102 protein-coding genes and 3 tRNA genes (2 of these 105 cut by a window edge) are annotated in these 115,343 nt (G+C 55.6%); 38 read left to right on the top strand and 67 right to left on the bottom strand.

Annotated features, from left to right (window positions below; all coding sequences use genetic code 11):
• A protein-coding gene (locus Q1K31_RS09355) for an FAD-dependent oxidoreductase (RefSeq protein WP_300378981.1) crosses the window boundary here: on the bottom strand, nt 1-751 show its 5' portion. The gene continues 533 nt to the left of window position 1, outside the view; 751 of the gene's 1,284 nt are visible here — the first part of the coding sequence; the start codon lies at nt 749-751; its stop codon lies off the left edge, out of view.
• A 168-nt stretch (nt 752-919) separates the two neighbouring features.
• Here Q1K31_RS09355 and Q1K31_RS09350 point away from each other — a divergent pair, with 168 nt between their 5' ends.
• A complete protein-coding gene (locus Q1K31_RS09350; protein ID WP_300378980.1) occupies nt 920-2,674 on the top strand; it encodes an ATP-binding protein in 1,755 nt (584 codons plus the stop codon).
• Here the strand turns inward: Q1K31_RS09350 and rlmJ are convergent.
• A complete protein-coding gene (gene rlmJ, locus Q1K31_RS09345; protein ID WP_300378979.1) occupies nt 2,632-3,417 on the bottom strand; it encodes a 23S rRNA (adenine(2030)-N(6))-methyltransferase RlmJ in 786 nt (261 codons plus the stop codon). The two genes, Q1K31_RS09350 and rlmJ, sit on opposite strands and share 43 nt — an antisense overlap.
• Nucleotides 3,418-3,420: 3 nt before the next feature.
• Nucleotides 3,421-5,235, bottom strand: coding sequence for a M28 family metallopeptidase (locus Q1K31_RS09340; protein ID WP_300378978.1), 1,815 nt, complete (start codon nt 5,233-5,235; stop codon nt 3,421-3,423).
• A gap of 124 nt (nt 5,236-5,359) precedes the next feature.
• On the opposite strand from Q1K31_RS09340, the gene Q1K31_RS09335 reads away from it, so the two are divergent.
• The 3 genes from Q1K31_RS09335 (at nt 5,360) to Q1K31_RS09325 (ending at nt 8,040) form a co-directional block, all read left to right on the top strand.
• Nucleotides 5,360-5,950 carry a uracil-DNA glycosylase family protein gene (locus tag Q1K31_RS09335; protein ID WP_300378977.1) on the top strand — a complete coding sequence of 197 codons (591 nt, stop codon included), beginning with the start codon at nt 5,360-5,362 and terminating at the stop codon, nt 5,948-5,950.
• Nucleotides 5,947-6,930, top strand: a complete 984-nt coding sequence (locus tag Q1K31_RS09330) for an alpha/beta hydrolase (protein ID WP_300378976.1) — start codon at nt 5,947-5,949, stop codon at nt 6,928-6,930. Before Q1K31_RS09335 ends, Q1K31_RS09330 begins: the two co-directional genes overlap by 4 nt.
• Before the next feature lie 63 nt (nt 6,931-6,993).
• A complete protein-coding gene (locus tag Q1K31_RS09325; RefSeq protein WP_300378975.1) occupies nt 6,994-8,040 on the top strand; it encodes a Glu/Leu/Phe/Val dehydrogenase in 1,047 nt (348 codons plus the stop codon).
• Between the two features lie 27 nt (nt 8,041-8,067).
• Here the strand turns inward: Q1K31_RS09325 and Q1K31_RS09320 are convergent, their stop codons facing one another.
• Nucleotides 8,068-10,614: an Rne/Rng family ribonuclease gene (locus Q1K31_RS09320; RefSeq protein WP_300378974.1), complete on the bottom strand. Its 2,547-nt coding sequence runs from the start codon at nt 10,612-10,614 to the stop codon at nt 8,068-8,070.
• Nucleotides 10,615-11,142: 528 nt separating this feature from the next.
• Here Q1K31_RS09320 and Q1K31_RS09315 point away from each other — a divergent pair.
• The 3 genes from Q1K31_RS09315 to prfB all read left to right on the top strand — a co-directional run bounded on the left by Q1K31_RS09315 (nt 11,143) and on the right by prfB (nt 16,101).
• Complete coding sequence (locus tag Q1K31_RS09315; RefSeq protein ID WP_300378973.1) at nt 11,143-12,219, top strand: N-acetylmuramoyl-L-alanine amidase; 1,077 nt, start codon at nt 11,143-11,145, stop codon at nt 12,217-12,219.
• 99 nt (nt 12,220-12,318) lie between these two features.
• Nucleotides 12,319-14,928 (top strand): penicillin-binding protein 1A, encoded by a 2,610-nt coding sequence (locus tag Q1K31_RS09310; RefSeq protein ID WP_300378972.1) that lies wholly within the window; start codon nt 12,319-12,321, stop codon nt 14,926-14,928.
• A 59-nt stretch (nt 14,929-14,987) separates the two neighbouring features.
• A protein-coding gene (prfB, locus tag Q1K31_RS09305) for a peptide chain release factor 2 (protein WP_300378971.1) occupies nt 14,988-16,101 on the top strand; the annotation gives its coding sequence in 2 pieces (ribosomal slippage) (nt 14,988-15,056 and nt 15,058-16,101; 1,113 coding nt in all).
• 74 nt (nt 16,102-16,175) lie between these two features.
• Here the strand turns inward: prfB and Q1K31_RS09300 are convergent.
• From Q1K31_RS09300 to Q1K31_RS09290, 3 genes are all read right to left on the bottom strand, one after another.
• Entirely contained in the window at nt 16,176-16,760 is a 585-nt protein-coding gene (locus Q1K31_RS09300; protein WP_300378970.1) for a polymer-forming cytoskeletal protein, read from the bottom strand.
• Nucleotides 16,738-17,958, bottom strand: coding sequence for a M23 family metallopeptidase (locus Q1K31_RS09295; RefSeq protein WP_300378969.1), 1,221 nt, complete (start codon nt 17,956-17,958; stop codon nt 16,738-16,740). The genes Q1K31_RS09300 and Q1K31_RS09295 overlap by 23 nt, the downstream gene beginning before the upstream one ends.
• 189 nt (nt 17,959-18,147) lie before the next feature.
• The gene (locus Q1K31_RS09290) at nt 18,148-18,615 is read right to left on the bottom strand and encodes a peroxiredoxin (protein ID WP_300378968.1); all 468 of its coding nucleotides are present in this window, start codon (nt 18,613-18,615) and stop codon (nt 18,148-18,150) included.
• Between the two features lie 123 nt (nt 18,616-18,738).
• Here Q1K31_RS09290 and Q1K31_RS09285 point away from each other — a divergent pair, with 123 nt between their 5' ends.
• Nucleotides 18,739-22,110, top strand: coding sequence for an AsmA-like C-terminal region-containing protein (locus tag Q1K31_RS09285; protein ID WP_300378967.1), 3,372 nt, complete (start codon nt 18,739-18,741; stop codon nt 22,108-22,110).
• An 18-nt stretch (nt 22,111-22,128) separates the two neighbouring features.
• On the opposite strand, the gene mazG is transcribed toward Q1K31_RS09285, so the two are convergent.
• The 7 genes from mazG to Q1K31_RS09250 form a co-directional block, all read right to left on the bottom strand.
• Nucleotides 22,129-22,935: a nucleoside triphosphate pyrophosphohydrolase gene (gene mazG / locus Q1K31_RS09280; protein ID WP_300378966.1), complete on the bottom strand. Its 807-nt coding sequence runs from the start codon at nt 22,933-22,935 to the stop codon at nt 22,129-22,131.
• Nucleotides 22,936-23,118: 183 nt separating this feature from the next.
• Nucleotides 23,119-23,925 (bottom strand): MBL fold metallo-hydrolase, encoded by an 807-nt coding sequence (locus Q1K31_RS09275; protein ID WP_367187552.1) that lies wholly within the window; start codon nt 23,923-23,925, stop codon nt 23,119-23,121.
• Nucleotides 23,925-24,701: a TatD family hydrolase gene (locus Q1K31_RS09270; protein WP_300378964.1), complete on the bottom strand. Its 777-nt coding sequence runs from the start codon at nt 24,699-24,701 to the stop codon at nt 23,925-23,927. Before Q1K31_RS09270 ends, Q1K31_RS09275 begins: the two co-directional genes overlap by 1 nt.
• 10 nt (nt 24,702-24,711) lie before the next feature.
• Entirely contained in the window at nt 24,712-25,662 is a 951-nt protein-coding gene (locus Q1K31_RS09265) for a hypothetical protein (RefSeq protein WP_300378963.1), read from the bottom strand.
• A complete protein-coding gene (tmk, locus tag Q1K31_RS09260) occupies nt 25,659-26,288 on the bottom strand; it encodes a dTMP kinase (RefSeq protein WP_300378962.1) in 630 nt (209 codons plus the stop codon). The genes Q1K31_RS09265 and tmk overlap by 4 nt, the downstream gene beginning before the upstream one ends.
• Nucleotides 26,289-26,291: 3 nt before the next feature.
• The gene (locus Q1K31_RS09255) at nt 26,292-27,446 is read right to left on the bottom strand and encodes a D-alanyl-D-alanine carboxypeptidase family protein (protein ID WP_300378961.1); all 1,155 of its coding nucleotides are present in this window, start codon (nt 27,444-27,446) and stop codon (nt 26,292-26,294) included.
• A gap of 98 nt (nt 27,447-27,544) precedes the next feature.
• Complete coding sequence (locus tag Q1K31_RS09250; RefSeq protein ID WP_300378960.1) at nt 27,545-28,960, bottom strand: septal ring lytic transglycosylase RlpA family protein; 1,416 nt, start codon at nt 28,958-28,960, stop codon at nt 27,545-27,547.
• A gap of 232 nt (nt 28,961-29,192) precedes the next feature.
• On the opposite strand from Q1K31_RS09250, the gene Q1K31_RS09245 reads away from it, so the two are divergent.
• Nucleotides 29,193-29,282 (top strand) — tRNA-Ser (locus Q1K31_RS09245).
• Nucleotides 29,283-29,475: 193 nt separating this feature from the next.
• Nucleotides 29,476-31,737: a M3 family metallopeptidase gene (locus tag Q1K31_RS09240; protein WP_300378959.1), complete on the top strand. Its 2,262-nt coding sequence runs from the start codon at nt 29,476-29,478 to the stop codon at nt 31,735-31,737.
• 60 nt (nt 31,738-31,797) lie between these two features.
• Here Q1K31_RS09240 and Q1K31_RS09235 read toward each other — a convergent pair whose 3' ends face one another.
• Entirely contained in the window at nt 31,798-32,427 is a 630-nt protein-coding gene (locus Q1K31_RS09235) for a GNAT family N-acetyltransferase (RefSeq protein ID WP_300378958.1), read from the bottom strand.
• Nucleotides 32,427-33,008 (bottom strand): hypothetical protein, encoded by a 582-nt coding sequence (locus Q1K31_RS09230; RefSeq protein WP_300378957.1) that lies wholly within the window; start codon nt 33,006-33,008, stop codon nt 32,427-32,429. The genes Q1K31_RS09235 and Q1K31_RS09230 overlap by 1 nt, the downstream gene beginning before the upstream one ends.
• A gap of 121 nt (nt 33,009-33,129) precedes the next feature.
• Between Q1K31_RS09230 and Q1K31_RS09225 the strand changes: the two genes are divergently transcribed.
• Nucleotides 33,130-34,086, top strand: a complete 957-nt coding sequence (locus Q1K31_RS09225) for a LysR family transcriptional regulator (RefSeq protein WP_300378956.1) — start codon at nt 33,130-33,132, stop codon at nt 34,084-34,086.
• A 20-nt stretch (nt 34,087-34,106) separates the two neighbouring features.
• Here the strand turns inward: Q1K31_RS09225 and Q1K31_RS09220 are convergent, their stop codons facing one another.
• From Q1K31_RS09220 to Q1K31_RS09205, 4 genes are all read right to left on the bottom strand, one after another.
• Nucleotides 34,107-34,478, bottom strand: a complete 372-nt coding sequence (locus Q1K31_RS09220) for a helix-turn-helix transcriptional regulator (RefSeq protein WP_300379039.1) — start codon at nt 34,476-34,478, stop codon at nt 34,107-34,109.
• 320 nt (nt 34,479-34,798) lie between these two features.
• Nucleotides 34,799-35,893, bottom strand: a complete 1,095-nt coding sequence (locus Q1K31_RS09215) for a CaiB/BaiF CoA-transferase family protein (RefSeq protein WP_300378955.1) — start codon at nt 35,891-35,893, stop codon at nt 34,799-34,801.
• A gap of 126 nt (nt 35,894-36,019) precedes the next feature.
• Complete coding sequence (gene mfd / locus Q1K31_RS09210; protein WP_300378954.1) at nt 36,020-39,472, bottom strand: transcription-repair coupling factor; 3,453 nt, start codon at nt 39,470-39,472, stop codon at nt 36,020-36,022.
• Between the two features lie 44 nt (nt 39,473-39,516).
• Entirely contained in the window at nt 39,517-39,774 is a 258-nt protein-coding gene (locus Q1K31_RS09205; protein ID WP_300378953.1) for a succinate dehydrogenase assembly factor 2, read from the bottom strand.
• 111 nt (nt 39,775-39,885) lie between these two features.
• Between Q1K31_RS09205 and recG the strand changes: the two genes are divergently transcribed.
• Nucleotides 39,886-41,952, top strand: a complete 2,067-nt coding sequence (gene recG / locus Q1K31_RS09200; RefSeq protein WP_300378952.1) for an ATP-dependent DNA helicase RecG — start codon at nt 39,886-39,888, stop codon at nt 41,950-41,952.
• Here the strand turns inward: recG and Q1K31_RS09195 are convergent.
• Complete coding sequence (locus Q1K31_RS09195) at nt 41,902-42,651, bottom strand: DUF502 domain-containing protein (protein WP_300378951.1); 750 nt, start codon at nt 42,649-42,651, stop codon at nt 41,902-41,904. The two genes, recG and Q1K31_RS09195, sit on opposite strands and share 51 nt — an antisense overlap.
• Nucleotides 42,652-42,729: 78 nt before the next feature.
• Here Q1K31_RS09195 and Q1K31_RS09190 point away from each other — a divergent pair, with 78 nt between their 5' ends.
• From Q1K31_RS09190 to Q1K31_RS09180, 3 genes are read left to right on the top strand one after another with little or no spacing between them, the layout of a single operon-like run.
• On the top strand, nt 42,730-43,737 hold the full coding sequence (locus tag Q1K31_RS09190) for a phosphotransferase family protein (RefSeq protein ID WP_300378950.1): 1,008 nt from the start codon (nt 42,730-42,732) through the stop codon (nt 43,735-43,737).
• Nucleotides 43,730-44,110 (top strand): DUF6285 domain-containing protein, encoded by a 381-nt coding sequence (locus tag Q1K31_RS09185; RefSeq protein ID WP_300378949.1) that lies wholly within the window; start codon nt 43,730-43,732, stop codon nt 44,108-44,110. The genes Q1K31_RS09190 and Q1K31_RS09185 overlap by 8 nt, the downstream gene beginning before the upstream one ends.
• A gap of 2 nt (nt 44,111-44,112) precedes the next feature.
• Nucleotides 44,113-45,009 carry a hypothetical protein gene (locus Q1K31_RS09180; RefSeq protein ID WP_300378948.1) on the top strand — a complete coding sequence of 299 codons (897 nt, stop codon included), beginning with the start codon at nt 44,113-44,115 and terminating at the stop codon, nt 45,007-45,009.
• On the opposite strand, the gene rfaE2 is transcribed toward Q1K31_RS09180, so the two are convergent.
• On the bottom strand, nt 45,006-46,457 hold the full coding sequence (gene rfaE2, locus Q1K31_RS09175; protein WP_300378947.1) for a D-glycero-beta-D-manno-heptose 1-phosphate adenylyltransferase: 1,452 nt from the start codon (nt 46,455-46,457) through the stop codon (nt 45,006-45,008). The two genes, Q1K31_RS09180 and rfaE2, sit on opposite strands and share 4 nt — an antisense overlap.
• A 144-nt stretch (nt 46,458-46,601) precedes the next feature.
• On the opposite strand from rfaE2, the gene Q1K31_RS09170 reads away from it, so the two are divergent.
• Genes Q1K31_RS09170 through Q1K31_RS09155 form a run of 4 tightly spaced genes read left to right on the top strand, consistent with a single transcriptional unit; the run spans nt 46,602 to nt 51,421 of the window.
• The gene (locus Q1K31_RS09170) at nt 46,602-48,071 is read left to right on the top strand and encodes a deoxyribodipyrimidine photo-lyase (RefSeq protein ID WP_300378946.1); all 1,470 of its coding nucleotides are present in this window, start codon (nt 46,602-46,604) and stop codon (nt 48,069-48,071) included.
• On the top strand, nt 48,068-49,396 hold the full coding sequence (locus Q1K31_RS09165; RefSeq protein WP_300378945.1) for an FAD-dependent oxidoreductase: 1,329 nt from the start codon (nt 48,068-48,070) through the stop codon (nt 49,394-49,396). Before Q1K31_RS09170 ends, Q1K31_RS09165 begins: the two co-directional genes overlap by 4 nt.
• Nucleotides 49,393-50,181, top strand: a complete 789-nt coding sequence (locus Q1K31_RS09160) for a DUF1365 domain-containing protein (RefSeq protein WP_300378944.1) — start codon at nt 49,393-49,395, stop codon at nt 50,179-50,181. The genes Q1K31_RS09165 and Q1K31_RS09160 overlap by 4 nt, the downstream gene beginning before the upstream one ends.
• A gap of 19 nt (nt 50,182-50,200) precedes the next feature.
• On the top strand, nt 50,201-51,421 hold the full coding sequence (locus Q1K31_RS09155) for a cyclopropane-fatty-acyl-phospholipid synthase family protein (RefSeq protein WP_300378943.1): 1,221 nt from the start codon (nt 50,201-50,203) through the stop codon (nt 51,419-51,421).
• Here Q1K31_RS09155 and Q1K31_RS09150 read toward each other — a convergent pair whose 3' ends face one another.
• Both Q1K31_RS09150 and Q1K31_RS09145 read right to left on the bottom strand, forming a co-directional pair.
• Entirely contained in the window at nt 51,422-52,129 is a 708-nt protein-coding gene (locus tag Q1K31_RS09150) for a DUF6134 family protein (protein ID WP_300378942.1), read from the bottom strand.
• Nucleotides 52,126-52,626, bottom strand: a complete 501-nt coding sequence (locus Q1K31_RS09145; protein WP_300378941.1) for a cupin domain-containing protein — start codon at nt 52,624-52,626, stop codon at nt 52,126-52,128. Before Q1K31_RS09145 ends, Q1K31_RS09150 begins: the two co-directional genes overlap by 4 nt.
• Nucleotides 52,627-52,784: 158 nt before the next feature.
• On the opposite strand from Q1K31_RS09145, the gene Q1K31_RS09140 reads away from it, so the two are divergent.
• From Q1K31_RS09140 to Q1K31_RS09115, 6 genes are all read left to right on the top strand, one after another.
• Entirely contained in the window at nt 52,785-53,786 is a 1,002-nt protein-coding gene (locus Q1K31_RS09140) for a cysteine synthase A (RefSeq protein ID WP_300378940.1), read from the top strand.
• A 4-nt stretch (nt 53,787-53,790) separates the two neighbouring features.
• The gene (gene sseA / locus Q1K31_RS09135; RefSeq protein WP_300378939.1) at nt 53,791-54,636 is read left to right on the top strand and encodes a 3-mercaptopyruvate sulfurtransferase; all 846 of its coding nucleotides are present in this window, start codon (nt 53,791-53,793) and stop codon (nt 54,634-54,636) included.
• The gene (metC, locus tag Q1K31_RS09130) at nt 54,633-55,793 is read left to right on the top strand and encodes a cystathionine beta-lyase (protein WP_300378938.1); all 1,161 of its coding nucleotides are present in this window, start codon (nt 54,633-54,635) and stop codon (nt 55,791-55,793) included. The genes sseA and metC overlap by 4 nt, the downstream gene beginning before the upstream one ends.
• Before the next feature lie 379 nt (nt 55,794-56,172).
• Nucleotides 56,173-57,360 (top strand): type III PLP-dependent enzyme, encoded by a 1,188-nt coding sequence (locus Q1K31_RS09125; RefSeq protein ID WP_300378937.1) that lies wholly within the window; start codon nt 56,173-56,175, stop codon nt 57,358-57,360.
• A 118-nt stretch (nt 57,361-57,478) separates the two neighbouring features.
• A complete protein-coding gene (locus tag Q1K31_RS09120; protein WP_300378936.1) occupies nt 57,479-58,510 on the top strand; it encodes a deoxyhypusine synthase in 1,032 nt (343 codons plus the stop codon).
• Between the two features lie 109 nt (nt 58,511-58,619).
• Nucleotides 58,620-59,432 (top strand): crotonase/enoyl-CoA hydratase family protein, encoded by an 813-nt coding sequence (locus tag Q1K31_RS09115; protein ID WP_300378935.1) that lies wholly within the window; start codon nt 58,620-58,622, stop codon nt 59,430-59,432.
• Nucleotides 59,433-59,497: 65 nt separating this feature from the next.
• On the opposite strand, the gene Q1K31_RS09110 is transcribed toward Q1K31_RS09115, so the two are convergent.
• Nucleotides 59,498-59,574 (bottom strand) — tRNA-Asp (locus Q1K31_RS09110).
• A gap of 139 nt (nt 59,575-59,713) precedes the next feature.
• Here Q1K31_RS09110 and Q1K31_RS09105 point away from each other — a divergent pair.
• Entirely contained in the window at nt 59,714-62,206 is a 2,493-nt protein-coding gene (locus tag Q1K31_RS09105; protein WP_300378934.1) for an AsmA family protein, read from the top strand.
• Nucleotides 62,207-62,214: 8 nt separating this feature from the next.
• Here Q1K31_RS09105 and Q1K31_RS09100 read toward each other — a convergent pair whose 3' ends face one another.
• Complete coding sequence (locus Q1K31_RS09100) at nt 62,215-64,659, bottom strand: EAL domain-containing protein (protein WP_300378933.1); 2,445 nt, start codon at nt 64,657-64,659, stop codon at nt 62,215-62,217.
• Between the two features lie 120 nt (nt 64,660-64,779).
• Here Q1K31_RS09100 and glpK point away from each other — a divergent pair, with 120 nt between their 5' ends.
• Nucleotides 64,780-66,282 carry a glycerol kinase GlpK gene (gene glpK, locus Q1K31_RS09095; protein ID WP_300378932.1) on the top strand — a complete coding sequence of 501 codons (1,503 nt, stop codon included), beginning with the start codon at nt 64,780-64,782 and terminating at the stop codon, nt 66,280-66,282.
• A gap of 32 nt (nt 66,283-66,314) precedes the next feature.
• On the opposite strand, the gene Q1K31_RS09090 is transcribed toward glpK, so the two are convergent.
• The 6 genes from Q1K31_RS09090 to Q1K31_RS09065 form a co-directional block, all read right to left on the bottom strand.
• A tRNA-Pro gene (locus Q1K31_RS09090) sits at nt 66,315-66,391 on the bottom strand.
• 53 nt (nt 66,392-66,444) lie between these two features.
• Nucleotides 66,445-66,936 (bottom strand): MerR family transcriptional regulator, encoded by a 492-nt coding sequence (locus tag Q1K31_RS09085; protein WP_300378931.1) that lies wholly within the window; start codon nt 66,934-66,936, stop codon nt 66,445-66,447.
• Between the two features lie 14 nt (nt 66,937-66,950).
• Nucleotides 66,951-67,247 carry an integration host factor subunit alpha gene (locus tag Q1K31_RS09080; RefSeq protein ID WP_300378930.1) on the bottom strand — a complete coding sequence of 99 codons (297 nt, stop codon included), beginning with the start codon at nt 67,245-67,247 and terminating at the stop codon, nt 66,951-66,953.
• Between the two features lie 50 nt (nt 67,248-67,297).
• Nucleotides 67,298-68,266, bottom strand: coding sequence for a beta-ketoacyl-ACP synthase III (locus Q1K31_RS09075; protein ID WP_300378929.1), 969 nt, complete (start codon nt 68,264-68,266; stop codon nt 67,298-67,300).
• Nucleotides 68,266-69,273, bottom strand: coding sequence for a phosphate acyltransferase PlsX (plsX, locus tag Q1K31_RS09070; protein WP_300379038.1), 1,008 nt, complete (start codon nt 69,271-69,273; stop codon nt 68,266-68,268). The genes Q1K31_RS09075 and plsX overlap by 1 nt, the downstream gene beginning before the upstream one ends.
• A 116-nt stretch (nt 69,274-69,389) precedes the next feature.
• Nucleotides 69,390-69,926: a ubiquinol-cytochrome C chaperone family protein gene (locus Q1K31_RS09065; RefSeq protein ID WP_300378928.1), complete on the bottom strand. Its 537-nt coding sequence runs from the start codon at nt 69,924-69,926 to the stop codon at nt 69,390-69,392.
• Nucleotides 69,927-69,996: 70 nt separating this feature from the next.
• On the opposite strand from Q1K31_RS09065, the gene Q1K31_RS09060 reads away from it, so the two are divergent.
• Nucleotides 69,997-70,476 (top strand): outer membrane protein assembly factor BamE, encoded by a 480-nt coding sequence (locus Q1K31_RS09060; protein WP_300378927.1) that lies wholly within the window; start codon nt 69,997-69,999, stop codon nt 70,474-70,476.
• 81 nt (nt 70,477-70,557) lie between these two features.
• Here Q1K31_RS09060 and Q1K31_RS09055 read toward each other — a convergent pair whose 3' ends face one another.
• The 11 genes from Q1K31_RS09055 to Q1K31_RS09005 all read right to left on the bottom strand — a co-directional run bounded on the left by Q1K31_RS09055 (nt 70,558) and on the right by Q1K31_RS09005 (nt 81,266).
• Nucleotides 70,558-72,708: a sodium-translocating pyrophosphatase gene (locus Q1K31_RS09055; RefSeq protein ID WP_300378926.1), complete on the bottom strand. Its 2,151-nt coding sequence runs from the start codon at nt 72,706-72,708 to the stop codon at nt 70,558-70,560.
• A gap of 138 nt (nt 72,709-72,846) precedes the next feature.
• Nucleotides 72,847-73,782, bottom strand: coding sequence for a thiamine-phosphate kinase (thiL, locus tag Q1K31_RS09050; protein WP_300378925.1), 936 nt, complete (start codon nt 73,780-73,782; stop codon nt 72,847-72,849).
• Nucleotides 73,783-73,790: 8 nt separating this feature from the next.
• Nucleotides 73,791-74,306, bottom strand: a complete 516-nt coding sequence (gene nusB, locus Q1K31_RS09045; RefSeq protein WP_300378924.1) for a transcription antitermination factor NusB — start codon at nt 74,304-74,306, stop codon at nt 73,791-73,793.
• Entirely contained in the window at nt 74,264-74,692 is a 429-nt protein-coding gene (gene ribH / locus Q1K31_RS09040; RefSeq protein WP_300378923.1) for a 6,7-dimethyl-8-ribityllumazine synthase, read from the bottom strand. Before ribH ends, nusB begins: the two co-directional genes overlap by 43 nt.
• Complete coding sequence (gene ribB, locus Q1K31_RS09035; RefSeq protein WP_300378922.1) at nt 74,693-75,820, bottom strand: 3,4-dihydroxy-2-butanone-4-phosphate synthase; 1,128 nt, start codon at nt 75,818-75,820, stop codon at nt 74,693-74,695.
• Nucleotides 75,817-76,446 carry a riboflavin synthase gene (locus Q1K31_RS09030; RefSeq protein WP_300378921.1) on the bottom strand — a complete coding sequence of 210 codons (630 nt, stop codon included), beginning with the start codon at nt 76,444-76,446 and terminating at the stop codon, nt 75,817-75,819. Before Q1K31_RS09030 ends, ribB begins: the two co-directional genes overlap by 4 nt.
• Nucleotides 76,447-76,527: 81 nt before the next feature.
• The gene (locus Q1K31_RS09025; protein ID WP_300378920.1) at nt 76,528-77,187 is read right to left on the bottom strand and encodes a RibD family protein; all 660 of its coding nucleotides are present in this window, start codon (nt 77,185-77,187) and stop codon (nt 76,528-76,530) included.
• Nucleotides 77,184-77,654, bottom strand: coding sequence for a transcriptional regulator NrdR (gene nrdR / locus Q1K31_RS09020; RefSeq protein ID WP_300378919.1), 471 nt, complete (start codon nt 77,652-77,654; stop codon nt 77,184-77,186). The genes Q1K31_RS09025 and nrdR overlap by 4 nt, the downstream gene beginning before the upstream one ends.
• Nucleotide 77,655: 1 nt before the next feature.
• Nucleotides 77,656-78,963 (bottom strand): serine hydroxymethyltransferase, encoded by a 1,308-nt coding sequence (glyA, locus tag Q1K31_RS09015; RefSeq protein ID WP_300378918.1) that lies wholly within the window; start codon nt 78,961-78,963, stop codon nt 77,656-77,658.
• Nucleotides 78,964-79,158: 195 nt separating this feature from the next.
• The gene (gene hemA / locus Q1K31_RS09010; protein WP_300378917.1) at nt 79,159-80,376 is read right to left on the bottom strand and encodes a 5-aminolevulinate synthase; all 1,218 of its coding nucleotides are present in this window, start codon (nt 80,374-80,376) and stop codon (nt 79,159-79,161) included.
• 113 nt (nt 80,377-80,489) lie between these two features.
• Nucleotides 80,490-81,266, bottom strand: coding sequence for a class II aldolase/adducin family protein (locus Q1K31_RS09005; RefSeq protein ID WP_300378916.1), 777 nt, complete (start codon nt 81,264-81,266; stop codon nt 80,490-80,492).
• Between the two features lie 110 nt (nt 81,267-81,376).
• Here Q1K31_RS09005 and Q1K31_RS09000 point away from each other — a divergent pair, with 110 nt between their 5' ends.
• A complete protein-coding gene (locus Q1K31_RS09000) occupies nt 81,377-82,141 on the top strand; it encodes an NAD kinase (RefSeq protein ID WP_300378915.1) in 765 nt (254 codons plus the stop codon).
• Here Q1K31_RS09000 and secF read toward each other — a convergent pair whose 3' ends face one another.
• From secF to yajC, 3 genes are read right to left on the bottom strand one after another with little or no spacing between them, the layout of a single operon-like run.
• A complete protein-coding gene (gene secF, locus Q1K31_RS08995) occupies nt 82,142-83,107 on the bottom strand; it encodes a protein translocase subunit SecF (protein WP_300378914.1) in 966 nt (321 codons plus the stop codon).
• A 12-nt stretch (nt 83,108-83,119) separates the two neighbouring features.
• Nucleotides 83,120-84,796, bottom strand: coding sequence for a protein translocase subunit SecD (gene secD / locus Q1K31_RS08990; RefSeq protein WP_300378913.1), 1,677 nt, complete (start codon nt 84,794-84,796; stop codon nt 83,120-83,122).
• Between the two features lie 19 nt (nt 84,797-84,815).
• Nucleotides 84,816-85,205 (bottom strand): preprotein translocase subunit YajC, encoded by a 390-nt coding sequence (yajC, locus tag Q1K31_RS08985; protein WP_300378912.1) that lies wholly within the window; start codon nt 85,203-85,205, stop codon nt 84,816-84,818.
• 182 nt (nt 85,206-85,387) lie between these two features.
• Here yajC and Q1K31_RS08980 point away from each other — a divergent pair, with 182 nt between their 5' ends.
• The 4 genes from Q1K31_RS08980 to Q1K31_RS08965 all read left to right on the top strand — a co-directional run bounded on the left by Q1K31_RS08980 (nt 85,388) and on the right by Q1K31_RS08965 (nt 88,006).
• Complete coding sequence (locus Q1K31_RS08980; protein WP_300378911.1) at nt 85,388-85,981, top strand: TetR/AcrR family transcriptional regulator; 594 nt, start codon at nt 85,388-85,390, stop codon at nt 85,979-85,981.
• A 26-nt stretch (nt 85,982-86,007) separates the two neighbouring features.
• Entirely contained in the window at nt 86,008-86,790 is a 783-nt protein-coding gene (locus Q1K31_RS08975) for a 1-acyl-sn-glycerol-3-phosphate acyltransferase (protein WP_300378910.1), read from the top strand.
• A gap of 59 nt (nt 86,791-86,849) precedes the next feature.
• Entirely contained in the window at nt 86,850-87,440 is a 591-nt protein-coding gene (locus Q1K31_RS08970) for a hypothetical protein (RefSeq protein ID WP_300378909.1), read from the top strand.
• Nucleotides 87,441-87,511: 71 nt separating this feature from the next.
• Nucleotides 87,512-88,006 (top strand): hypothetical protein, encoded by a 495-nt coding sequence (locus Q1K31_RS08965; protein WP_300378908.1) that lies wholly within the window; start codon nt 87,512-87,514, stop codon nt 88,004-88,006.
• A gap of 56 nt (nt 88,007-88,062) precedes the next feature.
• Here Q1K31_RS08965 and Q1K31_RS08960 read toward each other — a convergent pair whose 3' ends face one another.
• The 9 genes from Q1K31_RS08960 to Q1K31_RS08920 all read right to left on the bottom strand — a co-directional run bounded on the left by Q1K31_RS08960 (nt 88,063) and on the right by Q1K31_RS08920 (nt 96,113).
• Nucleotides 88,063-88,419, bottom strand: a complete 357-nt coding sequence (locus tag Q1K31_RS08960) for a HesB/IscA family protein (RefSeq protein WP_367187550.1) — start codon at nt 88,417-88,419, stop codon at nt 88,063-88,065.
• A gap of 35 nt (nt 88,420-88,454) precedes the next feature.
• Entirely contained in the window at nt 88,455-88,850 is a 396-nt protein-coding gene (locus Q1K31_RS08955; RefSeq protein WP_300378906.1) for an SUF system Fe-S cluster assembly protein, read from the bottom strand.
• Nucleotides 88,851-88,859: 9 nt separating this feature from the next.
• On the bottom strand, nt 88,860-90,077 hold the full coding sequence (locus Q1K31_RS08950; protein WP_300378905.1) for a cysteine desulfurase: 1,218 nt from the start codon (nt 90,075-90,077) through the stop codon (nt 88,860-88,862).
• 6 nt (nt 90,078-90,083) lie between these two features.
• Complete coding sequence (locus tag Q1K31_RS08945) at nt 90,084-91,325, bottom strand: SufD family Fe-S cluster assembly protein (RefSeq protein WP_300378904.1); 1,242 nt, start codon at nt 91,323-91,325, stop codon at nt 90,084-90,086.
• The gene (gene sufC / locus Q1K31_RS08940; protein WP_300378903.1) at nt 91,322-92,083 is read right to left on the bottom strand and encodes a Fe-S cluster assembly ATPase SufC; all 762 of its coding nucleotides are present in this window, start codon (nt 92,081-92,083) and stop codon (nt 91,322-91,324) included. Before sufC ends, Q1K31_RS08945 begins: the two co-directional genes overlap by 4 nt.
• A gap of 65 nt (nt 92,084-92,148) precedes the next feature.
• On the bottom strand, nt 92,149-92,685 hold the full coding sequence (locus Q1K31_RS08935) for a hypothetical protein (RefSeq protein ID WP_300378902.1): 537 nt from the start codon (nt 92,683-92,685) through the stop codon (nt 92,149-92,151).
• A gap of 305 nt (nt 92,686-92,990) precedes the next feature.
• Nucleotides 92,991-93,392 carry a nuclear transport factor 2 family protein gene (locus Q1K31_RS08930; protein WP_300378901.1) on the bottom strand — a complete coding sequence of 134 codons (402 nt, stop codon included), beginning with the start codon at nt 93,390-93,392 and terminating at the stop codon, nt 92,991-92,993.
• Between the two features lie 41 nt (nt 93,393-93,433).
• Nucleotides 93,434-94,969: a Fe-S cluster assembly protein SufB gene (gene sufB, locus Q1K31_RS08925; protein ID WP_300378900.1), complete on the bottom strand. Its 1,536-nt coding sequence runs from the start codon at nt 94,967-94,969 to the stop codon at nt 93,434-93,436.
• 1 nt (nt 94,970) lies between these two features.
• The gene (locus Q1K31_RS08920; protein ID WP_300378899.1) at nt 94,971-96,113 is read right to left on the bottom strand and encodes a cysteine desulfurase family protein; all 1,143 of its coding nucleotides are present in this window, start codon (nt 96,111-96,113) and stop codon (nt 94,971-94,973) included.
• A gap of 119 nt (nt 96,114-96,232) precedes the next feature.
• On the opposite strand from Q1K31_RS08920, the gene Q1K31_RS08915 reads away from it, so the two are divergent.
• The gene (locus tag Q1K31_RS08915) at nt 96,233-96,994 is read left to right on the top strand and encodes an alpha/beta hydrolase (protein WP_300378898.1); all 762 of its coding nucleotides are present in this window, start codon (nt 96,233-96,235) and stop codon (nt 96,992-96,994) included.
• On the opposite strand, the gene Q1K31_RS08910 is transcribed toward Q1K31_RS08915, so the two are convergent.
• Nucleotides 96,991-98,124 carry an anhydro-N-acetylmuramic acid kinase gene (locus Q1K31_RS08910; RefSeq protein WP_300378897.1) on the bottom strand — a complete coding sequence of 378 codons (1,134 nt, stop codon included), beginning with the start codon at nt 98,122-98,124 and terminating at the stop codon, nt 96,991-96,993. The genes Q1K31_RS08915 and Q1K31_RS08910 overlap by 4 nt on opposite strands.
• A 52-nt stretch (nt 98,125-98,176) precedes the next feature.
• Here Q1K31_RS08910 and tyrS point away from each other — a divergent pair, with 52 nt between their 5' ends.
• The gene (tyrS, locus tag Q1K31_RS08905; RefSeq protein WP_300378896.1) at nt 98,177-99,430 is read left to right on the top strand and encodes a tyrosine--tRNA ligase; all 1,254 of its coding nucleotides are present in this window, start codon (nt 98,177-98,179) and stop codon (nt 99,428-99,430) included.
• An 11-nt stretch (nt 99,431-99,441) separates the two neighbouring features.
• On the opposite strand, the gene hflX is transcribed toward tyrS, so the two are convergent.
• From hflX to Q1K31_RS08860, 9 genes are all read right to left on the bottom strand, one after another.
• The gene (hflX, locus tag Q1K31_RS08900; protein ID WP_300378895.1) at nt 99,442-100,773 is read right to left on the bottom strand and encodes a GTPase HflX; all 1,332 of its coding nucleotides are present in this window, start codon (nt 100,771-100,773) and stop codon (nt 99,442-99,444) included.
• A complete protein-coding gene (hfq, locus tag Q1K31_RS08895) occupies nt 100,770-101,024 on the bottom strand; it encodes an RNA chaperone Hfq (protein ID WP_300378893.1) in 255 nt (84 codons plus the stop codon). The genes hflX and hfq overlap by 4 nt, the downstream gene beginning before the upstream one ends.
• A 73-nt stretch (nt 101,025-101,097) precedes the next feature.
• Entirely contained in the window at nt 101,098-102,279 is a 1,182-nt protein-coding gene (locus Q1K31_RS08890; RefSeq protein WP_367187549.1) for a hypothetical protein, read from the bottom strand.
• 260 nt (nt 102,280-102,539) lie between these two features.
• Nucleotides 102,540-103,913 (bottom strand): Trk system potassium transporter TrkA, encoded by a 1,374-nt coding sequence (gene trkA / locus Q1K31_RS08885; protein ID WP_300378891.1) that lies wholly within the window; start codon nt 103,911-103,913, stop codon nt 102,540-102,542.
• Between the two features lie 4 nt (nt 103,914-103,917).
• The gene (locus Q1K31_RS08880) at nt 103,918-105,306 is read right to left on the bottom strand and encodes a sigma-54 dependent transcriptional regulator (RefSeq protein WP_300378889.1); all 1,389 of its coding nucleotides are present in this window, start codon (nt 105,304-105,306) and stop codon (nt 103,918-103,920) included.
• The gene (locus tag Q1K31_RS08875; RefSeq protein WP_300378887.1) at nt 105,303-107,498 is read right to left on the bottom strand and encodes a PAS domain-containing sensor histidine kinase; all 2,196 of its coding nucleotides are present in this window, start codon (nt 107,496-107,498) and stop codon (nt 105,303-105,305) included. The genes Q1K31_RS08880 and Q1K31_RS08875 overlap by 4 nt, the downstream gene beginning before the upstream one ends.
• 74 nt (nt 107,499-107,572) lie before the next feature.
• Nucleotides 107,573-108,937 (bottom strand): sigma 54-interacting transcriptional regulator, encoded by a 1,365-nt coding sequence (locus tag Q1K31_RS08870; RefSeq protein ID WP_300378885.1) that lies wholly within the window; start codon nt 108,935-108,937, stop codon nt 107,573-107,575.
• Nucleotides 108,934-109,986, bottom strand: coding sequence for an ATP-binding protein (locus tag Q1K31_RS08865; protein ID WP_300378883.1), 1,053 nt, complete (start codon nt 109,984-109,986; stop codon nt 108,934-108,936). Before Q1K31_RS08865 ends, Q1K31_RS08870 begins: the two co-directional genes overlap by 4 nt.
• A complete protein-coding gene (locus Q1K31_RS08860; protein WP_300378881.1) occupies nt 109,983-110,930 on the bottom strand; it encodes a tRNA-dihydrouridine synthase in 948 nt (315 codons plus the stop codon). Before Q1K31_RS08860 ends, Q1K31_RS08865 begins: the two co-directional genes overlap by 4 nt.
• 160 nt (nt 110,931-111,090) lie before the next feature.
• Here Q1K31_RS08860 and Q1K31_RS08855 point away from each other — a divergent pair, with 160 nt between their 5' ends.
• The gene (locus Q1K31_RS08855; RefSeq protein ID WP_300378880.1) at nt 111,091-112,236 is read left to right on the top strand and encodes a bifunctional 2-C-methyl-D-erythritol 4-phosphate cytidylyltransferase/2-C-methyl-D-erythritol 2,4-cyclodiphosphate synthase; all 1,146 of its coding nucleotides are present in this window, start codon (nt 111,091-111,093) and stop codon (nt 112,234-112,236) included.
• Between the two features lie 20 nt (nt 112,237-112,256).
• Nucleotides 112,257-112,748, top strand: a complete 492-nt coding sequence (locus Q1K31_RS08850; protein ID WP_300378878.1) for a CinA family protein — start codon at nt 112,257-112,259, stop codon at nt 112,746-112,748.
• Here the strand turns inward: Q1K31_RS08850 and Q1K31_RS08845 are convergent.
• Both Q1K31_RS08845 and lipA read right to left on the bottom strand, forming a co-directional pair.
• Nucleotides 112,745-113,203 (bottom strand): type II toxin-antitoxin system RatA family toxin, encoded by a 459-nt coding sequence (locus tag Q1K31_RS08845; protein WP_300378876.1) that lies wholly within the window; start codon nt 113,201-113,203, stop codon nt 112,745-112,747. The genes Q1K31_RS08850 and Q1K31_RS08845 overlap by 4 nt on opposite strands.
• Nucleotides 113,204-113,208: 5 nt before the next feature.
• Nucleotides 113,209-114,156: a lipoyl synthase gene (gene lipA / locus Q1K31_RS08840; protein WP_300378874.1), complete on the bottom strand. Its 948-nt coding sequence runs from the start codon at nt 114,154-114,156 to the stop codon at nt 113,209-113,211.
• Between the two features lie 151 nt (nt 114,157-114,307).
• On the opposite strand from lipA, the gene Q1K31_RS08835 reads away from it, so the two are divergent.
• Nucleotides 114,308-115,343 carry the 5' portion of an AMP-binding protein gene (locus tag Q1K31_RS08835; RefSeq protein WP_300378872.1) on the top strand. The gene runs 536 nt beyond the window's last position, so only the first 1,036 of its 1,572 coding nucleotides appear in the window; it begins with the start codon at nt 114,308-114,310; its stop codon lies beyond the right edge, outside the window.

Below are 115,343 nucleotides of genomic sequence, written 5' to 3'. Positions count from 1 at the left end.
ATTCATCGAGCGGTATGGCGCAGACGAGGAGATCGAACGCATGGGTTGTTCCGTCATCTGTGTCTATGCTCACCCCGTCCGTGCGGCGTTCGACGCCAGTGACCCGGCTGTTCAGGCGTACATCGAGTTGAGATGCGACCCGTCGCCAGAATTCTGCCCAGCCTTCGATGGGCATTTTCAGCTGTTTGAGCAGGCCGGTAACAATCAGCTTCATGTCATTCCAGCGCAGGGCCTGGACAGTGGGAACCTCGTCGATGAACCCGTAGGCGATGTTTGTCGTCGAGCGCAGCATGAAGTTCTCGATCTTGCCCAGCTGGCGAGCCTGCAACCACTGCTGAACCGGTGTGGCGGCCTCATCAATAACTGATTGGGGGGGATTGGGCCTGGCGAGCTGGCGTTCAAGCCGGAGCTTTTCCTTCCAGTAGGTCATGACCTGAAAGGGCAGGGCCGGTCCGTAGCCGGACTTCACGAACTTCATGAAGTCATCCCCATCGAAACGCTGGTCACCCAGAGGCGACATGGGCATGCCGAGTTCTCTCATCCACTGATTAGTAATCTTGTGGGAGAAGGTAGCGTAGCAGGTGCCCATCTCCACGACGTTCTCGCCATGATAGAAGGTGAAGGACTTGCCGCCGACATCCCCAAGCGCTTCGAATACAGTTGGTGTATATCCACGTTCGCTGAGCATGCGCGCCATGCTCAGCCCCGCTGGGCCCCCACCAATAATCCCGACCGTCTTTTTTGTACTCAATCTCAAACGCCCGCTATTGCCACCAGGTTACATTTATCGAATTTGGACCTGTTACCAATAGCTGATGACGGTCTCTATTCCCCAAGGCAGGCCCGTAATGCAAGAAAGGTCAAATTGGAGAAGGTATTTCGCGCAGAATTAACTAATTTTGCCTATCGGGATATGGCAATGGTCAGATATCTCGATCCTTCAGATAGTGTTTTCGCGCTGTGGAAGCGTATGCCTCCGCCGGCGAATGCGCTGCAGGAAGGCATATATCGCGAGCAGCAGGTGCTGGTTGTCAAACAACAGCTTGCGATGGGCCTGATCAATATTTTCAATGGCCTTCTTGTCGCTGTAGGTGCTGCCGCGAAAGCCCCGCTCGGCAATGTTGCTATCTGGTATACGCCGATATTGCTGATGGGGCTGATACAGATCGCCTCTTGGGCAAGATTACGCAATGCCCCGCCACCGGAGAAGGTCTCTGGCTCCTACCTGCGCAAGGCAGAACTGGCGGCTCTTTTCATCGGCATTGTGTGGGGCTCTGCCACTTTCTTCCTTCGTGGCACAGGTGACACAGCGCATCTGTTTTTTATCTGGATGATGCAGGCGGGCATGGCTGCCGGCCTGGCAAGCATGCTGTCATCGGTTCCGCGAGTGACCGCCCGATTCGCATTTGCCTGTCTTATCCCGGTCACCGTGATCAACTTCTCCCGTGGTGGGGACTACGCGCTTACCATCGCGCTGTTGAGCCTGGTTTTCCTTGCTGCGCTCGTACACGGCAGCATCAATGGCTACCGGCAGCTGAAGTCCCTCGTAAGTACTGTGCATGATAGCAGCGAAGCCCGTGAGAACCTCGCTGACGCCATCGAGTCCTCAAACGACGCCTTTGCATTCTACAATGCCGACCGTGAAATCATGATCGCGAATGCTCGCCACCGTAACTGGTTTGGCACAGGCGATCCCGAGTTTGAACTTGGTGAGGAAAGCATTCCCGTCCTGCAGAAAAGTGGGCGGTGGCTGATGCGTTCAACCCGTGAAACCGGGAGTGGTGGGGCTGTCGTGGTGCATACAGACATTACAGCTCTCAAGACCCGTGAGCGCGAACTGATCGAAGCCCAGCGTGAAGCTGTGGAGGCAGATGCCGCCAAAAGCCGCTTCCTGTCGACCATGAGTCATGAGCTACGCACGCCGATGAACATCATTCTCGGGTTTTCGAAGCTGATGAATGGCGATTCGAAAATTCGCCTGAGTGATGCCGACATCCGCGAATATGCTGACAACATTCATAGCAGCGGGACGCACCTGCTGAAGCTGATCAACGATATCATCGACTATTCGAAAGTCGGCCTTGACCGGATCACTATCAATCCGACCGAAATCGATACAGCATCGCTACTGACGGAGTCCATCACACTGGCAGCGGGCTTTGAGAGTAAGTCGTCGCTCGACAATTTCGATGTACGTGTGTCTTCGAGGCTGGCCAAGATCAATGTCGATGAGACTGCGATCAAGCGGATCCTTATCAATCTCATCACAAATGCGATCCGGTTTAACCGCGAGGACTGCAAGGTCGTTATCCGCGCAGGCGTAAATCCGGAGGGGCAGCCCTTTATAGCGATACGCGACTTCGGACCCGGTATTCCGGAGAACAAGCTTGAACGTGTTTTCGAGGCTTTCTATCAGGGCGATTCCGACCTCGACCGCCAGTATGGTGGTACGGGACTTGGCCTGACGCTCTGCCGGCATCTGGCGCGTCTTCTTTCCGGCGATATTGTGCTCAAGTCCCGGCTGGGTGTTGGAACGACATCGATACTTGTCCTGCCTGTTTCCGTGATGACAGGTGACACGGCCTCGAAGGGCTCGAATTCCGTTGCCCCCAGCCTGCCGGATGCGTCCGCTCAGTCCCCCCAGCTGACGTCTAACGCCTCTCCGATAGCATAAGCCGGGCGGGCCATGGCGGGGGTCGTGCGAAGTCCAATGATGGCCGAACCAGCAAGCGCGGTATCCTTATCGGAATCCGGGCGCCAGTGTGTGGCGGCGACGAAACCATAATCCAGGCTGGAGATGAACTGACCGAATTCGAGTTCACGTTCGTCCTGGAAGAGGGGCAGCCAGATAAGGAATGCTGCCTTTGGCCAGCGCTTCAAAGCCCTTGGCAGCCATTCTGCCAGAGCTTCCATATCGCGTTCGGTTTCGTAACTGGGATCGAGGAAGGCCATGAGCCGCTCATTGCGACGGGGCTGAAGGGTGAGCGCGCCTTTATAACCGTCTTCCTTCATGGCCCGCATCCGGTCGTCGCCTGATATGGCCGATGTAAGCTTTTCATATTCTGCGGGATGGCGTTCAAAGAAGATCATCCGGTCCTTTTCGCGCAGGCAGTGCGCTCCGATGGCCGGTGAGCCGGGATATGACTTGATGCCGCGCGCCCGCACCATGTCCAGCCAGGGGGCGAGCGGCTCTGGGGGTGTCTTCATGGCGAGCAGGTGACTGACGCCCTGGTCTGCTTCGGCGGTCTTGCGAGCCTGTGCTGATGTCAGATCGTAGACGCCCGCAGCTGCATGGGTCTCAAGGTACAGCCAGGGGTGCGCCGCCTCTGCGGCGACATTCAGAACCGAGAACAGGACGGCGTGCTTGAACACGTCCGCCCTGTTTCCGGCGTGGAAGCCATGCTGGTAGGAAAGCAAAGCCTACTCTTCTTCGCTATTACCGAGCGATTCCTGGCGGACCGCCTCAAACTCATTACCTTCATACCAGGTCGGCCAGGCATCCGAGTTGATGATCTGGAGACCGACTTCGTAGAGAGCGGTTACATCCTCTTCCATACCTGACAGGTCCCAGTCAGACGAGTATTCGTCCATAGGCTTGTGATAGCGTTGTGCGGTATAGGCTTCAGATGCCGCCTTGCCGGCAGCAATGCCGCCATCACGCTTGTCGACGCCACCATCGGCGTAAAGCATGGGGACGCCTTTCTTGGCAAAGGAGATGTGATCTGAGCGGTAGAAAGAACCTGCTTCGGGTCTCGGGTCAGGCTTTACGACACGATCCTGTGCTTCCAGCTTGGATGCCAGAATGTCTTCCAGCTCGGAGGCGCCGTAGCCGACAACGACCATGTCCTTCGTGCGGCCGATCGGCAGCATTGCATCCATGTTCACACCGGCGACGATCTGGTCCATGGGAACGGTCGGATTCTCGGCATAATAGGCCGAGCCGAGCAGACCGGATTCTTCCAGTGTGACAGCGACAAAAAGCCCGGAGCGTGGATGTTCTTCCTGGCTCATCGCTTCGGCGATTTCCAGAAGTCCGGCAACGCCAGTCGCATTATCGACCGCGCCGTTGAAGATGCTGTCGCGGTAGAAGTCCTGTCCCGGTTCGCCGGCGCGTTCTTCGGACTTCTTGCCCAGGTGGTCCCAGTGCGCAGTAAACAGCACGTGTTCGTCAGGCGTTTCTGTTCCGGGCAGGAGGCCGACAACATTGCGCGACTCCATCTGCGTGACCGACTGGACGAGATTGCCAGATGCGGTTAGATCGCCCATGTCTACCGCTTCAAAGCCCGGCTCCTTGGCGGCAGCTTTCTGCTCTTCAAAATCCAGACCGGCTTCGTCAAAGAGTTTGCGGGCGACTTCGTTGGTGATCCAGGACTCATAGACTATGCGATCCTCGCCGCCATTCTCACGCACGAGGTCTGCCTGTGCGCCGGACCATGAGTTGGAGACCACGTCCCAGCCATACGAAGCGGGGGCCGTCTCATGGATGACAATGGCGCCTGTCGCGCCCTGACGGGCAGCTTCCTCGTATTTGTAGGTCCAGCGGCCATAATAGGTCATTGCCTTGCCCTTGAAGATGTCGTCGTTCTCACGGGCGAACCCCGGGTCGTTGACCAGCATGACGACCGTCTTGCCCTCGACATCCAGGCCTTCATAGTCGTTCCAGTCATACTCAGGGGCGACAACGCCATAGCCAACGAAGACAAGATCGGAATCTTCGAAATCAAGCTCCTTGGCGTTCTGGCGCTTGGTCCAGAGAACAGCGTCTTCCTTGAGCGTCATCTCCATGGGTTCGCCAGAGCTGCCGCCGTTGAAGGTCAGGCCGGATGCACTTTCATCAAGCGTCTGTTCAACCATGGCCACCGTCTGGAACCAGGAGCCATCATCGCCGCCTGGCTCGAGGCCGACACGCTCCATCTCGACAGCAATCCAGTCGGCTGCCTGCTCGCCTTTCTCGGCGCCGGGGCCGCGGCCCTCATAGGTATCGTCTGCGAGCGTTTCGATGCGCGTAGCCAGATCGTCCGCCGTTATGCCGGACGACGTGTTTTCAGGAAGCGGCATCAAAAGGCCGGAAGCATCCTCAGCCATATCGGCGGTATTGGTGTCCGTTTCAGCAGCAGACTCTGCTTCCATGTTTGCTTCTGTCTGGGTGTCGTTATCCGCCGGAGCTTCGTCGCTGGGGGCAGAGCATGCGGCCAGCGCAATTGCCGCGACGGATGAGCAGAGGAAATACTTCATGGATGCGACTCCTGATGATTGAATATGAAACTTGTTCTGGCATAGGCCCCAAAGACGAACAAGCGCAGCCCTGTTGAAGTTGAGTGCTCTTGAACTTGCTCTCCATGCGCGCATGTCTTCGAATGTGAGTGACGATCTTCAATCCTATCTTGATCGGGTGCGCGCCTGCCGGAAGTGTGAAGGCGACATGCAACGCCCTGCTAACCCGATCCTGCGCGCAGCAAGCCCGGCGCGCATACTGATCGCCAGCCAGGCACCGGGCAATCTGGCAGATGTCTCGTCGAAACCGTTCAATGACCCGTCTGGCGTGCGCCTGCGCGCATGGATGGGGGTGAGCGATGAGGAATTCTATGATGAAAGCCGGATAGCCATAGCGCCCATGGGCTTCTGCTTTCCAGGCTATGACACGAAGGGTGGGGACCTGCCACCGATGAAAGTCTGTGCCCCGACATGGCGAGACGGTCTGCTGGCGCGGCTACCTAAGCTTGAGCTTGTGCTGGCAATTGGCGGTTACGCCCAGCGCTGGCACCTGGGACGGGCAGGGGCGAAGACGCTGACCGAAAACGTACGCAACTGGCGTGTGCATCTGAATGAAAGGGGCGTGCTGCCAACGCCTCATCCAAGCTGGCGCAATAATGCCTGGCTGAAGAAAAATCCCTGGTTCGAGGCAGAGCTGCTTCCGGTCTTGCGCGAACGGGTAAGGGCGCTTCTATGAGATATATTCTGCTTGTCGTCGTTGTCTTTGTCAGCGCGTGCGCCACGCCTGAACGGCAGACGCGGCTTGACCCGGAGGATGCAGTGCAGCCGCAATTCAGGATGAATGAGGATAGGTTTGTCAGTTTCGACGGGGCAGAACTTGGCCTGACGGTCTGGGAGGCGCAATCCGGCCAGCCTGACTGGGTTGTGGTTGGTCTGCACGGCATGAACGACTATGCCAATGCCTTTCATATGATTGCGCCCTGGATGGCTGAGCGGGGCGTGACAACGTATGCCTATGACCAGCGCGGTTTCGGGCGCTCGGTCAATCGCGGTATCTGGCCGGATCCGGACCTGTTGCGCGCTGACCTGCGTACCGCAATCAGGCTGGCGAAAGCGCGCCACCCCGATACGCCGCTTGCAGTTGTCGGCATATCCATGGGCGGGGCGGTCGCCATGACGGTCTTTGGGTCTGATGATCCACCCGCGAGTGTGGACCGTCTCATTCTGTCCGGACCGGGACTGCGTGGCTGGGGCGCGATCAATCCGCTTTACAGTTCAAGCCTGTGGATATCCTCGCATGTCAGACCAGCCTGGATCGTGCGGCCGCCGAAAGGGGTGAAGATCGAGCCTTCGGACAATATCGAGATGCTGCGTGACCTCTGGAACGACCCACTGGGGCTGAAAGAAAACCGTATCGACCAGATTTACGGGGCTGTGTCACTCATGGAGGAGGCACACAGGGCCGCGCCCCACCTGACCGATGAGGTACCGACCCTGCTAACCTATGGGGCCAAGGATATTGTAATCCCCGACAAGGCGATGAAGAGAACGGTGCGTGTCCTGCCAAAACATGTTCGAACCGCATTCTATGAAAATGGCTATCACATGCTTCTCCGTGACAAGCAGGCTGAGACGGTTTTTGCGGATATAAGAGCATTTATGGAAGATTCTTCCGGAGACTTGCCGTCTGGTGCGCCAGATATTCCCGTGAGGTGACGTTACGGGTTGACCGTACCTCCCGGCGCGCTAAGGCCGCATCAACAGTTTCAGGAGTAACCAATGTTCGACCATCCCTCCTATGACCGGCATGAAGGTGTGCACTTCTTCGAGGACGCAGACAGCGGGCTGCGCGCGATCATTGCGGTTCACTCCACCGCGCTTGGGCCGGCCGCCGGAGGGTGCCGGATGTGGCAGTATGAAACCGGCGAACACGCGTTGCGTGACGCCTTGCGCCTGTCACAGGGGATGAGCTTCAAGAACGCCATGGCTGGGCTTCCACTCGGTGGTGGCAAAGCCGTGATCTGGGGCAACTCCAAGACCGATAAGTCGGAGGCGCTTTTCAAGGCATTCGGCCGGGCGATCGATACGCTCAACGGGGCTTACTACACGGCTGAGGATGTTGGTGTTGATACTGACGACATGGCTGTCGTCTCAACCCAAACGAAGTTTGTTGCCGGGCTGGACAAAGGGGAGGCGGCCAGTGGCGACCCGTCCCCGATTACCGCGCAAGGGGTCTATCGGGGAATCAAGGCATCCGCACAGCGCGCTTTTGGAAGTGATGACCTGTCTGGCCGGACGATTGCCGTCCAGGGGGTCGGCTCGGTCGGCGGCTATCTATGTGATCACCTGGCGAAAGAAGGCGCGAAACTTTTTGTCTGTGATATAGACGAAGAGGAACTGGCGAAGGTGTGCCAACGCACCGGGGCAACCCGTATCAAGACTGACGATATCTATGATGTGGACGCGGAAATCTTCTCACCAAATGCGCTGGGTGCCATCATCAACAAGACGACGCTGCCGCGCCTCAAGGCGAAAGTGGTTGCCGGTGGCGCCAATAATCAGCTTGCCAGCCCTGAAATGGACAGCGCGCTGAAGGAAGCAGGTATCCTGTACGCTCCGGACTATGTCATCAATGGCGGCGGGATTATCAATGTGGCAGCCGAAATATCGGGCGCTTACTCCCGCGACTGGGTGATGTCGAAGCTCGACGTCCTGATCGACACACTTGGCGAGGTGCTCGATGATGCCCTTTCTCAGGACCTGCCCACAAATGTCGTTGCTGAGCGCATTGCCCGGCAAAGAATCTCAGCCGCTAAAGGCGGCTGAGACTTTTACCAACACTTGAAAACGGAACTAGCGTCCGCGGGACCACCAGCCGCGGCGCTTAGGCTTGCTTTTCTTGCTGTCTGACGCGTCATCAGTGACGAGCACAGGCTCGCTGGCAATGGCTTCACCTGACTGGAAGACAGAAGCCGGTTTGGATGTTTCGTCTGTTGCTGGCTCATCTGCCTGAGACTTATCCTCAGAGCCGGTCGTAGAAGCCGGTTCAGCCTTGGTTTCAACCTTTTCCGGCTTGGCCTCTTCAGGCTGCTTCTCCGGCGTTTCGGTCTTTGCTGCGGCAGGTTCGGGCGCCGGCTCGACAGGGCCCTTTACCGGCGCTGCGGGCTCGGGCGTTCTGGAGTCTGGCTCGGACCTGGCGTTGTCATTGTCGCCATGTGTCTCCTGGGCCTGATTTGCCTCGGCCTTGTTGCCATTATTCCGTGAGCGCCCGCCCCTCGACCTGCGCCGTCGAGATGGCTTTTTCTCTTCCTGCTGCGAGTCATCGGATTTTTCGACCTCGAGCGCGACAGTCTTGGCGAGCTGGGGTTGAGAGAGCGCTGCGCGGTTGACCTCTTCAGGGTCGGGCAGGGCAGGCGGCTCCTCATCAAGAAGGGCAGGCGCGCTCGACGCTAGCCCATCCAGAAGGGCGCCACCATCTGCCGGGACGATCGGTCCCGTGTCGCGCCGTCTGCGCCGTCCGCCGCGCCGTCCGCGCCGGCGGCGCTTGCGGGGCTGGTTGGATTTCTCGTCATCCGAGGCGGCACGCTCGTCAGATGTATCGGCTGCTGTGTCCTCAGCCTCATCCTCGTCCGTTTCATTCTCGCTTGGCAGCTTGTCATCATCGGCATCACCGCTGATGTGCTTGCTACGGTCAGAGGCGCGCGACTTGCGCTTCGATTTCTTGTTCGGGTCTTTCTCGGCATCAATGCGGAAATCACCCGGCAGAAGATCATCGGAAGAGGTCACGGAGATTGCAAACCCGGCTGCTTCCTCGATTTCGGTAATGGCTTCGCGCTTATTGTTGAGAAGATAGAGCGCGACATCCGTGGGCGCATGAACGGTGATGGAGGCGAGACCGCCGCCAGATGCACGCGCTTCAAGTGTGCGCAGGAGCTGTAGCGCAGCCGAGGAGACTGAGCGTCTCCGCCCCGTGCCGTTACAGGCATCACAAGGATCTGAGGTGGCCTGCAGTACGCCGGCCCGGCGGCGCTGACGCGAAATTTCCATCAGGCCGAACTGGGAGATCTTTCCGCACTGGACGCGTGCCCGGTCGATCTTGAGGCAGTCTTTCAGCTTCTTCTCGACTGTGCGGTTATTCTTGTTCTCCTCCATGTCGATGAAGTCGATTACGACAAGACCGGCAAGGTCGCGCAGGCGCATCTGACGGCAGGCTTCCTCGGCCGCTTCCAGGTTTGTCTGGAGCGCCGTCTGCTCGATGTTGCGGCCCTTGGTGGCTTTGCCGGAGTTCACGTCAATGGCAACGAGAGCTTCTGTCTGGTTGATGACCAGATAGCCGCCGGATTTCATCTGCACGACTGGAGAGAAAATGGAATCCAGCTGTTCTTCCACGCCTTCAGAAACAAAGAGAGGTGCGGTTGACTTCCATTGTTTCACCTTGCGGGCCTGTGTCGGCATGATCATCTTGGACAGGTCCTTGGCCTCTCGATAGGCTGGCTGACCCTGGATCACGACTTCTTCAATGTCCTTGTCGAACATGTCGCGCATGGCGCGATGGACGAGACCACCTTCCTCATGGATGCAACAGGGCGCGATCGATTCCAGCGTCTTGTTGCGGATATTGTCCCAGAGCTTCTGGAGATACTCATAATCGCGCTTGATGTCTGTCTTCGTGCGCTTGGCCCCGGCTGTGCGGACGATGAGCCCCATGCCGTTTGGCACGGCGAGGCTGCTCATGATTTCCTTGAGGCGTTTACGGTCGGTGCCACTTGAAATCTTGCGGGAAATACCGCCGCCGCGCGGTGTGTTCGGCATGAGAACGCTGTAGCGGCCGGCCAGGGACAGGAAGGTTGTCAGCGCAGCGCCCTTATTGCCGCGCTCTTCCTTGACGACCTGAACCAGCATCACCTGACGCCGCCGGATGACTTCCTGGATCTTATAGCGTTTCGAGACTGACTGGCGGGGCTTCTTCGCCTGGCTGGCGTTTTCGTCATCGCTGTCAGAGCTTTCGGACGAATCCTCATCAGTGTCGCCGCCATCTCCTTCGATCAGGTCTGACGGTGATTCGAGGTCCTCATCCGGATCGTCGGCATCAAGGTCATCATTTTCGGCAGCCGCCCGCGCGGCATCCTGGAGAAGCGCCTCACGGTCCTCCTGCGGGAGCTGGTAATAGTCGGGATGGATTTCGCTGAAGGCCAGGAAACCATGACGGTTTCCACCATAATCAACGAAACAGGCCTGAAGTGATGGCTCCACCCGCGTGACTTTGGCGAGGTAGATGTTGCCTCTTAGTTGTTCCTTGCCGGTTGTTTCAAAATCGAAGTCATCAACCTGCCCGTTCGAAACGAGGGCCACCCGGGTCTCTTCCGGGTGGACCGCATCGATCAGCATTAACTTGCTCATGTGCAATAGCCTTGTTGTCTGGCGGCGCGGTCCACCGGCCAAGGCCGGAGGCTCTGCGTCTGTCGCCAGGAATGTTTCGTGGAATGCCTACAGGCCAGGCCATCCGCGCGCCTCGGGGCGCAATACGTGATGGGACATGCTGGCAGATAGGCAACATTGGTTCGGTTATCCGTGTCCGACAGGTGTCGCGTGAGGCTTGTATAGGGCCGGGCCACGCGTCTGTCCGGGATTAGCTCTCGCCCTGTTTGGTTCAGGGCAGGTTGAACATGCCCAAACCCGAGGGCGATGAAAAGCGTAAAATGTCATAAACAGGAAAATCGCAGTGCTGACGCCGACGGTAAACACCGGATTAATCATCAATGTGGCATGTACATCGTCAAACAATCCGATTTGAGGGACCCCGGATAGGTGACGATGTTGATTCGACATGTATTGCTCCTTGTCAGTGCCTGTTTGTGCGCTGCGTACAGCCATGCAGCAGAGATAAGCGCGATTTCGGTAAGTGGTGACGCGCAGCATACGCGGATCGTGTTTTCGTCCGATGAGCCGGTGGATCATGAGGCTTTTCTGTTTGCAGACGAGAATACACCGAAGATCGATGTGAGGCTGCCGGGCTCGCGGGTTGCTCTGGATGCGGATACGCCGCCCACGCAGGGGGGTGTGGATTCCTATGAAATCCGCGGTAGCGAAATCATCTTCAGCCTGAACACACCGATGATGGTTTCACGGACGCTCGACCTTTCGCCAACAAGCGTGGAGCCTCGTTACAGGCTCGTCGTTGACCTTGTCCGCGTGGCGCCTGTCCGCTTCAATATGGCAGCTGAACAGGATGCTGAAACGCGCAGGACCTATATTGCGTCGCGGGAAGGGCAGGCGGAACAGGCCAGCTTGCCCGAAGAAACGCCTGCCTACGCGGCTCCGGAAAAGTATGTCGTTGTTATCGACCCAGGCCATGGTGGACGCGACCCGGGCGCCTCAAGCCATGCTGGCCAGTATGAAAAATCAATCGTCCTGAAAGCCTCCCAGGCGATCAAGGCCGTACTTGAAAGATCGGGACGTTATACAGTGCACCTGACGCGTAACGATGATCGTTACATTGAACACGAGGACAGGGTTTCCATGGCGCGGAACTGGGGCGCTGACCTGTTTATCTCCGTACATGCGGATGCCGCAGCGAATTCGGGCGTTTCCGGCGCAACGGTCTACACCCTGTCAGCCCGAGGGGAGCGTCGCGTAGACGGTACAGCGCGCTCGAATGGCTGGGACCTGCCTATTGAAGACGGCACGTCACAGGAAGTTTCAGGTATCCTAGCAGACCTCATCAAGCGGGAGACAAAGTCAAATTCCTCGATCTTTGCGGAAATGCTGACGCCAGAGCTGGCCAAGGCGGGTCCGATTGTCCGTAACAGTCACAGGCGTGAGAATTTCTTCGTTCTGCTGGCGCCGGATGTCCCGGCCGTCCTGCTGGAAATCGGTTTCCTGACGAATCGTTCCGATGCCGCGCGTCTCGGGACGCAGGCGGGTCGTCAGAGGACGGCCGAAGCGGTTGGCCGGGCTATCGACGCTTACTTTGACCGACGGGACGTGCTGTATGCAGCAAATTAGGTGTTTTTGACTTTCGTCTGACAAGCGAGCGCCTTAGTCTGGACAGACTGTGCTGCGAGATTTCCGACAGCTCAAAAACCAGATCAGGCTGGATCAGGAATGACAGACGAGTCGCCCAAGAAACGCTTTTTTACCTGGAAGCTAGCCCGCCGCGTGGTGCTTGCCCTGGTCATACTCGGCATTATCGTTTTGCTGGCGATTGTCGCTTATGTCGCCGCACTTTCACGCGATCTTCCATCGCATAAACGCCTTGCCAGTTATGAGCCGCCAATCACGTCACGCGTACATGCAGGTGATGGAACCCTGATTGCCGAGTTTGCTGAAGAACACAGGGTGTTCGTGCCGATCGAATCGATCCCGGATCATGTTGTGGAAGCCTTTGTTGCTGCAGAGGACAAAAAGTTCTTCCAGCATGAAGGGCTGGATTATTTCGGTATTCTGCGCGGCGCATTCAATTCAGCCAAGATCAAGCTGTCGGGCAGCGACGCTAATCTGCAGGGTGGGTCCACCATTACCCAGCAAGTCGCCAAGAACATGCTGCTGACGCGCGACCAGACGATTGATCGCAAGATCAAGGAAGCCATCATCTCGCGCCGTATGGAGAAAGCTTTCACCAAGGATGAAATCCTCGAGCTTTACCTCAACGAGATCTATCTTGGCGTAAGGGCATATGGGGTCGGCTCGGCTGCGCTTATCTACTTCAACAAGTCGCTACCGGAGTTGAACCTTTCAGAGGCGGCCATCCTCGCATCGCTTGCCAAGGCGCCATCTACCGTCAATCCATACCGTCGCCCCAAGCGCCTTCTGGCCCGGCGAGACTATGTGCTCGGACGCATGGTCGAAGATGGTTATATCACAGACGAGGAAGCCGAGGCGGCGCGGGAAACCCCTCTGGAACTGACGGAAAGACTTCGTGGGCCAGAGTATGCCGCGGCGACCTATTTCGTGCAGGAGCTGCGCAAGCAGCTGATCGACCAGTACGGTGAAGAGGCCCTGCAGCGTGGCGGGCTTTCCATCCGGACCACTATCGATACGGAGCTGCAACTGCACGCTCAGGAAGCCTTGCAGACAGGCCTTGAGAGTTATGACAGGCGTCACGCCTATCGTGGGCCGTTTGAGACCATTGATCCTGATAAAAATGTCCCGGAACAGATTGAAGAACTGACCCGCCCGCCGGGCTATGGGAGCTGGGAAGCCGGTATGGTTTCCGAGGTGACATCGGAAGGCGCGAGCATCACGCTCAAGGATGGCCGCAATACGTCCATCCCCAAAGAGGACGTCCAGTGGGCGCGCTCATGGACGCGGGAAGGCTCCGAAAGCAAAGGCCTTGCTGCGGGGGATGTTGTTCTTGTTGAGGTCGAGCGGACCGAGAAACCCCGTCCGGGTAGTGAAACTGCCGAGGATTCCGGAAGCGGTGGAAATGCGACTGAAGGCGAGGCCGAAGAAACCGATGAGGAAGACTGGATTTACGTTCCGGCTGAAACGGCCACGCTAAGGCAGGTGCCTGAAGTCGAGGGAGCCATTATCGCGCTCAACCCGCATACGGGTCGTGTTATGGCAATGGTCGGTGGCTATTCCTTCTTCAAAAGCCCTTTCAACCGCGTAACGCAGGCTGAGCGCCAGCCGGGCTCTTCTTTCAAACCGTTTGTTTACGGGGCCGCACTGGAGAGCGGGTATACGCCGTCCAGCCGTATCCTTGATGCGCCATTTGTCTATTTCGATAAATCCACTGGCCAGACCTGGAAGCCTCAGAACTACTCACAGGGGCGCAGCTATGGCGAAGTGACAATGCGCACAGCCCTGGAGCGGTCGTTTAACCAGGTGACCTCACGCGTCGCTGTCGATATCGGTCTCGACAAGGTTGCCGAGTTTGCCGAGCGCTTCAATCTTTATGACGAGCTGAATCCTTATCCAGCCATGGCGCTCGGCTCCGGCGAAACGTCGCCCTGGCGTATGGCGCGTGGTTATGCGGCATTCGTGAACGGCGGGAAGGAAGTAACACCGACGCTGCTCGATCGTGTCCAGGACCGGCACGGGAATACGCTTTACAAGCATGACACCCGCGAGTGTGAAGGCTGCGATGCGCTGGAGTGGGATGGGGAAGAGCCACCCAAGCTGCCAGATAATCGCGAGCAGCTCGTCGACCCGGTCGTGGCCTATCAGATTGTGCATATGCTTGAAGGCGTCGTGGAACGTGGTACGGCCCGCCGTGCGCGCCGTGTTGGCAAACCGCTGGCGGGCAAGACAGGCACCACAAATGACTATCATGACGCCCAGTTCTATGGCTTTTCGCCGGACCTTGTTGTTGGTGTCTGGGTCGGTTTTGACAATCCGCGGTCACTAGGTTCCGGAGAGGCCGGTGGCTCTGTTGCGGGTCCAATCTTCACTGATTTCATGGAAGATGCACTTGATGACGAACCTCCGCTTCCATTCCGTATTCCGCCAGGGGTGCGTCTTGTGCAGGTTGACCACGACACGGGCGACCTGCCTACGCCTTCATCGCGTCTGGTCATTACAGAAGCATTCCGGCCCGGGACTGAGCCGGGAGCCGTTTTCGATATGGATTCAGACTTTTCCATCTCCGGCAATCGCCGCGGTGGGCAATCGGCAGACGATACGGCCGACCCTTCCGCGGAAGGCATAGAGGCGTTCCAGCAGGGCGCTGAGAATGACGACGTCGCTGATGAAAACCTCGGCGGCATTTATTGACGGGGCTGCTGGAATTGTGCATCGCAAGCATCTGTAAATTACGAAATTGAGCGGGATTCATGTCCACGGAAATTACAAATTTGGTCGATGAAATCAGGCAGTCTTCTGAACTGCTGAGGAGGCGTCTTTGACTGGGACGTTGCTGAAAAACGACTGGATGAGCTGAACACGCTCTCCGAAAAACCGGACTTCTGGAACGATCCTGATGAGGCCCGTAAGCTGATGGCTGAACGCCAGCGGCTGGAAGATGGGATCAATACCGTCCTCGCGCTCGAAAAAGAAGCTGATGACGGAGAGGAGCTGTTCCAGCTTTCTGAAGGCGATCCCGATATGGTGGCCGACGTGCTCGCTTCATTGAGAGCGGCACAGGAAAAGGCGGCCAGAGCCGAGCTTCAGGCGCTCCTGTCAGGTGAAGCCGATGGCAATGACTGCTACTTGCAGATCAATGCCGGTGCAGGCGGTACGGAGAGCCAGGACTGGGCAGCAATGCTGCGCCGCATGTATATACGCTGGGCTGAGGGTAGTGGCTACAAGGTCGAGGAAGTCGACGCGCATGATGGCGATGAAGCCGGTATCAAGTCTGCCACGGTGCATATTAGTGGCCAGAACGCATATGGCTGGCTAAAATCGGAAACAGGCGTTCACCGTCTTGTGCGTATATCGCCATACGATTCTTCAGCCCGCCGTCACACCTCCTTTGCATCTGTGACCGTTTCCCCCGTGATCGATGATACGATCGAGGTCGATATCGATCCATCGGATGTCAGGACCGACACTTACCGTTCCTCAGGGGCAGGGGGGCAGCACGTTAACAAGACCGATTCCGCTGTTCGCCTTACCCACGACCCGACGGGGATTGTCGTGGCCTGCCAGTCTGGCCGGTCGCAGCATCAGAACCGTGCGAAGGCGTGGGAAATGCTGCGCTCCAAGCTTTATGAAGTCGAGCTTCAGCGCCGGCGAGATGCTGCGCAGGACAGCCATGAGTCAAAATCAGATATTGGCTGGGGTCACCAGATCCGCTCTTACGTGCTTCAGCCATACCAGATGGTGAAGGATGTGCGTACCAACCACGAGACGTCGGATACGTCTGGCGTGCTCGACGGAGATCTGGATGGGTTCCTCAGCGCGGCCCTGGCGCATTCTGTCGGGGGCGAGGAAGAAACTGCGGCCTAAGCCGTCTTAGTAGCAAGGCGGCAGTCTTTGCAAAAAATGCTCAGAGCTGCGGCCCCTACAATCATATCTGGAAATCAGGAAACGCGCTGGCTTTGCTGTTGCGGTTTCGAGGCTGAGCTGTCTGAGGCAGCCTGCGTGGAGCTGCTGGATGTGGTTTTGCCGGACTCGGCGGACGTAGTGCTCTGACCTTGTTTTGGAGCGCGGTCCGAGGCGGTGCTGGCAGCGCGTGGAGCTGCATCCTTGAGTGGATCCTCATCGTGCTTCACCTGCCCCTCAAAGAGGGCATTAGGCTGAATGGACAGGGTGGAATGGAGTATGTCACCCTGCACCTTGGCGCCCGTTTCCAGTTCGATCTTACGTGCCCGGATGGAGCCGCGCACCTCGCCTTTGACTTTTACGGCGTCAGCCTTGACCTCGCCGATCACCTTGCCGCCGGCACCGATGGTAATATCTGCCGCCGAAACATCTCCATCCACAAGTCCGTCAATCTGGAGTGCGCCTTCCGAAGAAATCGACCCGTTGACCGACATGTCACCGCAAATAATCGATGCTGCAGAACCCACGGCACGTGTAGCAGGTTTGCTGGCTGAGCTCCTCACGGTTTCTTGTGGTGTGCTTGCGCCAGACACTGGCTCATCATCCCTGTTCTTCGTAAACATGTTTGCCTGCCTTCAGAAATTCTACTGGGTCGTAGGGTTTGCCGTTAAACCAGACCTCATAATGCAGATGAGGTCCAGTGCTGCGGCCTGTTGAACCCATGGCACCTACGACATCGCCAATGGCAACAGTATCGCCCTTTTTGACATTTATACGCTTAAGATGACCAAAACGCGACTTGAACCCGTGTCCGTGATCAATTTCGACGACGCGGCCATAGCCTGATTTCGTTCCAGCAAAACTGACCTTGCCCGGCCCCGTGGATGTGATGGGGGCGTTCCAGTAGGCCCCGACATCTATCCCATTGTGCCAGCCTGGCCGTTTATTGAAGGGATCTGTACGAAGCCCGTAATTTGATGTGATACGCCAAGGGACGCCTACAGGACCGCCAAGAGGGAGGTTGTCGACGACCTCCTCATAATAGCGGGCTTCCTCCATCCGTGCTGCAACTTGCGCGACGCGTTCAGCGAATGCGGCCTCTTCAGGAGTATCAAAGTCTCCGCTGGCGAGGCTGGAGAATTCGATCAGCGGCCCGCCCATCTCACGGTTGTTCTCGATACGGTTCGAGCCGACAGCCGTAAGGCGCAGAACGCCGCGGGCTTCTTCCGCACGCTCTACGGCAATCTCTTCAATATCATCGAGGAAGGCGCGCTGTTCGTCCTGTATTTCCTTGATCTGCCCACGTAGGCCAACCTTCTTCTCTTGCGTTGTCCCGGTGGGGGAAGGGCGGGACTGGCGGCGATCTGCTTCATCTATAGATGCATTGATCAGGAGAGGCGCATTATTACCCCGCAGGGCCGATGCTTCGAGTGTTCCACCCTCCTTGAGCGCCTTTAGAAGGACTTCGAGGGTTTGATGGCGGCGTTCAAAGTCTACGGTTGCTTCCTGGAACGCTTCCGTTCGCTCGACCAGCTGTGAACGGGAAAGTGCATCCCGGGCACGCAATTCCTGAACCCAGCGCTCATATTTGTTGATTTCGTACTGCTCACTGCCTTCAACAGGGTGGCTTGGCATGAAAACGATGTTGGCCGTAGCGAAAAGCGACCAGCCAACGGCAGCGGCCAGGGCGACAGCAAGTACGGATTGTTGTGACGGGGATACTGTAAAGTACCGGACGGTGCCGCCGCTGCGGTGGTAGATCTGACGCTCGGGAAACAGGCGACTGAAAAGTTCGCGAACTTTCATCGTCTTTTTTTTCATTGTGCTGCGGCTACCTTCGTGAACTCTAACTCAATAGCTGTATGTACAGCCGACTCTCCCCCAAGAAGACAAAGCCGTAACGCAATTCGGTGCATTTCCGAAGGGCAGGTTTCCACTTTTAGCCCATTTTTTTACACTTTTGGCGCGAATTACTACTTTTGCGTGTACAAGACAGGCCGCGCCATCCATTTAGGCCTCTATATTAGCCAGAACTTCCTCGACATGCCCTTTGACGCGAACCTTGCGCCATGCCTGAAGGATTTTTCCATCCGGTGAGATGGAAAAAGTGGAGCGTTCAATGCCCATGAAGGTTTTTCCATACATTTTCTTCTCGACCCATACGCCGAAAGCTTCACACGCCTTGCCGTCCTCGTCACTGGCCAAAGGTACAGACAGGCCCTGCTTGTCGATAAACTTGCGATGGGATTCGAGACTGTCCCTTGAAATGCCGACGATATCGTAGCCGTTATGAGCAAAGACAGATTTTTGGGCGCTGAAGTCTTGTGCTTCCGTCGTGCATCCGGACGTGTTGTCACGTGGATAAAAGAATACAATCAGGCCCCTGCCATTGGCTGGCGGAAGCCTGAGATCGCTACTATCCGTTGTAGGTAGTGTGAGAGAAGGGCAGGTGTCACCGGGCTTGATCGCTGAGCTCATCTGTTCAAACGTCCTATTTTTGCTTCATTGATGTGGTAGCCCGACATCAGCATTGAGAGAAGAGGGCGAGCGTCCTTGGTCAGACAAACTGCAACAGTGATACTGCTGGAATTGCTGGGAGGCATGTTGCTTCTCGCTGTTGCCGCAGCTGCAGGGCTTGCCTTCATGCTCGCTCAAGGGCCGGTAGAGCTCTCATTGTTCAAGGATGATGTCGAAAGCGCCCTGGAAGAGGCCAGGGATGGCCGCAATGTCGATATAGATGCGTTGACGCTGCGTTGGGCACCTTCTGACCGACAGATGATCGTTTCCGCCAGCGGACTTACCCTATCGGATGAAAACGGAAACACTGCAGCGGAAGCCTCCGAAGCAGTCATAACTCTCGATGCCGGGTCACTCGTCTTTGGGCGCACTGAAATCCACAGCACAGAACTTCGCAATGGCTGGGTGGACGTGCGCAACGTGAGCCCGACTCTCTGGACCTTTGCAGGTGAGCCGTTACCGGAGTTCGAAGCCCGCGAATTACCAGAGTCTGTCGATGGGTGGCTGCAGCTAATCAATAGTGCTGTCGGCGATATCCTGACTGGCCTTGATGCCAGCCGGCGTGAGAGCAGCCTTGAGGCTGCGTCCTTCGAGGCTATGGAGTTAAGGTTCTTCGGGCCTGATGGAGATAGCCTGGGCACCATGACGAATGCGGCTGGTGCGCTGATAAGCGATGACGATGGCCTGCGTGCAGAACTTGCGGGCAGTGGCGCGGGCCTCGGGCTTCCAGGAGATATCGAAGCAGATCTCACGGTACCGGAAGCGTTTGATACACTTGCTCTAGATGCCAGGATCGGCGCATGGAGCGTTGGCGACCTGGCCGCAAGGCTGGGTCTTTCCGAAGACCGTATCGCGGGGTTTCCGGCAGATATTGGTCTTGGTGTCGCGTTCAAGGCGGGGGAGGGTATCCAGCAGGTCGCCCTGAGCGCGGAAGCGGGGCAGGGCCAAGTGAGCTTTGCCAGCACACCGCGGGATATAGACCGCCTGGTGTTTGATACTGTCTATATTCCCGAGACAGACACGCTTGAAATCAACCAGCTGGATCTTGCTTCTGAGAGTTTCAGTGGCGCGTGGAGCGGAACCCTTGAGTATCCGGGGGACGGGGGGGCGAATAATTTTACTCTTGAATCAGACAATCTGGAATTCGATTTCAGGCCTTACTTCCCCCAGGCGTGGCAGATCAGGAATGTCTCACTCAGCGGAACAGTTGATTATGCTGGCCAGGATATCTCGTTTGCGGACTTCGCCTTCGATACGGGAAAGGCGACACTCACTGGGGAGGCCCAACTTTCTGCACGCGACGCCGAGCATGACGGGTCATTGCCATTCGCGCTGACTGTACAAGCCGAAATGGAAGGCGAAGTCACCAAGACCGACGTCCTCCGTTTCTGGCCGGAAACTCTTGGTGACAGTGCACGAGAGTTCGCCGAGAAACGCGTGCAGGCTGTCAGGGCGACCGCGGCGACTGTGCGGCTGGACCTGCGATCAGAGAATATTACGGGCGATAGATTGCGCGACGATGCGCTGGAGGTCCGCTTCTTTGTGGATGAGGCGGCAGTGAAGTTCATGGAAGACCTTCCGCCAGTCACGCAGGGGATCGGTACGGCGAGGCTTACAGGGAACGGTTTTTCCGTCCAGCTGGATAGCGGCGAGTACGGCGGTTGGGCCTTGAATGAAGGGAGTGTGAACATTCCCAGCTTCGACTCCAAGGAAGACAGGCTGCGTGTTTACGCCAAAGGGCAGGGGCCTCTGGTCAATGTGATGCGTAACATCGTACGTACTGATGCCCTGGAGCCAGAAGACAAAGGCGGCCTCGATCCGGAAAGGTTCTCTGGTGAAGCCGAGCTGGCAATCGAACTTTTCCGTCCGCTCAGGGATGATGTTCCGTTGGAGGATTACGAAATCACGGTAACGGGCAGTGTGTCTGAAGGCGGTGTGGCAAATGCTGTGCCCGGGCTCGATTTTTCTGGTGGGACTGTTGATGTCGACCTTTCCAGCAACCTGCTGGTGCTGACCGGTCAGGGGGATCTGGGCCCGGCGCCGGTACAGTTCACATGGCGCGATGAACTCGATGATGATGGCGCTCCTGCGAACCTGTCTGCGAGTTCGTTCATATCACCTGATTTTCTCAACCGCTTCGGGATCGTTGGCCGCGCCTATGTGAGCGGAGATATTCCGGTCGAAGTCCAGTCCCGTGTCGCGACAAAGGGTATGCAGGATCTTGATGTAAGCTTCGATCTTCAGGAGGCGCGGATAGATATTTCCGAGTTGGGCTGGATCAAGCCGTCCGGCGAGCCGGCACGCGCCACGCTGTCCTATGGCAGCGATGAAAGCATGAGCAATTCAACCTTCGTATTCCGGAGTGAGGATGCACGATTTGACGGGGATATAAGTCTTTCCGGGAATGGCAGGCTGGAGGATTTGAACGTCCGGGAAATCTATATCGAAGACCTGATTGAGGCAGGCGGCGAAATTCAGCGTCAGGAGGATGACACCTTCACGAGCGAGATGAATGGAGCATTCCTCAATACTAGTGCCTTCTTTGGTGATTTTGGGGGTGTGGACAGCGATGTGGCGAGCTTCAGCGTTCCGATCGAACTTGATGCGAGTATCGATACATTGCGCCTTCGCGAAGGACTTGACCTCAACCAGGCAACTCTTCGCTTTGAAAGCGCCAGAGCTGGTGTCCGCGAAGTTGCCGCTCGCGGCATTATTGACGGAGGCGGAAATCTTGTAGCCGTCTACAAGGGGCCGACAGCGCAAAGAGCTGCGCGCGTAAGTCTCGAGAGTGATGATGCGGGCTTCTTCATGAGGGGGCTGCTGGGGCAGGATTTTCTCTCTGGAGGAACGATGGCGCTTAACGGGACGCTGGCGCGCGGCGACACGCCCGCGCAGCTAAATCTCACACTGGAGCAGGTGCGTATGCGCGATGCACCGCTCCTGACACAGATCCTGTCACTGGCATCATTGAGAGGGCTTTCGGATACGCTTTCCGGTGAGGGGGTCCTGTTCACCAGTGTCGGGGTTCCGATCACGATCGCGGGTGATCGCTTTATCATTGATGGGGCGCGCGCCAACGGTCCGGCGCTCGGTCTGACGCTCAACGGCTGGATCGGGCAATCGAGCGACGATCTGAGCCTGAGCGGTGTTCTTGTCCCGAGCTTTGGCACCAACTCCATGCTTGGTGGAGTGCCAATCATCGGTGATCTTTTCGTTGGCCGTGATGGCGAGGGCATATTCTCGCTAACATACTCGGTTGAGGGGACCCTCAACAGGGCCCAGGTCGCGATCAACCCGCTTTCGGCCGTGACGCCCGGTATCCTGCGGCGAATCTTTGAAAATCCGGCCGATACATCAATCCCGGAAGGGCTGCCGGTTGATCCAGACAGGACGCCACCAGCGCCACCGATGCCGGATTCGGAATTTATCGAGTCTGCGCCGGGTGTGGAGAACTGAGTTCATTTAAACGGGCTTTTATTTTCCAGCCTTAACGTCACGCCATAGCTTGTCCTGTTCATCCAGGTTCAGACCTGAAAATGACTGGCCGCGACTTTCGGCCAGTCTCTCCATCGACCTGAAACGGCGTTCGAATTTAGCATTGGCACCACGCAGGGCGATTTCCGGATCAATCTTGAAGCGCCGCGCCAGATTGGCGGCAACGAAGAGCAGATCCCCGATTTCTTCTTCAATGTGCTCAAGATCGCCCGAATCTATGGCTTCGGTGACTTCACGGGTCTCTTCATCAAGTTTTTCGAGTATGTCGCGAGGCTCTGTCCAGTCGAAACCTGTGCGGGCGGCTCGTTTCTGTAACTTCTCTGCGCGCATCAGGGCCGGGAGGGCTTTTGCGACACCGTCCATGGCCGAGACTGGCGTGTCGTTTTTATCCTTTTTTTCTGCCCGTTCGCGGGCCTTGATAGTCTCCCAGGCTTCAGTCTGACCATTGGCATCGCGCCCGTCGTCGGCCTCGAATACGTGCGGGTGCCGCCGGATCATCTTGTCATTAATAGACCGCGCAACATCCTCGATATCAAAATGACTGGCTTCCGCGGCCATCTGGCTGTGAAATACGACCTGTAACAACAGGTCGCCAAGTTCGTCTCTCAGATCCGGGAAATCCTGACGTTCAATCGCGTCAGCAACTTCATAAGCTTCTTCTATCGTATATGGCGCAATTGACGCGAAATCCTGTTCGATATCCCAAGGACAGCCAGTCTCAGGATCACGTAGCTGAGCCATGATGCTCCGGAGACGATCGAACTCACTTTGCGGGGAAGGGGGCATGTGTGCGTCCTATATCCAGACGGGAACAAACAGATAGTGTGCAGCAAGAAGACCGGCACATTCACGATTCAGGGCGGTATGTGCCTGAGGCTATGATTGCTATGTCTTTCTGACAATCTTTGTCGGCTTTCCAGTCACATAGAAATTGCATAATCAATATTATGGGAAATAATGGTCAGCGGTTCAGGTTGAGAAGTCGAGGCTGAGACCATCATAAGCCGGCCGTATATGCGGCGGAAGCTCTTTACAAAGGGTCTTATAGTCCATGTCGACATGCAGGTTTGTGAGGTACGCTTCGCGAGGTGCAATGCGTTCGATCCACTTTAGCGCCTGCTCGAGATTCGCATGGCTTGGGTGCGGTGTGTAGCGCAGCGCGTCCATGATCAGGATGTCGCTGCCCTCCATCACGCTCAGGCTCTCTTCTGGCAAATCGCTGAGGTCATTGCAGTATGTCAGCTGACCGATACGGAACCCGAGGCTCCGGATACGCCCATGTTCCTGGTCGAACGGGGTGAGATGAACATCCGGACCCCGCCCTGGCACAGTGAAGGTTTTGCCCACTTCAATGAGTGGCTGTTGGTCCAGGATTGCCGGATAGCCGCCCTTCCCCTTGAAGCAGTATTCAAAACGGGACGTCAGTGAAGCTGCTGTGGGAGCATCGAGATAAGTCGGAATCGTACGACGCATTCGCAGGGCCAGTGCACGTACGTCGTCTATGCCGTGAGACTGGTCTGCATGGTCGTGTGTATATACGAGCGCATCCAGATGCTGGACATTCTGATCAAGTAGCTGCTCTCTCAGATCCGGAGAGGAATCGATGAGTATGCGCGTACATTCATCAGGAGCTGTAACTTCGCCCGCATCAATGAGCACACAGCACCTTCGGCGCCGGTTTCTTGGCTCCTGTGGGTCGCAATTCCCCCAGTCATTTCCGACACGGGGTACGCCACCGGATGAGCCGCTTCCGAGAAAGGTAAAACGTCCCTCCATTATATGGTATCGATTTTCTTGAATAAAGTCAAGGCATTATTTTCGCATATTGAGGTAATTTCTTTGGCGGTTCGTCCATGCAGGTTTGCGAGAGCTTCAGCTACATGAACCAGATAAGCAGGCTCATTGCGCCGCCCCCGATATGGCACGGGTGCAAGATATGGACAGTCAGTTTCAAGTATAATCCGTTCCAGCGGTATGGTCGCCATTACCTTGCGTACGTCGTGGGCATTCTTGAAAGATAGTATACCGGACACGGAAAAATACGCTCCTAGTGCCAGGCCCCTGTCTGCCAGATCCTGCCCGCCTGTGTAGCAATGCAGCAGTATGCCGAAGGCTCCACGCGCGTATTCCTCTTCGAGAATACTTGCTGTCATCTCATCGGCGTCACGGGTATGAACCACAACTGGCAACCCTGTTTCGCGCGCAGCTTCTATATGCCTGCGGAAGTTGGCAATCTGGTCATCCTCAGCCGAGTATCCATAATGAAAATCCAGCCCCGTTTCACCAATGGCGACTGTGCGCGGATCATTTGCGGCTTGCAGCAGTGATGATGCTTCAAGTCCGGTGAAATCCTTGGCGTGGTGAGGGTGAACGCCTGCGGTATTCCAGATATCGGCATTCGCTTCCGCGATTGCTTTTACACGCGGATAGTTATCCAGCCGGTCGCAGATAGCGAGAAAGCGTGAGACGCCAGAGTCACGCGCGCGTGAGAGCACGTCTTCAAGATCACTCTCGAAAGCCTCAGCGTGAAGATTAACATGTGTATCAAACATGACAGAGCGTCTAGCGGGTCGCGAACGCGGTTTGAAGAGATGAGACCAGTTTTGCCGCTGCCTGGGCCGGCGGCATGTGCAATCCACGCTGCGAAGCCACAATCTGCTGGCCTTCAAACCAGACGGATGCCCAGTCGGGCGTCTTCTCCGCTTTCGCGCTCACCCAGGAAAGCACCTCCTCAGCAAAAATGCTAAAGGCCTGCTCATCTTCGCCAGCACTCAGTATCGCCTGCGAAATCTGCGCATCATTTGCCGAGGGCATGGACTTGAGCAATGACTGCGCGGCACTGGCGGCCGCCAGCACCTTCTGTCCTGACAGATCGGTTGCACGGCCCGGGCGGCCTTTGACCAGTTCGGCCATACTCGCCGGTGCTTCCAAATCCATTGTTTCCAGTACAGCAGTTGTGTCGCTGTCTGAAAGAGCTTTCAGGCGCAGCGTCTGGCAACGCGATCTTATTGTTGGCAGGACCGGCGCAGTTGAGTGCGAGATAAGGAAGAGCATTGCCCGCGCAGGCGGTTCCTCAAGTGTCTTGAGAACCGCGTTAAGGCTGCTTGCATTCATGTTATCGAGAGAATCGAGCAGGCCTATGCGCCAACCTCCCAGCGCAGGCTTCAACGTGAAAAAATTGTTCAGGGCGCGGACTTGCTCAACGGAAATGTCCTGCTTCAGGACGCCCTTGTCATTGGTCTCCCGCTGGACATGCTTGAGATCAGGATGAGCATTCGCAAGGATTTTCTGCATGACGGCGTCCTCGGATGAGGCCCCGGCAGGATCTCCCGCGACAGGTTCAGCCCCCAGAAGACGGGATGCCAGCCTTATGGTAAACCTTGCCTTGCCGATCCCCGAAGGTCCTTCGATGATCCAGGCATGATGAAGACGCCCGCTATCCGCAGCGTGGAGAAACTCCTCCTGTGCCTGCTGATGGCCGTATAGCGGCAAGGCTGCTGTTGTAACGCTCATGCTGGCACCAGTTTACGGTGGATGACATCCAACGCCTGAGACACGAGGCTCGAGGGAGGCTGCTGAGCGTCAATAACGATACAGCGCTCTGGTTCCCGCTCGGCTATGCTCAGAAAGGCCTGGCGGACCTGCTTATGGAATTCAATCGGCCTGCTCTCAAATACATCTGATGTGCCGCGTGATGACCGGCGTGAGATGAGGGCTTCAGCCGGCGCATCGAGCACAATGGTAAGATCCGGCTGGGTATGACGTGTGATTTCATCATGAAGCGTCTGAAGCAGCGCGCCGGAAACACCGGAAAGCCCCTGATAGACGCGTGTCGAGTCGATAAACCTGTCACAGAGTACCCACTCACCGGCCTGTAGTGTGGGCTCTATGAGGCGGTCGACATGATCGCTACGGGCAGCATTCATCAGCAGTGCTTCCCCGAGTGGGCTCCAAGCCTGCTGGTCTGGAGGCGACAGGACAAGCTGCCGAGCAGCTTCTGCCAATCGCGTACCACCTGGTTCACGGGTCATGATGGCAGGAATGCCGGCCGTCTTCAGCTTCTCGGCAATACCGCGAAGAAGCGTAGATTTTCCACAGCCTTCGCCGCCTTCGATCGTTATGAAGCGCCCTCGCGCCACGACCTATGCGTCCTCGCCAGTGAGCTTGAGAGCAAGGCCTTCAATAGCCCGGCCGACAAAACCGAGTTTCGCGACGTTTTCGGTTGCAATCAGAGGGGCTGTTACCGGTTCAGACTTGCCTTCCATTGAAATCACGAGTTTCGCAATCTGCTGACCTTCCTGGATCGGTGCCTTCAGAGGGCCGTCATAGACAACCTCTGTGGTGGCATTCTCAAACGCACTGCGATGGGCAGAAGCCTGTATGGCACGATCAAGCCTTACACCCACTGAGCGGGCTTCACCGTTCCAGACGGGCAGATTCGCGATTGCTTCCTCTCCGGGTTCGACAGTGCGTGTATCAAAAGCCGTAAAGGCGAGACGCATGAGCCTGTCGGCCTCTTCGGCGCGCGCTTGTGAACTCGGCAGGCCATTAATGACCAGGATCCGACGTTCCCCGTCACGTACAGCTGAGGCGGTAAGACCATACCCGGAAGCTTCAAGGTGGCCGGTTTTAAGGCCGTCAGCACCTTCCATACGCCCAAGAAGTGGATTGCGATTTTGCTGGGTTATGCCGTTCCAGCTCATCTCGCGTTCTGAGTAGTACGCATAGTATTGTGGGAATTTGTTGATCTCAAAGCGGGCAAGTTTTGCCAGGTCGATAGCCGAAATCTCGTGACCTTCAGCATACAGACCACTGGCATTTTTGAATGTCGCTGACTCAAGGCCCATTTCTCTCGCAAGCTCGGTCATACGGCGGGCAAAAGCTTCCTCGGAACCGGCCAGGCCTTCTGCGAGCACAATGCAGGCATCATTACCAGACAGGATAATAACACCCCTCAGTAATTCCTCGACAGTAGGGGTCTCCCCTATTTCAAGACCCATTGTGGAGCCACCGGTTGCCCAGCCTCCCTCTCGCCATGCGCGTTCGCTGACTGGCAGACGATCGTCCAGAGAAATCTCTCCCCTGTCGATGGCCTCATAAACAACATGTGCCGTCATGATTTTCGTCATGGAGGCCGGAATCATCGGCGTAGTGCCGTTCTTGGAATAAAGGACGTCCTGTGTCTCGTAGTCCATTATGACTGCGTGGTCGGCTTGTGTCTCAAGAAGCTGGGCATGGGCTGGCAGGCAAAGCCCCACACCGATCATCATGAAAGCAAGAATCTTCTTTGCAGGCATCAAGGCAGCTCTCCTTCAGAACTTACACACTATAGAAGCGTGTAATATGTTCCAGAAAAAGGGCTGCTTTGAGACAGGCGTCAATGCCGCAGCAGATTTCACCGCAGTGTGACGAAACTCTCTGAAATACCACGGGTGCCTAGTTGGCGTTTGGCTTTCTCAGCGGCTGCCCGTGTCGGGTATGGCCCGACAAGGACGCGGAAAAAATCAGACCCGTTCACCACGGCATCTTCCACCTTCACAGAAAAGCCGCTGCCAATCTGCTGGTGCACATCCTGGGCATTGCCGATATTGCTGAAGGCACCCGCCTGAACATAAATGCCGGGCGTAAACCCGTCAGACAGGTCTTTGCTCGTGTTCTTGGCCGGCGATGCAGCGGCATATATTGTCCGGGCGGCCGGCTCTGTTTGCTGCTTGACTGGCTCCAGAGGCGTGGACTGTACATCATCCTCAACGCCACCGGCGAGCTTGTCACTATACTTCAGGGAAGCTTCGCTCAGTGTTTCAATGCGGGCGGGTGTGGCGACATTTGCCCCAGGATCCGGAACGCCTAGAGAAGGTTCGACCCCATCCATGAACATGTTTCCGTAGAGGTTCGGTCTATCCACTGCGGCAGTCACCTGCGCCGTCTGCAAAGCAGCGCTCACCGGCATGGAACTATCAGCGCTGGCAAGCTGAACCTTTCCTTCAGAAAGGTCTGGCGCGGGCCCGAGATAGCGAACCGAGACGGGGGCTACACCGTCATCGACAATGTCGAGCACTGTGGCGGCCTTGCGGGAAAGATCAATGATCCTGTTGTCGGCAAACGGCCCACGATCATTGACTCTCACGACAACCTCCTTGCCATTCTCCTCGTTTACAACCTGAACAAGGCTGGGCAGTGGAAGGGTGCGGTGTGCGGCAGTCATCGCCGTCATGTCAAAGATTTCGCCATTCGCCGTTGTACGGCCATGGAATGCCTTGCCATAGAATGAGGCCAGGCCGCGCTCTTCGTGCTCAATGCTGGCGGAAAGTGGCTGGAGGGGCTCCGTGCGTGGCAGTGAAGAAGCCTCGGGTGTGTCGGCGCCGAGTGTCAGCGTGTTCAGGCTAAGGGGATTGGCTTTGCCGGTTGCTGGTACGTTGGCCCTGGCCGGCCAGAGTTGCGCGGCATTATGCGAAGATCCCGCATGCGGCGACTTTTCGACGCTCGCCAACTGCCGGGACATTGTGTCCTGCTTTGCCGGGGAAGCAGCGCCTGGATAGGAAAAGCTGATTTTTGCGCGCGTCTCTGGCAGTTTTGCCGATCCTGTACGGGTAACCGGGCCACGCCAGGCGTCATTACTGGCAGAGCTGTTGGGTTGTGGCACGCCACGACGCTGCGTCTGTGTCCCCTGCCCTCGCGTCGAGTTGCTGTCATAACTCGCATATTCTATTGGGGCGGGAGATTTCTTGCCTGCTATTGCGTTGGGGGCTGTTGTCGCGGCGATTGCGACCAGTAGCGCTGGGGGAAGAAAAGACGCAAGCGGACGTGCCATGAGAACCTCATTCTGTGGTCACTAACCCAATCCGACCATTCTGCCGGCTGGTGGAACGAATTCCCTGTGATCTCTGCCTACCATGTTCTGGTAGACACATCGTGAACGTCAAAAAGGAATTTCAGCCGATACCGAAAGGCACGGTTAATTTTCGCATGAATAAGGCGAAAATGAGGTTCAGCTGCAGTCTTGCAATCCATGCTCCAATCGACCACACAGTTCGCCGGGCCACGGAGGAGTGGCAGAGTGGTTGAATGCGGCGGTCTTGAAAACCGTTGAGCGTGCGAACGTTCCGGGGGTTCGAATCCCTCCTCCTCCGCCACCCATGCAGGTGTTATGGCAAAGCCAACGACGCAGCCTGTCCGCCTCATTCATGTTTCTACGAATTGAAAATCTTGCCAGCGTTGTATTGGACGCAGGCGGTTCTTGAATGCTAAGCCCTGAAAAGTTGTTATTGAAATCATTCCGCTGCGGGTCTGCTCCGCATCATGAGAACGGGATACTGGAGGCTGAAGATGAAACTGTTTCTACTAGCTGGCGTTTCTGCGCTGACCCTGGGGGCGATGAGCCCGGCTTTTGCACAGGACGCAACTGAGAGCTCCGCGGGGTCGCCAGAAGCCGTTCAGGCAGAATCAGGTGAAACCACACCGGACACAGAAACGGCGCAGGCCGAAGACTGGCGGGTGCTTCTGGCTGAGTGGGCCGGGCCATATGGCGGTGTGCCACCTTTCGATGCAGTCCAGGTCTCGATGTTTCAGCCTGCGCTGGAAGAGGCTATGGCGCAGGCCCGTGCCGACATAGATGCGATCGCTGCACAGGACACTGAGCCGACTTTTGAAAACACCATCCTTGCCATGGAAGAAGCTGGAAGCGCCCTGCAACGTGTAAACGCTGTTTATGGTGTCTGGGCTTCGGGGCTCAACGGCCCTGATGTTCAGGCCGTTCAGCGTGAGATGGCCCCGAAACTCGCCGCATTCCGTGATGAGATGTTCCAGAATGCAGAGCTCTTCGAGCGGATTGATACAATCTACAACAGTGATGCCTATGACGAGCTGGATACCGAGCAGCAGCGTCTGGTCTGGGATTATCATACCGACTTCGTGCGGGCTGGTGCGGGGCTGGATGATCAGGAAAAGGCGCGGGTAGCCGAGATTAACCAGAAGCTCGCCTCACTCTATACCGAATTCTCCAACAACCTCCTCCACGATGAAGAGTCCTATGTCACATGGCTGTCCGAGGATGATCTGAGTGGGCTTCCGGACTCGGTTATCAACGCTGCGAAATCTGCGGCTGCATCGCGCGACAATGAGGGCGGGGACTATGCAATCCTCAACACGCGCTCATCCATGGATCCGTTCCTGACATATTCGAATGACCGCGCTCTGCGCGAAAAGGTCTGGCGGACTTATTACAGCCGCGGCGACAATGGCGGTCAGTATGATAATAACGCCATTATCGCTGACATCATGAAACTGCGCGCCGAACGTTCCGAGATCCTTGGCTATGAGAGCTATGCCGCTTGGTCGATCGAGAAGCAGGTCGCAGCCAAACCTGAAGCCGCAATGGAACTGATGATGAAGGTGTGGCCGGCGGCAAAGGACAAGGTCGATCAGGAGGTGGCCGCTATGCAGGCCATCGCGGATGAGGAAGACGCCTGGATCAAGATCGCGCCCTGGGACTATCGCTATTATGCCGAGAAAGTTCGTCAGGCGGAGTATGACTTTGATTCAGAAGAGGTAAAACAGTACCTCCAGCTAGAAAACCTCCGAGAAGGCATGTTCTGGATGGCCGGCGAACTTTACGGCATGGAGTTCAGCCAGATCGAGGATGTACCGGTGTTTCACGAAGACGTGCGGGTCTGGGAGGTCACGCGCGATGGTGAGCATCTCGGGCTTTGGTACTTTGATCCTTATGCCCGCTCGGGCAAACGGTCAGGCGCCTGGATGAATGCCTATCGCCCGCAGGATGATCTCAACGGCTACACCACACCGATTGTTTCCAACAATTCCAACTTCGTGAAGGGAGGCGAAGGTGAGCCGGTGCTTATTTCCTGGGATGACGCTTCCACGCTGTTCCATGAATTCGGCCATGCGCTACACGGCCTCAATTCCGAAGTGACCTACCCTACCCTCTCCGGAACGGCCGTACCTCGTGACTATGTCGAATTCCCGAGCCAGGTTCATGAAAACTGGTTGCCGACGCCGGAAGTGCTTAACAAGTATGCGTTGCATGTCGAAACCGGAGAGCCGATTCCACAGGAACTGGTCGACAAGATCCAGGAAGCGGCCAATGCGCGCCAGGGCTTTGACACGACAGAGTATCTTGCAAGCGCTCTCGTGGATATGAAGCTGCACACCAAGACCGATTTCTCCGACTTTGATGCCGACAGTTTCGAGCGGGAAACGCTGGAAAGCCTTGGCATGCCCGAAGAGCTGCCGATGCGTCATCGCACGCCACAATTTGCGCACGTATTTTCTGGTGAAGGGTATGCGGCGGGCTATTACGCCTATCTCTGGGCAGATACGTTCAGTGCGGATGCCTGGGAGGCCTTCGAGGAAGCCGGCGGGCCTTATGATGAGGAAACCGCTAATGCGTTCCAGAAATGGATTCTCTCAGTCGGGAATACCATGGACCCGTCTGCCGCCTACGAAGAATTCAGGGGCCGTGCTCCGGATACCGATGCGCTCATGCGGGATCGTGGATTCGGTGTCGCTGGAGAGTCCGCTGGGAGCACTGGTGAAAGCGAGACTGTAACCGACGTTGCACCTGGCGAGTAAATATAAACTCGCATGACGATCAAAGCAGGCTGGGCGAACGGTCCGGCCTGCTTTTTTGTGTCACGCCGCACGGTGAGGATATTTATCACCGTCGCGTTCTGCCTCCAGGATTCCGGGTTCGTTCCAGGACCCCTCAGGTCTTATCAGTATGTATGGATCACTTTGTGAGGTGAGTGCCTCACGATGTGCGGGTACGGGTATCTCAATCTCGAAATAGTCATACCCGGAAAAGGCGAATCTGGGTCGGTCGTCACGCAGGCTGCACTTCAGAACACGAGACCATAATGGCCATAAGCGTGCCTGTATTTGCCCGATCATGAGGCGATAGCCCTTTCTGGCAGCAATCTCGAATGCATGAGCGAGGAGAATTCGGTCAAGATTTCTTGCGCGCGCTTGTGGCCGCACGCAGACACGTTCGACTTTTCCAAAATCTGCAAACCAGCGTAGACGCAATGTCGCGACAGGCTCTCCTGCCACAGAAGCAACAAGATGCAGGCTCGTCAGGTCGTTACCGTCATATTCTTCTGCATATGGACAATCCTGTTCGACGAGAAAAACAGCTGCCCTGATGGCGAAGACTTTCTGCAGATCATCGAGGTTTCGTACAACTGAGACTTTGACCGCTTCAAAGTGTGCCCTTGAAGGAATGCGCCTTAGTGCCGCTATGCCTGTGTCCGGGTACGAAAGCATTATTGCCTCCACCCTGTAAGCGGGTCGAGGACAAACATGCCGGGCGCAGTTTCATCCAACCTGCGAAAGCCCATCTCAAGCATGGCGCGCTCCCCCTCTTGCGTAGCCGCACGCGCATAAGACGGAACGCCGGAAAAATGTGTTTCTCTTGCGGTGATGGATGCCTTCATAATGGCGCGTCTCGCCTCTTTCGTCGCGCCGGCATATACGCCCAGATAGGATCCGTGTATTGGCGTCCGCGCAGGAGCCACGTGACTGAGAACCGGGTCCTCCGGGATGAATTGTCCTTTTTCAGCCGCCACCCTACCCTCGTAAGTAAGCGGAACTGATACATAGAGGCCGCTGATGGGCTGCCCCGTAACCCAGATGGACATTCCCGTTATCGTATCCAGCGTATACACAACTTCTGCGCGTGCAAGTTTGCGGCCGACGAGCGACTCTCCGAGTTTCAGTGCAGGCACGATTTCTGACGGTTTACACTTGCGTACGCCATATGGCGCCATTGCCCGGCGCATTTCTTCAGGTGAGACAAGGCAATAAGATTTACCAGGTCTTGATACAACCGATTGGGGAATCGCCATTGAAAATCTCCCTTTGCGGGAGAAATCTGTAAACTCGCGTGTAAGTTGTCAACACGAGATTTTACATTTTTTGGAGAACAGTACAGAAACCTGCATAGGGATACCTTCGGAGATACCTCTCATGCGCGTAGATCACCTCGACTGGGACAAGCTGCGTGTGTTCAGCGCTGTCGCAGAATTGAAAAGCCTGACATCGGCTGCAAAGCGGCTCGGCGAGTCCACACCGACGGTCAGCCGGAAAATCGATGATCTTGAAAGAAAACTGAATTGCGAACTGCTTGTACGCACACCTCGCGGTGTTGAGCTGACCGAAGCCGGGCGCCTGGTCGAACTCCATACCCAGACCATGAATGAGAAAGCGAACTCCATCTGGAATGATGTGTGTGCGCTCGACATCGAGGGGACTGGGCGGATCAGGATGGCGGCAGGTGATGGCGTCATGGCGCACTGGCTCACGCAAGCCATACCTGAATTTCAGGAATATCACCCCGGCATCGAGCTCGAAATGACGGTTACCGAGGACGATGTAAATCTTCTGTCAGGTGAAGCTGACCTTACATTGGCCTTCGAAGAGCCCCGCCAGAGAGACCTCATCTCGCTGCGGCTCGGCATGCTTCACTATATGTGCTTCGCGTCACAGGACTATCTCGATAAATACGGGGAGCCTGAAAGCCTGTATGACTTCCAAGGCCATCGCTCGCTGATGCATTCTTCATATGTGCACCAGGTCGACAACTGGTCGCCAAGGGTGCACGAACTCCAGAAGCTCGTCCATTTCGCTGTCACAACGAATTCAGGAACGATTCTCCGCGAGGTCTGTGCCCAGGGCGGCGGTATCGCTGTAATGCCATCCTATGTCGCGGCGCTCGATTCACGTCTGGTGCCGCTTTCCCTTCCAGAACTTGCTCCAGCGAAATTCTGGCTGGTCTATACTCAAAGGCTTCAGAGGTTGTCGCGCGGTCGTATCGTCATTGACTGGATCCGCAAGCAGTTCAGCCAGGACAAGCACCCATGGTTCATGGACAGCTTCGTACATCCCAACAAGTATCTGGACGTGAGCAAACGCGATACCGCCTGATGGTCTGGGCTCCCCTGACTTTAGACGGTTTTGAGGATGGTAACGATCGCTTCCAACTTCTTGTGATCATCAATTGTGCGGACCAGGCGCGCAATTTCAGCTCTCATCCTGTCAACTTCACTATCGCCGCTGGCGCTTGAAGCGAGGACTTCTTCCGGAAAAAGGTGTTCAACAGGAACAGCCAGGATATTTGCAATCGCTGCCAAAGTACCCGCGCTGATGCGGTTCGTGCCATTCTCATACTTGTGAACCTGCTGATATGACAGGCCAAGCTTCTTTGCCAGGTCATCCAGAGTCATGCCTACCCGGCGTCGCGACTCCCGTACGAGCTTTCCAATTCCCCTGTCCGCATCGCTGACCTTCCGGGGGGATGCTGATAATGCCGTAACCATGCTGTCCTCGCTGCAACCATAGTTTGATATCTTTAAGGTCTTACCTTTTCGACCTGTGATCGCGTTAGAGCAAGATGGGGGTGTATTACAAAAATGTATATGCTCGTAAGCCGTTCGGGCCAATTTGTTTCTTTTTTAGGCCAGTAAAAAACGGCCGCCTGTTAAGGCGGCCGAGGTACAGCAAGAAGGACGTCAAACCCTGAGCCCGAATATGTTCGCACTCAGGGCTGACGATTGATGTGTAACAGTCTCCGTCTGAACAGGATGGCGGACAGTTTGTTATGCCCTGTTCATCATGAACGACCGACCCGAATTGCAGACTATGAAACGCCCCAGTCCTTGAGGATTTCATCCGTATGTGTGCCGGGACTGGCAGGCGGGCGCTGGATTTCACCTGGTGTTTTAGAAAAACGTGGAGCCGGAGCGGGCTGCATCACGCCTTCATAGTCGACAAACGTCTTGCGGGCGGCATTGTGCGGATGATGGGGGGCTTCTTCCATGCTGAGCACAGGGGCAAAGCATACATCTGTACCTTCCATCAGCTCGCACCACTCGTCGCGTGTTTTTGTCTTCATGACAGCTGAGATTTTTTCTTTCAGCTCTGGCCACTTCTTGCGGTCCATCTGCTTTTCGAAGTCGGGATCGGTCAGCCCGGCCTTCTCGACCAAAAGCGCATAGAATTGAGGTTCAATCGAGCCGAGAGAGACATACTTGCCATCGCTGGTTTCGTAGCAGTCATAGAAGTGCGCGCCGCCATCCAGGAGGTTCGACTCACGCTCATCGTCCCAAACGCCCATGGCGCGCATGCCGTAGAACATCGAGGCGAGAGAGGCAGCGCCGTCCGTCATGGCAACATCTATTACCTGTCCTTCACCAGTAGACCGGGAACTGAGGATTGCGGCCAGCAGGCCAAAAGCGAGATATAGCGCACCGCCACCATAGTCGCCGATAAGGTTGAGCGGAGGATAAGGTGCTTCCCCCTTGCGGCCCATCGCGCCGAGTGCGCCAGTCAGGGCGATGTAGTTCAAGTCGTGGCCTGCCGCGTGTGACAGCGTGCCGGTCTGGCCCCAACCCGTCATGCGGCCATAGGCGAGCTTCGGATTACGTTCGAGCGCAACATCCGGGCCAAGGCCAAGCCGCTCCATGACTCCAGGCCGAAAGCCTTCAATAAGGCCATCTGCTTTTTCGATCAGCTTGAGTGCTTTCTCAATGTCGTCAGGATTTTTGAGATCAAGCGCAATCGACCGGCGCCCACGCGACTCAACGTTCGCTGGCGTAGCGGGCCGCCCGCCCGAAGCCCTGTCAATCCGGATTACATCAGCACCAAGGTCGGACATCAGCATACCGCAGAACGGCCCCGGCCCGATCCCTTGAAATTCCACGATCCTGATTCCGTTGAGTGGTCCGCTGGCCATGTTTCATCTCCCTCGATTGTCCGCGCGATTGGGCACGCAGTCTGAATGACTTAACGTGGCAAACAATAGGCAAGCCACTAGCTCTGCCAAGACGTTCCCCAACGTCCGCTGGTGCGAGTGGGTAGTTCAGGCTGAGGCAGAAAGCCCGGCAATTTCCTTCAGTACGTTCCGGACGAGTTTGATGCGCTTGTCATTTGCTTCAGGTGACTGATTGATGACGAGTTTTGAGTCAGGCCGAAGCCTGAACTGGTTCGGACGTGACCGGACAAGAGTCATCAATTGGCCCGGATCTACTGGCGTATCTTCCCGGAACGCCATGACAATCCCTTTCGGACCAGCGTCGAGTTTCGAAATGCCAAGCTGCTTGCATGCTGCCTTGATGGCAGTGATTTCCATTAGCTGGCGTGTTTCCTCAGGAAGTGGTCCGAACCGGTCAATGAGTTTGGCGGCAAAGCCCTCTCGGCCTTCCTCAGTGTCAATATCAGCCAACCGCCGGTAGAGGCCAAGACGTACGCTCAGGTCTTCGACATAATCTTCCGGTATCAGCACTGCGACGCCCAGATTGATCTGGGGCGACCATTCGTCGGCAACTTCTTCCGCATCTTCTCCCATACCAGATTTCAGAGCATTAACGGCGTCTTCCAGCATCGACTGGTAAAGCTCCACGCCCACTTCCCGGACATGGCCGGACTGCTGATCCCCCAGCAGATTACCAGAGCCACGCATGTCGAGATCGTGACTGGCGAGCTGAAATCCTGCTCCAAGGCTATCGAGAGACTGAAGGATACGAAGCCGGCGTTCAGCCCCCGACGTCATGACCTGGTCTTGTGGAGTCGTCATGTACGCGTAAGCGCGTAATTTGGAGCGACCCACACGTCCGCGAAGCTGGTAAAGCTGTGCCAGGCCGAACCTGTCAGCGCGGTGGATAATCAGTGTATTTGCACGGGGAATGTCGAGGCCGCTTTCAACAATAGTTGTCGACAGGAGAACATCGTACTGACCTTCATAAAAGGCCGTCATGATATCTTCCAGTTCTGTCGGCGGCATCTGACCGTGAGCAACGATGAAACTGACCTCGGGCACGTTGTCCCGCATGAATGCTTCGAGCCCATCCAGATCGGAAATACGCGGAGCAACAAAGAAGGCCTGGCCACCGCGATACTTTTCCCTGAGCAGGGCCTCCCGGATCGTCACTGTGTCGAACTCCGTGACGTAAGTGCGTACGGAAAGCCGGTCTACAGGCGGCGTCGCGATAATCGAAAGATCACGAATTCCTGTCAGCGACATTTGCAATGTACGCGGGATCGGCGTCGCGGAGAGCGTCAGGACATGAACATCGGCCTTGAGCTCTTTCAGCTGTTCCTTGTGCTTCACACCAAAGCGCTGTTCTTCATCCACGATCAGCAGCCCGAGGCGTTTCAGCTCAATTGATTTGGACAATAGCGCGTGCGTGCCGACCACGATGTCGACATCACCCGATGCAAGGCCTTCGCGGGTCTTGTTAGCCTCAGCCTGGCTCACCATGCGGGATAGGTGGCGCACTTTCACTGGCCAGTTGGCAAACCGGGCGACGAAGGAGTTGAAATGTTGACGGGCAAGGAGTGTCGTTGGCGCAATTACGGCGACCTGCATGCCGCTCATCGCTGCCACGAAGGCAGCACGTAAAGCAACTTCTGTCTTACCGAAACCGACATCGCCGCATACGAGGCGGTCCATGGGCTTCCCGCTGGCGAGGTCTTCCAGCGTATCCTCAATGGCATTCAGCTGATCATCGGTTTCTTCATAAGGAAAACGGGCAGCAAATTCCTCATATAGCCCCTGCCCTGTTGTTGTGGGATCGGCGCGTTTGAGTTCGCGGGCAGCCGCGATATCCAGAAGCTCGGCCGCCATTTCGAGAATGCGTTTCTTTGCCCGCGCCTTGCGTTGTTGCCAGCTGACACCACCAAGCTTGTCTATCGCACCTTCCGCATCCTCGCTGCCGTAACGGCTGATAAGGTCGATGTTTTCGACGGGGAGATAGATCCGGTCGCCGCCGGAATAGGTAAGCTCGAGGCAGTCATGCGGTGCACCCGTGAGTTCCAGGGTCTTGAGCCCTTCATACTGGCCGACCCCATGATCGACATGGACTACGAGGTCACCGGTGTTTAACGACGATGCTTCGGCAATGAAATTCGCAGCTTTACGCTTACGGCGCGGCGCGGCAAGCCGGTCACCAAGCATGTCCGGCTCGGCGATAATGGCAAGGTCATCGGCCTCGAGCCCTTGCTCGAGCGGGAGTTCGCAGATCGACAAGCCAGCCTTGCCTGCGGCTTCGAGAGAATAGGTCCGCGGCAGGGTTCCGAGACCATGATCTTCCATGACGTTGACCAACCGGTCCGCCGAACCTGTTGTCCATGCGCCGAGAACAACAGTACGTCCTGTTTCCCGCAACGCTTTTGCATGGGCGGACGCTTCCTCGAAAACGTTAATATCGGGACGCGCGCGTTCAGGTGCAAAATCCCGACCGGGTTTGCCGTCAAGGTCAAGTCCGCCATCCCCGGGCGTAGGCTGAAACCGGGCAACACCCCGATTGGTCAGTATCGATTCGAGTTCTGCCGGGCCAAGGTAAAGCCAGTCAGGTTCCAATACGCGGGCAGGCCTGTCTTCTGTGGCCGCCTCGAGCCGTGCAGCATGATAGTCTTCCGCCTGAGACCGGCGTTCGCTAGCTGCTTCGGCGGATAGATAGCCCAGTGCAAGAAGAGCTTCATCTCCGATATAATCGAACAGGGTTTCAACATGCTCGTGAAAGAGGGGAAGCCAGTTTTCCAGTCCTTGCCGCCTGATCCTGGCACGAGCAGCTTCGTACATCGTGTCACCAGAAGGTGAGCCGATATGGCTCAGATACTTTTCGCGGAAGAGGCTGAGCGTTTCATCGGAGAACAGGATTTCCGAGACTGGCGCGAGCGTGGCCGACGTCAGGTTGCGGGAGGATATCTGCGTTTCCGGGTCGAAGGCTTTAAGCTGTTCAAGCGTATCCCCAAAAAGGTCAAGCCGGATCGGCTCGCTGCCGGTCGGCGGGAAAATGTCGATAATTCCGCCGCGAATGGAATAGTCGCCGGCTTCGCGAACCGTACTCGTTCGCACATAGCCATTGATCGTCAGGTAATCGACCAGCGCTTGTTCATCGACTGTTTCTCCCACGGACATTGCAAAACTCGCCGTGCGCATTGTCTCACGTGGGGGGACACGCTGGATGAGTGAGGAACCCGTCGTGATTACGAGCATCGGCTTGCCCGATGCGGCCCCTTGAGCCATGCGTGCCAGGGCTGCGCATCTCTGGGAAGCAATAGCGGGACTGGGGCTCATCCGGTCGTATGGAAGAATATCCCAGCCGGGCAGTAAAACCCGGTCCATGGCTGGCCGGTTGAACTCTGCCAGTTTCAGAGCTGTCGCCGCAGTCTTGTCGTCTCTCGCGACATAGAGGCCGACCCCACCTTTTGCTTCCAGGGCTTCCTGCATGGCAAGCAGATCATAGCCAAAGGGGGCACCGGACACGATTGTGGGCGCAGACAATGATTGAAGGAAATCAGACTTCGGCATGACGGGATAGACCGGCTTTTACCGGATGAAGCTGGAGGGAGGCATCAGGCGCGTGGGTCGTACTTGAAGCGTAGCAAGCGGTCCAGAACCGGGCCTGAAGATTCTGCCGGTACAGGCTCATTTCCAACAAGCCATGCATAGACCTCCCAATCGGGGGTGGCGAGGAGCCTTTCGAATTCATCAAGCTCAGCGTCACTCATGCCGGCAAGATGGGCATCAGCAAACTGCCCCATAAGAAGATCCATTTCCTTGAAGCCGCGGCGCCAGGCCCGGAAATTAAGTTTACGGCGTCTGTCTTCCATTTCGCCTATCCCTGTCACAGTGTTCGGGCGTCACATAGGCCCCTGAGAAGTTGCTGCCCAGTCCTCATCTACAATTGCCCGCTTGGCGACTTGCGTTAATGTCACCTCATCATGCGCGATGAGCGACTCTTTCCTCTTTTCCAGCCTCTAGACACCCTTCCGGGCATAGGGCCGAAACTGAAGCCGGTCTTTGAACGTCTCGTGGATGGCGATACGATCTGGGACTTGCTGCTTCACTTGCCTGAAAGATGGCTCGACAGGCGGATCAAACCCTCTTTCGAGGCAATCGTTCCTGGAGAGGTTGTGACCGTTCAGGGTGAAGTTCAGTCTTATAAGGCACCCTATTCCGAGCGCGCCCCGCACCGTATCCAGCTTTTCGATGGTACAGGGTTCCTGACACTCACATTTTTCAGGGCCGAGCCGCGCTGGTTGCAAGGGCAATTCCCAATCGGCAAAGAACGAATCGTCTCCGGTCTCGTCACAGAGTATCAGGGGGAGCGCCAGATGTCGCACCCAGATCATGTGCTTGATCCGGCAAAGAAGGAACGCCCCCCGGCAGTTGAGCCGATCTACGGGCTAACAGCGGGACTGACCAACAAGAGAGTTCACACGGCGGCAACCGCTGCGCTGGAGCATATTGTTGATGACCTTCCGGAATGGTTGGAAGAAAGCCTCCTCCAGGAACGCGGTTGGCCGGGCTTCAAGACAGCGCTCACTGGGCTGCACGCTCCCGATACATATGATGAAGAGAGTTTTTCCAGATGCCGCGCGCGTCTGGCTTATGATGAGGCATTGGCGCGCGAAACCGTGTTTGCGTTTGCGCGCCTCTCACGCGCCCAGAAGTCAGCCCCGCCACTTGTGACAGACAACACGCAGCTGAATAAAGTCGCATCGACACTGCCTTACAAGATGACATCTGCGCAGATACGAGCGGTAAAAGATATTTCGACAGACCTCGCCCTGGACCATCCCATGCGCAGGATGCTCCAGGGCGATGTCGGTGCGGGCAAGACGCTGGTCGCCATCCTGTCGGCCGTTAAGGCTGTTGGCGCAGGTTATCAGGCTGCGTTCATGGCACCGACTGAAGTTCTCGCCCGGCAGCAGTATGAGAGCGTAGCGAGCTTGCTCGGACCACTGGGATATGAAGTCGCCGCGCTCACTGGACGAAACAAGGGCCGCGCAAGGGAAGCGATCCTGATGGCGCTGGCCGATGGTTCGGTACAGATTGCTGTCGGCACGCAGGCGCTCTTTCAGGAAGATGTCCGGTTCAAAAAGCTTGGGCTTGTCGTCGTCGACGAACAGCATCGCTTCGGCGTGATGGACAGGATGCGGCTCGCTGGGAAAGCAGAGGCGCCGCATATGCTGGTGATGAGCGCAACGCCAATACCCCGTACATTGGCCCAGGCGGTTCATGGGGATCTCGATATCTCCATTCTCGATGAGAAGCCGGCTGGCCGCCAGCCTATCGAAACACGAGCCATTGCTGACACGCGAATGGAAGACATAGTTGATGCCGTCGGACGTGCGATCGCGCGTGATGAGCGTGTCTTCTGGGTCTGCCCGCGAGTCGATACTGACGATGATGCCGGATCTGCCGTCCAGAGAGCCGCCATGTTGCAAGACTGGCTGAAAGTACCAATAGGCCTTGTCCACGGACGATTGCGGGGTGAAGAGAAAGATGCTGCCCTTGAAGCCTTCCGCACAGGCGAAACGAAGGTACTGGTTGCCACCACTGTTATTGAGGTCGGCGTGGACGTGCCCGAAGCGACTATCATGGTGATTGAGCGCGCCGAAGGCTTCGGGCTTGCGCAACTACATCAGTTGCGCGGACGTGTTGGGCGTGGATCCAAGAAGTCTTATTGCCTGCTTCTCTATCGCCCCCCGCTTGGAGAGCTTGCAAAGGAGCGCCTGGAAACACTGCGCCGCAGCGAGGATGGTTTTGAGATCGCTGAGGCCGATTTTCGTTTGCGAGGTCCCGGTGACTTGCTTGGTGTGCGCCAGTCCGGCGCGGTCGATTACCGGATCCTGGACCTGGCCCAGCACGCCGACCTGATTTCCGTTGCCCGACAGGATGCCCGCTATACGATCGAGCGGGATCCCGGCCTCACAGCAGAGCGCGGAAAAGCCCTAAGCCTTCTCCGTGAGCTTCTCAGCCCCCTCATCCGGGAGCGGGAGTGAACGCTGGGTACCTTCTTCTGGCACATGTTCTGGCACCACCAGGCCAGCAGAAAGGATCATCTTGGCTCCCTCCTCGATGGACATATCGAGTTCGATGCATTCGGTCTCTTTGACATACATGAGAAAACCGGATGTGGGGTTAGGTGTCGTCGGGACGAACACGCCAATGTACTCAGAACTCAGACGGGTACGGATTTCGCCTTTGGCATTGCTGGATACAAAGCCGATGCACCATGAACCGAGTTTGGGATACTCGATCAGCACAACGCGGTCATAGGAAGATTGCTGATTGTTCGCGATAACGTCCGTAAGCTGTTTGAACGCGGCATAAACGTTTCGTACAATCGGCACGCCTGACAGGATACGGTCAGCCGTCCTGATGATGGACCGGCCAATAAGGTTTGTCGCCACAGCACCGAGGATTGTGAGCGCTATGATCATGACCAGCACACCAAACCCTGGAACGGCGTAGTTGGTATAGGTCTCCGGCTGCAGAAGCGGTGGCAGAAGGGGTTTAACCCTGTTGTCGATGAAGTTGATCAGGAACTGCAGGACATAGAAAGTCACTGCGATCGGTGCTGCAATGACCATCCCCGCCAGAAAGCGTGCACGTAACCAGGCCCATAGGCTTGGTTTCTGCTTCGGCTGCGGGTTCATGAGGTCGTTAGCATCATCCTGTCTGGGTTTATTCTTGGCCATCAAGGCGCTCCTGGGAGGATCGGGTTTACGTTGGAGTATGGCTTGGAGTCGCTAAGCTTTCGGTTAATTGTGGCAAAGATGAGTGAAACGCAAGAATTCCAACACAAGCTCCAAACGGTGCTGCAAGGTGTGTATGGCGAGAGCCTGTCAGTTGCTTCAGCTGATCGGCTTTCCGGAGGGGCCAGCCAGGAAACATGGCTGGTCAGACTTTCAGGAGAAGATGTGCCTGCAACGCTGATTCTTCGGCGGGCACCACAGGGTGGCGAGAAATCCTTTGATTCTGCAGCTATCGGACTTCCCAATGAAGCCAGGCTGATACGCAAGGCGGAGGCTGCCGGCGTGCCAGTGCCGAGAGTCGTAAGGGTTCTTGAAGACTCCGACGATGTTGGTGAGGGCTTCTTCATGACGCAGATCATGGGAGAGACGATTGCCAGACGGATTCTTCGCAACGATGAGTTCGCTGCCGCACGTGACGCGTTGCCTGAACAGTGTGGAAAGGCGCTGGCAGGCATCCACTCCATTCAGCTGGCGGGAGATCCGGAGCTAAAGGAAAGTTCTGGCCTCGATCAGTTGAGCTACTATGAGGATATCTACAAGTCTACCGGAGGGTGCCGGCCAATATTCGACCTGGCAATGGTATGGTTGCGCGAGAACGCGCCCGCTCCCCTGGAGCCGGTACTTGTTCATGGTGACTTCAGGCTTGGCAATATAATGGTCGATGAAGCTGGCCTGGCAGCTGTCCTCGATTGGGAGCTCTGTCATCTTGGGGATCCGCGTGAGGATATTGCATGGATGTGCACAAACTCCTGGCGCTTTGGCCATACGGACAAGCGCCTGGGGGGATTTGGCGATGTGGAGCCATTGCTGACTGCATATGAACGGGCCGGCGGCCAGCGTCTTACGGCACGCGATATTGACTGGTGGGAGATTCTCGGAAGCATGAAGTGGGGTGTGATGTGCATGCTGATGTACGAATCGTTTCGATCTGGCGCTGACCCAAGTGTCGAACGGGCAGCGATCGGTCGCCGGGTTTCTGAGACGGAACTCGATCTCATCAATCTGCTTGAGGAGCAAAGCCATGCATGATCAGCCAAGCGTCAGCGAGCTTGTCCAGGCGGTGAAAAATTTCGTGGATGAGACAGCGATGCCGCAACTTGAAGGACGCGCGGGCTTCCATGCACGCGTAGCTTCCAATGTCCTGGCCACCATCTTGAGGGATCTTGAGGCACGGACGGATAATGACGAGCAAGAAAAGACCCGGCTTTTGCGTCTTTTGAAGAATGAAGCGGTGAGTGAAGATCTGTCAGAACTGAACAGCCAGTTGCAGGAGAAAATCCGTAGTGGTGACTTCGGAATTGATTCAGTGCCTCTTATGGAACATCTAAAAAAGACCGCAATTGCACAGCTAAAGGTAGACCAGCCAAACTATTCTGCTCTTGCCACAGCTCTGAAGGAGTGAACATGCGCCGCATCCTGATAGCCGCAGCCATTATCCTGATTGGATGGTTTGCACTGAAGGACTGGGCATACGGCTTTGTTGTGGGCACTGCTGAAACAACACCGGAAACTCCGGATTATTACTATGATGAGGTTTGGCTGGAACGCCCCGGTGAAACACCTCCGGGTGGCTGGGAAGAGCCCTGGGGTGTAGATCTGTTCGTGATCCCGCCACCGGTTTCGACCCCGACAAGAGCGGGCCTGATTCCTGCAAGTAGCGATTTACTGAAATCCGAGTTCGCCAAGATGCTGGAATCAAGTGGGTTATCGGACGACAGCTACATGATCTATGCGCCCGGCCTGAGGTCCCCTTCTCCGGCATCCACCGGCTCAATGCGTGCTGCAGAAATGGAAACAGCCAAGAAGGACGTTGCCGAAGCCATGAAACGCTACGTCTCAGCGGAAAACCGTCTTCGAGGACTTATCATAGTTGCCTCCCCGGATAGTGAGCCGCTGGTTGCCGCCGCACTTCAACAATTGCCTGAAGATGAGACGTTCCGCCAACGCTTCGGAGGCATATTGCTGCCTGAAGGCAAGAATCTTAGCCGTTGGTCCGAACCGGCGGGGGCATGTAGCCCTGCATTTGATGGATGCGCGGTGAAGACAACACTGAACGCAGAAAGTGGCATGCTCTCCTGGATCAAGCCAAACCTGGCGCGTTCGCCGCGTACCTACTCTGTGGAGGAGGGTTTTCTGGCGACAGTAGATACACGTATTGAGACTCTTTCGAACTGGCTTGAGCTCAATGCAGATAAGCCTGCTGAGCCATTCGATACATGGGCGGCCGATGAGGTCGTTGACGTGGCTCCAATTCGCCGGCCAAACGCCGAAGAGGACATTTCAGGCGAGCGTGGGAACTAAACGCGTGACTTTTCCAGGATGGCGCTTGTGGAATGGCCATCCAGCAGGCTGACAATATGAACCTCGCCACCATTGGCGCGCACGAAATCCGCACCAACGATTGTCTCGAGTGTATAATCACCGCCTTTTACAAGAAGATCCGGCTGCACAGCTTCAATGACTCTTAGCGGAGTGTCTTCGGTAAAGATCGTCACGGCATCTACTGCCCCCAGCCCCGCGAGCATTCGAGCGCGATCAGCTTCCGTGTTAACAGGTCGGCTCTCTCCTTTGAGGCGTTTGACTGACGCGTCGGTGTTGATGGCAACAATCAACCGGTCACAACGTGCCCGCGCCTCCTCCAGAAGGCTGAGATGCCCCGGGTGAAGTATGTCAAAGCAGCCATTTGTGAAGCCTACCTTCAGGCCTGCGGTCCTCCATTCACGACATAAGTTTTGGGCTGCCGTCTCATCGAGTACGAGGGCGCGCCTATGATTATGCACCGGGTCCAGTGCAGTGCGAATTTCATCCGCATCCACCGTAGCTGTACCTGTCTTGGCAACAGCCAGGCCGGATGCCGTTACAGCAAGTGACACAGCATCTGTCAGGCTGGCACCGGCGACAATTCCAAGCGCGATGGCGGCCATGCTTGTGTCCCCTGCCCCGGAAACATCGAATACCTGTTTCGCTTCGCCGTGCCTGTGCGACACACGGTCAGCCTCAAACCATGACATCCCTTTGCCGGCCCGGGTAACAACGATCTTGCTTCCGGGAAGTCTTCTTGACGCCTGATGCAGAGCTGTTTCGACATCTGCGTCCGTCAGTGTTGGCAGGCCAGTCGCGCTTGAAAGCTCCGTGGCATTGGGTTTCACCAGGCTCGCGCCGGCATACACCGACAGGTCAAGTGATTTCGGGTCGACCAGAAGAGGAATATCATTTTCGTCTGCCGCCTTCAGGCAAGCAGAGAAAGTGGCAGGTGTTATCGTGCCCTTGGCATAGTCTGATACGACTATCGCCCTGCACTGCCGAGCGGCTTTTTCGATTGCGCTGCACACCACTGCTTCAGCGATACCCAGGGATGGCGAAGACTGTTCTGTGTCGACACGCAGAAGCTGCTGGTTGCTCGCGACAAAGCGGCTTTTAACAACTGTCCCGCATGCAGAGTTTTTAGCAAGACGAGTTTCTATGCCTGTCTGGGTATCCAGAAGGGTTTCCAGCCGACGACCTTCATCATCCTCACCGACACAACCGACCATGATTACATTTAGGCCCATCGCGGCCAAGTTGCGCGCCACGTTGCCAGCACCGCCTGGCATTTCGAGTGTCTGTGTCTTGCGAAGCACCGGCACAGGCGATTCCGGTGATACCCGGTCAACCACGCCATAAACAAAGCGGTCGAGCATAAGATCGCCGACGCATAGAACATGCTGATTTTCAGCTTTGCCGATCAGCTCGGTAAGGTGCTGCTTCATGGCCCTCTCCACTCGCTATCGCTTCGCCAGGATCCTCTTATTCCCTAGTCAATTCGGCAGCGTTCTGCCAGCACTGCATTGAACTCATATGATTTTGATCCACTCCAGCAGACCTGGCGTATCTAGAAGAGTAAACATCGCGTCATGGAGATGACCCTGGCTGAAACTGGACAGAAACCGACAATCGTGTGGATGCGGAATGACCTTCGCCTGGACGACAACGCTGCCATTCATGCGGCGGTGTCTAAAGGATCAGATGTTATCTGCGTCTATATTCTCGAACAGGATGAGGCCTTGCGCGCACCGGGAGGAGCATCGCGCTGGTGGCTCGACAAGTCTCTGAAATCTCTACGCTCTGATATCGCTGAGCTTGGCGGCAAACTCATCTGCAGGAAAGGGAAAGCCCGTGACATAATCCCGAAACTTGTCGAGGAAACAGGTGCAGATGGTGTCTACTGGGGGCGGCGCTATGACAAGGCAGGCAGGGATATTGATACAGAGCTCAAGGCCGAACTGAAGGATAATGATATTGAAGCGAAGAGCTTCAATACAACCCTATTAACAGAGCCCTGGACCGTAGAAACGAAAGACGGGGGCTATTATAAGGTTTTCACACCTTACTGGCGCGCGGTCCGAGACGTATACACTCCACCAACTGCCTTGGCGCGCCCGACGGCCCTGAAAGGTCAGGGAATTGATGGTGAACGGATTGAGGACTGGGGCTTGCATCCTGAAAAGCCGGATTGGTCTACAGGGTTTGAAGAGTGGTGGATGCCTGGTGAAGATGGCGCCAAAGAGCGTCTGGCCGATTTTCTAGATCAGGATCTGCGCACGTATGACGAGATGAGAAACCGCCCAGACCGTGATGGAACATCCGGTCTGTCTCCGCATCTTCATTTCGGCGAAATCGGCCCGGCACAGGTCTGGCGAGCCGTGAAATCCCGGATAGATGCAGGGCTTAAGGAAGATACAAGCGCCTGGTCCTTTCTTTCAGAGGTTGTCTGGCGCGAATTTTCCTACGTCCTGCTCTACCACAATCCTGATATGGACTGGGAAAATTACAATCGCAAATTCGATGACATGCCGTGGAAGTCGGATAAGCGGGTGTTTAAGGCATGGACGGATGGCAAAACAGGTTATCCGGTTGTCGATGCTGGCATGCGACAGCTTTGGGAATCGGGCTGGATGCACAATCGTGTACGCATGATCGTGGCCTCATTTCTGACCAAGCACTTGCTTATACACTGGCGGGATGGCGAGGCCTGGTTCTGGGATACGCTCGTCGATGCTGATCCGGCCTCAAATACATCAGGATGGCAATGGGTGGCAGGCTCGGGCGCTGACGCATCACCATATTTCCGGATATTCAATCCGATCACGCAGGGTGAGAAATTCGACAAGACCGGCGCGTATGTCCGCAAGTGGTGTCCCGAGCTGAAAAACCTGCCGGATAAATATCTGCATGCGCCCTGGAAGGCTGACGACCAAACATTGGCCAAGGCAGGCGTATCGCTCGGCGAAACTTATCCCCGGCCAATCATTGACCATGCCGAAGGGCGTGAACGCGCACTGAATGCCTGGGAGACTCTCAAGAAAAGACAGGACGCGGCATGAGAAAGATCGCAGTAATTGGCTCCGGCATAAGCGGCCTGGGTGCTGCATATGCTTTGAAAGACACTGCGAACGTGAGCGTGTTCGAGGCGCGCAACCGCGCCGGCGGTCATGCTCATACTGTCTCGATCGACTATGATGGCACCCCGGTAAATGTCGATGTGGGCTTCATCGTTTATAACGGCGAGAACTACCCGAACCTCACGGGCTTCTTTCGGGCGCTAGGTGTGGAGACGCAGCAAAGCGATATGAGTTTTGCCGTTTCTAACCCGGAAGGTTTCGAATGGGCTTCTACAGCGCGAGGGATGTTTGCGAGCAAGCGCAACCTCTTCAGGCCGAGATTTCACAGGTTCTGGCGCACGATCCTGAAATTCAATGACATCGCACGTGCTGAACTTGCGAATGGCGTCGTCACAGAAGAAAGTCTCGGCGTGTGGTTGAAGCATCACGGCTTCAGCCGCGATTTCTGCAACAATTATATTCTCCCAATGGGGGGGGCGATCTGGTCTACCCCGCCAGGGGAGATCATGGATTATCCAGCAAAAAGCTTCTTCCAGTTTTTCGACAATCATCGCCTGATGCATAAGGAACGCCCGAAATGGCGTACTGTATCGGGCGGCTCTCAGGCCTATGTAAACCGTGTGGCGGCCCAGCTTGGCAACAGGCTGAAACTCGGCTGCGGAGTTCGGCAGGTCAGCAGTTTCGGCGAGCGTGTGAGACTCGATTTTGATAGCCGTCCGAGTGAAATTTTTGATGAAGTGATTCTTGCTACACACTCAGATACGGCACGCAAGATTCTGGATGACAGTTTCAGTGAAGAGAAATTCCTGCTCAATTCAGTGCGCTACAGGCCGAACACTGTCTACCTCCATAAGGATCCCCGCTATATGCCCAAACGTAGGTCTGCATGGGCAAGCTGGAATGTTCTGGATAAGCATTCGACGGGAAATGACATCTGCCTGAGCTACTGGATGAACCGCCTTCAGTCGCTTCCGGCACAGTGCCCTCTTTTCGTAACGCTGAACCCTGCCGTTCCGCCAGCTGAAGCGGATACATTTGACACGTTTGTTTTCGACCATCCTCAGTTCGACGGAGCTGCCTATGCAGCCGTGCGCTCTCTTGAGCGTCGACAGGGCCGGGACAATGTCTGGTTTTCAGGTGCATGGTTAGGCAATGGCTTTCATGAGGATGGCTTGAAAAGCGGGTTGCGAGCAGCCTTGTCCCTGGGTGGACAGGTGGAGTGGGCCGCTTCGGGAGTGGACCTCGTGGAACAACGCTCAATCCCGCTGTATCCTGTGCGGCCGGCCAGTTCGAACATTGTATCGTGAGTTTGTCAGCCGCTCCCCTCCTCCTGCAGCGTGGCGAGACGGTTCACAGGCGTTTTACGCCATTCCAATCGTCATTTCGCTATCGTATCGCCATGGTGGATATCGACATAGATCGGCTTGACGATGCCGGCATGGTGTCGAGCCTCTTCAGCATCGAGAAACCTGCCCTGTTTTCATTTCGGCAGCGCGATCATGGTGCACTCAAGAGGCAGCCTCTTCGCCCGTGGGCAGAAAACGAATTCAAGAAGGCTGGAATCGATATTCCCGATGGAGCGATCAGGCTCGTCACATTTCCCCGGCACATGTTCTATAAGTTTGCCCCCCTGTCGCTCTGGATCGCCATGAATGACGCGAACGAGCCTCAAGCAATACTGTACGAGGTCCGCAATACATTCGGGGAAAAGCATGCTTATGCAGCTTCTCTGGATGGCCGCTGGAGCAGACATGAAGCGCCGAAATCATTTCATGTCTCGCCGTTCTTCGACGTGTCGGGACGTTACGCCTTCTCCCTGCAATACAATCCGGAAGCGTTGCGCCTCGGTGTGACCACGCTGAAAGAGGGAAAGCCCGTACATTCGGCAACGCTGGTTACCCGGGCTGAACCAGCCACGACCTCGGCCTTGGCCACCACGGCCCTGAAGATGCCGTTTTCAACAATTGGTGTTAGTCTGGGTATCCACTGGGAGGCCCTGAAACTCTGGGTCAAGGGGGCGCGCTATCATCGCAAGCCCCGTAAACAGGTAGATAGTCCAACCGTCGCGCATGACGGTCATCAGACGACATAAAGCGAGGAACAGTCTGGATATGGCAGTGATAGAAGCAAGCGTTTCAAATCTGAGGACGCTCCAGAATGTCCCGGCGAGCTTTCGTCTTGCCGGGTTGATCTTGCTGAGAGCAGAATCCGGTTCACTACGTTTTGACCTTCCAGATGGGCGCTCGGTCCTCTTCGATCAGGGGCAGCCAGGCCCGTCAGCCGTTGTGGAAGTTCATCAATATGGCTTTGCCAAACGCGCCCTGGCAGGCGGCGATATAGGGTTTGCAGAAAGCTACATGGATGGCGAATGGTCTACACCAGACCTTACGGCTGTACTCGAATTCTTCTCCGCAAACTTTGAGGCCGCAGGAAAACTTGCTGTAGGGGGATCTCTGGTCAAGGCGATCAATAATGTCCGTCACTTCTTCAATCGCAACAGCAAGGCCGGTGCGCGCAGGAACATCATGGCCCACTATGATCTGGGCAATGATTTCTATTCCGCCTGGCTGGATGAAACGATGACGTATTCCTCTGCGCTCTTTGACCGGCCAAACATGTCGCTTGAACAGGGACAGACCGCCAAATACCAACAGATCGCCGAAACCCTGGGAGCCGGGCCGGATAGTCATATTCTCGAAATCGGTTGCGGTTGGGGAGGCTTCGCCGAGCATGTTGCACGCTCATGCGGATCAAAAGTGACTTGTCTGACCATTTCGGAGGCCCAGCGCGCATATGCCATGGAGCGCGTTGCCAGAGCCGGATTGGCCGACCGGGTCGAGGTCAGACTTGAAGACTATCGTGACCATGAAGGCCAATATGATGGCGTTGCTTCAATCGAGATGTTTGAGGCTGTCGGTGAAGCATACTGGCCAAGCTATTTCGACAAGGTCCATAATAGCCTCAAGGATGGGGGCAGAGCGGTTCTGCAGATTATTACAATCGATGATGACCTCTTCCGGCGCTACCGCAAACGTGCTGATTTCATACAACGTTACATCTTTCCAGGCGGCATGTTGCCCAGTGAAAATGCACTGAAGTCATCCTTTTCTGGGGCAGGACTGAGCTACAAAGGCGTTCACTATTTTGGCCAGGACTATGCAAGAACGCTAAAACTATGGGCTGAGCGCTTTGAAGAAGCGTGGCACCATATTCAAACACTAGACTTCGACGAGCGGTTTCGTCGTCTGTGGCGCTTCTATCTGAGTTACTGTGAAGCCGGTTTTCGTAATGAGCGTATAAATGTGGGTCAGTTCCAGCTGGCAAAAGCCTGATCAGTAGAGGGATGCCAGCCTGTAGTCGATTTTCTGTCCCCGAGCTTCAAAGCTGAGCTGTACCCAGCGATTCTGCTCATCGTACCAGAGGTCCACCGTCAGATCCGAGACAAGACGATAATGAACCGTGTCGACGCTCTGGCCATCAATCTCCAGGGTTTCTTCACCTATGCGCGTCGCCTTGGTTTCAAGAAGTTGACCTGATTCCGTGGAAAGAATTTCTGAGCTGAAAACTTGCTGGATATTCCAGTGACTGGAGGGGATCACACCCAATGGTGCTTTTCCTGTATAGCCTGATCCGTCGACCTGAAGGGCACCGCCCTCTAGTGATGCAGAGACCTGCTCGTTGTCTCCATCATCGTTGGTATTTCCGTCAAGCTGCACGAGCTTGCCGTCCTCCCATGTCTCCGTTGCATTCAAGGTGTACCTGAATACCGTAATAGGGCCGAGCCCTGCCTTCAGGTCTACCTCCGATGTCGCAGTAAAGTTGCCATCAGATTCAACATTGAAATTCACTGTATGAGAGCCGAATTTCGTGTCGCCCTTTCGATACACATTAAACCTAATTGTATCGCCATCCTGTGGTTTCCATGCCTGTGGGGCTTCTGTGGACACAGGTCCTTGGTCATCTGGCTGGTCGCTGGTGTCCGCGTGAACACCGTACGTCAACACACTCGCTGTGACTGCGGCTATTGATATGCGGATCATGTAAACCTCCAGAACGGTTTGGGTGTACGAGCAACAAAGCACGTGCATGCATTGTTCCCGTATGATGCTGGTTTATGCTTGATACCGGGCTCAGCGAGCAGAATGTCTCCCGGATAATACCTGCCGATTCCATCATCCAGTGCCCCCTCGAGAACAACGGTCGCTTCCAGTTTGGAGTGCCCATGCGAATATGCGCTCTGATTTGGCCGAAGCCTCATGAGCTGGCCATGTTTCACAGCGCCTTTGGCATATAAGACGCCGGACAGGCCACGCCGCCACCGAATCCTGTCAAAATCCGAATGAATAACATCCAGTGCCAGAGCGATCTGCCTGTTCTGCGAAGATAGATAAGTCTCAAGACTATCCTTTTCCATCAGCGCCATTCTGACTGCTTCCCAGAGTGTGCTTGCATCCTCTCCATGACTGGACATGAGCCGGTGGATATCAGCAGCGAGATGCATCGCGGGAGAAAGATTGCCCGCGACATGGTCGAGCATGAATGCCGAATAGATCTCCGATGAAGTCATGGGGCTGAAGCTCCAGTTCCTGTGTTATATCTCTTATACGTCCGGCCCACACTTGCGGATCACTTACGGCGGTGTTGTCACCGCCTGTTCGCAACGCTAAATGGCTCATTTGACTGGAGACTTCTGTCATGGTGCTCAATTCGGTACTCGATGCCATCGGGAATACACCACTCATCAAGCTCAAGCGCGTCTCCGAAGAGACCGGCTGTACAATTCTGGGCAAAGCGGAATTCCTGAATCCGGGACAATCGGTCAAAGACAGAGCAGCGCTCGGTATTGTCCGGGATGCCGAAGCCTCAGGTCTGCTGAAGCCTGGTGGGACTATTGTTGAAGGGACTGCCGGCAACACCGGCATTGGCCTGGCATTGGTCGGCAGTGCACTTGGCTATCGCGTGGTCATTGTCATGCCGCGCACGCAGAGTGCGGAAAAGAAAAACGCGGTAAAACTCTTTGGTGCCGAGCTCATTGAAGTGGATGCTGTGCCCTACTCCAATCCCAACCACTATGCGCGTTATTCAGGACGGCTTGCCGAAGAGCTCGCCGAGACCGAACCGAACGGCGCTATCTGGGCCAACCAGTTCGATAATGTCGCCAATCGCGATGCCCATTATCAGACCACTGGCCAGGAAATCTGGGAACAAACAGATGGCAAGGTCGATGGGTTCATTTGCGCGGTCGGCTCTGGCGGAACGCTTGCCGGTGTGGCGCAGGCCCTTAAAGAGAAGAACAGTCGCATAAAGATCGGGCTCGCCGACCCTGGTGGTGCTGCACTCTATGAATATTACAAGAATGGGGAACTTAAAGCCGAAGGGACATCTATAACAGAGGGCATCGGACAAGGTCGGATCACCAGGAATATCGAAGAACTCGAGATTGACCATGCCTATCGTTGTGAAGACCCTGAAGCGTTGAACATCATCTATGATCTGATCATGCATGAAGGCCTGTGCCTCGGGGGTTCCTCGGGTATCAATATTGCTGGCGCAGTGAAGCTCGCTGAGGAGCTTGGCCCCGGCCACACAATAGTGACCATTCTCTGCGACTACGGTAACCGGTATCAATCAAAGCTGTTCAACCCTGAGTTCCTGCAAACCAAGGACCTTCCCGTTCCTCCATGGATGGAAGTGTGAGTTTATGCCCTCGCCGCTCGTTTCAGCAGACTGGCTACAAGCCAACAAGTCAGCCAGTGACGTGCGCATTCTCGATGGAAGCTGGTTTCCAGCCTGGGTTGCCGAGCCCGATGCTGGCCGTGCTGCATATGACCGTCGCCATATTCCGGGCGCGCAGTTTTTTGACATAGATGTGATTGCAGACAGTAGCAGTGATCTGCCTCACATGATGCCAGGACCAGAGATATTTACTGCCTCAGTTGAGGAGATGGGAATTGGCGGCGACACGCATGTAGTTGTCTATGATTGCAATAACTTTTTTGCTTCAGCGCGTGTCTGGTGGATGTTCCGGACAATGGGACATGAAAACGTGTCTGTGCTGAACGGCGGTTTACAGGCTTGGCTGGAGTCAGGAGGTGAAACTGAATCCGGGGCAACCGCCCCTGAGGCCGCAGCTCATTTCACTGCGGCCCCAAAGCCCGAGCTTGTTGTATCTGCTGATCAGGTTGCTGACACGCTTACAATGAAGCGCCCCCCTGTCCTGGATGCACGGCCAGCTGACCGTTTCGCCGGCCGAAAACCGGAGCCCCGGCGAGAGTTGAAACCGGGACATATTCCGGGCAGCATGAATGTGCCTGCAAGCGAGCTCGTCCGTGAGGACGGCAGATTGCTTGATAAGGTTCATTTGGATGGGATCGTTAGGCCCTATGCCTCTTCTCCAGCAATCGCGAGCTGCGGCTCGGGTGTGTCTGCTGCGATAATTGCCCTTGCATTGGCGGAGCTCGGGAACTGGGAGGTGGCCATCTATGATGGATCATGGTCCGAATGGGGGCGTGGAGAGAAAAACCCGGTAGAAGTTTGGAAGACATGAAGCGAAATACACGCCTCATACATAACCGGGCCGGATCGCCGGGCCGCAGGACTGTGAATCCTCCTGTAGAGCGGGCCTCAACTGTTATCCTGCCCGATCGTGAAGCCTTATATTCCCGCAAACCTGGTTATGGGCGTATGGGTTTATCGGTACAGAGAGAGCTAGAAGCAGCGCTCTGCGATCTGGAAGGCGCAAAGTATGCGACGCTAACCCCCTCTGGCCTTAGCGCTTGCGCAGTGGCGGTCGCTTCTCTCGTAAAGGCAGGAGACAAGGTCCTGATCTCCGATTCTGTCTACGGTCCGACCCGCCGTTTTTGCGAACGCCGCCTAAAGCGCATGGGAGTCGATTGTGTGCGCTTCGACCCCAGGAACATTACAGATATTGAGGACAGGCTGGATGAAACGGTGAAGGCCCTATTCCTGGAAGCGCCCGGCTCGCTCACATTTGAAATTAGCGACACTCCGGCAATAGTAGACTTGGCGCAAAACCAAGGTGTCCGCACAATTATGGACAATACCTGGTCGGCAGGCATATTCCACCAGCCGCTCAACATCGGTGTGGATGTGTCGGTTCAGGCGCTCACAAAATATGTTGTAGGACACGCTGATGCTTTTGGCGGAGCTGTCATGAGCAACGACCCTGACGTTGCGCGAGAGATAGGCGAGCTCACAGATGACTGGGGTATCTCGATCGGTCCAGAAGAAGCGTATAGTGCCCTGAGAGGCACACGGACCCTTTTTACGCGGCTTACTCAACATGAAGCGAGCGCAATAAGCCTTGCACAGTGGCTTGAAGATCATGCGGCAGTCAACGCCGTTATTCACCCCGCCCTGTCCTCACATCCCGACCATGCCTTATGGAGACGGGATTTTTCAGGCAGTTCCGGTCTTTTCGCATTCATTCTGGACGCACCTGAAGAAGAGCATGTCGACGCCTTTATCGATGCGCTGGAGCTCTTCAAGCTCGGCTTTTCATGGGGAGGTTTTGAGAGCCTCCTCATTCCTTGTGATGAACAACTGACAAGACTTTCTTCTGACTGGACGAAACAGAAACAGGGACGCTTGATCAGACTTCACGCCGGGCTTGAGAATGTTGAAGATCTTCGAGCAGACCTTGAACAGGGCTTCGATGCACTAAACCGCAAAAAAAACTCTTGATCCAAGGGACATATTTGCATATTTCGCAGCTCGACAAGTAAGCGAGCTACGACGCGCCTTAGCGGCGTTAGTACGGGTGAGCCCAACTGTCTTCACTTCATCACTGACCGGAGGTCAGTTATGCATGCCGAGGATACTTGGATGACACCGAACAAGTTCGCTCCCGCGAGGCCGCGGGTCTGTAAGGACGTTGCGTCTGATACTGGCCTTTACAACTACTATGACCGCAAGTTCGGGGATTACCTGGCCGCTATTGCGGAACTCATAAGGCCGTAGCGGGCATTGCCCGCCGAACCCTGCCGCGTGTAGTTCGTTAGTGGACTACGCAGTCAATGAGTTCACTGACCGAAAGGTCAGATAAGTCAATCGAATTCCCGCCATGTTCAAGTCAGATCACGCGCTCCTTGCGCGGCCCGCCATTCTTCCAGATTCAACAACGCGCTCCGGCTTGCCGGCTTTTGTCAGCATTGATGACGTGCTGCAGGCCTATGAGGGCGATGATGCGATCTATGTCCTGTATCCAAAACGGATCGCCGCGGCGGCCCGCACCTTTCTGACAGGCTTTCCCGGTAAAGTCCTCTACGCAGTAAAGGCGAACCCACATCCGGCCGTCCTCATGACACTGTGGACATCAGGCGTTCGTTGTTTCGATGTGGCCTCTACGCGTGAGGTTGATCTGGTCAAATCCATACTTCCTTCCGCTGAGCTGTATTTCATGCATCCGGTCAAATCACGCGCTGCTATTCGCCATGCCTATGCCGAAGGTGTACGTGATTTCTCATTCGATTGTGCTGACGAGCTCTACAAGCTGCTGGAAGAAACCGGTTATGCACGTGACCTGAACCTGCATGTCCGGTTGGCCCTTCCGAAGGGAGATGCCGTTATGCCGCTCTCTGGGAAGTTCGGTGCGAGCCGTGATGAAGCCACTGACCTCATAAAAGCCGCACGTCCGCATGTCGCCATGCTCGGCCTCACCTTTCATGTTGGTTCTCAATGCCTGAACACGACGGAATATGGCCGGGCCCTCGCCTGGGCACGCACTATCGTGAATGACGCAGGTGTAGACATTGATTCCATCGATTGCGGTGGCGGTTTTCCGGTTGCCTATCCCGGCATGCGTCCGCAGCCGATGGGAGACTATTTCTCGGCCATACGCTCATCACTGGCTGATTACGGTTTTGACGGTATCCAGGTTCTCGGTGAGCCAGGCCGCGCGCTATGTGCTCAGGGAGGCTCCACTCTTGCACGGGTCGAGCTTCGCAAAGGCTCAGACCTCTATCTCAATGACGGCAGTTATGGGTCGCTTTTTGATGCCGCACAGTGCGCCTGGAAATTCCCCGTGAAGCTGCACCGCACAACTCCCCGCCAAGTGGGAAAATGCACACCATTCCGTTTCTTCGGACCTACCTGTGATAGCCTGGATGTGATGGAAGGCCCGTTTGAGCTTCCGGATGATATTTCTGAAGGCGACTGGGTCGAGATCTGTCATCTCGGTGCTTACGGTCAGGCGCTGGCATCCAAATTCAATGGCTTCCAGTCCGAGACCACAGTTGCTGTCATGGCGTAAGCCTCCAGCTATAATCCTTTAATGCAAAATTCGATGCCCAGCAGGCTTGGATACGTCGGCTGGACCGTTCTACTGACGCCCGTTAGAAGGGCCTGCACAGAATATGGAGTTCTTCCCAATGGCTGAAACCACCAACCGCAAGGCGGAGCTTCTCAGCAAGCCCGTCGAGCATGTTGACATTACATCCTTCGATGCCCGGCCGATTGTCGAGGCTATGGGCAAGATGTCATTCTCTTCACGAGACCTTGCGCGTGCCACAGACATTTTCAACATGGCGCTTGAGGATCAGGATTGCTCGATCATCCTGACACTTGCAGGCTCAACGTCTGCGGGTGGCTGCATGCATGTCTACCGTGACCTGGTAAAGTATGGCCTGGTGGATGCAATTGTTGCGACGGGCGCATCTATCGTCGACATGGATTTCTTTGAGGCCCTTGGCTACAAGCACTATCAGGCCCCCGAGCAGGTCGACGACAATATTCTGCGCGATCTCTACATTGATCGCATCTACGACACCTTCATTGATGAAGAAGAGCTGCAGGCCTGCGATCATGTCATCAAGGACATCGCCGACAGCCTTGAACGGCGTCCCTATTCTTCCCGGGAATTCATCTGGGAGATGGGCAAATGGTTAAAGCAGAATGCCAGGAAGCACGACTCGCTGATCGAGACCTGCTACGATCATAATGTTCCGATCTTCGTGCCGGCTTTTTCCGACTGTTCTGCTGGGTTTGGCCTTGTGAAGCACCAGGTGGAGAACCCCGGCAACTCCATGTCCATCGACAGCGTCGCCGATTTCCGGGAACTGACCGAGATCAAGATCGAGGCTGGCGCGACCGGATTGCTGATGGTTGGTGGTGGCGTACCCAAGAACTTCGTTCAGGACACCGTGGTCTGTGCCGAGATCCTGGGCAAGGAAGTTGAGATGCACAAATATGCCGTACAGGTCACTGTAGCGGATACGCGCGACGGGGCCTGCTCGTCTTCCACGCTCAAGGAGGCCGCGAGCTGGGGTAAGGTACAGACTGTGCATGAGCAGATGGTCTTTGCGGAAGCCAGTACGGTTATACCACTGCTGGCGTCTGCTTCCTGGCATAAGGGGGAATGGAAGAAGCGCAAGCCACGTGAGTTCACGAAGCTATTTCTCTAATCCGCTTTTCCTCCTTCAGGGAACGCCATGACGCCGGGACATCTATTGTCCCGGCGTTTTGCTTTCTGCACTTTAGCTGCAAGCAACACGCACTATTCAGGAGACCCGCATGAGCGAGCGGATACAGGTTACTAAGTCGAATGGCGTCGCAGATGTGAAGCTTGTCCGGTCAGACAAGATGAATGCGTTGGATGACGCCATGTTTTCAGCCCTTATCGAGACATCGGAAGCCCTGGCAAAAGATCGCTCGGTGCGATGTGTCGTGCTCTCCGGTGAAGGCCGCGCCTTCTGCGCGGGTCTCGACATGGGGAATTTCGGAAAGATGGCTGAGGGCGGCAGCAGCGGCTCGCCTGGCGGGCGCAGCCCACTTGCTGAGCGAACACACGGAATAGCCAATCGCGCCCAGCAGGCGGTCTGGGGGTGGCATGACCTTCCCGTCCCAGTCATTGCTGCTGTACACGGAGTCGCTCTCGGTGGCGGGTTCCAGGTGATGCTGGGTTCAGACATTCGCATAGTTCATCCGGAAACAAAGCTTTCCGTTATGGAGATCAAGTGGGGCCTCGTTCCCGACATGGCCGGCACTGCCATAATGAAGCATCTCTGCCGTGACGATATACTCCGGGAGCTTACTTATACGGGCCGCATCTTCTCTGGTGCTGACGCGCAAAGCTACGGTTTCGCAACAGAGGTTTCGGACAAGCCATATGAAAGGGCCATGGAGCTTGCCACCACCATCGCATCAAAAAACCCAGACGCGATTCGTGCCAACAAGAAGATCTTCAACTCCGTCAGACAGATGAGTGACGGGGACGCGCTTATGCAGGAATCGGTGCTTCAGGATGAAATTATCGGCTCTAAGAACCAGATCGAGGCCGTAATGGCAGAACTTGAGAAGCGCCCGGCAGCTTTCAGCGATAAGTAGGCCCAACTAGAGCCATTATAACAAAAAAGCCGAGGCCTGAGCCTCGGCTTTTTTACTGGCTGATCTGGCGCGAGTGACGGGGCTCGAACCCGCGACCTCCGGCGTGACAGGCCGGCACTCTAACCAACTGAGCTACACCCGCACAGATCGGCCACCGCATTTCGCGGTGAGGCGCCTGATTAGACAAGCGCGCCGTGCCGGTCAAGACGGAACTGCCATCAGATTGCCATGAGTTGCAGCTAGCCCCATGCTCAGGACCAATAGCTTCAGTATCGGGTATCATGAAACGTATTCTCATAAGTGCAGTCACCGTTGTGGGAATCGTTCTTATCCTGCTGGCGGTTCTGCCATTTCTCATACCTTCTTCTGTCTACAGGGCGAAAATCGAAGAAGCTGCGACTAGCGCTTTGGGACGCGAAGTGAGTGTTGGTGGCGCGGCCCGTATTTCCCTGCTCCCGACGATTTCTGCGTCAGTAGAAAACGTTTCCGTAGCCAATCCGGAAGGCTTCGAAGAACCGTATATGATTGAAGCTGGCGTACTTCGCGGCTCTGTAAGGATATGGCCATTGCTTTCACGACGTGTGGAAGTCAGCGAGTTATCTTTCGAAAATGCTTCTGTCAGCTTGCTTAAGCGTGAAGACGGAAAGGTGAACTGGGAAATTGGCACCCCCTCTACGCCTGAGACAAAAGAGACACCAGATACGGCTGGCAATCCCTTTTCCACAACTGTCGACCGCGCGAGCCTGAGCAACGCCACACTTGTCTATGCAGACCAGCAGACGGACAAACGATATATCCTGAGTGAACTTGATGCAGAAGTCACACTTCGTGACCCCACCAAGCCTATGACGTTGCGCGCGAACGGCATATTCCAGACGGAACGTTTCGACTTTGCGGCTACGGTTACATCGCCACGGGCCTATCTTTCCCAAAATGCGACGAGCGTGGACATACAGTTTGGCTCGAACCTTGGAAATTTGGGCTTCGAAGGAACGCTTACGCCGCAAGGCCAGATGGAGATATCTGGTCGTTTTCAGGCTAATCTACCGCGAATCGGAGCGATACCCGAATTCCTGAACATCCAACTGCCAGTCAACCTGGAACCAATAGGCGGCCTTCGCACAAGGGGAGCGCTTACCGGCCCGCTAACGGCTTTGAACGTGACGGTTGATGAGCTATCTGTTTCAGGTGATGGGCTGAATGCCAATTTTGACGGCAATGTGCTTTTCGGCGCGTCCCCTGAAGTGAGTGGCAACATCAACCTGTCACTAAGAGACACCCATGCAATGAGTGAGCAACTTGGCTTGGGGCTCGACAGTCTAAGGCCGATCAGGCAGGTCTCACTTGCCACAAAGCTGTCCGGGCCGCTGGACGCGCTCACTTTCAAGGGCATGGACGCGAGGACAAGTAGTCCGACGCTGACAGCCTCCTACAAAGGCGACATATCACTAGATGGCGAAGGCTCAATTGAAGGCGACATTTCTGCCAGCACAACACAGTTAGGCACCCTTCTGAGCCACCTAGGCGGCGCCAGCAGTGAAGAGAATGGCCTAAAGAACGCAAGCCTCTCAGGCTTACTAAACGGAACGCTTACCTCTCCGGGAATTAAAGACGGAGTCTACAAACTCGATAATACCGAAGCGACGGGTTCAGCATCTATAGACCTCGGCGGTGCGGTCCCCCAGATCAGGGCCGATTTGATTATGTCCGTTCTCGACCTGACGCCTTTCCTTGGCAAGTCAAAGAAAAGCACAAGTGGCGAGGGAGCCTGGAGTGACGCACAGTTCGATCTTCAGGGGCTAAGCCTTTTGGACGCCGATATCCAGATACAGGCCGAAACAATAGAGATCGGACAGATAATCCTGCGCCAGGCCGACCTGGATGCCACTCTGAGCGAAGGCCGCCTTGTTGCCGATATGAATCAATTCATCCTCTTTGACGGAGACTGGCAGGGAGAGACGATTATCGATGCTTCGGGCTCTAAGCCCTCCTTCGCCTTTTCACTCTTATCGGATGGCGTGCAGGCCGAACAGCTCCTGCAATCTCTAGCAGGCTTCGACCGCTTAAGCGGTTCGGGCCGCTTTTCCACCAAGCTCGAATCCACGGGTATGAGCATCCGGGAGGTCGTCAATCAGCTGGATGGACGAGTAGAGCTCAGCCTAGACGATGGCATGCTATCTGGGATTAATCTGGGTCAGCTGGTCAGGTCGGTATCTTCGTTGAAAGATGCACTGTCCTCCGGCGACAGCCCCATAACCGATCTCGCAAACATTGTATCACCGCAGGCCGAAACAGATTTTTCGACCTTTGCAAGCACCCTTAATGTTCAGGATGGCGCTGCAAATATCGAGCGGCTGATACTCACCAATCCAGTTTTTAGCGTAACAGGGGACGGGCAGATTGACCTTGGCGACCGGACACTGGACATGAAGCTGACACCGGCTGTTGATAGCTCCGGTCAGGGCAATACTTCAGCGATACAACTTAATGGCATCCCCGTGCCCTTGCGCGTGACCGGCTCGTGGGGTTCCCCCCGTTTCGCTCCAGATATTTCAGGTCTTCAGTCCGCACTTACTAAGAGCGCAACCGACAAGCTAAGGCAGCAACTCGGCGGGAACATCAGGACAATCATATCCGGTGACAAGGAGCAGGCAACTGAAACCGAAAGCGGACCGGAAACTGATCAGCAGGAGACCCAGGACAACAAATCGGAAATGAATCCCACCGAAAGAGCTGTAGACGACATGCTTGGCTCAATATTCGGTCCGAACTAGGGAGACCTCTAACCTGCGGCTCGCTTTCGGGCTCCCTCTTCCTGCCCGCTATCAGTGTCCCGACTAGATGGGGCCGCGCGTGTAAAGCTCACTTCACGCGGTCCCCCAACGGCTTCTACTGATTTAACTTCAAAAAGATGCGTGAGCTTGTCCAGCGGTTGCGGACGGCTAATCAAAAAGCCCTGGAGTTCATCACAGCCGATTTCCGTCAGGAACTGTTTCTGGCTTTCTGTTTCTACACCTTCTGCTGTGCAGCTCATGTTGAGGGCCTTTGCCAGCTCCAGTGTCGCCTTCGTTATGGCCCGGCTATCATCGCTGTAATCAATATCTTCGACAAAGCTCTTGTCGATCTTGAGCTTGTCGAACGGGAAGCGGCGAAGATAGTTCAGCGAGGAAAAGCCCGTTCCGAAATCATCCAGGGATATGCGCATACCGACGTCCTTGAGCTGTTTCAGACGCTCAAGCGTGAAGTCAGTATCAGTCATGAGGACAGATTCTGTAATTTCCAACTCCAGGCGTGATGGGTCGACCTGTGTTGCCGCAAGCCCATTTACGATTGTTGTCAGAAGACTGGAGCTGTGAATCTGCAATGGCGAAATATTTACAGCAATTCTCATATTTTCAGGCAGACGGCGTGCGGCTTCCAGAGCCTCCCTGAGCGCCCAGTCGCCAAGACGTGTAATGATGCCGCTGTCCTCGGCATGCTGAATGAAATTCCCTGGTCCGATAAGTCCTTTCGTTGGATGCTTCCAACGCAGAAGTGTTTCACAGCCGGTAATTTCACCCGAGCGAGTGCACATCTGCGGTTGGAAAAATAGGAGTAGTTCATTGTTTTCCAGGGCGCGATGCAGGTCGACTTCGATGTCACGGCGGAGTTTCGCTTTATCAGCCAGCTCGTCTGTAAAGACGCACCAGGTGCGTTTGCCGGCTTCCTTGGCCTGGTAAAGCGCCAGGTCTGCATGCTTCAGCAATGTCTGCAGCTCGATATTGTGCTGATCGATTACACGTACCCCAATACTCGCGCCACAGTGTACGGTAGAGCCCCAGATTTCATACGGGGCATTCAGATGCTCGCTGATGCCGCTAACGGTTTCCATCAGGACATCATGGCCCTCGCATTCGATCAGCACGGCAAATTCATCGCCGCCCAAGCGAGAGATCACTTGCGCCGATGTTGCGCTTTCATTCAGACGATCCGCCACCTGAACGAGAAGTTCGTCACCAGCGGGGTGGCCAAGCGTGTCGTTGACCCATTTGAAATTATCAAGATCCAGCCACAGAAGCGCCCGGACATGACGGTCGGGAATTGGACGGAGTGCTGCCTTCTCAAGATGTTCGTGCAAAAAGGCGCGATTTGGAAGCGACGTCAGCGGATCATAATGAGCCATGAAGGCAATTCGGTCTTCGATCGCTTTGGATTGTGTGATGTCGGAAGCAACCCCTCTGAACCCCAGGAAATTTCCAACTGAATCATAAATCGGCTTACCGGTCAGAGACCACCAGGCCTCATCACTTTCCGCTACATTAACGACGAGATCCCTGAACCCCTGATGGCGTTGCAGGCATTTGACCAATGTGGCCCGGGCGTCGTTAGGCTTGAAGAGAGATTCGATCTTGACGCCTCGGGCCATGGCTTCCACACCGGCGCTTTCGCTGATTGTAGGCATCGGGATTTCAACTAGCGTGCCTCGCGAATCTGTCTGCCAAAGCCAGTCGGACGTACTTTCTTCAAAATCGCGTAGAAGTAGTCCGATCAGTTGGGCCTGCTGCTGGACTGCAACGCCACTAAGATGTTGCTCGACGAATTGTCGATGAGACCATCGTGTCGATATCAGGAGTACCGCGGCATAGACCAACGCGAGCACAGAAAGGAAATCGTTTCTTGGATCCTGGCTCAACTGCAGGCCGACCACGTAACCTGCAGTGATAGGAACCAGAAATGCAATTGCAGCTTCTGGAATGCGGCCAATCAGAATGACGCCGCCAAACATCATGCCGCCAATGATAATACTCACAGCCAGCTGGCTCGTACTATCCGTAAATGGCATAATCAGCAGCGGAAGTATTCCCCAGAGCACCCCCATTAGGGATGCAATACGCGCATAGCGCTCAATACCTTGCTGGGACCCTGCTTCTGAAACCGTGTAATTCTTGCTCTTCCGGTTTCGTTTGCGTTGCGCCTGGAAGTTGCCAACCACTGCAACCAGCGTTGCGAGGATCAGCGTTGCGCTCCAGAAGCCCAGCAGGCGGTTGGCTGGTGTGTTCCAGAAGGAGAGCATCACAACCGCGATATTTGTCAGGTTCGCCAGTGCGATAACCAGCGTGAGCCTGCCAACATTCTCCAGCTGTTTTGCCCGTATGATGGGAGCTTGATCTTCAGGCACATCGACAGGACCGATCAGACTGGCGACCGATTTGCTATCTGACTCTTGCAACTGAAGAGGTTTGTGCATCAGGCACTCCCGCATATCCCTGAAATCAGTGATACTTGGAAAGACTAAACATCAACGAAGCCAGAAAGAGAAAATTTGATCTATCTGGTCGTTGGCGTCTTGAGTGTTTAGGTTGCTGACATGAGCAAAGAACCCCTAATCATGGCGATTGATCAGGGCACGACATCGAGTCGCGCCCTGATTTTCGATTCGCAAGGACGTACGGTTACGTCCGCCCAGCAGGAATTTCAGCAACACTACCCCAACCCTGGTTGGGTGGAGCATGACCCTGAAGAAATCTGGTCCACGACCCTGAAGTCCGCTCAGAAAGCCATGAAAGAAGCTGAAAGCGGCGGCGCTGGTGAGGTTGTTTGCATTGGCATTACCAATCAACGTGAGACCACGCTTTGCTGGGAACGTGGGACGGGTCGCACTGTTGCGCCAGCCATTGTCTGGCAGGATCGACGTACCGCCGATCTTTGTGCCGAGTTGCAAGCGCGCAACCTTGAAGAAAAGATCAACCATCGCACCGGCCTGACCATAGACCCGTATTTCTCAGGCACGAAATTGCGCTGGATTCTCAGGAACGTTCCCGAAGCGCAGAGGCTGGCAGATTCGGGACAGTTAGCTTTCGGGACAGTGGACACGTTTCTTATCAACCGGCTTACAGGCGGTTCTGTGCATGTCACGGACGAGACTAATGCAAGCCGTACAATGATGTACAACATAGTTGAAGGTGTGTGGGACACAGAAATACTGGAGTTGCTCGGTGTGCCTGATAGTGTTCTCCCCGAGGTTCAGCCGAGCGCTTCAGCGTTTGGCCATACATCGCCTGAATTGTTCGGCCGCGCGCTTCCTATTCTTGGTGTTTCAGGAGACCAGCAGGCTGCAGCATTCGGTCAGGCCTGCTGGCATGCCGGGATGATTAAAAGTACTTACGGGACGGGCTGCTTCCTGCTGGCAAGTACCGGTGAAGAGCTGATCTATTCAACGAATGGCCTGCTATCCACCGTCGCATGCCGTACTGGTAGTGAACCTCAGTATGCGATTGAGGGCTCTATCTTTATTGCTGGCGCTGTTTCGCAATGGCTGCGAGACGAATTGGGACTGATCGAGCACGTAAACGAGATCGCGCCCCTCGCGGGCGGGATGAAAGATAATACAGGTGTATACCTGGTACCAGCCTTCACGGGGCTGGGAGCGCCTCATTGGGACCCGGCGGCTCGAGGCGCTGTGTTTGGTCTGACACGGGATTCTGACCGGAAAGTTATGGTCCGGGCAGCCCTGGAGTCTGTCGCCTACCAGACCCATGATCTTTTGACAGCATTGAAATCCGACGGGCTCGAAACAGGTCGTATTCGTGTCGACGGCGGTATGGTCAGTAATGACTGGTTCCTGCAATTCCTGGCCGACACCGTGAACACGCCAATCGACAGGCCGGACACGATTGAAAGCACGGCCAGGGGTGCTGCCTTCCTGGCGGGGTTGCAGGCCGGCGTTTACGAGAGTGTGGAGACCCTGGAGACTCTCTGGCAAGCTGACAGAACGTTTGGTTCTCAAATGTCCGAACGAGATCGCAATAAGAATCTCTCCGGTTGGGAGAAAGCCGTTCAGACCACCCTCTTCCGTGCCTCACTCGACTGAAAGGCCCAGAGTCCTTCCTTATTACTATGAAATGGTCGGAGCGGCGGGATTCGAACCCACGACCCCTTGTCCCCCAGACAAGTGCGCTACCGGGCTGCGCTACGCTCCGACACGGGTGTCCTTTAAATGCGCAACTATGGGATTGCAATCACCCTTACTGCGTCACGCAGCCTTGTCATGACGGAGACGATCGAGACGGGCTTTTATATCCACAAGGTCTGCCAGCGCTGTTTCAAGCCGATTACGTGAAGCCTTATCATCCACTGTCTGCTCAGGGGTGCTCTCAAACGCTGTGCGAATGCTGTTTTGCAGATCTTTGGCGGGACTTTGCGAAGCTTCCTGACGATGATCGCATGTAAGGGTGGCCTGCCCGTTAAGTATCCTCTCGACTCCTTGCTCACTAATCAGCTTCTGCGCACCTTTGAGCGTCAGGCCCCTATTATGGACCAGTAGCTGAATGGCCTTAAGCACCAGCAAATCCTCTGGCCTGAACATACGCCGGCCATCCGGGCGTTTCAGTGGCTTTAGGTGTTTGGTGAACTTGCGCTCCCAATATCTCAGGACATGTGGCTGCAGCCCCAGTTCATTCGCAGCTTCACCTATTGAGCGATAGGCCTCCGCAGATTTCCGAACACGCTTGGCGGCAGCTGCCATGAGATATCTCCTGGTTAGTCGTTCTCTTCGACGGTTTTCTTCAACATTGGCGAAGGCTTGAACGTAACCACACGCCTGGCAGAAATCTTGGCCTCGACGCCGGTCTTTGGATTACGGCCAGATCTGGCAGACTTCTTTCTGACGACGAAATTACCGAAACGGGAGAGCTTTACCTCGCTCTCATGTTCCAGGCTCTTGCCGACAAGATCGAGCATCCGGTCGAGAATTTCTCCCGACTCCTGCCGCGTCAGCCCGACTTCACGCACGATGGCATCTGCAAGCTCTACTCGGGTGATCGTCTTGGAAGTCACGTTATCAGCTCCTCTGGTTAACAGATATGGCTGATTTCTTAATGAAAGAATTACAGCCTGAAGAGAGAGGCACCCCAGGAGAAGCCACCTCCCATTGCTTCGCTCAGGACGAGATCGCCCTTCTTTATCCTTCCATCACTTATTGCGGTATGCAAGGCGAGAGGAATCGATGCGGCTGAAGTATTGCCGTGATGCGAAACCGTGGAGACGACTTTCTCGTCATCCAGTCCCAGGCGTTTCGCAACTCCGCTCAGGATTCTCTGGTTGGCTTGATGAGGTACAAACCAGTCTACGTCGGCAATCGTGTACCCCGTTTGCTCCAGTACGGTTTCGATCGCGCTGGAGATGTTCGTGACTGCATGACGGAAAACCTGGTTTCCCTGCATCCGCACATGCCCGATTGTGCCGGTAGACGATACACCGCCATCAACATAAAGCAGGTCACTTTTTGCGCCATCTGTGCGGATATGGTGCGCAATCACGCCCTCATTCTCGGCCCCGGGAGCTGCTTGTAGAACGGCAGCGCCACTCCCATCGCCGAATAGCACGCATGTGGAGCGGTCCGACCAATCCAAAATACGGGTGAATGTCTCTGCACCGATTACCAGCGCCGTCGAGAAAAGCCCCTGCCTCAGCATGGAATCGGCAGTTGCAAGCGCGAAAAGAAACCCGGAACAGACCGCCTGGACATCAAAAGCTGCGCCGCCAGTTATGCCCAGCTTTGATTGGACGGCGGTTGCCGTCGCAGGGAATGTCTGATCTGGCGTTGTTGTCGCGAGGACGATGAGGTCGACATCGGCAGGGACAAGCCCTGAGTTTTTCAGCGCCTCCTTGGCCGAAGCGACTGCCAGGTCCGATGTAAGCTCGCCTTCGGCCGCTATATGGCGTTGCTGAATACCGGTGCGATCACGGATCCACTGATCCGATGTGTCGACCATCTGGGCCAGATCGTCATTGCTTAGAACACGCTGCGGGAGATACGCGCCTGTTCCTCTGATAAAGCTCTTCGTGGTGTTCATTACTCAACCGTTTCCGGGGTTATCCCCAGTCGGGATACACGTTTCAAACCAGCAGATACCTCTTCCATATAGTGGCTGTTTGCGAGATCTGCCGCGAGTTTTACAGCTGTTGCGTAGCCTTCTGCATCGGCACCACCATGGCTTTTGACAACAACACCGTTGAGACCAAGCAGCACACCGCCATTAACGCTCGATGGATTCAGCTTTGTGCGCAAGTCACGGATACCTGAAGAGGCAAGCGCGGCCCCGGCTTTTGACAGTAGGCTGGATGTCAGGGCTTCACGGACGTAGCGGGAGACCAGACGGGCTGTGCCCTCAGCAGTCTTCAAAGCTACATTTCCAGTGAAACCATCCGTAACGACGACATCCACGACGCCCATGGAAATGTCGTTACCCTCAACATAGCCGTAAAAATCTATGCCGGTATCCCGGGTGCGCATGATCTCGCCGGCAAACTTGATGGCGTCTGGCCCTTTTTCATCTTCGGCCCCAATATTGAGAAGACCGACTGTTGGGCGCTCAATCCCGAACACGGCCCGTGCATAAGCCTCGCCCATGACGGCAAATTCAACCAGCTGGTCTGCATCGGCATCCAGGTTGGCCCCGACATCAAGAACAACGGAACGTCCCTCGAGTGTCGGCCACAGAGCCGTCATGGCAGGCCGATGAACACCTGGCATCTTGCGCAGGGCCAGCATCGACATCGCCATCAAGGCACCGGTATTACCAGCGGAAACGCCAGCTACGGCATCGCCCTGTTTCACTGATTCGATCATGCCCCACATGCTCGTACCCCTTGCCTTTCGCAAGGCTGATGAGGGTTTAGCGCTCATGCTCACAACATCAGGGTGATCGATGATGGTGCATCTGTGAGAAAGTTTGTGTTGCCTCAGCAACGGCTCGATGCGCTCGGGCTGACCATGCAGTATGAAGTCGACATCTGCACGCTGTTTGCAGAAAAGCCCAAGGCCCTCGACCACGACTTCGGGGCCAGCATCGCCACCCATTGCATCAATTGATAAAGATATCGGGGACATCTGCTACTCTTATCCGCCCTTGGATAGCCGGACACTATGCCCACGGTGCCCTGTTCGCAACTCGTGAAGGGCTGGTGGACTGCGCTTTATCCATGTGCTTGCCACCCTGTTTCTCCTGCCAGCAGGTCATCGTCGGCAACACCCGATAAAACGGCTGCATCCACGATCAGGGCTTTGGAAAGCTGAGTAGACCCGTGTGAATCTGTGATCGCGTTTCGCTCCAGCACATTCGATATGGCTGATACGGGATCATCCTCACGGAGTGCCACTTGTACGGCATTACCGATACCAGCGAAGGTTTCGCCCATCTTGCGGACTTTTCTGGCAATTGAGGCATCGCCCACCCCGGTTTCGCGAAGGGCAGAATCAAATGAGTCGAATATGTACCTGTTAAGTTCGTGCGAAATATTTTTCCCAGTCGCGCCCGCGCTTTCAAGCCTCGGGAATACAAGTGCTGCATAGAGGGCAATAGCGTGAAAACGTCCCTCCAGGGTATCTGGTAGCCCCACCTCAGCATAAAGCTGCGGCTGGCGTGACTGCGCCACGATCGCGCTAAAGATCTTACGTGCAGCTTTTGTACGCTCATGGCGCTCAGGAAATAGAATACGCTTCAGCCAAGCCAAATCTGCTCTCCGTAACTTGCCAATCGTGGCATCAGGCCTGTAATCGAGACACAAGAGGAAGGATACCCGCATGAAGAAACCATTCATAGCTGCAAGCTTGGCACTCGCCTGCGTGGCGGTCTCCGGATGTGTATCTTCGGTTCAGGCCTATCATGGCTACGCACCGGATGAAGTTCAGCCAAGTGCCGTCAGCCCCGGTGTAGACACCCGTTCAAGTGTGCTGGCTCAGCTTGGCTCACCGAGCACTGAAAGCGTATTCGACGAAAATACCTGGATCTACATTACGACTATTCAGGAGCGCTTCGCGTTCTTTCGCCCGAAAATTGCCTCGCGCACCGTCACAGCGATACGTTTCAGCGATGAAGACGTAGTTGAGGAAGTCCTGAAGTATAATCAGGATGACGGGCGCGTCATTAATTATGCTTCGCGCGAGACACCCACGCGCGGTCGTGAACTTGGTCTCTGGGAGCAGATCTTTGGCACAGTCGGACAGGTTGCCCTGCCCTCGACGAACGAACGCACCCCAGGCAACCCGACCGGGCGCCGCTGATTTTTAGCCAGCGAACTGATCCGCACAAAAAAGCCCCGACCAGTCTGGCCGGGGCTTTGTTTTGGCGAACACTTACTGTTCTTACATATGTGCGAGAACGGCCAGCATGAGCAGGGCAACGATGTTCGTGATCTTGATCATCGGGTTGACCGCCGGACCAGCAGTGTCCTTGTAAGGATCACCAACTGTGTCACCGGTCACGGCCGCTTTGTGGGCTTCTGAGCCCTTACCGCCATGATTGCCATCCTCAATATACTTCTTGGCATTATCCCAGGCGCCACCGCCAGACGTCATCGAAATGGCAACGAACAGACCGGTCACGATCACACCAAGAAGCATGGCACCGACAGCCGCCAGAGCTGATGCGATTCCGCCAATCGGCCAGATGATAAGCAGCAGCACAATTGGCGATAGCACTGGAAGCATGGAAGGCACGACCATTTCGCGGATTGCCGCCTTTGTCAGGAGGTCGACAGCCTTGCTGTAGTCCGGCTTGACCTCACCTTTCATGATGCCTGGCATTTCACGGAACTGACGGCGAACTTCCTCGACAACAGACTGGGCAGCTCGACCAACAGCCATCATCGACATGCCGCCAAACAGGAAGGGCAACAGGCCGCCAAACAACAGGCCAACAACAACGTATGGGTTGGCGATGGAGAAGTTCACAGCACCAACATTGGCAAAGAAGCTTCCAGCTTCCGCATTTTCACTGAAGTATTGCAAGTCCTCATTGTATGCGGCGAAAAGCACGAGTGCGCCCAAACCGGCCGAGCCAATGGCGTAGCCTTTCGTTACAGCCTTGGTTGTATTGCCGACCGCATCGAGCGCATCTGTTGTGTCACGCACTTCACCCGGCAATTCAGACATCTCGGCGATGCCGCCGGCATTGTCAGTGACCGGACCAAATGCGTCGAGGGCGACGATCATGCCTGCAAGGGCAAGCATTGTCGTTGTCGCGATGGCGATGCCGTAAAGTCCTGCAAAATTGAATGTGACGAGAATGCCTGCAATGATCGTGATCGCTGGCAGTGCAGTCGATTCAAGAGAAACAGCCAAACCCTGGATCACATTCGTGCCGTGACCGGATTCAGACGACTTCGCCACCGAGCGGACAGGCCGGTATCCCGTACCGGTGTAATACTCGGTAATGACAACAATCAATGCTGTAACGCCAAGACCGGCAACACCACAGAAAAACAGGTCGAGCCCTGTAACTTCACTGACGCTGCCAAGACGCTCGCCAGCGCCCTCGAGAAGGCCAAAGCCATTCGGCAGTGCAAAGTTCACCGCTATAGCCAGACCAATCACGGAGAAAACGCCTGTGGCTATGAGCCCCTTGTAGAGCGCCCCCATGATGTTTGTTGAGCCCTTGCCAAGACGGACGAACCAGCTTCCGGCAATTGACGAGAGTATGCAGACTGCACAGATCGCCAGCGGCAGGATCATGATCGCCCCGAGATAGCCGAGACCGCTGAAATAGATTGCGCCCAGAACCATGGTCGCAACAATCGTTACAGCGTAGGTTTCGAAGAGGTCGGCCGCCATACCGGCACAGTCGCCAACATTATCGCCAACATTGTCAGCAATCGTTGCGGCGTTTCGCGGATCATCCTCAGGAATACCGGCTTCGACCTTTCCGACCATATCGCCACCAACGTCGGCACCCTTGGTAAAGATACCGCCGCCGAGACGGGCAAAGATCGAAATGAGAGAAGCCCCGAAACCGAGAGCGACAAGACCATCAACGACAGCACGCGCATCCGGCGCGTATCCGACAAGGCCCGTTAGAATGCCGTAATAAGCAACAACACCAATCAGGGCGAGTCCGACAACGAGCAAGCCCGTAACGACACCCGACTTGAAGGCCATGGAAAGACCACCTGCGAGGCTTTGGCTGGCCGCCTGGGTCGTCCGGACGTTCGCCTGCACGGACACTTTCATGCCAATAAACCCAGCCGCCCCCGAAAGAACGGCGCCGATGACAAAACCAAGCGGAACTTCCCAGCTTCTGAACGCGATGAACAGCAACACCACAACACCGGCACCAACTATGCCGATCGTGGTATATTGCCGGTTGAGATAGGCATTAGCGCCTTCCTGGATCGCCGCGGCGATCTCCTTCATGCGATCAGTGCCGGCGTCCGCCTTCATGATCGAATTCGACTGTATCCAGCCGTACACTACAGCCGCCAGACCGGCGACGAGTGCAATCCAAAACCATAGGGTCATTCTTTGCCCTTCCTCCCATTTGGCCGATTCCGCTTTCGAAATTACGGATCAAGCTCGTTTGCTAATGACTTGATGACTGCCAAAAGGTATCGTCTGAGGCAAGCAGCTTCGCGTTTTCAGGTCTTGATGTTGGGAAAATCAGTGCTGGTAACCGGCTTCGCGCGAAAGAAGGACGTTTTCACCGTTCCAGAAAACCCGGACATCCTGACCTTCAACCACTTTGCCGATTCGGCTCATACTGAGCCCATGCCGTTTCAGAGATTCTGAAAACGCCTCTTCCAGACTGGCTGGTATGGTCATCATGGTCTGATAGTCGTCACCCCCCGTCGCAAGTTCCAGGGCGCGCTCCAGAGAATAGACGGTTTCGAACCACGGCACGGTATTCAGATCGATTTCAAGGCTGACTTTGCTTGCCTTGCCTATATGTCTGGCTTCGGCAATCAGGCCATCCGAGATATCGATAGAAGCATTCGCAAATCGCGACACCATGTCGGCAATGCCCTTTCCCGGGATCGAGGGCACACGGTAATGCCGGGCTGCTGAACTTTCCACTCTCGTGCGCGCATCATCCAGACCAGCTTTTCCTGCACCGACAACGCCAGAGACATATACGATATCCCCAGGCTTTGCCCCGCTGCGCTTGATCGGGCCTGCCCCAAGACATTCCGCCGTCACGGCAAGTGTGAGCACAAGCGGGCCGTTCGTTGTAACGAGATCACCACCGAGGAGGTCTATGTCCCAGACTTCAAGGTCACGTCCTAATCCTGCGCAAAGCGATTCGAAATTCTCTTCTGTGAAGGAGGCGGGCATGGCCACTGACAGCAGTGCCTGACGGGGCAAAGCACCTTTGCATATGACATCCGAAATATTTACTCGCGCGAGCTTCTGACCCACCTTGTACAAAGGGTCATCGGGCAAGAAATGGATGGCTTCTACAAGCGTATCCATCGTAACGATTTTGGTAGCTCCAGTTTCACCGCCTGAGAGGCGAGCTACATCATCGCGCAACCCCATGGCGTCGGGACTGGTCGCGATAGGACTTAGATACTTATCGATCCAGTCGAACTCGGCCATGGCCGTCACTAGCTGCCTTTTCTGAGATCCTTGGCAACATTGTCCAGGACAGCGTTTACGAAACTGGCTTCAGTGGTTTCAAAGAAATCATGCGCCAGCGAGACGTATTCATCGAGGATAACGGCATTGGACAGCTCCTGATGCTCGATCATCTCGGCAGCAGCGCCACGCAGAATGGCACGCGTCGTGGCATCAAGCCGGGAAAGCTTCCAGCCCTTGGAAAGTCTTGCCAGCAGAACGGTGTCAATCTGGGTCTGATGCTCAACCACGGCCCTGACAACCGACTTGAAAAGGTCAGGGTCCGCCTCTTCAATGGGCTCTTCATCCGGCCCAAATCCGAGCCGATCTTCCATGAATTCCCGTATTACAGCCTTGGCGCTTTCACCCGTCTGCTCCATTTTATACAGGGCCTGTACTGCAGCCAGCCGGGCACCCGCGCGGCGCGCACGTACGACATCAAATGGCAGCTTCTGGCTTTCAATCATCGGACGAATTTCTTCCGTAGTTTCAGCATCTCGAGACATGCGATTGCCGCATCACGTCCCTTATTCTTCTGCTTGCGGTCAGCTCGTGCCATCGCCTGGGCCTCATTCTCGACCGTCAGTATGCCGTAACCAATTGCAAGACGCCGATCGACAGCAAGTGACATCAGTCCGCGCGCACTCTCACCGCACACATAGTCATAATGGCTTGTCTCACCGCGAATAACACACCCAAGCGCAATATAACCATCATAGAGTGCGCTATCGGCCGCCATTGCTATAATGCCAGGCACCTCGAATGCTCCGGGAACCTCAACCACCTCGGTGACGACATCCTCGCCTTCCAGAGCCTCCATTACGCCAGCTTCAAGTTCTGCTGAGATGTGTTCGTAATAGCGTGATGTTGCAATCAGTATTCGATGGGCCATTCAGTTCTTTTCCTTGCTTAAAGGCTGCCATCCCTCAATGCTCAGGCCGTATCCCTCCAGGCCTGCAACGCGGGTTGGCTGTGTATCAGACAGGTAAGTCATGCGCCGCACGCCAAGCTCCCTGAGTATCTGCGCGCCTACACCGTACTCACGAAGAGGAAGATGCGTGTCTTCAGCCTCATTCGTTTTAAGACCAAGGCGAGAGGCCAGAGAGTTCGGCTGCATGGTGTTGACGAATACAATGACACCAGCCTGCTGGGCTTCGGAGATAATGTTCATGGCCCGCTCCACCAGATTGGCGCGAGGCCCCTTCTCTCCAAGTATGTCAGCGAGTACATCAGTGCGATGTACGCGAACCAGCACGGTTTCAGCAGGGTCGATCTTTCCGTGTACAATCGCAATGTGTTCGGAGTTATCCAGTGAATTCCGGAAAACCACTGTCTTGAAGCCAGAGCCGTACTGGCTCTCAAGCGGCGCCTCGACACGGCGTTCTAGATAACGGTCATTCTTGCGCCTCCAGGCAATAAGATCAGCGATCGTGCCAATCTTGAGGCCATGAAGTTGCGCAAATGAGATAAGCTCCGGCAGGCGAGCCATTGTCCCGTCATCGTTCATGATTTCGCAGATGACACCAGCAGGGAAAAGCCCGGCCAGTCGCGATATGTCTACGGCAGCCTCGGTATGGCCAGCACGCACGAGAGTTCCCCCATCACGTGCAACAAGCGGGAACACATGGCCCGGCGAAACGATATCATTGGAGTCCTTGGTCGGGTCGATCGCCACCGACACCGTTTTGGCTCTGTCGGCCGCGGATATACCTGTCGTTACACCATCCTTGGCTTCGATAGACACCGTGAAGGCTGTCTGCATGCTCTCTCGGTTGTCACGAGCCATCATATCCAGATTGAGCGTTTTGGCGCGCTCACGCGTCATGGACAGGCATATGAGACCACGACCGTACATAGCCATGAAATTCACAGCTTCAGGTGTCGCGAAACTAGCCGGTATGACAAGATCGCCTTCGTTCTCGCGATCTTCAGCATCGACGAGAATGAACATGCGCCCATTGCGGGCATCTTCGATAATCTCGTCTATGGATGAAATAGCTGCGTGGATGTCATCGCTCATTCGGTCACCTCAGGCTGCGGCATATCGGTGCCGATCATGCGGCCCACGTACCGTGCAAGCATGTCGACCTCAAGATTGACCTTGCTGCCGACCTGTAATTGGCCAAGCGTTGTCACGTTCCAGGTATGTGGAATAATCGCGACATCGAAGTCGCCATTATCGTGCGCGAGCGCAACTGTAAGGGAGACACCATCAATAGCTGCCGAGCCCTTGGTCGCGAAATAGCGTGCAATATCTTCAGGCGGACGGACGGTTACCCTGTGGCTATCGCCCTCATCCCTTATTGCGACGACCTCGCCGAGGCCATCGACGTGGCCAAAAACAAAATGTCCGCCAAGCTTGTCTCCAAGACAAAGTGACTGCTCCAGGTTCACTTGTGCTCCGACAACGAGGTCGCCGAGCGTGGACCTCGAGAGTGTTTCGGGAACAGCCTCGACATCCATCCAGCAGCCACCTTCCCATGAACCATAATCGACGACTGTGAGACAGACCCCTGAATGCATGACGGAGTCCCCTGTTTCTATCTCGGCAGGATCATAACTCGCCTGTACGCGAAATCGGCGTAACCCTTTCGCGTCTTCGACAGATTGTATCTTCCCGATGTCAGTTATCAGGCCTGTAAACATGTGTAACCTCCTGCCCCTGATATAGAGACGCGTATTTGTCGCGCCAATCAGTCACGCAAAGTCAATGACGGCTATTTCCTGTTATCCGATCACCCAGGTTTCCAGGATATCTTCCCCAATCCGCTCGCTCTGTTCCAGAGACCAGCGCCCGGCATGCGCTATAACTTCAAGCCCCAGCCCACCAATGGCTGGTATCCCGTCACCTCCCAGGATTATAGGGGCGCGAAACCATTCAATACGGTCAATCATCTGTTCGTTGATGAATCCGGCAGCCAGTTGTCCGCCGCCCTCCAGGAATATGCTGTTCATGGATTCGGCGCGAGCGCGCCGGAGAAGCTCAACAGGAGATACCCGGCCTGACGCGTTACCTGCATTCCAGAATTCAATGCTGTTGTCGTATTGTTGCTGCCTCTCAGGCGTAGTGCCTGCATGAGCCAGGACGACACGCCCTGCCCCGACTGACTGACAGAGGCGACTGTCACTTGGTGTTCGCAGACGGCTGTCAGCGACGATGCGCGTCGGTTGCACAGAGGGCAGCGGAACTGTTCTTGCCGTGAGCAGCGGATCATCGGCAAGCACAGTGCCAACCCCTACGAGAACCGCGTCATGTTGTGCACGCATCTCGTGGACGCGTTCACGGGATTTTTCGCCGGTAATCCACTGGCTTACACCATTGGAGAGAGCAATACGCCCGTCGAGTGAAGTTGCAATCTTCAGTGTAACCGACGCGCGCTGGGTCAATCTTCCAGATTTCCCTTCTCCAGCGCCGATGTTTCTATGAAGCGCGCGAAATCACTCGGATCCTTGAAGTCTTTATAGACACTTGCGTACCGGACATATCCAACCGGATCGACCGTCTTCAATGACTCCATGACAAGATCGCCAACCTCCTCTGACGTGACTTCGGTTTCCCCACTGCTTTCAAGTTTGCGGACAACACCGGAAACGAGCCTCTCGACATTTTCATCTCCGACGGCGCGCTTACGCAGTGCAATCGTAACCGATTTGGCGACTTTGTCCCGGTCAAAGAGATCACGTTTACCATCGCGCTTGACGACTATGATCTCACGAAGCTGAACACGTTCAAACGTCGTAAAGCGACCGCCGCAGACCTCACAGGCCCTGCGGCGGCGCACTGCCACATTGTCCTCGGCGGGACGGGAATCCTTAACCGCCGTATTATCTGCCGTGCAGAATGGACACTTCAACTTATGCCCCCAACCCGTCGTAAATCTGGAACTTTTTAGTCAAGTCTTGCACTTCCTGGCGGACGCGGGCTTCAACGCCCTCGGAATCCCCCTGTGCGACGGCATCCACGACCTGGCCGATCCAGCGCCCGATCTGGCGGAATTCTTCCTCGCCGAACCCGCGGGTCGTACCCGCTGGCGAACCGACGCGAATGCCGCTTGTGATCATCGGCTTCTCTGGGTCGAACGGAACGCCGTTCTTGTTACAAGTGATGAAGGCCCGTCCCAGTGCCGCCTCAGCATCCTTGCCCGTGACGCTCTTCGGGCGAAGGTCAATCAGGGCGACATGCGTATCGGTTCCGCCGGACACCAGGTCCAGCCCGCATTCCTTGGCGGCACCCGCCATTGCGCGCGCATTCTTCACGACATCATCCGCGTAAGTCCTGAACGCCGGCGTCAGCGCTTCGCCAAATGCTACAGCCTTGCCTGCGATAACGTGCATAAGCGGACCGCCCTGAAGCCCGGGGAACACCGCTGAATTGACCTTTTTCGCGATTGTTTCGTCATTGGTCAGAACCATGCCGCCACGGGGGCCACGGAGGGTCTTGTGCGTGGTGGTTGTCGCAACATCGCAGTAATCAAGCGGATTGGGGTGCGCCTGACCGGCGACGAGCCCCGCAAAGTGCGCCATGTCCACCAAGAACCAGGCTCCCACCTCATCGGCAATTTCCCGGAATTTCTTGAAGTCGATCTGGCGCGGATATGCAGATCCGCCTGCGATTATCAGCTTTGGCTTGTGCGCTTTGGCAAGATCGCGAACCTGGTCGAAATCGATCAGATGATCGTCCTTGCGCACACCGTACTGGATCGCGTTGAACCACTTACCGGACTGGTTCGGCTTTGCCCCGTGCGTCAGGTGCCCCCCAGCATCGAGGCTCATGCCAAGAATGGTGTCGCCTGGCTTGATTAGTGCCTGAAACACAGCCTGGTTAGCCTGGCTGCCAGAATTCGGCTGCACATTTGCGAACTCGCAATCGAACAGCTCTTTGGCACGCTCAATGGCCAGTTCCTCAGCAATATCCACAAACTGGCAGCCGCCATAATAGCGCTTGCGTGGATAGCCTTCGGCATACTTGTTTGTAAGAATTGAGCCCTGCGCATCTAGCACAGCCTGTGAAACAATATTCTCCGATGCAATCAGCTCGATTTCACTTTGTTGGCGATGCTGTTCTTTCCGGATCGCATCCGCCACCGCGGGATCGCTCTCCTCAAGCGTCGCCGTGAAAAACCGGCTGGCTTCGAATTGCGTGGCGGGGAATGTATCTGGCATGGGCAACTATCTCCTAACAACTCAGGTGCGTCTTTACGTGTCTGCCAGCCTGTCGGCAAGGTGAACGGACGAACAAAAGCCATGCACGCTGCCTCTGTCAGCAGCGCGCAAAAGCTAGATCCTGAAAACCTGCCATGCAGGCAAAAAGAGACTGACTATCGATTGTGACTTCTATCAGCTGACAACTGGGAGCACTCAAGCGGCCTCTTCAAGGCCTAGCTGCTTCCAGACAGCAAGAATTGATGAGATAAGCTCGTCCATCATCGCCTCGTCATGAACAGGGCCTGGCGTGAAGCGCAGACGCTCTGTTCCACGCGGCACGGTGGGATAGTTGATCGGCTGCACATAGATGCCAAAGTCAAACAGAAGCGTATCTGAAAGCGCCTTGCATTTCTCAGGGTCTCCGACGAGCAGCGGAACGATATGTGTCACGCTATCCATGACCGGGAGGCCGGCGGCGCGAAACTTGTCTTTAAGAAGGGAAGCTTTCGCCTGATGATCGGCCCGTAAATCGCGGCCTTCATCGCTGCGCAGTTTCTGGATACTGCGCAGCGCGCCCGCTGCCATCACAGGACAGGTTGATGTGGTAAAAATAAAGCCGGACGCCATTGAGCGGATGGCATCCACCATCGTCTCGTGAGCGGCAATGTAACCGCCCATGACGCCATATGCCTTACCAAGGGTCCCCTCGATAATATCGACACGGTCCATCAAGCTATCACGCTGGGCGACTCCGGCACCTTCGTCGCCATACATGCCAACGGCATGGACTTCATCGAGGTAGGTAAGCGCATCAAACTCATCGGCGATGTCACAGATCTTTTTGATCGGGCCGATATCACCATCCATGGAGTAAACACTCTCAAAGGCGATGAGTTTAGGTCGCTCGGGGTCGTCGTTCTCAATCAGGGCACGCAGGTGTTCAGTATCGTTATGCCTGAAAATACGACGGTCAGCCCCAGACCTGCGAATCCCCTCGATCATGGATGCATGGTTCAGTTCATCCGAATAGATGATCAGGCCAGGTAAAATCTTGCCCAGGGTGGAAAGTGTCGCCTCATTGGCGACATAACCTGACGTAAAAAGAAGCGCGCCCGTCTTGCCATGGAGCTCGGCCAGTTCACGCTCGAGGTCGACATGATAGCGGGTGGTCCCTGAGATGTTACGCGTCCCACCGGAGCCGGCCCCGAAACTGTCGATCGCATCGTGCATGGCGGAGAGAACATCTTCGTCCTGCCCCATGCCCAGATAGTCATTTGAGCACCAGACAGTGATTTCCCGCTCGCCATCCTCGAATCGCGCCGTCGCCTTGGGGAAGTTGCCGCGATGACGCTGCAGGTCAACAAATACCCGGTAACGTCCCTCGTCGCGTATCGCTGACAGGGCGTCCTCGAATGCCTGTAAATGTTTCATACGGCTTGCTTCCCCGCATTCAGTTGCAATTCAATTGGGGCGTATATGGCAAAGCCTACATGAAGTATCCATAGGTGATTGTCCGTACGCCCCAAATGTCGCACCGGGTCTGGTCAGCTGTCATACCCCGGCATGTTACGGTCCAGTTTGCGCTTAAGCCCCGGCCAGATAAGCTTTTCGGTCAGAGTTTCCATGCCTCCCGAGCCTTGCCCGGCGACTTTCTCCTGAATATCGCGACCCGCCTCCAGTACATTTTCCCGGCCGCCAGAAAGGGCGAGCACTTGCATCTTGCAGGCCCGTTCCAGGAAGAACATCTTCGTGAAGGCCATGGCTGCAGTGGGGCCGCATGTGAGCGTCCCGTGATTGCGCAGCATCATTGAGGACTTTTCTGGGCCAAGGTCGGCCACTAGACGTTCCCGCTCATCAAGATCGAGCGCAATCCCTTCATAATCGTGATAGGCAAGGTCCTCACGAACAATCATGGCCGTCTGCGTTATCGGCAACAGACCTTCCTTCTGAGCTGAAACTGCCACGCCCTGATCGGTATGCACATGTATCACAACATTCGCATCGTCCCGATTGGCATGGATAGCCGAGTGGATTGTGAACCCCGCCGGATTGATGAAATGAGGTGTGTCCATGACGATATTACCGTCGAGATCGACTTTCACCAGTGATGATGCCGTAATTTCCTCGAAGAACATCCCATACGGATTGATGAGAAAATGATGCTCCGGGCCCGGCACACGATGGGAAATGTGCGTAAAAATCATGTCGTCCCATCCATGCAGGGCGACGAGCCGGTACAGCATGGCGCAATCAACGCGTGCCTGCCACTCTTCAGCTGAAACAGCGTTTTTAACGTCCAGAGCCTTCATATCATCGGGCATTTGTTCCTCCTTTATGTCTTCATCCCATCATACATGAATTGTGACACCTGACACTAGTGTTCACAAACTCAATGCTTGACCCTTGACGGCGCGGCGACGAAATGGGCGCGATGAAGATACAGATTGCATTCACGGCATCACGCCGTCCCGAGGCGCAGGAAGCTCTGGAACGCCTGACTAAACGTTATGGCCAATGCCCTGAAGCTGAAGCTGAAGTCGTCGTTGCCCTTGGTGGAGACGGCGCGATGCTGGATGCGATGCGCCGTCGCTTTGACGACCACAAACCCGTCTACGGCATGAACCGCGGCACCGTGGGCTTCCTCATGAATGATTTCGAGGAAGATGATCTGTTCGAAAGAATCGACAAAGCCTCGAAAGCTACTCTGCTGCCCTTGAGAATGGTCGCCACCGACGTTCATGGAGAACATTTTGAGCGGCTTGCCATCAATGAAGTATCCCTCTTCAGGCAGACAGCCCAGAGCACGAAGCTGCGGATTCGCGTCGATGAGCGCGAGCGTATGAATGAGCTGACGTGTGATGGCATCATGGTGGCCACGCCAGCGGGCTCGACGGCTTATAACCTGTCTGCGCATGGCCCTATTCTGCCAATTGGCGCCAACCTCATGGCGCTGACGCCAGTCAGCTCCTTCAGGCCGAGACGTTGGCGCGGCGCACTACTGCGCCACGACGCCAAAGTGGAGTTTGAAATCGTTGAGCCGAATCGACGCCCCGTATCGGCTGCCGCTGACAATCAGGAAGTCCGGGACATCGCCCATGTCAGGGTCATGGAAGACCGATCCAAGCCCCTGACCATGCTATTTGATCCTGGGCACGCCCTGGATGAACGCATTCTGCGCGAACAGTTCGCTTTCTGATCAGACGCCCTGGAAGCCAACCACTTCACGCTTTGGCTTGTCTCCCCGATCGATCCCGAGCAGCAGCACGATCGCGGAAGCAATAAAGACTGAGGAATAGGTACCTATGATGACACCAAAGATCAGGGCGAAACTCATTCCGCTCAGCACTGTCCCGCCAAACAGGTAAATGCTGAAGAGAGCCAGAAGAGTTGTACCAGACGTCAGCAAGGTCCGCGAAAGTGTCTGGTTTACGGCAAGATTGATCACCTGCGAAAGCTGCAACTTCTTGTATTTCCTTGCCTCTTCGCGAATCCGGTCAAACACGATGACGGTATCGTTCATTGAGTAACCGACGATAGTCAGCAGTGCTGCAATCGTCGACAGGTTAAACTCAAACTGCGTGAACGCGAACATTCCCATCGTGATGACCACATCGTGGAAAAGCGCACCAACCGCTCCAAGTGCATACTGCCACTGAAAGCGAACAGAAATGTACAGCATCATCAGCGCTAGCGCGACGCCAAGTGCCGTCAGCCCGCTTTGCAGAAGCTCGCTTGAAACTTTCGGACCTACGGCCGCACTGCTTCGTATATTTACGCCTGGAAAGGCTTCCTCGAGCGCAGCTCGAACCTCATTGTTAGCGGTCTGCTGGGCTGCTTCACGGTCACCGCTTTCGGGATCCTGTGTCGCGAAACGGATGACGATGACCTCAATCCCTTCAACGCCGGTTCCGCGGGCCGCATTTACCTGTACGTCACCGAGTCCAAGGTCCCCCACGACCTGACGCACATCCTGTTCATTCACGCCTTCGGGCTGTTCAATCTCGATGACCGAACCACCGGCAAAGTCGATCCCGAAATTCAGCCCCTTCGTAAAGATCAGCGCAAAAGAGCACGCGATGACGATCATGGAAAACACAATCGCCGGAAACCGGAAGGACATGAACTTTACGTTCGTCTTCTGAGGCCAGTATTGCAAAAGCATCTTGTCGTCTCCTCAGATTGCCAGCCGGCGAGGCTTCACGGTCTTCAGCCAGATCGCGGTGAACCAGCGGGTGATGACGAATGCTGTAAACACCGAGGTCACGATACCGATGGCCAGTGTCACAGCGAAGCCTTTCACAGGCCCCGAGCCCAGCATGTAGAGAATGGCTGCTGCAATGAACGTCGTAATGTTAGCATCCAGAATTGTTGCAAGTGCACGCTCATACCCTGCAATAACAGCCGTGGCAGGTGATCTGCCAGAACGCTGCTCCTCACGAATACGCTCGAAGACAATGACATTGGCATCCACTGCCATACCGATCGTGAGGATAATACCGGCTATACCCGGCAGTGTCAGGGTTGCCCCGAGCCCTGAAAGCGCTCCAAGGATAAGAACAATGTTGGCAACAAGTGAGCCAACGGCAAAGCCTCCGATCAAGCCGTACGCAATGACCATGAATACTGCAACGAGCGCCAGGCCGATCATACTTGCCCGTGTACCTGCACGGATGGAGTCCGCACCAAGGCCGGGACCGACCGTACGTTCTTCGATAAAATTGAGTTTCGCAGGAAGTTCACCCGCTTCAATAATAGCGGCCAGGTCCTGAGCTTCAGTCAGCGTAAAGTCGCCAGTGATCTGAACGCTCCCCCCCCAGATCGGCTCGTTGATCCTCGGTGCAGACATGACGGTGCCATCCAGCACAATGGCAAATAGCTCGCCCGGATTGTTGGCCGTCGTGCGCCCGAACCGTTCAGCCCCAGAGCCGGAAAGACGGAAGTCTACTGCCGGAGAATTATCGTCCGGGTCGCGCCCCTGGTTGGCTGTGGCAATGTCGCTGCCTGTGACGACGGGCGTACGATTAACCAAAAGTGGGAAGCCATCCTGATCTTCAAGCAACTCCCATCCGGGCTGGGGCCGCGTGGCTTGTGCAGCGCGAACAGACGAAGCGTCCTGTTTGGCCATATTGAAAGTCATACGGCCAGCCTGGCTGAGAATGTCCTTGATACGGCGCGGATCCGCTTCGCCCGGCGCCTCGATGACGATGCGGGTTTCGCCCTGCGGCGTAATTGCGATCTCGCTCACACCGTCGGGGTCGAGACGGCGTCGAATGATCTCAATCATTTTCTCCTGGGCGTCGGCTGCGAGTGCATCCATGGCATCGTCTGAAACGCTGACATTGATCAGCTGGTCACCGGCGCGGTCTATGGAAAGTATCTTCTGATTACCCATCGCGCCAACAGTAGGATTAAGTCGGCGCAAGCGTTTCAACGCTTCGTCCATGTCGCCAGCTTCGTTCAGGCGAATTGGAAGCCGGGTGCCTTCCTGCTCCAGCTGCTGGCGATATATGATCGGGGATCTGTTTAGCGACTGAACGATATCTGCCTGTAGTGTTTCCAGCCGGTTCGTAGCGACTTCCTGCGGTTCAATTTCGGTCAGCAGGTAAACACCGCCTTGTAGGTCAAGACCGAGATTGACCTTGCTGGTCGGCAGAAAGGCAGGCCACCAGGAGTTCTCGGCCGCCTGCATCTGCTGCTCATACTGGGCAACGGATTCAGGATCGGTTGCCCCGGTATCCATCGGTTTCTTTCCAAGGAAACCGTCGCTGAAAGCGTTGGGAAGAGCAAGCAAACCACCCCACAGCAGCACCAGGCAAATAAGGATAACCTTCCAGGACGGAAAATTCAGCATTGCGGAAGCTCCCGCCTAATCAGGATGTCTTGGCGTCATTGGCGGCAGGCGCAGGCTCGTTCTTGCTGCGGACATCAGCAATCATGCCTTTGACAACACGAACGCGAACACTGTCTGCAAGATCAACGCTGATTTCCTGCTCGGACACCTTAACAACCTTGCCGATAAGACCGCCCGAAGTAATCACCGTATCGCCACGCACGATACCTTCGATCATGGTCTTGTGTTTTTTCTGGCGCTGATTGGCCGGACGGATCAGCAGAAAGTAGAAGATCAGGATCAGCGGAATAAAGAAGATAAGCTGTTGCCAGATAGCGCCACTGGCGCTGCCGGCCCCACCTTCTTGGGCTGCGGCGATTGGTGCGCTGGTCATGGCGATAATAGAAGCGGCTGCCAGTCTGGAATTCATGTTTGGTCTCTCCCCGGAGCTACAGGCTCGTGCGTATATCTGTGGAGGGCATACTACGCAAACAAGGTCAATCAATGCGCGATTGCACATAAGTCGTCGCATACGTTGTGACGATAAAGTAAGTAAGCGCTTACTTGCAAAACTTGGCGGCAAGTGCTACCCCTTTTTGTGGAGGCAGCAAAATGAACAAAACTGACAGCGGTCAAAGAGCCCGCAAAACAAACGCAAAACCCAGAATCGAACGAGCTGCCCTCAGCCTGTTCGTCGATTCCGGCTTTGAAACCGCAACGACACGGGAGATAGCGACGCGCGCAGGTGTCTCTGAAGGCGCATTGTACCGCCACTACAAAGGTAAAGAGCAACTCGCGCTCACGCTCTTCATGGAGATCCATAACCGTATGGGGGAGATGGTCAGTCAAGCTCTGGCCGCTTCAGGGACGGCAGAAGAACGGATACGACGTGCCGTGACAGCCTATTGCGCACTGGCGGACGAAGACTGGCTGCTTTTCTCCTTCCACCTTGTATCTCTTGACCGGTTTCTTCCCCATGACGAGCGTCGGGAAGATGATCCAATGACGCGAATAGAAAATGTCATTTCTGCGATCATGGAGAGCGGTGACATACCTGCCGCCAACCCCGCACTGGTCACGTCCATGTGTCTTGGCGTCGTGATGCAGACAGCTCATGCCAAGATCTACAACAGGATTCCTGGTCCCTTCTCAGACCATGTAGAGAGTTTCACCCAAGCCATCATGGCAATTCTGTATCAGAAGTAACGAAAGACGTTCTCATGTTCAGAGGCTTGCTTTTTACAGGCGTATACTACGCGCTGTCGTTTGTTTATGTGATCCTCACCCTACCAACCCTGGTGCTGCCAGGACGGGGGGCGACAGCCTTCATGATCAAGTCGTATACAAGATCAATCCGGGGAGCACTCAGGCTATTCGCTGGAATCCGTTGCGAGATCAGGGGACACCAAAACCTCCCGGATGGGCCATACATTCTGGCGGCCAAGCACCAGAGTTGGGGCGATGGCTTCCTGATCTATCCCGAAATAGACAATCTTGCTTTTGTAACCGGCGACCATCTTGAGCGATTCCCTTTCGTCGGCGGCATTCTGAAAAAGCTCGGGGCAATTGTAATCGACACATGCGGCGGTGGAGAGCGCAAGGCGCAATCACTCACAGAAGGCATGTCACGTGCCAAGTCGCAGGGACGACGCGTACTCATATATCCAGAAGGACATCTCGCACCGCCCGGCTATCACTTCCGCTACAAGCCAGGAGTCTGGCACATGCAAAAGGCAATGGATGTTCCCGTCATACCGGTTGCGACGAATCTTGGCTGTTACTGGCAGCAGCAGGAACTTGCAAAAAAGCCTGGCACCGCCGTGATCGAGTTCCTGCCGGCAATCGAACCCGGAAAACCCAAAAAAGCCTTTATGGAGCAGCTCGCAAACTGCATAGAAGAGCAAACTGCAATACTCTCTCGAGAGACCGGCACAACGGCCAACAATCCAACTGTCCTTCTTCCTGATCCCGTGAAAGGCGCAACAGCCATTCCCGAGCCTTTGCAAAGCAATTAAATCAAGGTTGAAATTTACTCTCCGCTGAGCTCCAATAAGAGGCTGGATTGGAGGGGCGAATGAGAAACGCCAAAAATACAGTCATCGTCACAGCGTCATTCATCGCAGCAGTCAGCATAAACTCGCCTGCTGTTGCTGAAGGCTGGCAGACGGATACATGGGAGCGCCACATCAAGGTAACCGGCTCGTCGCCGAAAGAGTACAAGTACTTGATGCACACTCTGAATACGGTCGACCAGACGCGCCCCGGACTGATGTTCTCTTGCAGTACCAGGCATGGCCTCAACATCGTGTACAGCTTTAAGGGTGTCGACTTCATGGAAGTTTTAAGAGGTGGGCAGTCTCGACGTATGCGCTCCATCCCCGTCCGTCTTTGGGCAAATGATAAGCGCCATGAGCTCGACGACTATCTGGTTCGCCGGAGAGATAAAGTCGTCAGTAATACCCGCTCACAACAGGCTGCAGCGGCAATGCGTGCCCTGCTCCGTGACAATCCGATCCGGATCAAGTCATTCGGTTATTTTGACGTCACCTACAACCTGCCGTCCCTTGATGCTGAAGCAGCCAAGTTCCTCGAAGTATGTCCAGTGGCCGATGATATCGCTGACAGTGTCAAAAAAGAAAGCCAGAAGGCGGAGGGCAAGCGATAATTATCTTTATTCAATAAATACTTTATGCTAAACAATATGTTCTCAGGCAGGGCACAGCGACTGAGGACGAAATGACCAAGAATAAACTTCCTGTGGCTGCTGCCATAGCATCCATGCTTGCAATGCCTGCCTTCGCGGCTAGCTGGCAACCTTACATCAATCACTCACCCGAGACACCTCGTGCGATTTATACGCAGGAGAACGAAGGTGTTGCCACCCTTCTATCCTGCGACAAGGATGGGCAGCTTTCTGTGCTGATCTCTTACAAGAAAGGCGACTTCATCAAGAAGATGAAGGCCAATGCCCCTTATCGCCGTACCGTTGAAGTCTCAATCATTCGCGAGGGAGTCGATGAAGGCGCAACAACCTGGTCCCTGATTCCCGCTGTTGATACGCTGCACACCAAGGCTCACGCTGATGCGGCGAAAATCTATAATGCCAGCATACTTGGGCAGGAAGTTATTGTGAGAGTTCCGCGTGAAGGAGATATATCGCTCGTGTTGCCAGCAGTCGATGACGTCTTCCACGCTTTTTCCTCGACCTGCCAGCCTCCGAGAGCCGGTTAAGTCGAGCGAATTGGGACAAGCCGCCTCCATTTAAGAGGCGGCTTTCTGATTGTGTCCTACGCCTCAGCAGGCATGATCGTAACGCTTTCACCACAACCACACGCATCAGTCTGGTTCGGGTTTCGGAAAACGAATTTCTCGTGAAGGTCAGTTGTCTCGAAGTCGACGACCGACCCAAGAAGGAAAAGGATAGCTTTCGAATCAACGACAATTTTTACGCCGTTGTCTTCGACAATCTCGTCTAGTGCTTCAGGTTCGGAAACGTAATCCATTACATATTCCATACCGGCGCATCCACCATTGGTGACGCCGACACGAAGATAGCCTGCCCCTTTCTCGTCCATGATTTCACGGACGCGCTCGGCAGCAGCATCAGTCAAGCTTACGAGTTTTGGTTTGGGTCGTCTTGCCATAGCGTAGAGATGTGAATGCTTGAGAGGTCTGTCAACTAGAGCATGTTCAGCGCGAGCCGCGCTTCATCTGACATCCGAGAAGGATCCCACGGCGGGTCAAACGTCAGGCGCACTTCGACGTCCTCGACGCCTTCCACACCGCGAGCGGCATTTTCTACCCAACCAGGCATGTCGCCAGCCACAGGACACCCTGGAGCCGTCAGCGTCATATCCACATCGACATTTCTGTTGTCATCAATATCGACTTTGTAAATGAGGCCAAGCTCATAGATATCGACAGGAATCTCAGGGTCGAAAACTGACTTGAAGGCCGCAATCAGGTCATCTGTTAGCCGGTTCAGTTCATCCTGCGGAATTTTGGATGTCTCTTCAGTGTTTGTGGACTCTGCATCCACATCCACCGTGTCACGAAGTTGCATGTCGTCGGCCATATCGGTCCTTTATAGCAGCATCGAACGCGCTTTGTAGAGAGCCTCGATGAAGGCGTCAGCCTCATCATGTGTATTGTAAACACCAAAGCTCGCACGTGCAGTCGCACTAACACCTAGATGGGACATCAGGGGCTGAGCACAATGGTGTCCTGCGCGTATTGCTATTCCATGCATATCAACAAGCTGCGCAATATCATGCGGATGGACGCCCTCAAGGCTGAAAGACAGGACAGGCCCCTTCCCTTCAGCCTGACCATGAACCCGGATACCATTGACATCAGACAACTGCTCAAAAGCGCGCTGATAAACGCTTTGCTCGTGCGCCCTGATAGCTGCCGCGTCAAAACGGTTCAGCCAACTGATAGCCTCCCCAAGACCAATCGCCTGCAGGATGGGTGGGGTACCTGCTTCGAATTTATGTGGCGCTTCATTGTAAGTGACACGGTCACGCTCAACAGTCTCGATCATTTCACCGCCACCCTGATAGGGTGAAAGCCGGGCAAGAGCTTCTGACGTACCAAACAATGCGCCAATTCCGGTCGGCCCGTACATTTTGTGTCCGGTAAGGACATAAAAGTCGCAACCGAGTTCCTCGACGTCGACGTCAAGGTGAACACCGGCCTGGCAGCCATCCAGGAGAATCTGCGCACCGGCGTCATGTGCAAGTTGCACAAGCTGTTTGGCGTCCGTCACAGTACCAAGGACATTCGACATGTGCGTCATGGCGACGAGCTTCGTCTTTGGACCAAGTGCGTCCGCATACGCGGCCATGTCGAGCGCACCATCCTCGAGAACAGGGACCCACTTCAATACAGCGCCATACCGCTCCCGCAAAAAATGCCAGGGCACGATATTGGAGTGGTGCTCCATTACGGATAGCACAATTTCGTCACCAGGCTGTATTTCCTGAGCGAGACCAGCTGAAACCAGGTTAACGGCCTCGGTACCGCCTTTGGTGAAGATGATGTTCTCGGGATGAGGCGCATTGAGGAATTCCTGCACAATACCTCGTGCCCCCTCATAGGCGGCGGTTGTCTCATTCGCGAGCGTATGCAACCCCCGGTGGACATTCGCATACGCTGTTTTGCCTTGCTCGCTCATACGATCAAGGACCGCATCAGGTTTCTGAGCGCTCGCGGCATTATCCAGGTACACAAGCTGGCGCCCATTCACCTCACAGCGAAGGATCGGGAATTCCGAGCGTATGGCATCGATATCAAGGGACATGAGTATCTACTGGTTCTGACGCCGCAGGAAATCGCGCGAGGCTTCAAGCAAGGCCTCTCTTACTGACACATTTGCCGACTCAAGCGCTTCGGCAATGAAGGCTTCTGTGAGCAGTGCGCGTGCATCTGCCAGCGGAATACCCCTCTGCCGCATATAGAACAGCGCGGTTTCATCAAGCTGGCCAGATGTGTTGCCATGTGCGCACTCAACATCATCGGCGTATATTTCGAGTTCAGGCTTGGCAAAAATTTCGGCGCCATTATCCAGCAGCAATGCTTGGTGCTGCATATCGGCATCAGTGTATTGACCGACAGTACGCGGAACATGGAACTTGCCCTGAAAAACACCGCGCCCACCTTCCGGCACCGCACCTTTGGTCAATTGTCGCGTCACGCAGCTTTCAGCGCCGTGCAGAACATTGCTGGTAAAATCCACATGATAGCCTTTGGCTGGCAAGTACGCCGCGTTCAGGGAAGCCGACGCCTCCTCACCCGTGTAGGAAAGCCATGTCTCGATACGCGCCAGCTGCGCACCGAATGCCAGCGCAGTCTGCTCATACTGTGCTTCGGCCGCCAGGTTCACTGACGCTGTAATAGCCGTTGCCTCTTGCCTACTTCCGGTTTGCAAAAGCGTACGCGTGGCGCGAGCACCTTTCTGTAAACCGAATTCTGTGATTGTCGAACTCAGTCCGGCCCCACCAGTATGATTCTCGATCACGTCGACGCTGGCTCCCTCACGCACCACAAAAGCAATGCGCCCGAACGCCATTTTCGCGCTGGTGTAGGAAAAATCGAGAAAAATTGGCCTATCAACAGGCTTTGTGATCTCAACCTGCAGGACGTCGATGCGCTCATCCTGCCCGGTCAATCCAGCTGCAAGCGCCGCCATGGGCAAGGCATTCACATTACCAAGGGACTGACCTTCTGTTTTTTCAAACACATTCAGACCATCGGGCAACTCTTCAGGCACATGCCACCGCACGCCATCAAAGTGCAGGACTGCCGCATCGTCTGAGGGAGACAAGCTGATCGTGGACCGCTGCTCAGGTTCGCTCAAGGACTTAAGACCAGCGCGGAAATCACTCCATTTCCACTGCTCGAGTCGACGGTGCGGCAGGCCGGTCCGCTCAAAAACTTCAAATGCTCGTGCGCGATGACTGTCTTCCGGCAGTCCAGCAAAGCGCTCGATCAACTGGCTCTCGGCCCGTGTAGGTTCGTCAATACGCGTGTTGAGCTCTTTAGTCGTCAAGCTGGCTCTCCCAGGATGCCATCATAGCCTTCCCGCTCGAGTTGCTGCGCTAGTTCAGGTCCACCAGTTTTTATGATGCGCCCTTTCGCCAGCACATGGACCTTGTCCGGGCGGATGTGATCAAGAAGACGCTGATAGTGCGTAATCACAAGCATGCCCCGGTCAGGGCTGCGAAGCGCGTTCACGCCATCTGAAACAGTTTTCAGCGCATCGATATCCAGCCCGGAGTCTGTTTCGTCGAGAATCGCAAACCGCGGTTCAATCATCATCATCTGGAAAATTTCGAGCCGCTTCTTCTCACCCCCGGAAAATCCGACATTAACGGGGCGCTTGAGCATTTCGGAATCGATCTTCAATTTGGCACTGACTTCCCGCGCCTTCTTGATAAACTCCGGAGCGGAAATCTCCTCCTCGCCCCGCGCTTTGCGCTGGGCATTCATCGCCGCGCGTACGAATGTCATTACGGGCACGCCAGGGATTTCAACCGGGTACTGGAAGGATAGAAACACACCTTTTGCTGCGCGCTCCTCCGGCTCCATATCCAGCAGGTCATCACCTTCCAGAGTGGCGGTACCGTCCGATACTTCGTAACCATCACGACCGGTCAGCAGATAGGCCAGCGTCGATTTGCCCGCCCCATTGGGCCCCATGATCGCATGGACTTCGCCAAGCGGCACTTCGAGAGAAAGCCCATCAAGGATGGACTTTGCTTCGTCGCCCTCGCCTACGCGGGCGGAAAGATCGTTCAATTGCAACATGACGCGGATGTAGAGAGTACAGACAGCTTTTCAAAGCCCGTTATTGCCGCAGCAGGTCAGGAATCTCAGCGAATCCTGTCCAGACCATAGAAATCATAACCTGAAGTGGCCGCTTCAAGGTCGACTGGACTGACAAGAAAGGAGCCTATGAAGTGCAAATTCTCTTCCTGACCGAAAAGGACACGCTTCAACGCCGTGTTTATGGGTGTCGCGACCCCCTGGGGGCCGACCAGTACAAATGAATCCAGCCCCGGCTCATAACCATAGTGCTCGGTAAAATAGGGATTGTCAGAGATAAATCGGTCAAAACGTTCCCAACGCCAGTCCATATCCGAATTGGCTCTGATAACCTCGCCAAGATACAGCCCTGCAAACATGACCGAATTATCGCCACGTCCATCGCTGATGAGCGACTCTCCCGCTTTTCCTTCTTCGGCCTGGAGCCGATTGATTGTGTGAATATCGCGCAGCCAGGCATCCATCTCATCCAGACTCTCTAGTGAGAAATCGAGCTTCGACTTGTCCAACCTGTTGGGCAGGAGAATGAGACTGTTTCCTGCCGGAGAGAGGAACTCATCCAATGCTGGCTGAATACCTGCCACCTGGATCGCAGTGCTGTATGTCTCTCCTGTTGCCGGCGTCTGACGCTGAACCGCATAGGACGCAGATACCGTCTGCGCGCCAGATCCATAGCCATCATAAGGTATCCAGTATGACTCTGGGGGCGCCGTATTCGCGGCACAGCCACAAACCAGAAATAAAAAAATGAGCCATGAGCGCGCCATCGCAAGCCTCGGGAATCAATCTGTTACAGCAACATCATATCGTACCGAAGCAAACCGCATACCGTTCACTGAAGTGAGCCGGGAAATCCGCCTTTCGGAAAATTAGTGCCCTCCTGGAGAGGTTACGCGTCGAAATCGCGCATCAAGTCGCCCTGTCCGGGCTCAAGCACATGCCACCATTCACGAAACTCGCAACATTTGCCCTGCTCGAACACAGCCTTGAGGATTCCCTCAATTCGCACAGGGTCATCTGTGCCCTTGCGGGTGAACCTGCAGGCCCACTCGGCCCAGCCAGTTTCGCCCTCAACAGTTATCAGCTTGTACGAGAACTGGGGCGCCTCTTGTCGAGACATCGCTTCTTTCAAGGCGCTACGGATTTCTTCATGACCACTTTTTGGTGCCTCAAAGGGGGCCCAGTGATATTCTGCAGTGTCAGTGAAAAGCGGCAGGTACGCGTCAGGATCGAGAGCCTCCCAAGCGGCCCCATAGGCAAAAAGCCAATCCTGAAATGCCTTTCTGCCCATATGCACTTACCTTCGTATACTGTGAGTTGATATGTGGCTATCTAGCCGACACTTCCCTCAAGACTGACCTCCAGAAGGTTCTGCGCCTCAACTGCAAACTCCATGGGAAGCTTCTGCATTACGTCACGCACAAACCCGTTCACGAGCAAGGCGACAGCCTCTTCTTCACCCAGTCCACGCTGGCGGGCATAAAAGAGCTGATCATCTGAGAGCTTTGTGGTTGTGGCCTCATGCTCAAGCTGAGCATCCGCACGACGGTTCTCGACATAAGGGACGGTGTGTGCCCCACAATCCCCGCCGATAAGCAGTGAGTCGCACTGGGTAAAATTACGGGCCTTTTCGGCATTCTTGTTTACCGACACCAGACCACGATAAGTGTTATCGGAGCGTCCAGCCGAAATTCCCTTCGATATGATGCGCGAGCGCGTGCGCTTGCCAAGGTGGATCATCTTTGTGCCAGTATCAGCCATCTGATGTCCGTTGGTGACAGCGATCGAGTAAAACTCTCCTGTACTGTCATCACCGCGCAGGATGCAGGAAGGATACTTCCAGGTCACCGCAGAGCCCGTCTCAACCTGTGTCCAGCTGATCTTCGAACGTGCCCCACGACAATCGCCACGTTTGGTCACGAAATTGTAGATGCCGCCCTTGCCATTTTCATCGCCCGGCCACCAGTTCTGGACAGTCGAATATTTGATCTCGGCATCTTCCAGTGCCACGAGTTCGACGACAGCAGCGTGAAGCTGGTTTTCATCCCGCATCGGGGCCGTACAGCCTTCAAGATAGGAGACATAGGCTCCTTTATCCGCAACAATAAGCGTGCGCTCGAACTGACCTGTATTCTCGGCATTCATCCGGAAATAGGTCGACAATTCCATCGGGCAGCGCACCCCTTCTGGCACGTAGACGAACGTCCCGTCCGAGAAGACAGCACTATTGAGAGTGGCGAAAAAATTGTCCGATTGCGGCACAACCGATCCAAGATACTTTTTTACAAGCTCAGGATGCTCGCGCAGGGCCTCCGAAATGGACATGAAAATCACGCCGGCCTTTTCGAGTTCCTTGCGAAAAGTCGTGGCCACTGAAACCGAGTCGAATACGGCATCGACTGCAACTTTCGAGCTGGTAGCACCGCCCCGGGCCTCTGCTGCTGTCTCAGCAGCGCCTTCAACACCGAGAAGCACTTCCGCCTCGCGGAGCGGGATGCCCAGTTTTTCATAGGTGTCGAGAATTTCCTTCGGCACGTCGTCAATGGACTCGTATTTGGCCCCGCGCTTTGGCGCCGCATAATAATATAAGTCCTGATAATCGATCTGCTCGTACTGAACTTTAGCCCAGCCCGGCTCAGTCATCGTTTTCCAGCGCTCAAACGCCTTCAGACGCCAGTCCAGCATCCATGAGGGTTCGCCCTTCTTGTCAGAAATAAAGGCGATGACCTCCTCATTGAGGCCTTTGGGAGCATATTCTGTTTCAATGTCGGTCTGGAAGCCGGCCGAGTAATTCTCCGATTGCAGCGCTTTAGCTGCAGCGACTGTACCGGCATCAATGCCTTCCTTGACCTTCACATCATCAGCCATGTCAGGCTGTCTCCTTCATATTGCGGCGCCGGAGTGCCTCGAGCCAGGCCTCCGCCGTATGCTCGAAATCTGTTTCTTCACTCCTCCACCCATAGCTGGTGCGTATTGCACATTCCGCAAGGGCGTCCGAGGCCCCCATCGCAGACAGCACAATGGATCTTTTCACCTTGCCGCTTGAGCAGGCAGAACCTGAAGATACGGCCACTCCTGCAAGATCCATTGCCATGACCTGGGTCTCAGCTTTGAAACCATTATACGCGAAATTGGAAGTATTAGGCAGTCGTGGTGCCTTGCGCCCGAAAATCGTCACGCCAGCTTCTGACACGAGCCTGGCTTCCATACGGTCGCGATACCACCCAATTGTACGCATGGTTTCCATATCCCCTGCGGCGGCTTCTGCTGCAGCGCCGAAGCCGGCAATCCCTGACAGATTTTCTGTGCCCGAACGTAGTGAACGTTCCTGTCCGCCACCAAAGAGTGTCGGCAGCAAGGGAGCGCCGCTGCGCATCCACAACGCGCCTGCCCCTTGAGGCCCACCTGCCTTGTGCGCCGAAAGCGCCAGGTAATCGACCCCGAGCATGGAGACATTCAGGGGTATCTTGCCAAGCCCCTGGACGCCATCACAAATGACCAGCCCACCAGCCTCCCGGACCAAGCTTGCAGCTTCCGAGACGGGCTGGATCACACCGGTTTCATTATTGGCAAGCATAAGCACCAACACTGGCAGGCCGGCCGCCTTCGTGTCCCACTTTGCCAACCGTTGTCTCAAGCCATCCAGATCAACCTGCCCGTCATCGGTCGCATAAACAGTTTCCAGATTAGCACCAGCATAGCCGGCATTCTTGCTCGCGGCCTCATGCTCGATTGCCGATACGAGCAGCGTGCAATCGTAATCGAGTTTTCGCACGACGCCATGAATGGCCAGAGAAAGCGATTCCGTGCCGCCGGAGGTAAAAACGATATCCTGCGGAATTGCCCTTATGGCCGTGGCAAGCTGGCTCCTGGCCTTTTCAAGAATCTTCCTGGCTTTACGTCCCGGGCCATGCACGCTCGAAGGGTTCGCTCCGACCTCCAAGGCTGCGAGCATTGCATCGCGCGCTTCAGGCCTGAGAGGGGCAGTTGCATTATAGTCTGCGTAGATCATGGGCTCCCCTTTATGATATCACGCAGCGGGCTTACACAAAAACTTGCATTTCCTTGCCGCTTTCGCCTAAAGCGCCCACTTCAAAATATCGATTTCCACACCGTAGAGAGGCGCCTCTCATGGCAGAACTCATCATTCCGGGCCCGGCTGGCCGCATCGAAGCCCGTTATACAGAGCCTCCACAGGAAGGTGCGCCAATAGCATTGATCCTGCACCCACATCCGCGCGCTGGGGGAACAATGCAGGATCCAATCGCGATCCGCCTGTACCAGATGTTCGAAAGACGCGGCTTCGGTGTGCTGCGTTTCAACACCCGTGGCGTGGGGCGCTCGCAGGGCGTCTATGACCAGGGTGTCGGCGAGTTGGAAGACGCTGCTTACGTCCTCGACTACATGGAGAACCTGACCGAAAGCCCGCGTTTCGTATGGTGCGCGGGTTACTCTTTCGGGGCCTGGATCACGCTTCAGCTTTTGATGCGCCGGCCGGAGATTGACGGCTTCCTGGCCATTGCCCCGCCATGCAACCACTATGACTTGGCATTCCTGGCACCATGCCCTGCTTCTGGCCTCATCATCTCTGGCGAAAATGACAAGATTTCCAGCCCGAAAGATGTTGAGCGGGCGCTGACGAAAGTCCGTGTCCAGAAGGGCGAGATCATTGAGCGGGACTCAATTGCCGGTGCCAACCACTTCTTCCAGGACAAACAGGACGACCTGATTTCCAAGTGTGAAGCTTATGTCGATCGTCGCCTTGTCGAAGACGAACAGAAAATGCGCGCCGAAGCCGAAACCAAGAAAATCCGTGGTCAGGCCGCCATCCCCGATCACTCCGATGAGGAGTCTGACGAGGATGATGATTCCGATGAAGATGAGGACAACTAGGGTAATAGCCGTCCGCCGGTGAGGGGGCGATCCACACTTGTTGTCCCCGGCCAGCTGATCGGAAGATTCCGCAGGGTCCGCACGGCCAGGAAGGCAAATGCCTGCGCTTCTATCGAGTCACCCAGCCAGCCAACATCTTCTGCTGTCATCACTGCACACTGAACACGTGATCTAAGCTCGCGAATGAGTTGCGGGTTATGACGACCACCTCCACAGACTATGATCTGGGCTGGTTGTTCCTCCAGCCCTCTGACAGCATGCGCGACGGCTTCTGCGGAAAAAGCCGTCAGTGTTGCAGCGCCATCCTCAAGTGAAAGCCCCCGTGCGAGGCTGGCATTGAAGTCGAAACGGTCAAGGCTCTTCGGCGGGGCCTCGTCAAACCATGGATGCGCCATCCACTGTTTCAACGCACCGTCATGCACACGGCCTGCTGTAGCCAGAGCGCCGTTCATATCGTGGGTACCAGCCTCATGCCCCTCGACCCATTCATCGATCGGGCCATTAGCCGGCCCTGTATCGAAGGCGAAGAGGCTTCCATCGCTCTTGCGATATGTGATGTTGGCCACACCTCCGAGATTCAAAACGGCCGCCCCTTTACCAAGCGACAGCCTTCGCAAGAGCGCTGAGTGATAAGCAGGCGCCAAGGGAGCACCCTGCCCGCCTTCAGCGACATCCCTGGAGCGAAAGTCATAAGCCAGCGGCGTCTCCAGCGATGCGCGCAATGCCTTGTCATCAAGCAGTTGCAGCGTGGCTCCTGCCCTTTTTGCTGTCGGGGCCCGGTGAAGCACCGTTTGGCCATGAATGCCGGCGATTGCAGGTGCAGGGCCATGCCAGGTCTCAAGCAGCTGCGCCCAGGCACTGGTATGTGTCTCTGTAAGGACCGCTTCAGCAGCTTCGAAAGCATGTTCGGGAGCCGGCCCTTCCCACCAGTTCCATTGCCGCGCAGCCGACACGGCCTGCTTCAGTATGTTGCGTTCCTCAGGCGTGTATTTGCGCTCCGCTACCGGGCCAAATTCCAAAACATCGACCCCATCAGTCAGGATCAGCGCCGCATCTACCGCGTCTAGCGATGTGCCGGACATGAACCCAGCCGCCCATACAGGCTCGAATTCAGCATTATACTGGTTCAATCTCTGTCCCTCTCGTGCTAGCTGCGCTCTTTCCGATAGGGGAGTCGAGCTTATGGGTCAGTTCAAATCCGTGTTTCTTCAGACACTTGAAGACCGTGGTTTCACCAAGCAAATCACGCATAGTGATGCCCTTGATGCATACTGCGCCAACGGCACACCCATAGGCTATATCGGATTCGATGCTACAGCTGACAGTCTCCATGTCGGTCACCTCATGCAGATCATGATGCTACGCCATCTGCAGAGATGCGGTGGTAAGCCGATCGTGCTCATGGGTGGCGGCACGACCAAGATCGGAGATCCAACGGACAAGGAAAAGTCTCGTCCACTCCTCACGAACGAGCAGATCGCGGACAATATTGCCGGTATCCGTAAGGCTTTTGAGCCCTTCCTGAAGTTTGGTGACGGGCCAACCGATGCGGTTATTGTCAACAATGCAGACTGGCTCGACAAGCTCAGTTACATTGAAGTTCTGCGCGATATTGGGGTTCACTTCACGATCAATACGATGGTGAAACAGGAAACCGTTGCGCGGCGCCTGGAAAACGAGCAGCCCTACACGTTCCTAGAATTCAATTACCTCCTCCTCCAGTCCTACGACTTTCTTGAGCTTTTCCGCCGCCAGAACTGTCGCCTGCAACTCGGTGGTTCCGACCAGTGGGGGAATATTCTCGGCGGCGTGGATCTCGTACACAAGGCTGATAGTGGCGACGTTTTCGGACTGACAGCGCATCTCATCACAACCGCCTCCGGCGGAAAGATGGGCAAGACGGCTGACGGCGCTGTCTGGCTTAACCCGGACCGGAAATCGCCTTACGAGTACTGGCAATTCTGGCGCAACACCGAAGACGCCGATGTCGGACGCTTTCTGCGCCTGTTCACCGACCTGCCTATACAGGAGATCGAGACACTCGAAGCTCTCGACGGGGCCGAAATCAATGCAGCCAAGATTGCACTGGCCAATGCCGCGACGAGCCTGATGCACGGCAAGGATGCTGCAACTGAAGCCGAACGGGCCGCGTCTGCAGTTTTCGGTTCCGGGCAAACGGATGAAGCCATGCCGACGACTGAAATTCCCAGAGCTGAGTTGGTGAACGGCATGCTCGCAGCGGCTGCATTCCAAGCTGCAAACCTTTCAAAGTCTAACGGCGAAGCAAGGCGTCTCATCAAGCAGGGTGCAGCCAGGGTGAATGATAAACTGTTGAACGATCAGAACGCCCAGATCACCGAGTCGGATCTGAATGAAGATGGGACGCTCAAACTATCAGCCGGCAAGAAGAGGCATGCCCTTATAAGGGCTGTCTGACGCCTGAATCTTCATGCCGGAAGATGAGTCATGCGGATTGCACTGAACAAGGCATCAAAGCGCCCTTTGTGTTTCTCACTCAGGCCCACAGTCAGGCGGACATTGCCGTCGTTTAGAAACTCTTCGCCTGTGACGGAGCCATGCTCGTGAAGCCATGCCCGCGCTGCACCGTCTTTTGGCGTGAGCAGAAGGGAATATTGCTCCAGCTCTTCACGAATGGAGTCGGCAATCAGCGCCAGCAGGTCTTCTATTCCTTCACCCCCTAATGCAGACGTCACGACGGCTGGAGTTTCAGGGAGACCTGAGCGCGCGGAGAGACGCAACGTTTCCTGAATATCGTCCGGGAGCAGGTCGAACTTGTTCCAGGCCTCTATGATTGGAGGCAGCGCTTCGCCGGTCTCTTCCTGCAAGGTTCCGAGAACCTTCAGAACATCCTGCTTCCTGTCTTCATCAAAAGGACTTGAGCGATCCCTGACATGTATCAGCAGATCGGCTTCAAGTGTTTCTTCCAATGTGGCCCGGAAACTCTCAATCAGGTGCGTGGGCAAGTCGGAAATGAAGCCCACCGTGTCCACGAGAGCCGCATCACCGAAATTCGGGAGCTCGAACCGGCGTATTGTCGGGTCCAGCGTCGCAAACGGCATGTCCCGGGCAAATACATTGGCCCCGGTGAGCCTGTTGAAAAGCGTAGACTTCCCAGCATTGGTATAGCCAACCAGCGCAACAACCGGAAATCCGGCATCCTTGCGGCCGGAGCGTTGAAGCCCGCGTGTCCGCTTGACTTCTTCGAGGCTGGCCTTGAGGGAATCCAGCTGACGATCAAGCATACGGCGGTCAGCCTCGAGCTGCGTCTCACCCGGCCCGCCCATGAAGCCGCCACCACCTCTTTGCCGCTCAAGGTGGGTCCAGGTTCTTACAAGTCTCGAGCGCTCATAGGACAACCGGGCAAGTTCAACCTGGAGCTTGCCTTCCTTCGTGCGCGCCCGAAGACCAAAAATTTCAAGGATCAGCCCGGTACGGTCGATGACCTTGCACTTCAGAGCCTTTTCGAGATTGCGCTGCTGGACAGGCGTGAGCGAAGTATCAACAACGCAAAGCGTACAGCCCTCAGCGTGTAAGTCACTGGCAAATCGTTCCATGATGCCGCCCGACAGAAAGTGGGATGCACTGGGTTTGCGAACATGCTCTGCGCGGAGAAAAGCGAGGTTGCAACCAAGAGCCTCAACCAGCCCGGCGGTTTCCGTAAGGCGCTCACTGTCAGGACGTTCCGTGGGATGTGTCCACGGAATGATTACACCGGCCCGGTCCTGGGGCGGCGTGCGGTCAATCGGCTCTGCGCTCAATCAGACTCCGAATCCTGGTCCTCATCGTACAGTTGCACAGGAGCACCTGGCGCAATGGTCGAGATGGCGTGCTTGTACACAAGTTGCGGTGGCCGCCCATCGCCGCGCAAAAGGACGCAGAAATTGTCAAACCAGGTGACAACGCCCTGAAGCTTTACACCGTTCACGAGAAAAATCGTCAGCGGTGTACGTGATTTTCGTACGGCATTCAGGAACGTGTCCTGCAAGTTTTGTTTTTTATCTGAAGACATGATCTCAGCCTGTTCGCTATGCGTTTTCGCAGGCGCTATCCGGATTGTCTTACCTTGGCAAGTCCCGAAGCTTTCAGCGCCGCCAAAATGATGCAGTAAGCAACGGCATGAATGCCAATACTTCGAGTCTGCCCAAAATCATTCCCAGGGCAAGCCACACTTGCGTGACTTCATCACCGGCTAGCCGCCCAAGACCAATCAAGTGCCCTGCATTCGTCAAACTGCCCACGGTATTCGAAATCGCGTTCTCGAAGCCCGAACCGCTGAAAGAAAAAACCAGAAGCCCCCCTACGCAGGCGATAATATAGGCGACAAGATAAACCCAGACACCCATTATCGTCCGGTCAGACTGAACCCTTCTGCGAAATTCGAACTTGAGCAGAGACTTCCTGAATCCCATACGGAGAAATTCCTGTCCGACCCGGCGGCTAAGCACGTAGACCCTGGCGAGCTTGATCCCACCTGAAGCCGATAGCGCTGCCCCGCCAATCAGTGGCGGTGCCAGCTGCAAAGCAAGTGGCAGGGCATGCGTCGTGGCAGGTGACACAAGCGCAATACCGCTGGTCGAGAGGGAAGATACAGCCCACCCCAGCGCATTGAATGAACTCAACCCCGAGAATGAAGCGAGTATCGCAAACATCACCACGGCCGCCACAAATGTACCGAGTTCGGGATCACGGATCCAGTTGCGCATGTTACCCGTGGACATCAAAAGCAGCACGAAAAGTCCCAGCGAACCGAGTAGCAGCCCGATGATAAGCCCGATTGCCCGCGCCTCATTTGTGACATCCCTGTTGACGGCCTGAGGATCCGCAAGACCGGTACTGAACGCGCTTACGGCATCGAGGAAAGCCGTATTTGCTGATACGCCGCCAATGACCTCAATCGCGAAGACTATGAGGATGCAAACACTTGCTACCATCACCGTCGCACGCAGCACCCGCGGTATGGAATCGAAGAAACTCCGCTCGGACAGGCTAAAAAGGTATGTCCGGTGAATACCCGGTCCATCCAGGTTCAAGGCAGCGAGGATTGTCGCGGCGAAGGTTATGGTCGCCACAGCCCCTATCAGGTGCAGAAGAGCGCGCCACATTACCAGCGATGCCGGCATCGGCAGGTCTTCCGGCAAAAAGGCCGTATGGCCTGTCGTCGTCAGGCATGAAACGGCCTCATGGATCGCTGTAATGACACTGCTATTCGCGACCCCCATCAGAAACGGAGGGGCGCAAATCAACGGGGAGACGAACCAGAACAAGACCATGAAAGCGAGCCCGTCAGAAGGCTGCGCACGCCGCTTGGGCGTTCCAGCCAGGATCATTGCTGCCGCAGAAACCGTAGCCATCAGAACCGCAGTTGTAATGAAAACGAGAAGCTGGGCCGTCTCTCCAATAATCATCGCCGCCAATGCACAGATGACCATTGCGCCCGCATAAATCAGGCCACTAAACGACAGCATTCTGATGAGACTTGAATAGTTCATGGTGGGAAATGTTCACCTTTCAGGGGCAGACCATTCTAGAAGAAGTCGGCGCTGACCCTGAAGAACTGCTCGACCTTGCTTGTCATGTTCCCCTCGTAGAACAAGAGGACGTGGTCGTTGGCACGCGGTCTTACATCAGGCCCCGCAAAGATGACCTCGTTCTCCCTGAGAATGGCCGCAGCCGTTATGCCTTTCGGCATGTCATCATAGTCGAGTGACTTGCCGATCAGCGGAGAAGTCTCCAGCGTCACCCCTTCGGCGATTTCGGCAGCCCCGTCTTCCAGCGACTGCAGCGCGAGAATCCTGCCACGACGCATTTTCATGAGAATACGCGAAACGGTCAGGGCTTTCGGGTCCAGAACGGCGTCCACATCCATCTCGCGCGCCAACTGGGCAAGCTCTGGGGCATTGACTAGCGCCAGCGACCTCTTGGCGCCCATCTGCTTTGCCAGTTTGGAGATCAAGATATTCGCCTTGTCATCGTGGGTGGTCGCAATAACGAGGTCGGCTGTCGGCGCATCAGCTTCCTCAAGGATAGAACGGCTTAGCCCGTCTCCGTGAATGACAATCGTACGATTCAATTCGGAGACAGCGTTCTCTGCCTGGTTGATATCTGCCTCAACAACCCGAACACGTACATCCGCCTGCTTCTCCAGGCCGCCTGCCACATACAGGCCCACATTGCCGCCTCCGACGACCACGACACGGCGCATTTCATCTTCTGGCCGGTTAAAAATACTGTTCAATCTGTGCGAGTGAGATTTCAGGACCGCAACATAGGCTGTGTCACCAACTTTAAGGTGGTCGTTTCCGCGCGGCGCGAAGACTGTATTCGAGCGGCTGATACCCACCACTCGCGCATTCAGGCTTGGAAACAAGCCCTGAATCTGGTCCAGGGCGGTATCCAGGACGGGGCTATCCGGTAGAACTTCGACACCAACGAGCTGCACGTCACTACGTCCGAAACTGACACTCATCATTGCGCCCGGTGTCTTGAACCGCTGCAGGATAGCGTCCCCGACCTCAACTTCAGGAGAAATCACCAGGTCGATGCCAAGCCCTTCCCGGGAGAACAGTGAGCGCCAACCGGGCTCCAGATATTCCTGCGCCCGGATGCGGGCAATTTTTGTAGGCACAGAAAACAGTGTGTCGGCTACCTGACAGATCACCATATTAATCTCATCAGAATAGGTGACAGCGATGATCATATCGCATGTGTCACCGCCGGCCGCCTTCAGAACGTCCGGGTGACCTGCATGCCCTTGCAAACCACGAACATCAAGTTCGGTCTGGACCAGATCGATCAGGCGCGGATCCTGGTCAATCATGATGATGTTGTGGTTCTCGCGCGCCAGTCGTCTGGCTATACCCTGGCCAACCCGGCCGGCACCGCAGATGATGACTTGCATATAATCAGGCTTCCGAACGGTTAGATGAGGCGTTTACACCAAGTGCCTTCAATTTTCTATGTAGCGCGGAGCGCTCCATACCGATGAATTCGGCTGTTCGCGAAATATTGCCATCGAACCGCGTGATCTGGAGCGTCAGGTATTCTCGCTCGAATTGCTCACGGGCATCCCGCAGGGAAAGCCCAACCAGTTCAGCTGAAGCCGACGGCCCTTGCTGTCCTTCAATGGCCTGGCGGTCCTGAGGCAGTTCATCCACCGACACCGCTCGTTTAACATCGTGTGGTGACAGGATCAGAATACGTTCGACGAGGTTTTTCAGCTGGCGCACATTGCCGGGCCACTCCATCGATTGCAGGACGGCGATGGCCTCACTCGAAAAGCTGCGGGCATTCAGACCAGAGCTATCGGCAATACGTGCCGTGAAATGCTCAACAAGAGCGGGAATATCATCACGGCGCTCAGCAAGGGACGGAACCCTGATGGGAACGACGCTCAGTCTGTAATACAAGTCTTCCCGAAACCGCTTGGCTTCGATCTCGGCTTTCAGATCCTTTGTGGTCGCCGACATCACGCGAACATCAACACGGACATCCGACTTACCGCCAACCCGCTGGAAGCGTTGCTCCGTCAGAACACGAAGAATCTTGTTCTGCGTACCCAACGGCATGTCTGCGACTTCATCGAGCAAAAGCGTGCCATCGTGCGCCTTTTCGAAAAGGCCGATACGGCGTGGGCGCCCATCGGTGTCCTCTTCGCCAAAAAGCTCCTGTTCCATCCGGTCTGGAGCGATATTCGCCGCGCTGACAACGACAAACGGACCATTCTGACGATTGGAATGGGCATGTACGAGACGGGCTGTGAGCTCTTTCCCGGCGCCGGCAGGCCCGAATATCATCACGCGCGAATTGGTCGGCCCGACCTTGCCTATTGATGTTCGCAATCCGGCCGCTGCGGCGCTGGTACCGATCCAGTCGTCACTGCTGACCACCATTGTTCGCAAGGATGCGTTTTCACGCTTGAGCGCGGTCGATTCCAGAGCCCGCTCAACAAGATGCAGGAGGCGGTCCGCCTTGAAGGGCTTCTCAATGAAATCATATGCGCCACGGCGGATAGCCGCCACGGCGGTTTCAATATTGCCGTGGCCGCTGATAACGATGACAGGAATAAGCGGGTCAATCGATTTCAGGTATTTCAGTAAGGACAGGCCATCCATGTCGCTGCCCTGAAGCCATACATCGAGGATGACCAGGCCCGGTGCTCGCATCCTGACTTCCTCAAGCGCTTTTTCTGCCGTGGCAGCACTCCTGACAGTGTACTCCTCATCTTCAAGAACTCCGGCGATCAGTTCGCGAATGTCGGGTTCGTCATCAACAATAAGGATGTCGCTCGTCATTGGTAAGCCTCCGCATTATCGGCTTCGCTCATCGCCGCAAGTTCAGTCTTCTTCGGCAGGACAATTCTCACCCGTCCGCCACGCATGCCATCCGGTCGTTTTTCCAGAACGATCGACCCGCCATGGTCCATGATGATACGGTTCACGATAGCAAGACCGAGGCCGGTCCCTTTCTCGCGGGTCGTCACATAAGGTTCAAGCAAACGATCCCATGCCGCCTCGGGGAAGCCCGGACCGTTATCCTCAATTACGATCTCGACGGCGTCCCCCTGATCCTCAGTCGTGATTTCAATCAGCCCCTGTGTTTCGCTGCCTTGTGGCAGACGCTCAATCGCCTCAGCGGCATTCTTCACGATATTTCCAATTGCCTGTGCGAGAAGCCGTTCATCTCCGGAAACGATCAACGTTTCATGCGTGTGAGAAATCTCCACCTGTATCTCAGGGCTTACGACGTGCTGCGCAAAGCCGGTTTCATCAAGCAGTGTCGCGAGGTTGAACGTCTTGAGGGTCGGTTTCGGCATCCGGGCAAAACCTGAAAACTCTTCAACCATACGCCCGATATCGTTGACCTGACGCAAGATCGTATCGGTACAGCGCTCAAACACGACGTCGCCTTCTGGTACATACCGGGTATACCTGCGCCGCAGCCGCTCTGCAGACAGCTGGATTGGCGTCAGCGGATTACGGATTTCATGAGCGATCCGTCGGGCCACATCACGCCAGGCCAGTTGGCGCTGCGCGTTCACAAGGCGCGTTGCGTCATCAAAGGTGAGCACCAGCCCGCCCGTCGTATCCTTGGCCACTTTGAGACGGAAGTGCCGGTTCCCATTGGGTTCGTGCACATCCAGTGAAGCATCAATCGGATACCCGCTCACCATCACATCGGAGGTGTATTTCTCGAATGCTGGAGCCACATCGCTAAGGATCTTTCCCTCAAGTGGCTCATCAACACCAAGAAGCTTCTGCGCTGAAGGATTTGCAAGCGTGATACAGAGCTTTTCATCAACACGCACGACACCTGCGCTGACTTCTTCCAGCAGCGTTTCCAGAAAGAGCCGGCGATCCTCTGCTTCTTCCCGTGCAGATATGAGGGCTGATCTCTGGGCGCCGAGCTGCTCTGTCATGACATTGAACGAACGTGTCAGCGCCCGGACTTCATCCTTGCTGCTTGGCAGTGGTACGCGCACATCCAGATTGCCATCCCGTACAGACTGGGCACCATAAGCCAGGCGGCCGATCGGCCCTGTGATCCGGCCTGCCGCCTCGAGCGCAAGACGGATTGCAAGCAGCAGAACAAGAGCCACGATCTGACCATAGGCTACGACAAACAAAGTCTGCGACCGCGCGCTCAGTTCTCCAGCGATACGGTACTCCTCAAGCGCCTGCTCGGCCCGGCGCAACCGTGCGAATGCATCCCGGTCCAAAGGCTTTGCAAGGTAGAGATAGACATCCTGCATCCCCTGCAGGCGAATAAGCGAGCTTGCAAAGCCTTCACTTTCCTGAAGCGAGAGGATGACTTCACCCGTGTCTGCTTCGTCAAACATGCTTTCAGTAGGTTCGCGATAGAAACCGCTGCCGCCTGTATTCTCGCCAATAGCGAGCGGAATACCATTCCTGTCGATAACATAAGCTGCCGGCATATTGCGCACATAGGCCTGAATGCCGAGATAGGAGGCAAACCTGTCAGGATCTTCTGTCAGGCCTTCGAGTGCATTGTTCACGTCCTTCGCCATCAGCCGCGTGTCTTCTTCGAGAACATCGCTGTACTCCTCGACATTCTCCTGCGCCACGGCAGCCGTCTGCTCGACAAGGGTCACGATCCGCTCACCAAACCACGTGTCAAATCCTCGCGAAATCGCTGCCCAGAGGAAAAGCGAAACGACAAGTGCCGGGATAGCGGCTGACAAACCGAAAAGAAGCAGAAAACGACGTGCAAGCCTGGCCCCGCCTTCCCCGCGCTTGGCCGTGCGAGTCGCGATGTACCGCTGGATAATGATCAGCGCGAGGATGCCGATGATCGCTGTATTCACGATCAGCAGGACTTGGACGTCCCGACTGACAGGATCGATTGGGTCCATGTCCGAAACCGCAACGAATGTTACGGTCACAGCGAGAAAGGCGGCCACAAGAAACAGCCACTGGAACAGCCGCCAGCCGGACTGGGTATTGTTCGCCTTCAGGAAGCCGACCAAACTTTACCTCGCGCAGCATCTGTGCCCAAACGGCAACACTGCGGTTTTAGAGCAACAGTTTGCCCTCAGGTCAATCAGTCGTCTGCCAAACCGAGAGAATTGATGCGCGCGCGGAGTGTGTTTCTGTTCACCCCAAGCAAAGCAGCCGTCCGCAACTTGTTGCCCGACGTGACAGAAAGGGCCAGCTTGATCAGTGGTCTTTCGACCTGCTCCATGACATCCTGATGTATCCGCCCGTCATCTGGGGAAGCCTTCAATAGATCAGCCATCACATAACGATGCAGGAGGGTTTCAACCTCCTTCTCGAACGTTGTGTTTGAAGAGATATCCTTTAGCGCCTCTGCACGCAGCTCCCGCTCGATATCGCGCTGGGAGATCACTGCATCCGGGCTTAGCGCCGCCAGACGCATGATCAGGTTTTCAAGTTCGCGCACATTGCCCGGCCAGTCATAAGCCAGCATCAGGTCCATTGCGGAGGGTTCAATCTGCTTGGTCGCCAGCCCCTTACGTTGCGCCCGCAAGAGGAATGCCTTCACGAGTTCCGGTATGTCCTCTTTGCGCTGACGAAGCGGTGGCATGTAGATGCGAACAACATTGATCCGGTAAAAGAGATCCTCGCGGAAATGCCCTTCATCGACAAGCTTGGCGAGCGGTTGCCGGGTGGATGCAATGATGCGCGCACCTCCGGCTTCTCTCATGAGTTTTACAAGTTGGGTCTGTGCCTCGGCCGGCAGGTCTCCAATCTCATCCAAGTAAAGAGTCGCCTCTTCCTGAAAGGCGATACCGGGGTCATCTTCAGTGCCAAACAGGTCACGGCTGATCTGCTCGGTCGGCATGGCGGCGAGGTCCAGAGCCTTGAAAACGCCCTCCTTGCCCGATCCAAGCTGATGGATCGCGCGGGCCGCAAGTTCCTTGCCTGTCCCTGACTCGCCTTCGATCAGAACCGTAAGGTCAGTATTCATGACCCGCGATATGATGCGGTAAACTTCCTGCATCGGATCCGAGCGGCCGATCAGGGGCAGATTTGTCTCAGACTCAGCACCTGAAACCTTGGTCGCGGCTTCCTTTTTCGACGGACTCTTCAGTGCGCGCCCTACAAGACTGGTCAACTGGTCGATGTCGAAAGGTTTCGGGAGATAATCGAAAACACCGTGCCGAGCTGCCGAAGCCGCCGTCAGGATCGTATTCTGACCACTCATGACGATCACGGGCAATTCCGGCCGAGCAAGCTTTATTGATGGAAGAAGCTCGAAAATGGCGGTGTCTCCCAGATACACGTCCGTAACAACGACATCTCCTTCGCCGTTACGTATCCAACGCTCCAGTGCATCCGCAGAGCTCGTAGCGCGGACCTGATAGCCCGCGGTCACAAGAGTTTGATTCACGACTAGGCGGATACTCGCATCGTCCTCTGCAAGAAGGATCGTCTTCTGACTCATGTATGGGTATCCCGTTTCATCGGCAGGAACACGGAAAACCGTGTTTGCCCCGGCCTGCTATCGACTTTTATGCGCCCATCATGAGCAGCGATCACTTCTGACACCACGCTCAGGCCAAGCCCCCTGCCACCCGCTTTCGTCGACGAAAACATGTCGAACATCTGCTCTCGTGATCTAGGGGAAATTCCGCTGCCATTGTCCTCGACAGTCACGCGGATGGCCCGTTGGAGTCGTTTGGCATTTCGCGCTCTGGAGAAGGCAAAGCCTGTTTCGAATGCGGTCTGAAGCGTAACCTGCCCCTGCCCTTCCGACTCACTTGCGGCTTCAGCAGCATTGCGGACGATATTCTGGAAAGCTTCGTGCAGATGATCCTCATCTCCGAGAATTTCAGGCAAGGAAGGATCATAGGCCCGCTTGATGAGAACACTCCCGCCATTCGCGGCCTCTTCGGCCATGATGACCTTGTCCAGCAGCGCATGAATGTTGAAGCGGTCGCGCCGTGGCGAAGAAAAGAGCTCAAAGGCTGACAGCCGGGAGATAAGCCTCTCTATGCGGCTCGCTTCACTTCTGATGACCCCCAGTAGTGGCGCCTGTTCTTCTGTTGCATTCCTCATTAGAAGCTGTGCCGCACCGGATATACCCGCTAGCGGATTCTTGACCTCATGCCCCAAGATCCGGCCAAACCCCGAAATACCGATGGCACCGTGCGACGGGTCACGTGAAATCGCTTCCGTAACCGCCACGATGACACCATGAGGTGGCACAGGTCGTAATTTGATGTCGAATGTCCTGCTTCCGGCCATTGCCGGCCCAGATATAGTGACGCCGTGGGCGCTCACATCTCCCTCTTCCTCAAAGACCCGGTCCAGCATCTCGAATAGCGGAGAGTCATGGTAGATGAATTCACTTAACGCCTTGCCACGCAGAACCATCTCGGAATGTCCGAGCAACATCTGCGCTTCCGTATTGGCCGCATCGATCCGTCGCCGCGGATCAATCTGAAACAAGGCGAGCGGAGCAAGATCCGATAGATTTAGCGCCAGGCTCAAGCCGCCACCTCTCTATTTTCGAGAAACACATCGGTCAGAAAATTTATAAGAGCTGGTGCGTTTTCCATCTGGCACGCATGTGAGCGGGCAGCACGCCGCGCCGTTTCACCCCAAGGGCGATCAAGCTTATCGATAGCCGCCGAAATATGTTTGCGCACAATGCGCAAGCCCAGCTCGCTGCCATAAAGAGACTGGCTGTCCTCAATCTGGCTAAGGAGACTGTCGAGCTGGGTCCGCTCATCCGGCTGCGTATATGCACGGCCCTCAAGCTCTGCGGCCACCTGCCCCAGCAACCAGGGCTGCCCCATAGCGTTTCGCCCGATCATGACGCCATAAGCCCCGGACTCCGTCAGGGCTGTACGCGCATCGTCTATACCGGAGATATCACCATTGGCGATGACTGGCACTGATACGGCGTTCACGCTATCTGCTATTCGCCGCCAGTCTGCCACGCCCTTGTAAAACTGGCAGCGTGTCCTTCCATGAACAGTAATCATGACGACACCAGCACGCTCGGCCTGACGAGCCAGCTCCGGCGCATTCAGCATCTCATGGTCCCAGCCGAGCCGCATTTTCAGCGAAACAGGGGTCCCCTGACCTCCCTCAAGAGCCGCATCAATAATTGAACGCGCCAGATCCGGCTCTTTCATGAGAGCCGAACCCGATGCACCTCCTGTCACCTGTCGTGACGGGCACCCCATATTGATGTCGATCTGGTCGACCCCCGCATCTACAAGCAACTGCGCCCCCAGCCTCATGTCTTCCGGGCGCCTGGCAGCCAGCTGTACAATCCAGCGGCCTTTGCCTTCATGTCGGCATGTACGCCGCACCATATCAGGCCGGGACCGCGCAAGCGCCTCGCCCGCAACCATTTCGGACACCACGGCGGGCGCTCCGAAGCGAACGGCCTGGCGGCGGAAAGCAGCATCTGTTGAACCGGACATCGGGGCCAGCCAAACGCGCTCTGCCTGAATGTTGTGCACTTCTGCCATGCTTATTTTTCAATCATATTTTGATCGTGCACAATAGGCGTGCTGCGTGAATTGTGCAGTCTTCCCTGAAAGCTGTGGCCATACTGCATCAGCGGGCTTATTGGCTTCATGTATGAAAGTGCATGCCGTTATCGTCGCAGCCGGCCAGGGAACCCGTACGGGACGCGCCCTGCCGAAACAGTTTGAAACACTCGCCGGAAAACCCATCTTTCTCTGGTCAGTTGACGCATTTCTTGAACATTCAACCGTGTCCACAGTGGCCGTTGTACTTCCTGCCGAGGAAGCCAGATCCGGGCTGAAGGCCTTGAATGATTACGACGCGAGCATCCTGAAGGTTCGCGGCGGCAACACTCGCTCCGAGTCGGTCCTGAACGGCATCACCGCCCTGGACGCCGCCAATGATGATATCGTCCTCATCCATGATGCTGCGAGACCGGGAATCGACTCAAGAATGATTGATTCCCTCCTCACGGCACTCACCAACGCGGATGCAGCCGCACCTGCACTACCTGTCTCGGACGCCCTCAAGCATAAGAACGACAAGACATTACGAGATATTCCCCGAGATGGCCTGTTTCGCGTCCAGACACCACAAGCCTTCCGGGTCGGCCTCATTGAAAAGGCCCTGAGCAACTTGTCGGGCGGCCATGTGGACGATCTTGCCGCAGTTGAATCTCACGGAGCCCACGTGGAGCTGGTCAGGGGCAATGGAAAGCTCCACAAAATCACTTACGAGGAAGATTTCGATATTCTGGAGAAACTTTTGACGCACTCAAGCCAGCCAGAGTTCAGGACAGGCACAGGCTTTGATGTTCACGGTTTTGCCGAAGGCGATTCCGTTACACTTTGCGGTGTCAGCGTGCCGCACACAAAAGCTCTTTCGGGCCATTCCGATGCCGACGTTGGATGGCACGCGCTGACAGACGCAATCTTCGGTGCTCTGGCACTCGGGGATCTTGGGGATCACTTTCCGCCGAGCGACGATAAATGGAAAGGCGCTTCATCTGACACGTTTCTGCGCCATGCAGCGCACCTTGCCGCTGAACAAGGCTGGGCGGTTACCAATGCAGACCTCACGCTCATCTGCGAGACGCCGAAAATCAAGCCGCATCGCCAACAGATGCAGGAACTCACGGCCAGTATTCTCGGCGTCGATACGGGGCGGATAAGTATCAAGGCCACGACTACCGAAGGGCTTGGCTTTACCGGCCGCCAGGAGGGTATCGCCGCACAGGCTATTGTCATGTTAAGCCGCTAGACAAATTGCAAGGACACGTCATGTACCCGGAAAAACTTCGCAACCTCTGTCTGCTCGTCATGGATGAAGCGCGCGAGCGGCGTGTAAAAATCGCAACAGCGGAGTCCTGTACCGGTGGCCTGCTCGCGGCCCTGTTTACAGAATTCTCTGGCTCCTCAGAGGTGCTCGAGCGAGGCTTTGTGACGTACTCAAACCGCTCCAAACAGGAAATGCTTGGTGTCGCCGGTGACATAATCGCGGATTATGGCGCTGTTTCAGAGGGCGTAGCCCGTCTTATGGCCGAGGGGGCGCTGGAAAATAGCCGCGCAAATCTCTCCCTCGCCATAACGGGCGTGGCAGGCCCGGGTGGCGGCACACCTATGAAGCCTGTTGGGACAGTTCACATTGCCTGCGCACGTGAAAACAAGGCTGTACTGCACGAAGCCTGCTATTTTGGTGACATTGGCCGCCATGAAGTTCGCATGGCGACGCTGGAAACCGCACTCGATATGATCCGGAAGCAAATTCCCTAAACTGCCTTGGCTCCGTAGCGCCGTTCGGCCTCGTCCTTAAAGGCCTTCATGATCCGGTTAACGGCAAGATCGGTGTTTGCCCGGGCAAGAAGCGCCAGCACAGGATTCCTGAACTCATAGTCAATATAGAAGTCAATCAGTGTCGAGCCTGCCCCATCTGCCCGCATCTTCCACTGGTTCTGCAGCTTCTTGAATGGCCCCCGGGCCAGAGACACCTCAATAGTCCTCGCTTCAGCATTAGCGGCCACATCTGTGGCGAACCGCTCCGAAAACCCTTTGAAGCCCACATCAGCCTCCCCCCGGCACTTCCGAACAGGACCCGCGGAGGGAGCCGTGGTGACTTTCATGGACCTGATCCATTTTATGAAATCAGGATAGCGCTCAATATCCGCAACCAGATCAAAAACGTTATCTGGATCGTGCGGTATTGTTACCGTTTTCGAAAGTCTCGGCAAAGCGCTTACCCGTTTGCGGCCAGGCGTGCAGCCTTCAGCTTCTCGAAATCCTCGCCCGCATGATAGCTCGACCGCGTAAGCGGTGACGCCGAAACCATGAGGAAGCCCTTCGACCGCGCAATCTCCTCCAGGGACTGGAACTCTTCAGGCGTGACGAACCGATCCACAGCGGCATGCTTGCGGGTCGGCTGGAGGTATTGGCCGATCGTCAGAAAATCGATGCCGGCAGATCTCATGTCATCCATGACCTGCATCACTTCCTCTTTCGTTTCTCCCAGCCCCACCATCAGGCCGGATTTCGTGAAAGAGTTAGGATCTCTCTGCTTTACACGTTCAAGAAGCCTGATGGAGTGATAATACCGCGCCCCAGGGCGGATGGACAGATACAGGCTCGGGACGGTCTCGATATTGTGGTTGAACACATCCGGCCGGGCGTCAATCACCCGGTTCTCCCAGCCATCCTTGCGCAGAAAGTCCGGGGTCAGAATCTCGATTGTTGTACCGGGAGACGCCTTGCGGATTGCCTCGATCACCTCAACGAAATGTATGGCGCCACCATCTTCCAGATCGTCCCGGTCAACCGAGGTGATAACAACGTGGTTTAGCCCCATTTCGGCAACGGCTTCGGCCACACGGCGTGGCTCATCATGGTCGACAGGCGCAGGCCGGCCGGTTGATACGTTGCAGAAGGAACAGGCGCGAGTGCAGACTTCGCCCAGAATCATCATTGTGGCGTGCTTCTTCGTCCAGCATTCGCCAATGTTTGGGCAACCCGCCTCCTGACAGACAGTTACAAGCCCCTTGGAGCGGACGATTTCCTGCGTCTCGGCAAAGCCTTTACTTGTTGGGGCCTTTACCCGAATCCAGTCTGGTTTACGCAAAACAGGCGTATCCGGGCGGTTACGCTTCTCCGGATGCCTGATCTTCTGTTTGCCGTCTATTAGTGTGACCATGCCCCCTAAATGGACTCATGCGCGCCCGGCATCAAGTTGCAACTCCTCATGGCTGCATTTCTCTAAGTGTTAGAGATCGTTTGAAATGCTCACGGTTTGTGACAGTCTCTTTCAAGCCGATAGGAATAACAGGAAAGAAAACTGAGCTTCCATGTCCTCAACCCCTGCACCGCTTGAGTTCCAGATCAAGAGAACACGAATCGACATTTTTTCAGCGGCATTACGTGCCAGGAATGAATTTGGCGGGTCCACAATCGCAATTGTGGATGGTGACGAACGGGAGCTGAGCTATAACGATCTTATTCGCGCTTCCTTTGCTTTGGGATCCGCTATCAAGCGTCGGACCCAAAAAGGAGAAGCAATTGGCATAATGCTTCCCACAGGCGCTGGTGCCGTGATCGCTTTCCTCAGCGTCCTCGCGGCCGGCCGCATTCCTGCGATGCTGAACTTTACGGCCGGGACAGCGAACCTGCGTTCCGCCATGAAGGCAGCGAAGGTCGACAAGATTCTCACCGCTCATAAATTCGTGGAAATCGGGAACCTTGAACCTCTCATCGACTCTCTCAACGAAGATGCCGACTTCATCTATCTTGAGGATGTCCGGGAGAACCTGGGCCTCAAAGACAAGATTGCCGGTGCTCTCGGCCCAATTATGCCACGCCTGTTTCACGCCGAGCCGGATCATCGCAAACCGGGTGTGATCCTGTTCACATCAGGTACGGAAGGTGAGCCGAAGGGAGTTGTTCTCAGCCATCAGAACATTGTAACGAATGTTGAGCAGGTCCGGGCTCACATCGGACTGGATCCGGACCAGGATAGCGTTTTCAATCCGCTCCCCACATTTCACTGCTTCGGGCTAACGGTTGGAGCGCTTTTGCCATTGATGGCAGGCGTAAAAGCTGTCTTCCACCCTACGCCATTGCAGCCGCGGGAAATTGCAAAGCGTATACGCGACAGTGGCTCAACCATCCTTCTCGCGACAGATACTTTCATTTCGCAGTATGCCCGCGCAGGGGAAGAAGGCGATATGAGCAGCATCAGGCTCGCCGTCTGCGGAGCTGAACGCGTACGTGACGAAACACGCCAGCTTGTCCGGCGCAAGTTCGACATCGAAATCCTTGAAGGCTATGGCGCCACTGAGGCGTCCCCTGTAGTGGCTGCCAATAGTCCTGAAATGAATAAGCCCG

Origin of the sequence: Henriciella sp. (assembly GCF_029936995.1) — a bacterium.
GTDB lineage: Bacteria > Pseudomonadota > Alphaproteobacteria > Caulobacterales > Hyphomonadaceae > Henriciella.
Note: the sequence above shows the minus strand (reverse complement) of the source record. Positions and strands in the feature narration are given on the sequence as shown.

Coding starts and splice junctions, on each gene's coding strand:
- Q1K31_RS09240 (WP_300378959.1), top strand. CDS start 29,476: ATGAAACTGTTTCTACTAGCTGGCGTTTCTGCGCTGACCCTGGGGGCG.
- Q1K31_RS08950 (WP_300378905.1), bottom strand. CDS start 90,077: ATGTCCCTTGATATCGATGCCATACGCTCGGAATTCCCGATCCTTCGC.
- Q1K31_RS09320 (WP_300378974.1), bottom strand. CDS start 10,614: ATGAGCAAGTTAATGCTGATCGATGCGGTCCACCCGGAAGAGACCCGG.
- sufC (WP_300378903.1), bottom strand. CDS start 92,083: ATGTTGCAATTGAACGATCTTTCCGCCCGCGTAGGCGAGGGCGACGAA.
- Q1K31_RS09250 (WP_300378960.1), bottom strand. CDS start 28,960: ATGGCACGTCCGCTTGCGTCTTTTCTTCCCCCAGCGCTACTGGTCGCA.
- Q1K31_RS09205 (WP_300378953.1), bottom strand. CDS start 39,774: ATGGAAGACAGACGCCGTAAACTTAATTTCCGGGCCTGGCGCCGCGGC.
- Q1K31_RS09285 (WP_300378967.1), top strand. CDS start 18,739: ATGTTGCTTCTCGCTGTTGCCGCAGCTGCAGGGCTTGCCTTCATGCTC.
- secD (WP_300378913.1), bottom strand. CDS start 84,796: ATGCTGAATTTTCCGTCCTGGAAGGTTATCCTTATTTGCCTGGTGCTG.
- Q1K31_RS08930 (WP_300378901.1), bottom strand. CDS start 93,392: ATGGGCAGAAAGGCATTTCAGGATTGGCTTTTTGCCTATGGGGCCGCT.
- Q1K31_RS08955 (WP_300378906.1), bottom strand. CDS start 88,850: ATGGCCGACGACATGCAACTTCGTGACACGGTGGATGTGGATGCAGAG.
- Q1K31_RS09085 (WP_300378931.1), bottom strand. CDS start 66,936: ATGGCAGCTGCCGCCAAGCGTGTTCGGAAATCTGCGGAGGCCTATCGC.
- recG (WP_300378952.1), top strand. CDS start 39,886: ATGCGCGATGAGCGACTCTTTCCTCTTTTCCAGCCTCTAGACACCCTT.
- Q1K31_RS09230 (WP_300378957.1), bottom strand. CDS start 33,008: ATGGCGATTCCCCAATCGGTTGTATCAAGACCTGGTAAATCTTATTGC.
- Q1K31_RS09155 (WP_300378943.1), top strand. CDS start 50,201: ATGGCAGTGATAGAAGCAAGCGTTTCAAATCTGAGGACGCTCCAGAAT.
- Q1K31_RS09325 (WP_300378975.1), top strand. CDS start 6,994: ATGTTCGACCATCCCTCCTATGACCGGCATGAAGGTGTGCACTTCTTC.
- plsX (WP_300379038.1), bottom strand. CDS start 69,273: ATGGGTGGCGATGCTGGCCCCGAAGTCGTGGTCGAGGGCCTTGGGCTT.
- Q1K31_RS09310 (WP_300378972.1), top strand. CDS start 12,319: ATGACAGACGAGTCGCCCAAGAAACGCTTTTTTACCTGGAAGCTAGCC.
- Q1K31_RS09100 (WP_300378933.1), bottom strand. CDS start 64,659: ATGCACAAACCTCTTCAGTTGCAAGAGTCAGATAGCAAATCGGTCGCC.
- Q1K31_RS09255 (WP_300378961.1), bottom strand. CDS start 27,446: ATGCCTGCAAAGAAGATTCTTGCTTTCATGATGATCGGTGTGGGGCTT.
- Q1K31_RS09330 (WP_300378976.1), top strand. CDS start 5,947: ATGAGATATATTCTGCTTGTCGTCGTTGTCTTTGTCAGCGCGTGCGCC.
- thiL (WP_300378925.1), bottom strand. CDS start 73,782: ATGGCCGAGTTCGACTGGATCGATAAGTATCTAAGTCCTATCGCGACC.
- Q1K31_RS09125 (WP_300378937.1), top strand. CDS start 56,173: ATGTTCAAGTCAGATCACGCGCTCCTTGCGCGGCCCGCCATTCTTCCA.
- Q1K31_RS08920 (WP_300378899.1), bottom strand. CDS start 96,113: ATGATCTACGCAGACTATAATGCAACTGCCCCTCTCAGGCCTGAAGCG.
- Q1K31_RS09075 (WP_300378929.1), bottom strand. CDS start 68,266: ATGAACACCACGAAGAGCTTTATCAGAGGAACAGGCGCGTATCTCCCG.
- Q1K31_RS09180 (WP_300378948.1), top strand. CDS start 44,113: ATGCGCCGCATCCTGATAGCCGCAGCCATTATCCTGATTGGATGGTTT.
- glpK (WP_300378932.1), top strand. CDS start 64,780: ATGAGCAAAGAACCCCTAATCATGGCGATTGATCAGGGCACGACATCG.
- nusB (WP_300378924.1), bottom strand. CDS start 74,306: ATGTCTCGAGATGCTGAAACTACGGAAGAAATTCGTCCGATGATTGAA.
- mazG (WP_300378966.1), bottom strand. CDS start 22,935: ATGCCCCCTTCCCCGCAAAGTGAGTTCGATCGTCTCCGGAGCATCATG.
- Q1K31_RS09150 (WP_300378942.1), bottom strand. CDS start 52,129: ATGATCCGCATATCAATAGCCGCAGTCACAGCGAGTGTGTTGACGTAC.
- hfq (WP_300378893.1), bottom strand. CDS start 101,024: ATGTCTTCAGATAAAAAACAAAACTTGCAGGACACGTTCCTGAATGCC.
- Q1K31_RS09185 (WP_300378949.1), top strand. CDS start 43,730: ATGCATGATCAGCCAAGCGTCAGCGAGCTTGTCCAGGCGGTGAAAAAT.
- Q1K31_RS09000 (WP_300378915.1), top strand. CDS start 81,377: ATGAAGATACAGATTGCATTCACGGCATCACGCCGTCCCGAGGCGCAG.
- Q1K31_RS09145 (WP_300378941.1), bottom strand. CDS start 52,626: ATGCTCGACCATGTCGCGGGCAATCTTTCTCCCGCGATGCATCTCGCT.
- Q1K31_RS08850 (WP_300378878.1), top strand. CDS start 112,257: ATGTACCCGGAAAAACTTCGCAACCTCTGTCTGCTCGTCATGGATGAA.
- Q1K31_RS09295 (WP_300378969.1), bottom strand. CDS start 17,958: ATGAAAAAAAAGACGATGAAAGTTCGCGAACTTTTCAGTCGCCTGTTT.
- Q1K31_RS09275 (WP_367187552.1), bottom strand. CDS start 23,925: ATGGAGGGACGTTTTACCTTTCTCGGAAGCGGCTCATCCGGTGGCGTA.
- trkA (WP_300378891.1), bottom strand. CDS start 103,913: ATGCAAGTCATCATCTGCGGTGCCGGCCGGGTTGGCCAGGGTATAGCC.
- Q1K31_RS09290 (WP_300378968.1), bottom strand. CDS start 18,615: ATGAGCTCAGCGATCAAGCCCGGTGACACCTGCCCTTCTCTCACACTA.
- Q1K31_RS09030 (WP_300378921.1), bottom strand. CDS start 76,446: ATGTTTACAGGCCTGATAACTGACATCGGGAAGATACAATCTGTCGAA.
- Q1K31_RS09350 (WP_300378980.1), top strand. CDS start 920: ATGGTCAGATATCTCGATCCTTCAGATAGTGTTTTCGCGCTGTGGAAG.
- Q1K31_RS09005 (WP_300378916.1), bottom strand. CDS start 81,266: ATGCCCGATGATATGAAGGCTCTGGACGTTAAAAACGCTGTTTCAGCT.
- rfaE2 (WP_300378947.1), bottom strand. CDS start 46,457: ATGAAGCAGCACCTTACCGAGCTGATCGGCAAAGCTGAAAATCAGCAT.
- metC (WP_300378938.1), top strand. CDS start 54,633: ATGAAGCGAAATACACGCCTCATACATAACCGGGCCGGATCGCCGGGC.
- Q1K31_RS08970 (WP_300378909.1), top strand. CDS start 86,850: ATGAGAAACGCCAAAAATACAGTCATCGTCACAGCGTCATTCATCGCA.
- Q1K31_RS09165 (WP_300378945.1), top strand. CDS start 48,068: ATGAGAAAGATCGCAGTAATTGGCTCCGGCATAAGCGGCCTGGGTGCT.
- Q1K31_RS09265 (WP_300378963.1), bottom strand. CDS start 25,662: ATGAGCGTTACAACAGCAGCCTTGCCGCTATACGGCCATCAGCAGGCA.
- hemA (WP_300378917.1), bottom strand. CDS start 80,376: ATGAAACATTTACAGGCATTCGAGGACGCCCTGTCAGCGATACGCGAC.
- Q1K31_RS08980 (WP_300378911.1), top strand. CDS start 85,388: ATGAACAAAACTGACAGCGGTCAAAGAGCCCGCAAAACAAACGCAAAA.
- Q1K31_RS09060 (WP_300378927.1), top strand. CDS start 69,997: ATGAAGAAACCATTCATAGCTGCAAGCTTGGCACTCGCCTGCGTGGCG.
- Q1K31_RS09120 (WP_300378936.1), top strand. CDS start 57,479: ATGGCTGAAACCACCAACCGCAAGGCGGAGCTTCTCAGCAAGCCCGTC.
- ribB (WP_300378922.1), bottom strand. CDS start 75,820: ATGAGCGATGACATCCACGCAGCTATTTCATCCATAGACGAGATTATC.
- Q1K31_RS09055 (WP_300378926.1), bottom strand. CDS start 72,708: ATGACCCTATGGTTTTGGATTGCACTCGTCGCCGGTCTGGCGGCTGTA.
- lipA (WP_300378874.1), bottom strand. CDS start 114,156: ATGGTCACACTAATAGACGGCAAACAGAAGATCAGGCATCCGGAGAAG.
- Q1K31_RS08880 (WP_300378889.1), bottom strand. CDS start 105,306: ATGACGAGCGACATCCTTATTGTTGATGACGAACCCGACATTCGCGAA.
- Q1K31_RS09140 (WP_300378940.1), top strand. CDS start 52,785: ATGGTGCTCAATTCGGTACTCGATGCCATCGGGAATACACCACTCATC.
- Q1K31_RS08915 (WP_300378898.1), top strand. CDS start 96,233: ATGGCAGAACTCATCATTCCGGGCCCGGCTGGCCGCATCGAAGCCCGT.
- ribH (WP_300378923.1), bottom strand. CDS start 74,692: ATGGCCCATCGAATACTGATTGCAACATCACGCTATTACGAACACATC.
- Q1K31_RS08855 (WP_300378880.1), top strand. CDS start 111,091: ATGAAAGTGCATGCCGTTATCGTCGCAGCCGGCCAGGGAACCCGTACG.
- Q1K31_RS09105 (WP_300378934.1), top strand. CDS start 59,714: ATGAAACGTATTCTCATAAGTGCAGTCACCGTTGTGGGAATCGTTCTT.
- Q1K31_RS09170 (WP_300378946.1), top strand. CDS start 46,602: ATGGAGATGACCCTGGCTGAAACTGGACAGAAACCGACAATCGTGTGG.
- Q1K31_RS09225 (WP_300378956.1), top strand. CDS start 33,130: ATGCGCGTAGATCACCTCGACTGGGACAAGCTGCGTGTGTTCAGCGCT.
- Q1K31_RS09340 (WP_300378978.1), bottom strand. CDS start 5,235: ATGAAGTATTTCCTCTGCTCATCCGTCGCGGCAATTGCGCTGGCCGCA.
- Q1K31_RS08870 (WP_300378885.1), bottom strand. CDS start 108,937: ATGAGTCAGAAGACGATCCTTCTTGCAGAGGACGATGCGAGTATCCGC.
- Q1K31_RS09190 (WP_300378950.1), top strand. CDS start 42,730: ATGAGTGAAACGCAAGAATTCCAACACAAGCTCCAAACGGTGCTGCAA.
- sufB (WP_300378900.1), bottom strand. CDS start 94,969: ATGGCTGATGATGTGAAGGTCAAGGAAGGCATTGATGCCGGTACAGTC.
- Q1K31_RS09195 (WP_300378951.1), bottom strand. CDS start 42,651: ATGGCCAAGAATAAACCCAGACAGGATGATGCTAACGACCTCATGAAC.
- Q1K31_RS08960 (WP_367187550.1), bottom strand. CDS start 88,419: ATGGCAAGACGACCCAAACCAAAACTCGTAAGCTTGACTGATGCTGCT.
- Q1K31_RS09220 (WP_300379039.1), bottom strand. CDS start 34,478: ATGGTTACGGCATTATCAGCATCCCCCCGGAAGGTCAGCGATGCGGAC.
- Q1K31_RS09235 (WP_300378958.1), bottom strand. CDS start 32,427: ATGCTTTCGTACCCGGACACAGGCATAGCGGCACTAAGGCGCATTCCT.
- Q1K31_RS08860 (WP_300378881.1), bottom strand. CDS start 110,930: ATGTCCGGTTCAACAGATGCTGCTTTCCGCCGCCAGGCCGTTCGCTTC.
- Q1K31_RS09115 (WP_300378935.1), top strand. CDS start 58,620: ATGAGCGAGCGGATACAGGTTACTAAGTCGAATGGCGTCGCAGATGTG.
- secF (WP_300378914.1), bottom strand. CDS start 83,107: ATGCTTTTGCAATACTGGCCTCAGAAGACGAACGTAAAGTTCATGTCC.
- sseA (WP_300378939.1), top strand. CDS start 53,791: ATGCCCTCGCCGCTCGTTTCAGCAGACTGGCTACAAGCCAACAAGTCA.
- glyA (WP_300378918.1), bottom strand. CDS start 78,963: ATGCCAGATACATTCCCCGCCACGCAATTCGAAGCCAGCCGGTTTTTC.
- Q1K31_RS09270 (WP_300378964.1), bottom strand. CDS start 24,701: ATGTTTGATACACATGTTAATCTTCACGCTGAGGCTTTCGAGAGTGAT.
- tyrS (WP_300378896.1), top strand. CDS start 98,177: ATGGGTCAGTTCAAATCCGTGTTTCTTCAGACACTTGAAGACCGTGGT.
- Q1K31_RS08965 (WP_300378908.1), top strand. CDS start 87,512: ATGACCAAGAATAAACTTCCTGTGGCTGCTGCCATAGCATCCATGCTT.
- Q1K31_RS09215 (WP_300378955.1), bottom strand. CDS start 35,893: ATGGCCAGCGGACCACTCAACGGAATCAGGATCGTGGAATTTCAAGGG.
- Q1K31_RS09300 (WP_300378970.1), bottom strand. CDS start 16,760: ATGTTTACGAAGAACAGGGATGATGAGCCAGTGTCTGGCGCAAGCACA.
- mfd (WP_300378954.1), bottom strand. CDS start 39,472: ATGCCGAAGTCTGATTTCCTTCAATCATTGTCTGCGCCCACAATCGTG.
- yajC (WP_300378912.1), bottom strand. CDS start 85,205: ATGAATTCCAGACTGGCAGCCGCTTCTATTATCGCCATGACCAGCGCA.